Raw genomic sequence first — 114,656 nt, 5'->3', positions numbered from 1 at the left:
CTTTCCCGACAGGAGATCTGAACCATGTCCCATCCTTTCATTCCGGCCCGCCGGGGCGTGGCCTGATGGCCGGCCGCCTTCTGCTGCGTGGCATGCTGGCGGGCATTCTTGCCTCCTGCCTTGCCTTCCTTTTCGCCCGTGTGTTTGGTGAACCGCAGGTCAATCTGGCCATTGCCTTTGAATCCGCCCTGGATGCGGCGGCCGGCGAGGCGCCGGAGCCGGAACTGGTCAGCCGTGGGGTGCAGGCTTCCATCGGCATGCTGACCGCCGCCGCCATGTATGGCGCGGCCTATGGCGGGCTGTTCGCGCTTGTGTTCGCCGCCGCCTACGGGCGGCTGGGCCGGTTTTCGCCGCGCATGCTGGCCCTGCTGCTGGCGGGGGCGGGGTTCCTGGCCGTGGTACTGGTGCCTGACCTGAAATACCCGGCCAATCCGCCCGCCGTGGGCCAGCCCGAAACCATCGGCATGCGGACCGCCACCTATTTCGAGATGATCATCTTCTCGCTATGCGCGCTGACGCTGGCGGTACTGGCGGGCCGCAGAGGGGCGCGACACTGGGGCAACTGGGGGGGCGCACTGTGTGGCGCGGCCCTTTTTGTGGTGCTGGTGGCCGTATTGCAGGCGGTGCTGCCCGATTTCAATGAAGTGCCGGACAATTTCCCCGCCACCGTGCTGTGGCGCTTCCGCGAGGCGGCGCTGGGCATGCAGCTTGTGCTGTGGGGCAGCCTGGGGCTGCTGTTTGGCATCATGGCCGACCGGCTGCTGGCACGGTCGCCCGTGCGCTATGGCTGAGTAGCGGCCTTTGCCCCGGCATCCCGGCTGTCCGTGCCATCGGTTGCGGCGGCTGGTGGCGGGGCATCGTCGCGCATGACCCTGTCCCACACCGCGCGCAGGCGGGCATCCATGCCGTCATCCGGCGTGGGGTAGGGGTGGCTGGCCGCGAGATAGGCGGCCTGCTGGTCCCAGTGCAGGGCAGCGCGGGTCGCCTCGTCCAGCGGTGCGCGGGTGGAGGCGGGCATGCCCCAGTAGCATGAGGACGTGGCAAGCCGCGCCTGGGCTGCGGGGGTGCGCAGATACTGCGCGAACGCCACCGCCAGCGCCTTGCGCTGGGAAGCCGCGGCAATCGAGATACCATGCAGCCACCGCATCGCCCCCTGCCGGGGCACCGTAAAGGTCAGGTCCGGGTGCCGCGGGTCGGTCGGGCTGCTTCCGGCCTGTGCGGGGGTGCCGCCTTCGCCCACGCCCGCCGTGGTCCATGCGCCGCCACCCACCACGATATCCACCTGCCCATCGGCCAGTGCCTGCTGCACGGTGGCGATATCGCCCACGATCGGGGCGCTGGCGCGCAGGGTGGCAAGCTTTGCCTGCAGCGCGGGCAGGTCGGCTGTGTTCAGCCGCGCGGGGTCCAGTCCCAGCGCCAGGGCGATGTAGGACAGTACGGGCAGATAGCTGTCATAGATGGCAATGCGCCCGTGGTAGCGGGGCTGCCAGATGGCGTTGATGTCCTCCATGTCGGTGGCACTGACGCGCGCGCGATTGAAGGCCACGGCGTTGAAGCCGTATTTTTCCGGCACGGCATACAGCCGCCCGCCATATGAGCCGGTAGCCGGGTCGCCGATGGCGGGCGCCGTGCCGTTATCGGGAAAATCAGCCGGGTCCAGCGGCATGAGCAGCCCGGCTTCAGCCAGCTGCGGGGCTGCCGTCTCCTCCATGATCACCACATCCCAGTCCGCTGCCTGCGCCTGGCGCAGGATGGCGCGGGTGGCATCGGTGCTGTCGATGTCCTTGAAGTGCACGCGCACCCTGTTGGCCTGTTCAAAGGGGCCAAGCAGTTCCGGGTCTTCATGGTCGCACCAGGTCAGCACGTTCAGCACATCGTCCGCCGCCCGGGCGGCAGGAAGCGGGAGCATGGCCAGGACCATGAAGGCGGTAGTGGCGGCAAGCGCGCCACGACGGCTGCATGCGGACATGAAAAGGCAACTCCTGCAGGGATTTACCCTCCAGCATGGACGTGTCTGGATGCAAGGTCCAGTAAGGATGGGTGACGAAGGGTGTAAAAAACCATGGCCCCCGGGCCCCTGATCCGGCGCCCCTGATGCCCGTACCGGCCGTTACCGGGGCCGGGCCGGGGCGTTGCGCGCATGACACGCCAGCCTTCCGCCCCGGCTGCTCCATATTGTCGCACGCCATGATGAAGGGCTATGGATAGGCGCATGATCGCCGATTTCATCCGCCGTTTGACCCGGCGCCGTTCTCCACCGCCTGTCCAGTCCCGGTCTGCGTTGCGTGCCTCCCGGCAGGTGATTGCCCCCGAAGCCGGTTCGGAAGCGGCCCGTGCGGTTGCAACCGTCACGGTCGTGCCCTCGGGGCGGCTGCGCGCTTATGCCCGTACCGCGCGTGGGGTGGGCAGGCTTGCGGCCATTACCGTATGGGTGCCGCTTTCGGTCGGGTTCGAGGCCGTGCTGCTGCTGGTGCCCGGTACCGCCAAGATCCGGTGGACGCGCATGGTATGGGGCGGGCTGTGCCTGCTGCTGTCGCTGCGCATCCGCGTGGTGGGCCGCAGGGCGGGCGGCGTGGGCGGCCGCAAGGCGCGCCAGCGGGGCGAGCGGCCCGTCATCTACGTCTCCAACCATTCCACCTGGCTGGACGTGCCGGTGCTGGGTACGGTCCTGCCATCGAATTTCGTGGCCAAGGGCGATATCGAGGGCTGGCCCATCATGGGGCTGGTCTCGCGCATCGGGCGGACCATATTCGTCAGCCGCCAGCGCAGTACGACCGGGCGCGAACGCGACGAAATGCTGCACCGGCTGATGGTGGAGGGTGACAACCTGATCCTGTTCCCCGAAGGGACGTCATCGGACGGGTCCCGCGTACTGCCCTTCCTGTCGGCCTTTTTCGCCATTGCCAAGCCGCCCCGCCTGCCGCCGGGCAAGGCCCCGGCGGAGCCGGAAAGCGAAGCCGCCGCCATTGCCGCCCGCCCCGGCATGACGCCGCTGATCCAGCCCATATCGGTCGTGTACGACCAGTTGGAGGGCCTGCCGGTCAACCGGGCGCGCAGGCCGGTCTTTGCCTGGTACGGGGACATGGATCTGGGCCCGCATGTATGGCAGCTGCTCCGCTGGCGGTCGATGCGTGCCACGGTCCTGCTGCATCCCGCCCTTGATCCCGATGATTTCCCCAGCCGCAAGGCACTGGCGCAGGCCACCTGGCGGGCCGTGGCCGCGGGGGCGGCCGGACTGCGCCAGAACGAGCCCCAGCCCGAAAGCGAAACCGCCTATGCCTGCCGCCCGCTGGCCGGCATGCTGCCGCAGGATCTGGAACGGCGTGGCGACTGAGGGGTTTGTGTCAAGATTGAGGCATGTCATGTTCCCCCTGCCCGGTGCATACTATGCTTGGATGCAAACCCGCAGGTCCGTAATGCCTGTGGCCGGGCCAGGCCGGTTTTCAGGCCGCCATGGCGCCGGGACCATGCCTGGCAACGCCAGCAACAGTGATCTCACATGGTGCGGGCTGCCGTGCCGATGCTCTGGAGTCTACGGTGGATCAGCCGAAAATTAGTGCCGATGTCCTGCTTTCTGCCATGGAGCAGGCCATTGATCCCATGGTCGTGATTGATGAGCACAACAGGATTATCCTTTTCAATGCCGCCGCCGAGCGCATATGGGGCCTGCCGCGCGCGCAGGTTCTGGGCGAAAATGTAAGCTGCCTTGTGCCCGTGGCGGAACGTGCGCAGCATGACAGCTACATCGACCGCAACCGCGAGACCGGGATCGGCCGGATTGTCGGCACCTCGCGGGAGGTGGAGTTCAGGCGCGCCAATGGCGAATATGTGTGCGGGGAACTGTCCATCTCCCGCGTGCAGCTGGCTGATTCGCACAAGATCTACTACATCGCCGTGATGAAGGACGTGACGGAGCAGAGCCGTCAGCGCAAGATCCTGATCCTGCAGAACGACGTGCTCCAGGCGCTGGCATCCGACCTGACCATACAGGAAGTGGGCGACCTGCTGTGCCGCCGGGTGGATGGTTTCGTGCCCGGCGGGGTGGCGGCGGTCCTGCTGCTTGACCGTTCGCGGCGCAGGCTGTCCATCGCGGCATCACCCGGCATGCCCAACCGCTACCGCACGGCGCTGGACAGCATGGAACTCAGCGCCGAGCAGGTCGAGACACTGCGCACGGCACCCGACAGCAGCAACAAGGTGGTGTGGGATGGCTATTCCTCGCTGGCCCGTTCGCTGGGGCTGGAGCGGTGCTGTTCCTCGGCCATCATCTCGCGCACCGGTCAGGTCATGGGCATCTTCGCCCTCTACCTGCGGGGCGATGATACCGACCTGGCATGGCCGCAGCGCGTGGTTTCCACCTCCATGCCGTTCTGCGCGCTGGCGATCGAACAGAACGAGACACGGCAGCATATTGCCCAGCTTTCCAATTTCGACAGCCTGACCGGGCTGCTCAACCGCACCTCGCTGCATAATGTCATCGAGCGCCTGATCATGCGGGGCGGGGACAGCCAGTTTTCGCTGTTCATGGTTGATATCGACCGGTTCCGCGATATCAATGACGCGCTGGGCCATGTGAATGCCGACCGTTTCCTGATCGAGATCGGGCGCCGCATCCGTGGGCTGGTCAATGATGAATACATCGTCAGCCGTTCGGGCGGGGACGAGTTCATCATCATCGTGCCCGACTGCTCGCACGCCAGGGCCGAGCAGTTTGCCGAAAAGCTGATCAATGCCATCGCCAGGCCGCTGCAGGTGGGGGAGAACACCCTGACCATCTCGTGCTGTGTCGGCATCAGTACCTTCCCCGAAAACGGGCCGGACAGTGAATCCCTGCTCAGCCTGGCCGATGCCGCGGCCCGGCAGGCAAAGGGGGACGGGCGCGGTCTCTACCGCTTTGCGGGCCATGAGAAGAACCAGGTGGCGCAGGAACGGCTCATGCTGGGTTCGGCGCTGCGGGATTCGCTGTCGAAGGGCATGCTGAACCTGCACTACCAGCCGCAGGTGGAAACCATGACCGGCGGCCTGTATGGGGTGGAGGCCCTGTCCCGGTGGCACCATCCGACGTTGGGTAACATCTATCCCTCCCGCTTCATTGCGGTGGCGGAGGAAACCGGACAGATCGAGGCCATCGGCCGGTGGTCCCTGCAGGAAGCGTGCAGCCAGATGGTCAGGTGGGATCGTGATGGCGTGCATGTGCCGACCGTTGCGGTCAACCTGTCGGCCGTGCATTTCCGCAACCGCTCGCTGCCTGAATACATTGCCAACCTGCTTGGCCAGCACGGCCTGACGCCGGACCGGCTGACGGTGGAGATTACCGAAAGCGTGATGATGGACAGCAGCAGCGAGACCGAAGAGGTGCTGCACGCCATACGCAGGCTTGATGTGGGGCTGTCGATGGATGATTTCGGCACCGGCTATTCCAGCCTGTCACGCCTGACGCGCCTGCCGCTGACCGAAATCAAGATCGACCGCAGCTTCATCAATGATTTCGAGCACGATACCAATGCCCAGGCCGTGACCATGGCGGTGATCGGCATCGGTTCGCGGCTGGGCATGACGGTCGTGACCGAAGGGGTCGAGACCGAGCAGCAGTGGCGGCTGCTTGAGGAATTGCATTGTGACGTGATGCAGGGCTATCTGTTTGCTAGGCCGCTTCCCCCTGCCGAACTGGAAAAATGGTTCCGTGAGCGCCAGGCCCGCGGTTCCTTCGTCATTCCCTCGGCATGATGGGGGGAGGGATGTCATGGCCGGCAGGCGCAGGCATGCCGTGTGCGGCAGGCTGGCCGCCGGGGCGGTTTGACTTTATGAAATACCCTAGTTTGCTTTTTATTATTGTTTCCAGGCGGGAAAATGGCATTGCAACATGATGATCGGCTGCGGGCCCTGACGCATCAGGATGCGGATTTCTGGGCTGATCTGGTTGACAGTGTCCTGATCGTCGCGATTACCGACAGTGCAGGGGTCATCACATATGTCAATGACCGCTTCTGCGAGATCAGCCAGTACTCGCGTGAGGAACTGATCGGCTCCACGCACCGTATTGTCAATTCCGGCTATCATGACGCGGATTTCTTCCGGGACCTGTACCGCACCATCCAGTCGGGCCAGCTGTGGCAGGGCAATATCTGCAATCGGGCGAAGGATGGTTCGCTGTACTGGGTGGCCACCACCATCATTCCCAAGCTGGACCGCGCGGGCGTGATCCAGGGCTATGTCGCCAGCCGTTTCGAGATTACCGAACTCATGAACACCCGTGACCGGCTGTGCGAACTGGCGGAAACGGATACCCTGACCGGCCTGCTCAACCGTGGTGGCTTCAACACCGCGCTGGCCGATGAACTGGCGCGCTGCCGCGAGCCGGGCAGTACCGGCCAGCCCGCCCCCGCGCTGGCCATGTTCGACCTTGATGGCTTCAAGCAGATCAATGACGTGCACGGCCACCATGCGGGGGACATCGTGCTGCGCGCCATTGCCTCGCGCCTGATCGAACTGACCCATCCCGATGACCCGGTCAGCCGGCTGGGAGGCGATGAGTTTGCCGTCATCCTGCACCGCACGCTTGAGGATATCTCGCTGGAGCGGTACATGGACCGCCTTCAGGCCATTCTGGAACGGCCCATCGATATCGAGACGGTCACGGTCAGCGTGGCGGGCAGTATTGGCGCAGTCCTGCTGGATGGCACCGATACGATCGAGGATGTGCAGAAAAACGCCGACATGGCGATGTACGCCGCCAAGCGTGCCGGTGGCAAGCAGTCCCAGATGTTTACCCGCAAGCTGCGTGAACGCGCCCAGGCGCGTGTTTCCATCCTGAGCGAGGCACGATGCGGGGTGGAGCGCAACCAGTTCGAGGTCTATTACCAGCCCATCCTGAACTGCCATACGCTGAAGGTGGACCAGATCGAGGCGCTGCTGCGCTGGCAGCACCCCGAACGCGGGCTGCTGGCGGCGGAAGACTTTTCCGACGTGTTTACCGATGCGGGGCTGGCGCAGGCCATGGGGCCGCGCATGATCGAGGCGTTCCGCCATGACGTACACATGTGGAACAGCAACGGCCACCCGCAGCGCCAGCTTGCCATCAATCTGTCGCGCATGGACCTGATCCGCGATGACTACCAGCGCGAGCTGGAAGAATCACTCAGGCGGTTCAACATGCAGCCCGAGAACTTCGTGCTGGAAGTGACGGAAGCGATGCTGCATGGCCGCCGGGCCGACCAGGGCATCCGCAACCTGCGTGAACTGGCGCGCTCGGGCTTCCGCATAGCACTCGATAATTTTGGCAAGGGCATTACCGTGCTCAACCACCTGCGTGAACTGCCGTTCTCGCAGGTCAAGATCGACCAGAGCATGGTGGCCGGCATCGTGGGCAATCCCGATGCCTGCATGGTCCTGTCCAGCCTGATCGAGATGGGGCAGGGCTTCAGGATGGAGGTGACGGTTGAAGGGGTGGAAAACCGTGAGCAGTTCGATCTGGTCATGCAGATGAAGCCCGAGCGGATACAGGGTTTCTACATTTCATCCGCCCTGTCACCGCAGGATATACTGGTCATGCCGGAACATTTTGACAGGGAAGCCCGTTCGTGACCGATGCCTCCCGCATCATCCCCGCGCGTATCGGGGATGACCTGCCCCGGATTGATGTGATCGGTCTGGCCAACACGCGCCGCATCATGCATGCCGAGCGTCATAATGATGGCGGGCGTATGCCCATGTTCATCCCGACGGCCGCGTGGACGGCATTGCTGGAACGGCACTGCATGGGGGAAGCCACGGCCGCCCGGCCCCGGCTGGCCCCGTCGCGCGTCATGGAGGGGCTGGAGCGCGCCCTTGGCCGGATCATGACCCAGATTATCCGTCATGACGTGGAACATGACGAACCGCTCCATCCGGTTTATGGCGTGACATCCGACCTGTTTGACAGCCATGAGGCGCCGGTGGATATCCGCATGGTGGTGGACCGTACCACCGGCGTTGCCTGCATGCTGGCGGGGCCACCCGCGGATATCGCGGCCCTCGGGCTGGATGCCGCGGGGCAGGATAAAAAATAACAAAGGTCCCGGATGCCGCCTTTTTTCAAAAAGACGGCATTCTCCGATGCTTTTTGAAAAAAGCGTCACCAGAAACTTATTTATGATTTGCGGACTATACGGCGGGCAGACCTGCGTGCCGACGCGCGCATGACAGCCTGATCCGGTAACCGTTCATGTCTGTATCATCAGCCTTCCCACGCCACATGGGCCGTATCAGGAAAACCGGACGAACAGGATATCAAGGGAAATCATGGTGCTGCTGGACAGGATTGAACTGTCGACCTCTCCCTTACCAAGGGAGTGCTCTACCACTGAGCTACAGCAGCACTGTATGCGCGCTTCCTAACTTTTCCTGGCCCGGCTGACAACCCCCTTTTCTCATGTTTTGGAAAATTGGGATGTCAGGCCGGGGGTGGGGAAAGTCAGTCGTCGCGGTGGATGCGCTCCATGCGTTCGTGGCGTTCCTGCGCCTCGATCGACAGGGTGGCGATGGGGCGGGCTTCCAGCCGCTTCAGGCCGATCGGCTCGCCCGTTTCCTCGCAATAGCCATAGGTGCCCGCTTCGATACGCAGCAGCGCCTGGTTGATCTTGGAAATCAGCTTGCGTGCCCGGTCACGGGTGCGCAGTTCAAGCGCACGGTCGGTCTCGACACTGGCGCGGTCGGTAATATCCGCTTCGTGAATGCCACCTTCGGACAGGCTGGCAAGTGTTTCATCCGCTTCCTTAAGAAGATCCGCTCGCCATTTCAGCAGCTTGAGGCGGAAATATTCCACCTGCTGCGGATTCATGAATTCCTCATCATCCGAAGGGCGATAATCGGGGGGCAATGTAATCATGATGACTGGTCCCTGCGCCGTGGTTCCCCGTGGCGGGTAGGGTCCAGCCAGTGGGGAACGGGGCGGCTTATACTAGCATGGCGCACGCACGCCAAGCTTTTAACGCGGTTTTCAGGCAGGCTGATGCGCGGGGGTGGCAGTGGCAGCGGCCTGCGGCATCGTGGCGGGCGTGCCGGTTGCGGACCGGGACGTGGAGGCCGTGCCCCGTTTCGCGCGGGGAGGCGCTTCGGGATAGGTGGTCTCCCACCCGCCACCCAGCGCATTGTACAGCCGCACCAGATTGCCCGATATGGTGGCGGTGCTGGTGGTCAGGTCGGATTCAGCCCCCAGATACTGGCGCTGCGTGTCCAGCACGGTCAGATAGGTCACCATGCCGTTGCGGTACTGGTCCTGCGCCAGCTGGAGCGCATGGTGGCTGGCCTCCACGCGGCGGGCCAGTTCGTCATGGCGGCGCTGTTCATCGGTATAGGCGGTCAGGGCGTTATCCACGTCATGCCACGCGCCCAGCACGGTCTTCTGGTAATTGATGGCCGCTTCCTTCTGTGCGGCCTTGCGCAGTTCAAGCTGGCCACGCAGGCGCCCGCCCTGGAACAGCGGCAGCGTGATGGACGGGCCGACATTCCATGCCTTGGCATTCCAGAACCCGAGGTCGCGGAAGGAGAGGGATTCAAAGCCGAATCCCGCATTGATGGTCACGCGCGGGTAAAATTCGGCCACGGCCTCGCCCACCTGGGCAATGGCGGCGTGCAGGCTGGCTTCTGCACGGCGGATATCGGGGCGGCGGCGCGCCAGTTCGGAGGGCACGCCCACCGGCACGCGCGGTGGCACGGGCGGAATGGCCGCTGCCGTCAGCAGTTCATCGGACAGCGCGCGGGGCGGTTCACCCATCAGCAGGCTCAGCGCATTGACCTGCAGGACAAGCTGCTGCTCAAGCTGGGGGATCTGCGCCAGCGTGCTTTCATACTGGGCGCGGGCCTGTTCCACTTCCAGGTTGCTGGCCAGCCCCTTGGTGTAGCGCTGCTGGTTCAGGTCCAGCATGGATTTCGCTACGTCGCGGTTTTCCATGACAATGCGCAGCTGTTCCTGCGTGTTGCGCAGGTCCATGTAATCCCGCGCTACTTCCGACTGGCGGGAGATCAGCATGCCGCGCCGGGCTTCGTTCACGGCCTGGGTGTTGGCGGCGGCGGCTTCGTATTCACGGCGCACGCGACCCCACAGGTCCAGCTCCCATGTGGCATCCACGCTGTCGCGCCACTGGTTGAACAGGGGGATCTTGGCTTCCCCCGGTGTGGGCGCGAACTGGGAGAAGCCGGGGGTGTTGGCCAGCTGCGGGTCGCTTTCCACGTCGGTCACGATACGCTGCAGCATCTTGGTGCTGTACTGCTGGCGGGCATAGGAACCGCTGGCTGACAGGCCGGGATAGCGCTCGGCGCCGGCAATGCGCAGTTCCGCGCGGCTCTGGGCCATGCGGTAGGCATAGGCGCGCACATCCAGGTTATCGGTGGCCACGCGCTGTTCAAGTCTGGTCAGTTCGGCATCATGGAACAGGGTCCACCATGCGGTATCGGGGTCATCCTGTGTGGTCTGGCTTGCAACCTGCGCGGGGCTGTTCGTGCCATCGGGGGCGATACGGGCCGGGCCGCCGTACTGCTTGGGCGCCCACGGCGTGGGCTTGTGGAAATTCGGGCCAACCGCGCACCCGGCGGTCATGACCGACAACCCAACCACCGCCGTGCGCCATGAAATTCCCCTACCTGCCAACGCGGCCCCCTGTCGTGCCTGAAACGGTTAATATAAATCTGTATTCCAGTGCATGGTTTCGCTACCATGGCTGAAATGACCGATCAGTTCGGTCAGTCCCCTAGCCTATCGGCTTTCCGCACGGGGTCAATCGAAAGTACGCACCGATTACTGGGAGCAGGATGATTTCAATGGGTACCACGGCAGACCGGCCACGCCAGGCACAGGCGGAAGATTGCGTGCCTTCGGGGGCTTCCGCCGCCAAACGCGCGCAGATACTGGCTGGTGCCGCGCGGGTTTTTGCCGAACATGGGTACGAAGGGGCCAGCATGTCGGGCATTGCGCGCGATGCCGGGGTATCCAAGGGTACGCTGTACAATTATTTCGACAGCAAGGCCACGCTGTTCTCCGCCTTTGTGGAACAGTGCGCGTGCGAGAAGATGCCCCTTCTGTTCAGCCGGATAGACGAGGGGGCGAACCTTACGGAATCGCTCGACCATCTGGCGGTGGCCATGATCCGCCTGCTTACCTCGCCGCTGTCGCTCATGCTCAACCGCATCATCATCTCGGAGGCCGGCAATTTCCCCGCCCTGGCGGAGACCTTCTGGAAGCATGGCCCGCAGAAGGCCATCAACATCCTGTCCGCATGGCTCATGCAGCATAATGACGCGGGCGTGCTGAACATTCCCGACCCCGTTTTCGCGGCGGAGCAGTTCTACGCGCTGTGCCAGACGCGCATCGCGGCACGCGCGCGCATGCAGTTGCCGGTCAACACGGACGAGGCACATATCATCTTCATCGCCCGGTCCGCTGTCAGGACATTCCTGAACGCCTATATGCGCGAAGCCCCGCGCCTGCCGCCGCTTGTCATGGACACGGCGGCCGACTGAAAGGCCATTTTCAGAAGCCATCCGTGAAATGGCCTGAAAATAACAGGAAAGTGTTGGGGAAGCGTTTTTCAGGGAGTTTTGAAAAATGCCATATCCAGAATTTTTATTGTTACGTATTCGCAACCTGTTTTAGAACAGCATTTACATCCCGTCATTGGACGGGGCGAGCGTGTTGCCTGTCCGGTTCTGGTTATCCGCATCCTGCATGGTCATGCCGCCCGGTCATGTCCGGTTGCCATACGTAAAGACATTCCGGATTCCTGGTAGATGTGACCAGACTATGCCGGTCAGCCTTGGGGTGTGTTGCGTAAATGCAACATAACGCGAGGGCTGAGCGACAGGCTGCTTTTTTAGATTGTTATGTTATATTGTACCAAATAATGCTGCGCTTCCCGAAATCATTTTTCTGGATGTGAGCCCGCCCCGCCATGATGCGCCTATGGTTTTCCGCCCGTCCCCATTCACCGGCCATGCTTCTGGCCATGACCATTCTGACCCCCCTTGCCAGTGCGATGGGCCAGGAGCCGGTGCTGTCCGCCGCTGCCGCCAGCAGCACCGCCACGACGGGGGAAAAGGATGTAACCCGTCCGTCTTCCGCGCCCGAGACCATGACCGTCACCGCACGGCTTGACCGCGCGCGGATGCAGCTCCAGCCCTCCACGGGGGCCACGGTGCATGCCTTCAGCCGCAGGGCGCTGGAAACCATTCCGGGCGGTGACAACGCGGGACTGAACAGCGTGCTGCTGCAAGCCCCCGGTGTGGCACAGGACAGTTACGGCCAGATCCATGTGCGCGGTGACCATAACGAGGTGCAGTTCCGCCTGGATGGCGTGCAGCTGCCCGAAGGCATGAACGTGTTCGGTCAGACCCTCATGACCCGCTTTGCCGACAACCTGTCCCTTTCCACCGGCGCGCTGCCGGTGCAGTACGGCTTCCTGCAGGCGGCGGTGGTGGACATCACCACCAAGAACGGGACGACCAACAAGGGCGGCAACGTGTCGATCTATGGTGGCGCGCGCGACTACTTCTTTCCTTCCGCCCAGTATGGGGGGCAGTATGGAAAGTGGGATTACTTCTTTACCGCCGATTACGTGCATGACCGGGTAGGGATCGAGAATACGACCGCCTCCTTCAATGCGCCGCATGACCTGAGCAACCAGTACCACTTCCTGGGGCACCTGCGGTACACGGTGGATGAAAACACGCGGATCAGCCTGATTGCCGGGGTATCGAACGCCGAGTACCAGCTACCCAACAATGGCGGCCAGCCGCTGTTTGACCAGAACTACACCGCACTCCTGCCCAATGCGCCAGGCAGTGGCGACCTGAACGAGCACCAGAAGGAAATCACGGATTTCGCCATCCTGTCGCTCCAGAAGGAGATCGGTGCGTTCTCGCTCCAGACCTCGGTCTTCTCGCGCTACAGCAGCCTTGGCTACAGCCCTGATCCCAATCTGGGGGACCTGGCTTATATGGGCATAAGCCAGCATGCCGAACGGTCGGTCATGTCCACCGGCACGCAGAGCGACGTGACCTGGCGGGTGCGCCCCGACCATACCATCCGCTTCGGCTTCCAGGTCTTTGCCGAACGCAACATCACCAAGGCGGACGCCACGGTGTTCGATGCCAATGACCAGATGATCAACATCCATACGGGCAATGGCCGCACGGGCGATATCTATGGCCTGTATGTGCAGGATGAATGGCGGCCGCTGCGCAATGTCACGGTCAATTACGGCCTGCGCTTTGATGGCGTGGGTGAATACACCAACGAGCACCAGCTCAGCCCGCGCATCAATGTGGTATGGCGCGCATGGAAAGGCGGCGTGCTGCATGCGGGATATTCACGCTATTTCACGCCGCCGCCGTTCGAGGTGGTGGGGGGGACCGACCTGCAGCAGTTTGCCAATACGTCCGGTGCCGCGGCATCAAATGGCAGCAGTACGGTCAAGTCCGAGCGTGATCATTATTTCGATGCCGGGATCGAGCAGACCATCCTGCCCGGCTGGCGCGTGTCGTTCGATGCCTATTACAAGCTGGCGCATAACCTGATTGATGAAGGGCAGTTCGGGGCACCGATCATCCTGTCCGGCTTCAATTACCGGCGGGGACAGGTCAATGGCTACGAATTCTCGACCTCCTATGATCGCGGGCCGCTTTCGCTCTATGGCAATTTCGCGTGGTCGCGCGCCATCGGCAAGGACATTACAAGCGCGCAGTTCAATTTCGCCGCCGATGACCTGGCCTATATCAGCCAGCACTGGATCCATCTGGATCATGACCAGCGCTGGACCGCCTCGGCCGGGGGGGCCTACACATTCTTCCATCGCACCGGGCACCCGACGCGCCTTTCGGCCACCATGGTGTATGGCAGCGGGCTGCGGCAGGATTCGGATGTGCCCAATGGCGGGGTGATCCCGCAATACGCCACCTTCAACATGTCGGTCGTGCAGTCCTTTCGTGACCTGTTCCATTCCCGTTTCCTGCGGACCACGCAGTTGCGGCTGGATGTGACCAACCTGTTCGATCACCCCTACATGCTGCGCAGCGGCACGGGCATTGGCGTGGGCGCACCGCAATACGGGCTGCGCCGCACGATCCTGACCGGGATCTCGCAGTCTTTCTGACCGGCCGTGCAGGCCAGCAGGGCCGTTGCGGGTAAAGCATGGTCCAGAACGCTTCAGGGGATGCCGTCTTTTCCGGGAAGGCGGCATTCCTTTCCGCTTCCATGCCGGTTTGCATTGCCCTGACGGCAGGGTGGGGCAGGCTGTTTTCCCGGACCGGCAGCGTCATGCCAAGGGCGCCGGTATAAAAAAAGGGCGGCCCCCTGGGCCGCCCCTGGTCATGTCGCCCGTCAGGGCAGGGGGTCAGGAATTGATCCGTTCGCCATGCAGGCTCATGTCCAGACCTTCCATTTCCTCATCCCGGCTGACACGCAGCCCGATGGTCAGGTCAATGGCCTTGAGCAGGATGAAGCTGATCACCGCGCACCAGATGATGGTCACGCCCACGGATTCCGCCTGCGCCACCAACTGGTGGAAGGAGCCGACCACGCCCTCGGGGCTGGCATCGGTGGCGGAAAGCGGGCCATAGGCGAATACGCCGGTCAGCAGCGCGCCCACAATACCGCCAATGCCATGCACGCCAAAGGCATCAAGGCTGTCATCATAGCCCATCATGTGCTTGAGCCCCGTAGCCCCCCAGAAGCAGATCACACCGGCCAGCAGCCCGATCACCAGCGCGCCACCGGGCAGCACGAAGCCAGCCGCAGGCGTAATGGCCACCAGTCCCGCCACGGCACCGGAGATGATGCCCAGCACGGTCGGCTTGCCGGTCTTCATCCATTCGGCGCACATCCACGATACGCCAGCGGCGGCGGCGGCAATCTGGGTGGTGGCCATGGCCATGCCCGCACGGCCGTTCGCCCCCCCGGCCGAACCCGCGTTGAAGCCGAACCAGCCCACCCACAGCAGCGAGGCACCGATGACGGCATAGGTCAGGTTGTAGGGGGAGAGGTCTTCCTCCCCATATCCCTTGCGGCGGCCCAGCACCAGGGCGGCGACCAGACCGGCAATACCGGCATTGATATGCACGACCGTGCCACCGGCAAAGTCGATCGCGCCGATCTGGCCCGCAACCCAGCCACCCGGCCCCCACACCCAGTGGGCCACCGGCACATAGACCAGCAGGCCCCACAGGATGGTGAACACGCACATGGCGCTGAACTTCATGCGTTCGGCAAAGGCGCCGGTGATCAGGGCGGGCGTGATGATGGCGAACGTCATCTGGAACGTCATCCACACGCTTTCGGGAATGGTCATGGCGGTTGCGGCGTCAGTGCCCGCGGCCATGGTGAAGGGCACGTCGGCACCCTTGCTGATTCCCGCGCCCATGCCGTTGAGCATGACACGCGACAGGCCACCGATGAAGGAATTGCCCGATGTGAAGGTCAGGCTGTAGCCCAGCACCATCCACACAACCGTCATGATGCAGCATATGCTGAAGGACTGCATGAGCGTGGCCAGCACGTTCTTCTTGCGGACCATGCCGCCATAGAACAGGGCCAGGCCCGGAATGGTCATCAGCAGCACGAGTGCCGTGCTGACCAGCATCCATGCGGTATCGCCCGTGTCGATCGCGGGGGGGGCGGCATCAGCCGCCATGGCGGGCAGGCCGCGCAGGGACACGGCGGTTACGGCTGCGGCCAGCCCCGCATGGCGTCCGATCTTGCCAATCTTTGTGATCACAGCGCGTTTTCTCCGGTTTCCTGTGTCCTGATACGTATTGCCTGTTGCAGGTCCAGAACAAAAATCTTGCCATCTCCGATCTTGCCGGTGCACGCGGCGCTCTGGATCACCTCCACCACCTTGTCGCACTGGGTGGCGGGCACCGCGATCTCGAGCTTGATCTTGGGCAGGAACTGGATGTTGTATTCAGCGCCACGATAGATTTCGGTCTGGCCTTTCTGGCGGCCATATCCCTTCACTTCGGTGGCCGTCAGGGCATCCACCCCGATGGAGTGCAATCCCTCGCGCACCTCATCCAGCTTGAATGGCTTGATGATGGCAATGACAAATTTCATTTCGTTCCCTTCCTGCCCTGCCCCTGGAAATTCATTTAGCTGCCTCTGTTCCGTAAAGGCAACCATATCTGTAAACAATATGAACTGGCTACTGTCTTTACGCCGCAGTTTCATACCCCGGGGCAGGTGTGGCCATTGTGCATGCCCCGCCACCCGCTCCCGGAGCAGGGCATGACAGGGGGCAGGTGCGTTGTCGATATCATATCGTAATGAACAATGCAGCACTTCCCGTTCCGGTCTTTCGCATGCTGCCGGCCCCGCCGCCCGCATGGGCCGGGGGCGTGTGTCACCTGTCCGGTTCCGTGTCCATGCATCCCTGCAAAGTCGGCTTGCGCCCGATCCCCGATCCGGCCTACCTCATAACGTCATGTCCGCACCCGCTTCCTCCCCTTCCGCTTCCGTGTCCCATACGCCGTGGCCGGTCATGGCCGTCGCGGTCGTGGTGACGGGCATCCTGTCGGGACTGGGGGGAACGGTGCTGTCGCTGCTGCTGCACATGATCCAGCACCTGGCTTACGGCTACGGCCAGCCGGGCGGCCCGCATACGTTTGTGCAGGGGGTCAGTGCCGCCCCCGCGTGGCGGCGGATGGCCGCACTGTGCGCGGCGGGCGTGGTGGCGGGTGTGGGCTGGTGGGCGCTGGGGCGTTTCGGCAGGCCGCTGGTCAGCATTGGCGGGGCCGTGGGCAAAACGGAGCTGGGGCGGCCGATGCCGCCGCTCTCCACCCTTGTGCACCTGCTGCTGCAGATCGTGACCGTGGCCCTGGGTTCCCCGCTGGGGCGTGAGGTGGCGCCGCGTGAACTGGGTGCCGTGCTGGCCACCGGCACGGGCCGCATGCTGGGGCTGGTGGCGGCCGACCGGCGCATCATCATCGCGTGTGGGGCGGGGGCCGGGCTTGCGGCGGTGTACAATGTGCCGCTGGGTGGTGCGCTGTTCATACTGGAAGTGCTGCTGGGCACCATGGGCCAGCGCGCGGTGCTGTGCGCGATGGGGGCCTCGGCCATCGGGGCATGCGTGCCATGGGCGGTGCTGGGTAATGTGCACCAGTATGAAACCGGGGCCATGGCGGTGACCATGCCCGTGGTACTGTGGGCACTGTGCGCGGGGCCGGTTGTCGGCATTGCGGCGCATATGGCCAGGCGCGTGATGGCTGTCGTGCAGAACCGGGCGGCGACGGGGGTGTCGCGTATCGGCTGGTGTCTGGTGGTGTTTCCGCTGCTGGGGGTGGCGACCTGTTTCTATCCGCAGCTGCCGGGCAACGGGCGCGGGCCGATGCAGCTGGCACTGGCCGCCCAGATGGGGGTGCAGCTGGCCGCGGTGGTGCTGGTGCTCAAATTCGTGGCGATCATGGGGGCGGTGCGGGCCGGCGCGGCCGGTGGCCTGCTGACCCCCAGCCTGGCCATGGGGGCACTGCTTTCCACCGTGCTGGCGGGGGTGTGGAACCTGTTCCTGCCGCCGGTTGCCATGGGTACGGTGGCGCTGCTGGGGGGCATTGCCTTTCTGGGCACGTTCATGTCCATGCCGCTTACGGCCATTGCCCTTGGCATCGAATTCACGCAGCTGGGGCATGACATGTGGGTACCCGTCCTGCTGGCTTCGGCCAGTGCGCTGCTGGGCTTGCGGGTCTGCGCGCGTGTGGACGGCGCACCGGCCCCCACGCTGCGGCCTGCGGCACCGGGCAGCATGTCGGCACGCTCCTGACCCGGCGGGTGGACGGAAAAAGGCGGCACCGTTGCCGATGCCGCCTTATCCTGAGGACAGTCGCATATCTGCTATAACGAACCGTCAGCCCCCTTCATTCCATGCGGGCGTGTCCCGGCGCAATGGGCGCGTGCTCACGTTTGGATGACTTCACGCCATCGTGCCCCGATGGCCTATTTCTCGGCAAAGGGGTCGAAGTCGCCATCGTTTTCACGCACGCTCCACCAGCCCCTGTTCCACTGTTCATAGGCGGGCAGCGTTTCGTCGAACGGGTTTTCGATCAGTGGCTCGCCCTTGGTGGCGGCAGCCTTGCCCTGATCGAAGGCGCTGGTCGTGGTCTGGTCGGTCATGTGCGGTTCCTGTCCTGTCTGCCTGTGCTGGTGCAGGCTTACACCATGCGCCGCAGGCCCGCAGCCCCACCGGGGGGAAGGGGGTAATGCGCTGGACGCAGGTGTTCAGGCCGTGGTGCCATAGGTCATGCCGCGATCGCGCAGCCAGCGGCGGTAGGCGACCGACATGCGGTCCGCCATGGTCGGGATTTCGGCCCCGGCGGAAAGCGGCAGCCGTCGCGGGCGCTGGTTTTCCAGTATGATGCGATCCTGCAGGAAGATGGTCTGCTGGAACTCCACCAGGTCGGCCAGGGGGGATGCCTCGTCTATCAGGAACATCACCGGATGCGCCCGCGCGCATTCCTGCGTCATGGGCTGGACGAACAGGGCGATCACGTCAAAGCGTCCGGGCCGGGCGGGACAGGTCTTGTACAGAAGCGTCACAAACGGGCCTGCCACGCGGTACAGGTATTCGGTATCGATCCCGTCGGTGGCGGACAGGGCGGCCTGTGGCTGGTAGAAATGGCAGTCCGTGGCCCAGATCTCGTTGCCGCCTTCACGCAGTTCTATGGTGTAGCGGGCGACTTCCGTGTCCGGCTCGGCCCCCAGGATGTTGGTGTGCACGAAGGGGAAATGCGCCATGTCGAGAAAATTCTCGACGATACGCGGCGCGGAGGTGCGCACCGTGAACACCCCGCAATCCACCAGCCTGCGGTCCGGTTCCAGCGCTTCGTCAATGGCGGGAATATCACCCGCAGGGGTGCCGGGGCAGGTCCACAGGCAGCCATGGCGCGCCCGCACGGGCAGCAGGCGCTTTTGGGTTACGTCACAGGCGAATGGCCTGCCCTGCGCGTCATGGCCGAAGGTGATGGGCCGGTCCAGCAGCATGGTGTCGGTCGGCATGCTGCGCAGTTGCGAAAGGGGACTGATGACATGCCATTGGTCCATAACGGTTTCATCGGGGGGAGTGATCTGTGTCATTGCCCGGTTCCTGCCTGCGGTATGCCATGGCGCGTCATGGTATTGCGTGAAAGAATACGGGCCATTGTGCGCCACCCACGGGGCGGTATGCAATGATCCGGGCCGGATGAAGGGAAAAAGGCGCAACAGATGGAAAGATGGCATCCGGTCAGTGTCCTGTCCGACCTGCACCGTGGGGAGGTCGCGGGTGTGCGGATTGACGGGCACGAGGTCGTGCTGTGGCGTGAGGACACGGACAGCGCCACCCTGCATGCGTGGGAGGACCGCTGCCCCCATCGCGGCATGCGGCTGAGTTTTGGCTTCGTGCGCGAGGGCGCGCTGGGCTGCCTGTATCATGGCTGGCAGTTTGGCGGCACGGCGCGGTGCAGGCTGATCCCGGCCCACCCCAACGTGCGCGTGCCCGCCGCCATCCAGGTGCGTACCCATATGGTGCGTGAACATGCGGGCCTTGCCTGGGTTGGCATGGACGGTGCGGGGGCTTTTCCCGCCACCATGCCGGTACCATGGCCGGTGGTGCAGCCGGTGCGCAGCGTGCATGTGTCCGCCGGGGCCGGGCTGCTGCGCCATGCGCTGGGCATGCACGCGGATGTGGCCATGACATGGCGCGGCCCGGTCGGGCTTGCGGTGCATGCGCCGGTGGCGGGGCAGGCCATGCTGCATGTGGTGCGGGCGCGGGATGCGCAGGCCCCGTCCCCGCTGGTGCTGTCACGCTGGGCGGAGCGGCTGCGCGACGGGGTGGAAGGCGGGGGTGACACCACCCGGATCATGGGGGAACTGGCATGAGCGACGCACTGGTCCTGCATGACTGGACGCCGGATGTGCGCTGTTATGCCGTCCGCCTTGGCCTGTCGCTTATGGGGCTGCCCTTTGCCACGCGCGCGGTGGACATGGACCTGGCGCCCGGGCAGCGCCCCGCGGGGCTGGAATCCGGCCTCTGCCCGCCCGTGCTGCAGGCGGGCAGGACGCGGTTGTCGCGCCCGTGCACGATCCTGCTGTTTGCCGCCCGCCAGCCCGGCGTGGCCCCCACATGGCTTGACCCCGTGCAGGGATGGGCGGTCATGGACTGGCTGGATTTTGGTGCGACCGCGCTTGATACGCTGGCCACGCTGCGTACGGCCGCCTTTGGCACCACGCTGCCGGTCCTGCCCGGCACGGCCCCGCTTGAAGCCCTCCTGCGCCGGATGGAAGACCACATGGCCGCCCGCGCCCTGGCGGGGGAGGCATGGTTCGCAGCGCCCGCGCCCAGCATTGCCGATGTGGTGCTGTTCGTGGTGTTCGCGCTTTCGGCCGATCTGGGGGTGGAGCGTGACACCTGTCCCGCCCTGCGGCGCTGGGCGCGCGGGCTGCGGCGCCTGCCGGGTTTTGTCGTCATGCCCGGTGTGCCGGATTATGCCTGACGGCCGTGACACATACGCTTACATGTTTGGATACATGACCCTTCGCATGCGTTATGGGATAGGGAATCTGGACCGGGCGCAGGCCCGCCAGCCGCGTTTTGCATCTGTTAAGTATTATAGGGAAGAATAATAAACATGAACGTAAAGCTGTTTGCACCCCGCCGCGCGGCGGTGGCCCTGGCTGCCGTCGTGGCGGGAGGTGTTGCCGCACTGTCCGCGCCGTCCCGGCCCGCCCTGGCGCAGGCCCCGGTGATCGTGGGCAACCAGACGGCCACCGCCATTGTGGAAAGCGTGGACCACGACGCGGGCATGATCCTGCTGCGTGACAAGGCGGGCAATCTGGATACCGTGCGCGTCGATCCCGACCTGCGCGCCAAGCTGCCGGTCCTGCACCCCGGTGACAAGATTGGCCTGCGCATCGTCCGCACCATTGATGCCGCCATCGCGCCGCCGGGTTCCCCCCTGCCCGAATCGACCGAGAATGCCGCCGGCACCCGCACCGGCCCGCACCCGCATGGCATGATGGTTTCCTTCAAGCGTGAGCGTGTGAAGGTGACGGGCGTCGATACCACCCGCAACCAGGTGGTCTTTGTCGATCCCGATGACATCACCCGCGTCGTGCTGGTCCGCCAGAAGGCAATGCAGGAATTCCTCAAGACCCTCAAGCCGGGCGATGAGGTGGACACCACCGTGATGGATGCGGTGTCGTTCTCGGTACTCAGCCAGCTTCCGGCCTGACGGCGGCCAGCGGCGGCCGGTGGGCGGCGGGATAGTCCTCCGCCCATTGCAGCGGCCCGCGCTGGTCCAGGAAGCCGGGAATGTCGCGGATGATCCGCCCGGCCTGTTCCAGACAGGCCATGGCCTCGACCTGGGCCGGGGGGCGCTGCGTGATCGCATCGGGCGGGCACAGCATGCCGGCCGCGCGGATCAGGGCGGCTGCGGTCAGCAGCGGGTTGTGTGCCAGTTCGGCAAACGTGTCCAGCGCATCGTAAATGGCCGTGCGCTGGGCATTGTCTATATCCGGGCTGGTGGCGATGCTGCGGATGCGCTCGACCAGCCGCCCCAGTGACAGGGTGGCCAGCGCCGCATCGATATACTGGTGTATGACGGCAGGCCTGGCGAAGAAGGACAGCCGCATGGCCAGCCGGATCACCTTCTGTAGCTGCAGGTTCTCCCATACCAGCCATTCCGTGCCCTGCCTGCGGCCCGACAGCGCCAGCCTGCGCAGGCTGCGCGTGAGCGAGGTGACAAGCCGGGCCGCGTCCAGCCGGTGGTTGGGCGGCAGGATGACCCGGAACGACAGCACCAGCATGATGCAGCCCATAAGCAGTGCCATCCATCCGTTGAACAGGCCGATGTCATTATAATAATGGATCGGGTTGTTCACCTGCAGCATCACGGTGGCAAACACGCCGTAGCCAAACGCGCCAATGCCGAATTTGGGGTGGAACTGCAACCATACCCCCGGCAGCAGCATGATGCACAGCGACAGCCATAGCAGCGGATAGCCATCGATCTGCGGCAGCAGGTAGATATGGCACAGAAGCCCCGCCGGCACACCCAGCGCCGTGCCCGTGGCCATGAGCCCCGCCGCCCGTGAGGCGGAGGGCAGGGTGGACAGCAGGCTGGCCGCCGCCACCACGTACAGCATCATGGTCGGTCCCGCCGTCCAGTGCAGAACATACCAGATCAGGGCGGTCAGCAGGGTGATCGTGGCGCCGCGTGCGCCGTTGCGCAGGGCCGTGGGCCATTCCAGATAGGGTTGCAGCCGCAGCCTGCGCCCCGCGCTGCCGCGGCGTGACAGGTCAAGCAGCGCGGTTTCGATCTGGCCCACCAGGTCCTGTATGTCATCAAGGAACAGCAGCGACTGGGGGGAAATGCTCTGCCGCGCGCGGGCAATCATGGCGTCACGCGTCAGGCGGATGCGTGCGCAGCCTTCCGGCCAGGCGGATTCCAGCGTGCGGCCTTCGGTCAGGTCCATGAGGTGGCGCAGCATGGCCACGATCTCGCCATGCACCGCGCGGTCCTGCGCGGTGTCCGGCGCCGTGATGGTATGCGGGTGATAGGACGCCACGATGCCCGAAAGCCGCGCCAGCCCCGCGCGGATCTCGCGCTGGCGCACGCTTATGTCATAATTGTCGGTCGCGGCATATTCCACCGCATCCGACAGGCGGCCGATCCGCGCCAGCATGGCGGCACGGCTGTCATGGAAGTCGGACGGCAGGGCGCGGAACGTGGTGGCGGGTGGTCCCTCCGCGCCGGGGGCCGCGACATCCGCATACCCCTGGTGGAAGGCCAGGATATAGCTGACCGTGTCACGGAACAGGGCATGGATCTGGGTGAACAGCGTATCCGACCGGCGTGGGGAGGTCACCATGAAGACCGTGGCCGTGGTCACGATGCCCACCACCACGGCGGAAAGCCGTGACATGGCGCTGAGGAAGATGCCGTCCGGGTCCCCGAAGGCGGGGGCCGAGATGATGACGATGGTATACCCCGTCAGCACGGCGGCATAGGCACGGAACAGCCGCAGGAAGGTGGCAGCCATGCAGGCCAGCCCCACCACGAACGACAGCCCCATGAAATACAGCACCGGCGACTGTACGAACACCGCCATCAGCCCCACGCTGATGGCAGCACCGATAATGGTGCCGATTACACGCCACACGCTTTTGGAAACCAGTGCGCCCACGGTGGGGTTGGCCACGATCATGACCGTGGTGACCGAACTCATGGGGGACTGGAGCTGGAAGGCAAAGGCCAGGAACAGCGCAATGCCGACCGAAAGCAGCGCCCGCGCGCTGAAGGCCGCCGTGGTGCGCGTGGCGGCCCACTGGGTATCGCTGGCGAAACGGCGCATGAAGCTGGACAACATCTGGGTGCGGACTCCCGGCTGCGGCATGGGCGCTTCCTGATAACGCATGCCGCGCGAAGATAAAGGGGGCTGGGCCTGCAATGTATTGTATGACAATTAATGCCATGTCAATTATATTGGCGGGACAGGCATTGCCAGGCAGCGCGCGGCTGCCGGGCAGCCATCGCATAAAGGGGTCATGATCCGCCGCCCGCTCTCATGCTATCGGGCAGGGGCGGGTCCTGGCGCGGCCCGGTGGTACCAGCAGGGGATGAGCATGACCGGACGTTCACCATTGCCCGATATCAAGGGCGCGGGTTTCGAGGATATGAGGATGACCTTCCTCACCATGCGGCTGGCCAATACGTGGCGGCTCGTGCTGGACCGTGCCCTGCGGGCGGAGGGGATGAGCATGGCCATGATGCGTCCGCTCGCCTACCTGATGATGCTGCCCGACGGGATCAGCCAGCGCACCCTGGCCCAGTCCATGAATACCGACAGTTCGGCCCTGGTGCGCGTGCTGGACCTGCTGGAAGGCGAGGGACTGGTCGAGCGCCATCCCGACCATGATGACCGGCGTGCCAAGAACCTGGTCCTGACCGCGCGTGGCCGGCGCAAGTGCGAGACCTTTCACGCCACCTGCGCGGCCATAGAGGCCCGCGTGCTGCGCGGCCAGCCACCCGAGCATGTTCAGGCCATGATGCGGGTGCTGGCCGGGGTGCTGGGGCGGGCCGAAGCCGTGATGGAGGAAGGCGACGCAACGCCGTGTGCCGGGCAGGCGCTGTAAATGACCTGCATCAGTTCGTATCCTCCCGCACTGGTATAGGACGGGATCATGAAGAGGCCCGCGGGGCGGGCGTAACTGTGCATGATGTATTGTTCCGGCCCCGTGCCGGCCTGTGCGTCGGGCAGGGAGAAGCATGCGGTATGAAGTGGCGTGATGTGGCGGTCGGTGCCGGTGTGGCCGTGGTTGCGGTGGGGTGTGGCGCAGGGTGGTACGTGGTCCAGCACCACGACGAACTGCCGCCGGGGCTTGCGCGCGCCAACGGGCGGCTGGAACTGGCCCGCATTGATGTGGCGGTGAAGTATCCCGGCCGGATCACGGCACTGGAATTTCACGAAGGGGACGTGGTTGCCGCAGGCCAGGTCCTGGCGCGCGAGGATGATGCCAGCACGCAGGCCAGCCTGGACGCCGCCCGCGCCCAGCTTCTGGCGGCACAGGCCAATGTGGCCCGCGCGGGGGCGGAGCGGGATGCGCGGCAGGCAACGCTGCATCTGGCCCGGCTTGACCTTGAGCATGCCAGCACCATGTTCCGCCAGCATCTGGTATCGGATATGGAACTGTCCCAGCACCAGACCGGTCTGGACACCGCCACGGCGGGCGCTGAGGCGGCTGCGCGCGCGGTCGATGCGGCGGTTGCTGCCGAACAGGCGGCCCGCGCGCAGGTGGCCCAGGCCCGGTCCGCCGAGGATGACATGACCATCCGCGCCCCCGTCGCGGGCCGGATCGAATACCGGATCGTGGAACAGGGGGCCGTCCTGCCCGGCGGCGGGCGCGTCGCCTCGCTGCTGGACCCGACCGACATGTACCTGACCATCTTCTATCCCTCGCTGCAGGCAGGCCAGCTGCATGTGGGGGACCAGGCGCGCATCACGCTGGACGCGCTGCACCAGCAGGTGATTCCGGCCACGATTTCCTTCGTCTCGCCCGAGGCGCAGTTCACCCCCAAATATGTCGAGACCACGACCGAGCGTGACAAGCTGGTCTATCGCGTCAAGCTGCGCATCGATCCCGCCACCGCCCGGCGTTACGGCAGCGTGCTCAAGGCGGGCATGACGGGTGATGGCTACGTCCGCACCGATCCCGCCGCCCGCTGGCCCGCGGCGCTTGATGTGGCCGATGCCCCGCAATGACCGGGCAGGCGCCGCATAACGCCCGGTCGGCCCCGCCGCCGGGCATTGCCATTACGGGGGTCACGCACCGCTACGGCGCGGTCACGGCGCTGGATGACGTGACGCTGGACCTGCCGGCGGGAACCACCATCGGCCTTGTCGGGCCGGACGGGGTGGGTAAGTCCACCCTGCTGGGACTGATCGCGGGCGTGCGCAGGTTGCAGTCGGGCACGGTGCGGGTGCTGGGGGCGGATATGGGAGACCGCCACGCGCGTGAGGGGTTCCTGCCGCGCACCGCCTTCATGCCGCAGGGGCTGGGGCGCAATCTGTACCCCACCCTGTCGGTATGGGAAAACATCGACTTCTTTGCCCGCCTGTTCGGCATGGATGCCCGCGCGCGTGACGCCCGCATCCAGCGCCTGCTGGACGCCACGGGCCTTGCCCCCTTTCCCGACCGGGCGGCGGGCCACCTGTCTGGTGGCATGAAGCAGAAGGTCAGCCTGTGCTGCGCGCTGGTGCATGATCCGGACCTGCTGATCCTTGATGAACCGACAACCGGCGTTGACCCGCTGTCGCGCCAGCAGTTCTGGACGCTGGTGGACCAGCTGCGCGCCGAACGCCCGTCCATGACGGTCATCGTCTCGACCGCGTATATGGAGGAGGCGGAACGCTTTTCGTGGCTGGTGGCCATGGACAGCGGCCGGGTGCTGGTCAGTGACCGCACGCAGCATGTGCTTGAGCGCACGCATACGAAATCGCTGGAAGAGGCGTATATCGCGCTCCTGCCCGCAGGCCGGCGCCCGCAGGAGGGTGGCCTTGCCATCCCCCCCTATACCAACCCCGGCGGCCCGCCCGCGATCGAGGCACGGCACCTGACCCGCCGCTTCGGCAGCTTCACGGCGGTGAGTGATGTCAGCTTTACCATAAGCCGGGGCGAGATCTTCGGCTTCCTTGGCTCCAACGGCTGCGGCAAGTCCACCACCATGAAGATGCTGACCGGCCTGCTGGATGTGACCAGCGGCACGGCGGAACTGTTTGGCGAGCAGATCACGGCGGGCGACATGAAGACCCGCATGCGGATCGGGTACATGTCGCAGGCGTTCTCGCTGTACGAGGAACTGACCGTGCGGCAGAACCTCATGCTGCAGGCGCGGCTGTACCGCATTCCGGCTGCAAAAGCGGCACGGATGGTCGAGCAGTCGCTGGATTCGTTCGAACTGCGTGACTGCGCCGATGTCAGCCCCGTCGCCCTGCCGCTGGGCATACGCCAGCGCCTGCAACTGGCGGCGGCGTGCATCAATAACCCCGAGATCCTGATCCTTGATGAGCCGACATCGGGCGTGGACCCCGCCGCGCGGGATATGTTCTGGCGCCATCTCATCCGCCTGTCACGCGAAGGGCATGTGACGATTTTCGTCTCCACCCATTTCATGAACGAGGCCGCGCGGTGCGACCGGATCTCGCTCATGCATCGTGGGCATGTACTGGCCGTGGGCACGCCGGCCGAACTGGTGAAGAAGCGCGGCGCCCCCACGCTGGAGGCCGCCTTCATCGCCTACCTTCAGGATGCCGAGGCGGCAACGGATGCGCAGGCCCATCCCGCGCCACCGCATGCCCCCACGCGCTGGCACGCGCTGGCCACCCGGCTTGCCGCCCGTTTTGGCGGGGTGGGGGGCGGGTGGCTGCCGCGTGCCTGGGCCTTTGCCCGGCGCGAGGCGGTCGAACTGCTGCGCGACCGGCTGCGGCTGACCTTCGCGCTGGTCGGCCCGCTGATCCTGCTGGTTGTCGCGGCCTCCAGCATCTCGTTCGATGTGGAGGGCGTGGGCTTTACCGTGCTGGATCATGACCGCACCACGATCAGCCGCGACCTGATCGACGGTTTCCGGGGTTCGGCCTATTTCCATGAACTGGCCCCCGTGGCGGACGCGGATGCGCTGGACCGGGCCATCCGCAACGGCCATGCCCAGATGGCGCTGGATATTCCCGCAGGCTTCGCGCGCGACATGGAAGCCGGGCGCAGGCCGGAAATCGGGGTGATCATTGATGGCGCGGTCCCGTTCCTGGCGGCCAATGTGCGTGCCTACGCCACCGGGGTGCTGGCGGGCTATGCTACGACACTGGGCCGTGAACTGCCCCGGCAGGCGGCCCTGCCGATCACGGTGGAGCCGCGCTTTTCCTATAATCAGGAATTCCGCAGCATCTACGCCATGACGCCGGGCGTGATCATGCTGGCGCTGATCCTGATCCCCACCATGCTCACGGCACTGGGCGTGGTGCGGGAGAAGGAAGTGGGCTCCATCGTCAACCTTTATGCCTCGCCCGCCTCGGTCGGGCAGTACCTCATGGGCAAGCAGGCGCCTTACGTGGCGCTGGCGTCACTGAGCTATTTCATGCTGGTGCTTGTGGCGGTGGTGGTGCTGGGGGTGCCGCTCAAGGGGTCACTGCTGGCGCTGACAATCGGCGGTGTGCTGTTCGTGCTTTCGGCCACGGGGCTGGGCCTGCTGATCTCGACCTTTGTCAGTTCACAGGTGGCGGCCATCTTTGGCACGTCCATCCTGTGCCTGATCCCGGCGGTCAACTTTTCCGGCCTGCTCTATCCGGCCTCCACCCTTACGGGGGCCAGCCGCCTTGTGGGGCTGGGCTTTCCTGCGGCGTGGTACCAGCTGATCAGCCTGGGCTGCTTTACCAAGGGGCTGGGCACCGGCAGTTTCTGGTTGATGTACCTGATGCTGGGCCTGTTTGCCGCCAGCTACATGCTGGCGGCGCGCCTGCTGCTGAAAAAACAGGAAGCATGAGGCCATGATGCGCTGGCTGGTCAATGTCGGTCTGCTGTGTGGCAAGGAACTGCGCAGCCTGGTGCATGACCGTGTGCTGCTGGGGCTGATCGTGTTCGCCTTTACCGCGGGCGTGCTGCTGGTGGCCAACGGGGTGAAGGTGGAAGTCTCCAACGCCACCATCGCCTTTATCGACGAGGATCATTCCGCCCTGTCGCGCCGCATGCGCGATGCGGTCCTGCCACCCTATTTCAAGCCCGCCGTGCTGGTGGACCGGGCACAGGCCCTGCAGGGCATGGACCGGGGCGATTACATCTTCGTGGTCGACATCCCGCCCCGTTTCGAGGCGGATGTACTGGCCGGCCGCACGCCCGCCGTGCAGCTGCGCGTGGACGCCACCGCCATGACGCAGGCGGGGCTGGGCACCGAATACCTTAACGAGATCCTGCTGGCGGAAGTGGATGACATGCTGCATGCGCCTGCGGTGGTGGAGCAGATCCCCTTTCAGGCCGCCAGTCGCATCCGCTTCAATCCCAACAGTGAATCCAGCTGGTTCACCTCGGTCATGCAGATCGTGACCAACATCACCATCCTTTCCATCGTGCTGGTGGGGGCGGCGGTGATCCGTGAGCGTGAGCATGGCACGCTGGAACACCTGCTGGTCATGCCCGTCAGTGCCAGCGAGATCGCGGTGGCCAAGATTGTGACCAACGGGCTGGTCATATTCGTTGGCGCCATGCTGTCGCTGTGGCTGGTGGTGCATGTGTGGCTGGGCGTGCCACTGGCGGGGTCGGTCACGCTGTTTGGCGCGTGCGCGCTGCTGTACCTGTTCTCGGCCACGGCGCTGGGCATCATGCTGGCCACGGTTGCCCCCACCATGCCGCAGTTCGGGCTGCTGGTGGTGCCGGTCTATGCGGTGGCGTACCTGCTTTCGGGTGCCGCAACCCCGGTGGAGAGCATGCCACGTCTCATGCAGGTGGTGGTGCGCTTCCTGCCCACCACGCAGTTCGTCAACCTGTCACAGGCCATCCTGTACCGGGGGGCGGGACTGGGTGCGATCATGCTGCCGCTGCTGACCGTGACCGTGACGGGCATTGTATTTCTGGCATTCGCGCTCTCGCGCTTCAGGTCCATGTTGGCAAGGCAGGAATGATGAGGAACAGATTGACGCAGGTTGCCTGCATGGCCCGCCTCGGGGTGGCCGTGGGGCTGGTGGCGGGGTGCTCGCCCTTTCATACGCATGTGCCGCCATCACACGTAAAGGTGCCGGGGCGGTTCGTGCAGCAGCAGGCAGGGCCGGCCACGGCCGTGCCCGCGACCGACCTGACACGCTGGTGGGAAGCGTGGCATGACCCTGCGCTGACCCGCGCGGTGGATACGGCGCTTGCCGCCAGTCCCGACATCCGCATGGCGCGTGACCGGGTGCGTGAGGCGCGTGCGCTGCACGCGGTGGCAAAATCGGCGCTGTATCCCACCGTGGGTGCTACGGGCAACATGCTGGGTGGCGGCATGGACTGGCGCAATCCATACAGCCTGCCCGCCAATGATCCGGGTACGGACGGGCATCTGGCCGGTATTACCGCATCATGGGAGCCGGACCTGTTTGGCGGCCGCCATGCGGATGTAAAGGCGGCGAAGGCGGGTGTGAGGGCGGAGGAGGAATATTTCCACGGCGTGCAGATGGTCATCGCCGCCGATGCCGCCAGCAATTATCTGCAGGCCCAGGGACTGCAACGCCAGATTGCGCTGACCGATCGCTCAATTGCCCTGCTGGTGCAGTTGCGCGGCTATGGGCAGGCCCGTTTTACGTCCGGGCAGGCCACGGCGGCGGATGTGACGGAAATTGACCAGAAACTGTCTGACCTGCGGGCGCGCAGGCCCATGCAGGTGGCCGGGCTGGACCTTGTGCGCAGGCGGCTGGCCGTGCTGTCGGGGCAGGTGCCCGAAGGGCTGCCCGACCTGCCGCCACCGCCCGCCTATTACCTGCCCCCCGCCCCGGTGGGCCAGATGCCCGATACCGTGCTGGAACGCAGGCCGGACATCCGTGCCCGGCGCGACCAGGTGGATGCGGCGCTCAACCGGCTGAAAAGTGCCAAGACCGACCTGCTGCCGCGCTTCGGGCTGGAATTCTTTGGCGGTGACGGGCGGCTGCGCTTTGACGGGATTCCCGGCATGTCGGGCACTGGCGGGCTGATTGCACTGACCACCTACCTGCCCATTTTTACCGCCAACCGCGTACAGGCGCGTATCCATGCCGCCAGTGCGCGGCTGGATGCGGCGGTGGCGGGCTATGACCAGAGCCTGCTGCGCGCGCTGGCGGAAGTGGAGGACGGGTATGAAAACCGCCTGAGCCTGGACAGCCGCGATAAAGACCTGACCCGCGCGCAGGTGCAGGCGGAGCGGGTTGCGCGCGATATGGCCGGGCTGTATGCCGGTGGCCAGCGCACGCTGGGCGATGTGCTGCGGGCCCGCATGGCGGCACTGGATGCCCAGGGTAGCGTGCTGGCCAACCAGGATACCCGCACTACCGCCACCATACAGCTGGCCCGTGCGCTGGGCGGCGGGTGGGAGCTGGTGACACCGCTCTCGCGCTAAAGGGAAGGGAAAGCAGCGATGTCGGTCGGCATGGCCCTGTTACTGGCTGTCATGGCCATCTGTGTTGTTGTTTTCCTGATCGAGCGCATCAAGCTCAACCCGTTCCTGGCGCTGTTCATCGCCTCCATGCTGCTGGGTTTTGCCGCCGGCATGCCGGCCACGAAGGTCGTGGCCTCGTTTGAAGGCGGGGCGGGGCAGGTGCTGGGGCAGATCGCCTCCGTCATCGCGCTGGGTACCATGCTGGGCAAGATGCTGGAGGTTTCGGGCGGGGCGGACCGCATTGCCATGACCGTGGTCGCCCTGGCCGGGGCGAGGCGGCTGGACTGGGCCATGATGGTGATCGGGCTGCTGGTCGGGCTTTCGGTATTCTTTACCGTGGGCTTTGTCATTCTGGTGCCGCTGGCCTTTTCCATCGCAAAGCAGACCAGAATGCCGCTGCTGCATGTGGCGCTGCCGGTTACGGCCGCGCTGTCGGTGGTGCAGGGCTACATGCCGCCCCATCCCGGCACCATGTTCGCCCTTGCGGCCTATCATGCCGATATCGGCCGCCTGATCTGGCTTGGCGCGCTGGTCAGCGTGCCGGTGGCTATCATTTCCGGCCCGCTCTACACCCGTTTCATCGTGCCCCGCCTGCCAGCCGATGCCGGGGCGCAGGCGGCACGCCAGCATGTTACGGCCACGCCGCGCGGCAGTGGCGACCTGCCGGGGTTCGGCATTACGCTGTTTACCATCCTTGCCCCCATGGTACTGATGCTGGCGGGATCGGCCACGCGCTTCATGGGGCCGCAGGCGGCGGGGTGGGCGGTCGTGCTGCGCTTTGCGGGTGACCCGAATGTGGGGCTGGCGCTGGCGGCCCTGCTGTCATTCTGGACGCTGGGGCTGCGGCGCGGGCTGACGCGTGAACAGGTTCTTGGCTATTCCAGCCAGTGCCTTGGCCCGCTGGCGGGACTGCTGCTGATGATCGGGGCGGGGGGCGGCTTTGGCGCGGAACTGATGGATAGCGGCATTTCGGATGCGATCGCGCGCACGGCGGTGGACATGCATGTGCCGCTGCTCATCCTGGCATGGGGGCTGGCGGCGGGCATGCGCCTGGCGGTGGGATCGGCCACCGTGGCCATGAGTACCACGGCGGGGATTGTCGCCCCCATCATGGCGCACGCGCAGGGCGCCTCGCCCGAACTGCTGGTGCTGGCCACGGGGGCGGGGGCGGTCATGTTCGGCCCGATGAACGATTCCGGATTCTGGCAGGTGCGCGACGCGCTGGGGCTGAGTGTGGCGCAGACCCTGCGCACCTGGTCGGTCATCGAGACCCTGATCGGGGTGGCGGGGCTGGGGATGTGCCTTGTTCTGGGGTGGTGCGGGCTGTAGGGCCGGGAATACGCAGCCGCCTTCATGCCCGGTCAGGCCGGGCAGGCATACCCCACCCGTTACCCCACAGACATGCGGACCCACGATGCCGGACGGGCAGCATGAATGACAGAAAACGACGGGATGTCAGGAATATAGGGATGGTGCCGACACTCGGAATTGAACCGAGGGCCTACTGATTACGAATCAGTTGCTCTACCCCTGAGCTATGTCGGCAAACCTGTGGGGTCTGATAAACGAAGGGCTGGCATGATGCAATATCTCAAATGCGGCATTCCCCATTTTAATTTGGTCTATATGCTGGACCCCGTATGAGCATGTCATCTTCTTCCTCCCGGCTGCGCTGCGATGATGCGGGGCTGGGGCACGTCCCGCATGTGCGCATCATTGGCGGCCTGTCGGAATGCCCCGGCTGCGGGCTGTACCAGCGCGTGCCCGATCTGGCGGCGGGGGAGCAGGCCACATGCACCCGCTGCGGGCAGAAGCTGGCGCGCAGGCGGCGCACCGCACCGCTGGCAACGCCGCTGGCCTTCTGCATCAGTTCCGCCGCGTTCTATCTTGCCGCCCTTGCATCCTCGCTCATGACACTGGATGTCTATGGCAGGCAGCGCACGGTGGACCTTCTGACCGGGCCGATGGAACTCATGCATGAAGGGTGGGGGGAAGCGGGCATCCTGGTGGGGGCGGTTACGGTGCTGGCGCCTGCGGTCGCGATCGGGTTCATGTTCGTCATCCTGTACGCCGCTTCGTGCACGCGCCTGCCGGACTGGGCGCCGCGCGTGCTGGTCTGGTACGACAAGCTGCGGCCATGGTCGATGGTCGAGGTCTATATCCTTGGCATATTCGTGGCCTACACCAAGCTGACCGACATGGCGCATGTGGATGTGGGGCCGGCCGTGTACCTGATTGGCGCGCTGATGCTGACCATGGCGGCCACCGATTCGACACTGGATACCGAGATGATCTGGCGTCACCGCCGGATTGACAGGGTCACGCGCACTGAAAATGGCCAGACGGTGGCGGTGGACTATGCCCACGTTGACCAGACCGGCCTGCCACCGGTGGACCATCTGGTGGCCTGCACGTCCTGCGGGCTGGTGGGGGAACTGGCGCATCCGGTTTCCAGCCTGCACTGCGTGGGCATCTGCCCGCGCTGCGAGCACAAGGTGTGGCGCCGCCTGCCGCAGTCGCTTACGCGCACCACCGCCTTCCTGATTGCCGCCATCGTGTTCTACATTCCCGCCAACCTCTATCCGGTCATGACCTTCCTGCGTATGGGCGGGGGCGGGGGGCACACCATTATCGAAGGCGCGATCGAACTGTGGCAGGACGGCATGATCCCGCTCTCGCTGCTGGTGTTCTTTGCCTCGATTACCGTGCCCATGCTCAAGATTCTCAGCCTGGGCTGGATGATCAGCCAGACCTGGCGGGGCGCGCGTGGCCACCTGGTGGCGCGCACCCGTCTGTTCCGGCTGGTGGACATGGTGGGCCGGTGGTCGATGATCGATGTGTTCATGATCTCGATCCTGGTGGCGGTGGTGCGCTTCAACGCCATGGCCAGTGTCACCGCCAATGCGGGCATGGTGGCGTTTGCCGCCGTGGTGGTGCTGACCCTGCTGGCGGCATGGAGTTTTGACCCGCGCATCATGTGGGACGCGGCCGGCCGCAATGGCCCGGTAACCGATGGCCTGCCGCCCGCCGTGCTGCGTGCGCAGCATGATCGCGCGGCTGCGTCTTCCCCTTCTTCCCTACCCCCGGCTGGTGTCCTGCCAGCCCGCATGGAGCCAGATCAGGCGTGAATGACGATTTTCCATCCAATGACCCGCATGGTGTGGTGCCACAGGCCCGTGCGCGGAAATACCGTTTCTCGGTTGTCTGGCTTGTGCCGATCGTGGCCCTGCTGATTGCAGGCTACCTGGGCTGGAAAGGAATAACCGGGCGCGGGCCGCTGATCGTCATCACTTTCGATACCGCCGATGGCCTGACCAGTGGCCAGACCGAGGTCAAGAACAAGGCGGTCTCGCTCGGCACGGTCGATTCCATCCGGCTGAGCGATGATTTCCACCATGTGGAAGTGCGCGTGCGCATGACCTCGGCGGCCGGCCGCATGCTGACCGACCACGCCCGCTTCTGGGTCGTGCGTCCGCGCATCAATGGCGCCAGTGTTACGGGGCTGGAAACCGTCATGTCGGGGGCTTACATCGCCATGGATGCGGGCGAGCCCGGTGGCCGCTACACCACCCGTTTTACGGGGCTGGAAGCCCCGCCGGGCGTGCGTTCCGACCAGCCGGGGCATACCTATACGCTCATTACCCAGTCACTCGGTTCGCTGGGTCAGGGCGCGCCGATCTTCTTCCGTGACGTGGTGGTGGGTGAAGTGCTGGGCTACACCATGCCGCCCGAAGGGCGCGGGCCGATCAGGGTACAGATTTTCGTGCAGGCACCCTATGACCATTACCTGCGTACCAACACACGCTTCTGGAACGTATCGGGCGTGCAGGTGGGCCTTGGGCCGGGTGGGCTGAAGATCAAGCTGCAGTCGCTGCAGGCGCTGCTGTCCGGTGGGGTTGCGTTCGACCCGCCCGATGCCCGCAACGAGAAGAACACCCTGCCCGCCACGGCCGGTTCCGACACCACTTTCCAGCTTTACGACAGTGCGGAAGAAGCCAACAGCGCGGGCTACCGTGAGCGTATTCCGCTTGTCACCTACATCACCAGTTCCGTATCCGGCCTGACCAGGGGCGGCAGGCTGACCATGTTCGGCATCCAGGTGGGCATGATCGATGATGTCCGCCTGCAGGTGGACCCCGCTTCGGGCAGGGCACGGGTGCGTGTGGCGATGGAACTCCAGCCCGAGCGCGTGCTGGATAACCAGCAGGTCTCGCCCGCGGCCCTGGCCGAACTGCTGCGCACGCAGGTGGCGGACGGGCTGCGCGCTTCGGTGCAGAGCACCAGCATGCTGACTGGCGAATCCGAGATTGCGCTGACCTTTGTCAGGAACGCGAAGCCCGCGCAGGTCCAGATGGAAGGCGATGCCATGGTCCTGCCGGGCCAGGCGGGCGGCATGGCCGGGATCATGGATTCGCTATCGGTCGTAAGCGACAAGATTGCCGCGATGCCGCTGACCCAGATGGGCGAGAACCTGAACAGCCTGCTGGCCCATGCCGATGCACGCATCAACAGCCCCGATACCAAGCAGGCGCTGACCGCGCTGCGCAGTTCGTTGCAGAACCTGCAGGTCATATCGCATGATGCGCGTTCCGAAATGCCGCAGCTGCTCAGTGGCATGGACAAGACACTCAAGAGCGCCAATTCGGTGCTGTCCAGCTATGGCGGGGATACGGACTTCCAGCGCAACCTGCAGCAGATGATGCAGCAGCTGAATGACGCCGCGCGTTCGCTGCGCTTCCTGTCGGATTTCCTGACCCATCACCCCTCCGCACTGATTACGGGACGATAAGACATGCAACGCCCCTTCTGGCATTTCACTCCCCCCCGGCCGCCGCGCGTGGCAGCATGCGCCGTAGTAGCGGGGCTGCTGGCACTGGCAGGCTGCGGTTCATCCGACCCGACATTGTATTCACTGGCCCCCATAGCCGGCACGCAGCAGGTGGGGATGGGGGGGCAGGTGCCCGCCGTGATCGAGGTCCGCACCCCCGGTGTGCCGCCCTCGCTGGACCGGCAGAACATTGTCGGCACGCAGGATGACTACAGCCTGACCCCGCTGGCGGGGGCGGCATGGAGCGAGCCGCTGGCCCCCATGCTGGGCCATGTGCTGGCCACCGACCTGCAGCAGCGCCTGCCCGGCCATGGCGTGTTTGCCCAGAACGATGCGACTACCGTGCCGCCCCAGGGATTTGTGGAAGTGGAGATTACCCGCTTTGCCCGTGATGCCAGCGGCGTGGTGCATCTGGGTGGCAGCCTGTCGGTACACAGGGTGGGGGATGCCGAACATGCGCTGTCCGTGCCGCTTGCGCTCAGTGCCACCCCTACCGATAGCGGCACGCGCGCGATGGTGGCGGCCCTGAGCCAGTTGACGGGACAGGTGGCGGACATAGCGGCTGACCGGCTGCAGGCCTTGCCGCCTGCGCCTGCCCCAGCCCACCGGTAAAAAAGACCTGGAACCATAAAGAAGTTTTTGGTGAAGCTTTTTTCAAAAAGCTTGGAAGAACACCGCCTTTTTGACAAAAGGCGGCACCCAGAAACTTTTGTCATTGAATGATGGGGTGAACAGCCCGGCAATAAAAAAGGCGCCCGGAGGCGCCTTCTTTCAGGAACGGGGAAAGTTCAGACCTTCTCCACCTGATTGTATTCCAGGTCCACCGGGGTGGAGCGGCCGAAGATGGAAACGCTGACCTTCAGGCGGCCGCGTTCCTCGTCCACTTCCTCGATCGTGCCGTTGAACGAGGTGAAGGGGCCATCGGCCACGCGGATCTGCTCGCCAATCTCGAAGGTGACGGAGGGGCGCACGCGCTCCACGCCTTCCTGCGCCTGCTTCATGATCCGTTCGGCCTCGACCTTGGGAATGGGCGAGGGGCGGGTCTTGCTGCCCAGGAAGCCGGTGACCTTGGGCGTGTCCTTGACCAGGTGCCACGCCTCATCGGTCAGTTCCATGTTGACCAGCACGTAACCGGGGAAGAACTTGCGCTCGGAATTGACCTTCTGGCCACGGCGCATTTCGGTCACCTCTTCCGATGGAACAAGGATTTCACCGAAATGGTCGGCCAGACCCTTCTGGGCGGCCTGTTCCGTGATGTGCTGGGCTATCTTCTTTTCGAAGCCCGAATAGACGTGGATCACATACCACCGCTTGGCCATGGCTGAACTCAGCCTCCCAGTCCGAAGAGTTTCCGTACGGCAAGGCCGATCACCTCGTCGACGAGGAAAAAGAATACCGATGCAAGACCGGCCATGGCCAGGACCGCACCCGTTGTCATCAGGGTGGCGCGTCGCGTGGGCCAGGTGACTTTTCTGGCTTCGGCACGTACGTCTTCGACAAATTTCGCGGGACTGACCGACACGAAATACCCTTCCTGCAACGCCGCGGCGCACCAACCGGACTGCTCCAGCCAGTGCGGGGCCTTAGAACCGGTGCGGACCATTGTGGCCCGACCCATCGGGTGCCAGGCCGGAAGGGTAATGCCCGACCGGAGAATGGCAGGGGTGGAGGGTCTCGAACCCGCAACCTCCGGTTTTGGAGACCGGCGCTCTAGCCAATTGAGCTACACCCCTACAAAGCCGCCTGCGAAAGCCCGAAACATGTGACGTGGCGGAAAGCCGCGCCGTTTCGGGTCATCCATGCGAACCCGGCACAGGAAGCGGAAAAAAGTATGACTGGCGTCGAAAGTCAAGGGGGCAGGGCATAAAAATCAAAAGTTTTATCCCATTGCGGGCTGGCGCGGGTTTAGCACTTGCCACCGGCGGGGCGGAAAAGGTATAGGTCGGGCAACCTTATGGGCGGGCGTAGCATAGTGGTAATGCAGTAGCCTTCCAAGCTTCTGAGGAGGGTTCGATTCCCTTCGCCCGCTCCATACAGCCCCTTGAAACAGGTTTCCGTTCCGGTATCCATGACCGGAATTGCGGCAGGCTTCGGCCACTGGTCGTGCCGTACCGGCAGGGGTGATCCTTACATGGCAGCAAATTCTTCCACCACCATCCATCCGCGCGTCGTGCTGGGCACATGCTGCCTGAGCCTGCTGCTGGTCATGATGGATGTGACGGTGGTCAATGTCGTGCTTCCCTCCATCCATGCGCAGCTGCACGGCAGTTTCTCCACCCTGCAATGGGTGGTGGATGCCTATACCCTCATGGTGGCCAGCCTCATGCTGCTGGTCGGCTCTCTGGCGGACCGGTTCGGGCGGCGGCGGATGTTCCTGCTGGGTATCGGCCTGTTCTGTGGCGGGTCGGCCCTGTGCGGCCTTGCGCGCAGCGTGGAGATGCTGGTCCTGGCGCGCGCGGTGCAGGGTATCGGCGGCTCCATGCTCAACCCCGTGGCGCTGTCCATCCTGACCAATGTGTATGTGGAGCCGCGTGCCCGCGCGCAGGCCATTGGCATATGGGGGGCGACTTCGGGTGTGGCGCTGGCGCTGGGGCCGGTTGTGGGGGGCGTGCTGGTGCACTGGGTGGGCTGGCAGGCGGTATTCTGGGTCAATGTGCCCATCGGGCTGGTGGCCATCATGCTGACGCTGCGCTTCGTGCCTGAATCCCGTGGCGGGGCGGGGCGCGGGATCGACGCGCCGGGCCAGCTTCTGGCCATCGTGGCGTTGGCGATGGTGACGTCGGGCCTGATCGAGGCGCATAATTACGGCTGGGCCTCGCCCACCATTTCGGGCTTCCTGGGCTTCGGGCTGCTGTCCATCGTGGCCTTCGTGCTGGTTGAGCAGCGTGCGGCGGCCCCCCTGATCGACCTGCGGTTCTTCCGGGCCTGGCCCTTTTCGGGTGCCATCGTGATCGCGGTGCTGGCCTTTGCCATTTTCAGTGCCTTCCTGTTCCTCAATACGCTCTATCTTCAGGATGTGCGGGGCCTTCCCGCCCTGCAGGCGGGGCTGTGCACGCTGCCTTTCGCTTTTGGCAGCATGCTGTGCGCCCCGCTTTCGGGGCGGCTGACGGGGCGGTATGGCGCGCGGCTACCGCTTTTGCTTTCGGCCGCCGGATTCGTGGTGAGTGCCATCGTGCTGACCGGCCTGGATGTCACGACGCCGCTGGGGGCGCTGCTGGTTTCCTACGGGCTGTGCGGGTGCGGGTTTGGCATGTGCAACGCGCCCATTACCAATTCCGCCATTGCCGGCATGCCGCGCGCGCAGGCGGGTGTTGCGGCGGCCATTGCCTCGACCAGCAGGCAGGTGGGGGCGTTGCTGGGCATTGCACTGGGGGGCGCACTGAGCGCGGGCAGCACGGGCGGGGTGCGGTGGGCGGACTTTCCGCAGGCCACGCATGTGGTGTGGTGGTGCATGATTGGCGCCGCCCTGGGTATCGCGGCCCTGGGTGTGGTTTCAACCGGAATCCGGGCCCGCAAAACCGCGCAGGACGTGGCGGCCCTGCTGGATTCAAGGTGATGCGCGTCTGGTATGCGAAAACCGCATACCAGTTCCCGCCAAATCCGTCATCCCATGGCGTCGCGGCGCTACAAAATTGCCGCTTTGCTGTTTCCGAAACGGTACCGGACATGTATGATCCCGCCAACCTGTAACGGGGGCGTGCGCATGCACGGGAAAGCGGATGGCCCGGCGGCATCGGGATGGTGCCGGGGTGCCGTCAGGTCTGTTGCGTGTGCCTGCGCTGCGTGCTAGAGCCGCGCCAGCAGCGCACGGGAGCCTGAGGTTTCCGGGCAGGCGGCGTGTGTTTGAATCAAGATTCTGGATTGGAAAAGCGGACAGTGGATTCGGGTGGAACGACCTCAATACCGATCGCCTCCATTGCCAATGGCCTTCCCGGTCGTTATGCGACGGCGCTCTATGAGCTTGCGGCTGAACGCCAGCAGCTTGACCCAGTTCTGGATGAGGCTTCTCGCCTTGCCGCGATGATTGACGGCAGTGCCGATCTGCGCACCGTGCTGACGGACCGGACGCTTGACATCCGTGACAGCCGCCGTGGCGTTGCCGCGGTGCTGGTTGCCGAAGGGTTCAGCCCCCTTATGCGTGATTTTGTTGGCGTGGTGGCGGATAACCGCCGCCTTCCGCGCCTGCGTGAAATTCTTGCCGCGCTGGCGGCCATCGCTGCGGCGCGGCGGGGGGAAGTCGTGGCGGATGTCGTGTCCGCCCACCCCCTGACCGACCTGCAGCGTGTCCAGCTTCGCAGCCGCCTTACCGAGGCCGGCTATTCCAAAGTCAATATCCAGGAGCGTGTTGACGCGGCCCTGCTGGGCGGTCTGGTCGTGCGCATTGGCGCCCGTCTGTATGATGCCAGCCTCAGATCCCGCCTTACCCGCCTGCACCATGCCATGAAGGGAGCCGCGTGATGGAAATCCGCCCCTCCGAGATTTCGGATATCCTCAAGCAGCAGATCGCTACGTTCGACAAGGCGGCCGACGTTGCCGAGACAGGCACCATCCTGTCCGTTGGTGACGGTATCGCGCGTGTCTACGGCCTGCAGAACGTCGAAGCCGGTGAAATGCTGGACTTCCCCGCCAGTGGCCAGAAAGGCATGGCGCTGAACCTTGAGAATGACAACGTTGGCGTTGTCATTTTCGGCGATGATACCGCCATGCGCGAGGGCGACACCGTCGCCCGCACCGGCAAGGTGGTGGAAGTGCCCACCGGCAAGGCCCTGCTGGGCCGCGTGGTCGACGGTCTGGGCAACCCGATCGACGGCAAGGGCCCGCTGGTGGGTGAAGTCATCAGCAAGCGCGCGGAAATCAAGGCGCCCGGCATCATGCCGCGCCAGTCCGTGAGCGAGCCGATGCCGACCGGCATCAAGGCGATCGACGCGCTCGTGCCCATCGGGCGCGGCCAGCGTGAACTGATCATCGGTGACCGCCAGACCGGCAAGACCGCCATCCTGATCGACACCATCGTCAACCAGAAGAGCGTCAATGCCCTGGGTGATGAAAGCAAGTCGCTGTACTGCATCTATGTCGCGATCGGGCAGAAGCGCTCGACCGTGGCGCAGCTGGTGCGCACGCTGGAGGAAACCGGCGCGATGGAATATTCCATCGTCGTGGCGGCCACCGCGTCCGATCCGGCGCCGATGCAGTACCTGGCGCCGTATGCCGCCTGCTCCATGGGCGAATACTTCCGCGACAACGGCATGCATGCCCTGATCGTGTATGATGACCTGTCCAAGCAGGCCGTCGCCTACCGTCAGATGTCGCTGCTGCTGCGCCGCCCGCCGGGACGTGAGGCCTATCCGGGTGACGTGTTCTACCTGCATTCCCGTCTGCTGGAACGCGCCGCCAAGATGTCCGACAAGTTCGGCGCGGGTTCCCTGACCGCCCTGCCGGTGATCGAGACCCAGGCCGGTGACGTTTCCGCCTATATCCCGACCAACGTGATCTCCATCACCGATGGTCAGGTCTTCCTTGAAACCGACCTGTTCTACCGTGGCATCCGCCCCGCCGTGAACGTGGGTGGTTCCGTGTCCCGTGTGGGCTCGGCAGCCCAGATCAAGGCGATGAAGCAGGTTGCGGGCAAGATCAAGCTGGAACTGGCCCAGTATCGTGAAATGGCCGCGTTCTCGCAGTTCGCATCCGATCTGGACCCGGCGACCCAGAAGCAGCTGGCCCGTGGCGCACGTCTGGTCGAGCTGCTCAAGCAGCCCGAAACCTCGCCGCTTTCGGTCGAGGAACAGGTGGTGGTGCTGTTTGCCGGCACGCGTGGCTATATTGACGCCATTCCGGTGGACAAGGTCACGACCTATGAAAAGCGCCTGCTGGATGACGTGCGCACATCGGGCAAGGATATCCTGGAATCGATCCGCACGCAGCGTCAGCTGACCAAGGATATCGAAAGCCGCCTGAACGATTTCCTGACGACATTCGGCCGTCAGTTCGCCAACTGAGGAAGATCGGGCAACCATGGCTTCCCTGAAGGAACTGCGCGCACGGATCGGCAGCGTCAAATCGACGCGCAAGATCACCAGCGCGATGAAAATGGTCGCGGCGGCAAAGCTGCGTCGGGCGGAAGCCCGCGCGGCGGCGGCACGCCCATATGCCGACGCAATGCGCCGCATGCTGGCCGAAGTGGGTCGTAGCGTGGCGGGGCAGGGCGGGCAGCCCGCACTCCTGACCGGAACGGGTCAGGACAGGGTGCATCTGCTCATCCCCATGTCCAGCGACCGTGGTCTGGCCGGTGCATTCAACTCCAATATCAACCGTACGACCCGTAACCTGGTGCTCAAGCTCCAGGCCGAAGGCAAGACCGTCAAGATCCTGCCGGTCGGGCGCAAGACGTACGAATTCCTGTCGCGTGACTTTTCCGACCTGATCATCGACCACCGTCATCTGGCCGCAGGCAAGGAAATCCCCTTTTCCGCCGCGACGGAGTTGGGTGAGCAGATCACGGCCCTGCTGGAAAAGGGTGAATTCGACGTGTGCACGCTGGTCTACAACCGGTTCCGCAACGTCATGACCCAGACGCCCACCGAAATGCAGCTCGTGCCGCTGGCGCTGCCGGAAAACGACAACGCCGATGCGGGGGATGTCGCGGCTTACGAATTCGAGCCGGATGAGGGCACGCTCCTGACCAGCCTGCTGCCGCGTAACCTGCAGGTGCAGATCTATGCGACCATGCTGGAGACGGCGGCGGGCGAAAACGGCGCGCGGATGACGGCCATGGACAACGCGACCCGCAATGCCGGCAAGGCCATCGACGGGCTGACACTGAAGTACAACCGTACGCGTCAGACCAATATTACCAATGAACTGATCGAGATCATCTCGGGCGCCCAGGCTGTCTGAGGATCGATCTTCACGCTCACAGGAGCTGTCCCATGTCGGAAACCACAACTCAAGAGGCTCCTGTCTCCACGCAGGCGCAGAAAAGCAATGTCGTTGGTCGCGTGACGCAGGTCCGCGGCGCCGTTGTTGACGTGCAGTTCGAGGGTACGCTGCCGCATATCCTCGAAGCACTGCATGTCCAGCTCAACGGCCAGACCTTGGTGCTGGAAGTGGCGCAGGAAATCGGCGAACATGAAGTCCGCTGCATTGCCATGGATACCACCGATGGCCTGAGCCGTGGCGTGGAAGTGACCGCCACCGGCACCCAGATCACCGTGCCGGTTGGCCCGGGCACGCTGGGCCGTATCCTTAACGTCATCGGTGAGCCGATCGACGACCGTGGTCCGGTGCAGGCCGTTGGCCGTTCCTCCATCCACCGTGCCGCCCCGGCCTTTGACGAGCAGGCCGCCGCGACCGAAATCCTGCCCACGGGCATCAAGGTGGTCGATTTGCTCTGCCCGTACCTCAAGGGTGGCAAGGTCGGTCTGTTCGGTGGTGCCGGTGTGGGCAAGACCGTCATCATCCAGGAACTGATCAACAACATCGCCAAGGCGCATGGCGGCGTGTCGGTTTTCGCCGGTGTGGGTGAACGTACGCGTGAAGGTAACGACCTGTATTACGAAATGCAGGATGCGGGCGTTATCAAGATCAATGGGGAATCGACCGAAGGCTCCAAGGTGGCGCTGGTCTATGGCCAGATGAACGAGCCGCCGGGTGCGCGTGCCCGCGTTGCCCTGTCCGGTGTGACGGTTGCGGAATATTTCCGTGACGTTGAAGGACAGGATGTCCTGTTCTTCGTCGATAACATCTTCCGTTTCACGCAGGCTGGTGCCGAAGTGTCCGCCCTGCTGGGCCGTATTCCCTCCGCCGTGGGCTACCAGCCCACGCTGGCAACGGAAATGGGTGCCCTGCAGGAGCGCATCACCTCCACCAAGAAGGGTTCGATCACCTCGGTGCAGGCCGTTTACGTGCCGGCCGATGACCTGACCGACCCTGCGCCGGCTGCAACCTTCGCCCATCTTGACGCGACCACGGTGCTGAACCGTTCCATTGCGGAAATGGGCATCTACCCCGCCGTTGATCCGCTGGATTCCACGTCCCGCTCGCTGGACCCCAAGATCGTGGGTGACGAGCACTATCAGGTGGCGCGCGACGTGCAGCGCATCCTGCAGACCTACAAGTCCCTGCAGGACATCATTGCCATTCTGGGCATGGATGAACTGTCGGAAGATGACAAGCTGATCGTGGCGCGTGCGCGTCGCATCCAGCGCTTCCTGTCGCAGCCGTTCCATGTGGCCGAAGTGTTCACCGGCGCGCCGGGCAAGCTGGTCTCGCTGGAAGACACCGTGCGTTCGTTCAAGGCGATCGTCGCGGGTGAATATGACGACCTGCCCGAAGGCGCCTTCTACATGGTCGGTGCGATCGAGGAAGCGGTGGCCAAGGCCGAGAAAATGAAGGAATCGGCCTGAGTCCCGACCCACTGACGCAAGGAAGATAGACCATGTCCATTAAGGTCAAGATTGTCAGTCCGGAGAAGGTCATGTTCTCGCATGACGCCGATATGGTCGTCATGCCGGGTACGGAAGGCGATATCGCGGCCATGCCGGACCACGCGCCGCTCATGCTGACGCTGCGTGGTGGTGTGGTCGATGTTTATGAAGGGGCGGCGGTAACGAACCGCTTCTTCGTGGCGGGCGGGTTTGCCGACATGGCGCCCACCCACTGCACCATCCTTGCCGACCGGGCGCTGCGGGTCGAGGACCTGTCGGTTGACGATGCGGAAGCACGGCTGGAAGGTCTGGAAAAATCTTATGAGGCGGCGGACAAGATGAACGTGCCCGCGCTGGATATCCTCATGGGCAAGATCCAGTCTGCCCGTGCCGAGATTGAAGCCGCACAGTCTGCCGTGCCGATCTCGTCCATCTGAAGCCCTGTGCTTCATGCCTGCGAAGGCATGGGGTCACAGGTGGCCGATAAGCAAAAAGCGCCCTGTCCGGGGCGCTTTTTCTTTTTTGTCGGTCTTGAAATCATAAGGGCGTTCCTGGTGAGGCCCTTTCCAAGAAGCTTCAGGAAATGCCGCCTTTATTGAAAAAGGGCGGCACCCATAAAATTTTACCGTTTTTGATCAAACTCTCAGCCGCGCCCCCGATAGCCGGGCACGTCCTGCGATGGGATCCATACGCCATCGGGCGGGGTGCCGGTCTGCCAGAACACGTCGATCGGCATACCGCCACGGGGGTACCAATAGGCCCCTATCCGCAGCCAGACCGGCCTGAGCAGGTCAACCAGTGTCAGCGCGATCTGCATCGAGCATTTTTCGTGAAACGCGCCATGATTGCGGAAGCTGGTCAGGAACAGCTTCAGCGACTTGCTTTCCACGATCCATTCATCCGGAATGTAGTCAATCACGATATGCGCGAAATCCGGCTGGCCGGTAACCGGGCAGAGCGATGTGAATTCCGGCGCGGTAAAGCGGACGACATAGTGCCGTCCGCGCTCGGGGGCGGGCACGCGTTCCAGTTCAGCCTCTTCCGGGCTGGCGGGCTGGGCGGTGTTCTGGCCAAGCTGGGTCAGCAGCCGGCTGCCATCATCGGGGGGGGACGGGTTGTTCATGAAGCGATCCATCGGCACGGGAATAGGGATGCATGGCTCATGCAGGATGGACGGGGCTGGCGTCAACGGAAATACAGGGGGGCGGCATGCGGTTTTCCCAGCTTTCGCAACAGGGGGCAGGCATGATAACTGCACGATATGGCACGTGTATCCCGACCCGAATTTCCCGCCCCTGTGCTGGTGACCACCACAGCGGAGCTTGAGGCTGTAACCGCGCGACTGCGCCGTGAGCCGTTTGTCACGATCGATACCGAATTCGTGCGTGAACGTACGTACTGGCCCGAACTCTGTCTGGTGCAGCTGGCGGGGGAAAATGATGTGGTGGTGATCGACACGACCGCGCCCGGTATCGACCTGTCCTCCCTGGGGGGGCTGCTGGATGACGCGGGCGTGATCAAGGTTTTTCATGCCGCGCGGCAGGACCTGGAAATTTTCCTGCACCTGTTTGACCGCCTGCCCGCGGCCCTGTTCGATACCCAGGTCGCGGCCATGGTGGCGGGCTATGGTGATCAGGTCGGTTATGACAATCTGGTCTGGTCGCTGCTGGGCGTGCAGATTGACAAGTCGCACCGTTTTTCCGACTGGTCGGTGCGTCCGCTTTCCGCGGCCCAGATCGGGTATGCGGCGGCGGATGTCACGTATCTGCGCCAGGTCTATGGCCAGCTGCTGGCCCAGCTGGAGAAGGAAGGCCGGCTGGACTGGGTTGCGGCCGAGCTGGATGTGCTCAACAACCCCGCCACCTTCCGTCCCGATCCGCTGACATTGTGGGAAAAGATGCGCCCGCGCACCAGCAACCGCCGCATGCTGGGCGTGCTGCGCGCCATCGTGGCCTGGCGGGAAGGCGAGGCCCAGCGCATCAATGTGCCCCGCCAGCGCCTGCTCAAGGATGAGAGCCTGATGGAAATCGCGGCGACCATGCCCGCCTCCATCGAGGCACTGGCCCGTGTCCGTGGCGTCTCGCGCGGTTTTGCCGAGGGGCGCAGTGGTCAGTCCCTGCTGGAAACCGTGGCCCAGGCCCTGACCATACCCGACGCCGACCTGCCGCGCCTGCCCAAGGGGCGGGCCAAGGACGCGCAGCGTCCCTCGCCCGCGCTGGTTGCCCTGCTCAAGGTGCTGCTGGCCGCCTGCTGCGAGACACATCGCGTGGCGCCCAAACTGGTGGCCTCATCGGAAGATCTGGACCGTTTCGCGCTGGATGACGCGGCGGATATTCCCGCATTCCAGGGCTGGCGCAACGAAGTGTTCGGCAAGCTGGCGCGCGAACTCAAGGCCGGGCGGCTGGTCATGGGGGTCGAAGGGGGCAAGGTCAGGCTGATCCACGCGTGATCCCGCGCCATGCCGGTGCGTTTTACCGGGGTTGCAAACAGGTTATGCGCAGAACTGTCCACAAGATTCTGTACATTGGGAGTTGAGCCGGACAGGCGATGCGCCTAATTTCCCCCCATTCCGCGTAAGGAGTGCTGAACGATGGCGATGGAATGGACCGAGGAGACGATCGCGCGCCTGCGTGATCTGTGGCAGCAGGGTCTGTCGACTGCCGAGATCGGCCGCCAACTGTCTGTTACCAAGAACGCGGTCGTGGGCAAGGCGCATCGCCTTGGCCTCAAGCCGCGTCCGTCGCCCATCCGCCGGGCGGCGCGGACCGTAACGCCAGCCCCCGGGGCCGAAGCCGCCGTGACGGCGCCCCCCGTCCAGCCCGCCCCGCCAAAGGCGGACGTGGCGCCTGCCCCGGCGGTTGCCCCGCCGCAGCCCGAACCGGCAGCACCCGTTGCCACAGCGGAGGCCCCCCGGCCCGATGTGACGGCAACTGAGCCGCCCGTGGCCGCCGCACGGCAGGAAGAAACACCCCCCGAACCGCGCGCCCCCCGTCCTTCGGCCCGTGCCACGCGGGCCGCCGCCGCCGCCCTGCGCCCGGTCAGCGAGCCGCGCCGCCGCAGCAGCCAGTCCTGCTGCTGGCCGCTGGGTGATCCCGGTACGCCGGGCTTCCACTTCTGTGGGGCGACCCCGCTGCCGGGCAAGCCGTATTGTGCCGAACATGCCCAGCTTGCCTATGTCAAACTGCGCGACCGGCGCGATAACGTGGCCTGACCCGCCGCCGCGCGTAACAGGCCATTGTCATTAAAAAACGCCAGGGCCTTGCGGCCACTGGCGTTTTTTTTCATCCGCCCGGCAGGCCGGGCGGACCGGATGTTCAGCCGGCGGCCGGACGGGGGGCGGCGGGCTGTGCCGCTGCGGGGGCGGCAGGCGCGGGGGCCGCAGGGGCCGCCGGGGTGGTGATCATTTCCAGCTGGCCGGTGACCTGGCCGCCATCTTCCACCTTCAGGCGACGGCACTTGGCCTTGCCCAGCAGGCGCCCGGTGGAGCGGATGGTCAGGCTGCCGCGCACCGTCAGCGTGCCATCGATGGTGCCGGCCAGTTCCGCGTCCTCAACCTCGACTTCGCCCTTGAACACGCCGCCCTGCGCGATCTGCAGTTCGGATGCGTTGATCAGCGAGGATTCAACCGTTCCTTCCACCACCAGGCGCTCGGCATCCTGAATGGTGCCCTGCACGCTGATGCCCCGGCCCACAACCAGTGTGCGGCGGTCATTTTCTTTCTTGGCCGCTGCTGCCGGGGCGGCGGGCGCGCCGGGGCGCGGGGCACCACCCGGAACGGGGGAAGGCGTGGGCGGGAAAGGGGGACGGGCCATGGATGCGTTTTCCTTGCTGGCAGGAATGGGGGAGGGGGAGGCGCCACCGGCGGCAGCCGGACGGCCCGGCTGCTGCGCGGGAGGCGGAGTGGGAGCAGGTGGCTGGGTTGCTGCTGGCTTGCGTCGTTTAAACAATATTACCCCGCTTGGTTATGCTGCATCGGAACACAGAATGCCCCGGACTGGAAGATACGCTTTCGGGCTGGTTGCAGGCCGCAGCCCCCTTCCATCGGTTATACTTGCCCCGATCCGGCGGACAAGGGCGTTGAGGGGAACGGCGGTGCATAAAAATATCATGCGTTGCGCCGCGTACCGGCCAATGATAGCGATGCGGCGCATCATGTAGGAACAAATGGGTTATTTCATGGCGTCCGGGCGCCATCCCTGCGTGAAAGATTGGGCAAGGAGCCAGGATATGGAAAATTCGGGGCAGACAGCGGAATGCCGTTTTGACCTGCTGGGCATGGGCAATGCGATTGTTGATGTCCTTGCGCCGGTGGCGGCCGGCTTCCCGCAGGATAATGGCATGGTGCCAGGCAGCATGACACTGATTGATGCCGCGCGTGCCCAGGCGCTGTATCACCAGGTGACGCGGGAAAAGGAAATGGGCGGGGGTTCGGCCGCCAATACCTGTGTCGTGGCATCCAACATGGGCGCGCGGGTGGCCTATCTGGGCAAGGTGGCCGATGACGCGCCGGGCCGTGCCTTTGCCGCCGACATGCAGGCGGCGGGCGTGTATTTTCCCTCCTCCCCGCTGCAGGGGGATGCCAGTGAACACAGCCCCACCGCGCGCTGCATCATTCTGGTAACCCCCGACGGGCAGCGTACCATGAACACCTATCTGGGGGCCTGCGTCACCTTCAGCCCGGCCGACGTGCTGGCTGATGTCGTGCGCGCGTCCAAGGTGCTGTACATGGAAGGCTACCTGTTCGACCCGCCGGAAGCGCAGGAAGCCTTCCGCACCGCCGCACGCATCGCGCATGAGGGGGGACGCAAGGTCGCCCTTTCCCTGTCCGACCGGTTCTGCGTGGACCGTCACCGCAAGGCGTTCCATGACCTTGTGCGCGGGCATGTCGATATCCTGTTCGCCAACGAGGACGAGATCTGCGCGCTGTACGAGACCGATGATTTCGAGGAAGCGGCCCGCCGCGTCTCTACCGAGACACATTTCGCCGTCCTGACCCGGTCCGAACGGGGCAGCGTGATCATACAGGACAGCAGGCGCATCGTGATCGACAGCGTGCGCACCCAGGTGGTGGATACCACCGGGGCGGGGGATGCCTATGCGGCCGGTTTCCTGGCGGGGTGGACATCGGACCGCACGCTGGCCGAATGCGGGCGGCTGGGCAGTGTTGCCGCATCGGAAGTGATTTCGCATTACGGCGCGCGCCCGCTCATGAACATGCGCCAGGACATGGATTTCTGATCCCGCGCGCATCCATCGTGCGGGTGTGACGGGCGTGCATGCGAAGTTTCGCGTGCAATCCCGGCCTTTCCCCGTTATCTACGCACCCAGCAGCCACCCATTCCGCCGCTGCACGCACGGGTATCGCCCGTAATGTGCCGCTGCGCCCCTTATGGCATCCGCCAAGGAAAGTCAGGTCAAGAGCAGTTATGGATATCCGCAATATCGCCATTATCGCACACGTCGATCATGGCAAGACCACATTGGTCGACCAGCTTCTCAAACAGTCCGGTTCCTTCCGTGACAACCAGCACGTTGCCGAACGCGCCATGGACAGCAATGACCTGGAGCGCGAGCGTGGCATCACCATCCTTGCCAAGTGTACGTCGGTTGTGTGGAAGGATACCCGCATCAACATCATCGACACCCCGGGCCATGCCGATTTCGGTGGTGAGGTCGAGCGTATCCTGAGCATGGTCGATGGCGCGGTTGTGCTGGTCGATTCCGCCGAAGGCGCCCTGCCGCAGACCAAGTTCGTGGTGGGCAAGGCGCTGGCGCGCGGCCTGAAGCCGATCGTGGTCGTGAACAAGATCGACCGTGGCGATGCCCGCCCCGATGAGGTGCATAACGAGATCTTCGACCTGTTCGCGGCCCTTGGCGCGAATGACGAGCAGCTTGACTTCCCGATGCTGTACGCCTCGGGTCGCCAGGGCTGGGCGGACCTGGAGATTGACGGGCCGCGCAAGGACCTCTCCCCGCTGTTCGACCTGATCCTGCGCCATGTGCCGCCGCCGAAGGTCAACAAGGACGCGCCGTTCGCGATGGTCGCCACCATCTTGGAGAACGACAACTTCCTTGGCCGCGTGCTGACCGGGCGCGTTGAGCAGGGCACGGCGAAAATGAACATGCCGGTGCATGTGCTGCGCCCCGATGGCTCGGTTGTGGAAACCGGGCGCCTGACCAAGCTGCTGTCCTTCCGTGGGCTGGACCGCGTGCCGGTCGAGGAAGTCGAGGCCGGTGACATCGTGGCCGTGGCCGGTCTGTCGGAAGCGACGATCCCCGAGACGATCGCAGCCCTTGAAGTCAGGGAACCGCTGCCCTCCACCCCGGTTGACCCGCCGACGCTGTCCATGACCTTCCGCCTCAATGACGGTCCGCTGGGTGGCCGTGAGGGCAAGAAGGTCACCTCGCGCCAGATCCGTGACCGTCTGTTCAAGGAAACCGAAGGCAACATCGCCATCCGCGTGTCCGAAAGCCCCGAGAGCGAGGCGTTCGAGGTGGCGGGCCGTGGTGAACTCCAGCTTGGCGTGCTGATCGAGCAGATGCGCCGCGAAGGCTTCGAACTGACCATCGGCCGCCCGCGCGTGCTGTTCCGCACGAATGAGGAAACCGGCGAGCGCGAGGAGCCGTTCGAGGAAGTCCTGATTGACGTGGACGAGCCGTATTCGGGCGTCGTGGTTGAAAAGATGGCGCTGCGCAAGGGCATCATGCAGGACATGCAGCCTTCGGGTGGCGGCAAGGTACGCCTGACGTTCCAGATCCCCTCACGCGGGCTGATCGGCTATCATGGTGAATTCCTGACCGATACGCGTGGCTCGGGCATCATGAACCGCCTGTTCTCGGGCTACCAGCCCTATGTCGGTCCGATCGCGGGGCGTCGCAATGGCTCGCTGATCTCGTCCGAAGATGGCGCGACCACGCAGTATTCGCTGTTCTCGCTGCAGGACCGTGGCACGCTGTTCGTCGATGCGGGCGAGAAGGTTTACGTGGGCATGATCATTGGCGAGCATTCGCGTGAGAATGATCTGGAAGTAAACCCGATCCGTGAAAAGAAGCTGACCAACATCCGTGCCGCCGGCAAGGACGAGGCCCTGCTGCTGATCCCGCCGCGCAAGATGAACCTGGAACAGGCCATCGCCTATATCGAGGATGATGAACTGGTTGAGGTCACGCCCTCTGCCGTGCGCATCCGCAAGCGCTACCTTGACCCGCACGAGCGCAAGAAGCGCGAACGTTCGGGCACGGTTGACTGATTCCCTGCCCTGAGGGAGGGGCTGCAATCTTTAGTAATGTTTCAGTTCTTGAGATTGTGGTCCCCTTGCGGCAAGTAGATGATGCTTTCCATAAATTTAGAAATTTTAATTCGAGACGACCCTCCTGCGGCATGTTACAGCATGGGGGTCGGTTCGGGTCTGGCGATTCGCCCCCTGATAGACATATTGGGATGAGAAGTCCCGGTCTGTGGAGTATTTTTATATGATCGTTTCCCCCCGTCGTTTTCTCGCAGCCATGTCCGCTGTTGCCGTCATGGGCGTTGCCGCCCCCGTCATGGCGCAGACGGCTGAACCCACCACCCCGGCCGTTTCCGCTCCGGAACATGCGCCTGACGCCGCTGCCGGCGCCGATGCCGCCGAAGCCGGTGCGAAGAAGCACCACAGCGGCAGCCACCACCACGGTGGCCGTCATCACGGTGCGAAGAAGGACGCCGCAACGACTGAAGCGCCTGCCGCTCCGGCCGCGCAGTAATCATTGCCGTGTCGTGACCGGCCCCCTGTGGGGGCCGGTTATGGCCGCCAGTAAAAAAGCCCGGTTCGTGCCGGGCTTTTTTATTATGGGCCGCCCCCTTCGGGGGCTGGGGCGTCAGCGCCCGGCATAGCGGTCCAGTGACAGGTCCAGGCAGGGAATTTCGGTGCGCCTGTTGCTTATCCGGTCCGCCAGGACGCGGCCTGACCCGCAGGCCATGGTCCAGCCCAGCGTGCCATGCCCGGTATTGAGCCACAGGTTGGAAAACCGCCCCGTCGGCCCGATGACCGGCGTGCCGTCGGGCGTGCTCGGGCGCAGCCCGGTCCAGTACGCGGCCTGAGACAGGTCGCCGCTGCCGCCAAACAGTTCGGAAAATGACATTTCCAGCAGTTCCCGCCGGTCGCGGCTCAGGCGCAGGTTGTAGCCGGTCAGTTCCGCCGTGCCGCCAATGCGGATACGATCCCCCAGCCGGGTGACGGACACCTTGTATGTCGCGTCATTGACGGTGGAAAGCGGGGCACACGCGGCATCGGTGACCGGCAGCGTCAGGGAATAGCCCTTGGTGGGATAGACCGGCAGCGCAAGCCCCAGCGGCCGCAGCAGCAGCGGCGAATAGCTGCCCATGGACACGACATAGGCATCGGCCGTCAGCCGCCCCCGCGATGTGCGCACACCCAGGATTTCGGTGGCGGCGGCATCAAGGGCTTCGACTGCTGTCTCGTAATGGAAGGTGACGCCCAGTTCCTCTTCCGCCTTCTGGGCCAGGCGCTGGGTGAACATGTGACAGTCCCCCGACTCGTCACCGGGCAGGCGCAGGCCGCCGCTGAACAGATGCCGCTTTGCCGCAAGGCCGGGTTCGTGCCGGGCAATGTCATTGCGGTCCAGCAGTTCATGGGCAATGCCTGCCTGATCCAGCAGCGCCATGTCACGGCTGGCGGCATCAAGCTGCGCCTGCGTGCGGAACAGCTGGATCAGGCCGCGCTGTTCATCATCATAGGTGATGCCCGTCTCCCGGCGCAGCGTATCAAGGCAGTCGCGGCTGTACTGCGCGATGCGCAGCATGCGGGACTTGTTGATCCCGTAATCATGCGCGTTGCAGTTGGCCAGCAGCTGCCCGATCCAGCGCAGCATGGCGAAGTCGAGGCGCGGGCGGATGGTGATGGGCGCGTGGCGGCCGGTCATCCACCGCAGCACCTTGAACGGCAGCGCGGGCTCGGCCCATGGCGCGGAAAACCCCGGCGAGATCTGGCCCGCATTGGCAAAGGACGTTTCAAACGCCGCGGCGGGCTGGCGGTCCACGACCGTGACCTCGTGGCCTTCCTTTGCCAGGTACCATGCGGCGGTCACCCCCACCACGCCCGCGCCCAGAACGATAACCTTCACAGTTTCATCCTTACTTCCGTCATCAACACTCCGGGGGATGCGCCATGTGGCCGCAATGGTCAACCACCCGTGTTATGACAGAAGCGGGGCCGGTCCTCAGGCGCCGGGCATGCCCTTGCTGGTTGAATATTCAAAATGCAGCGCGGTATCGGGGTGCACGATGGGGTGGATGGCGTGCGCGGCCATCGCCCCCTCGGTAAAGCCCTGCAGGATCAGCTTGAGCTTGCCTGGATAGGCCGCGACATCACCCACGGCGAAGATGCCGGGCAGGCTGCTTTCGCAGCTTGAGGGCGTGACGGGAATGGTGCCGCGCACCGTGTCCAGCCCCCATTGCGCGATGGGGCCAAGATCGGTCGCCAGCCCGAAAAAGGGCAGCAGGTGGTCACAGGCGACATGGCGCACCGTGCCATCCAGTGTAGCCAGATCCACGCCGGCAAGCTGCCCGTCCGTACCCTGCAGCCCATGCAGCTGGTAGCCGATGATCTTCTCGATCTCGCCCGCCGCCACGGCCTCGTCAAGCTGGCGCAGGCTTTCGGGGGCGGCGCGGAAGCGGTCGCGCCGGTGCACCAGCCTGACGCTGCGTGCGACCGTACGCAGGGACAGCGCCCAGTCCACCGCCGAGTCGCCGCCACCGGCGATCAGCACGTCACGATCCGCGAAGTCGGCGCGGCGGCGGACGAAATACTGCACGCCCCCGCTGCGCTCGAACGCTTCCAGCCCCTCCAGCGGGGGGCGGTTGGGGCCGAATGCGCCCGCGCCCGCCGCGATGATGACCGCATGTGCGTGGATGATGTCCCCCGCGCTGGTGCCCAGGCGGAAATGGCCGCGCGTGCCCTCCAGCGTCTGCACCCGGCGGCCCAGCAGGCGGGGCACGTCAAAGGGGGCGATCTGGCGGTCGAGTGCGTCGATCAGGGCGCCGCCTTCAATGGCGGGGTGGGCGGGAATGTCATAGATCGGCTTTTCGGGGTACAGCGCCGTGCACTGGCCGCCAATGGCATCGAGTGCGTCGATCAGGACGCAGCGCAGCTTGAGCATGCCGCATTCAAACGCGGCAAACAGCCCGGCGGGGCCTGCGCCGATAATGGCAACGTCCACGCTGTGGGTGGGGGAAAGGGTGGTCATGTCCGGCTCTGTCATCCTGCGATCCATCGGGTCAAAGGCACCTGTCAGCTGCGGTTTTGCGTTTTTGCCGCCAATGGCGCAACCCCCGGCGCATCCTTCGGCATGTCCTGCCGCATGCCCCCTTGTGCGGGGCTGTGGGGCAGGGGCACAATCAGCCCATGCAAGACAGTTCCCCAACGGCCGGTGGCGGCAGGACCATACGGGACATTCCCCTGCCCGATACACAGGCGACCCAGGCGCTGGGCCACGCGCTTGCCCCCCTGCTGCGCGCGGGGGATGCCGTACTGCTGGAAGGCGACCTTGGCGCGGGCAAGACCACCCTAGCGCGTGCCCTGCTGCGTGCGCTGTGCGGCAGTCCGGACATGGAAGTGCCAAGCCCGTCCTATACACTGGTGCAGGTCTATGACGCGCCGCTGGCCGCGGTCGCGCATTTCGACCTGTGGCGGCTTGACGGGCCGGATGCCCTGCATGAACTGGGCTGGGATGATGCGTGCGAGGGCATTGTCCTGGTGGAATGGCCAGACCGCCTTGGCACGCTTGCCCCCCCGGATGCGTTGCATGTCCGCCTGCTGCATACGGCGGATGGCGGGCGGGTGGCCCGGCTGGAGGGCTGGGGCGCGCGGCTGGCGCAGGCAGGTGATATGGGGATGGGAGAACGGTCATGAGCGTGGACATGCCGCGTGTTGCCATGGTTTTCGCGGCGGGGCTGGGGCGGCGCATGCGGCCACTGAGCGAACGGATGCCCAAGCCGTTGCTGGAGGTGGCGGGGCAGCCGATCCTGGATCATGTGCTGGACCGGCTGGAGGCGGCGGGCGTGCCCGAAGTGGTGGTCAACGCCCACTGGCAGCCCGGGGCCATTCACGCAGCCCTCGCCACGCGCGCTGCGGCCGGGCGCGGGCCACATACCACCGAACAGGTTGAGGACAGCCTGCTGGAAACGGGGGGCAGTGCCGCCGCCGCCCTGCGGGCGGGAAGGCTGGGGTCGGGGCCGTTCTTCCTGCTCAATGGCGATGGCATGTGGCTCAACGGTCCGGTAGCGGCCCTGCGGCGGCTGGCGGCCGCCTTTGATCCCGCCCGCATGGACGCCATGCTGCTGCTGGGCGCCATGACCCGGGCCGTGGGGGAAGTGGGGCGTGGGGACTTTGCCATTGACGCGCATGGCAGGCCGCGCCGCCCGCGCGCGGGGGAGGTCACGCCCTATGTCTTTACCGGGGTGCAGATCGTCTCGCCTGCCCTGTTCGATGGCGCGCCGCAGGGCGCGTTCAGCATGAACCTGCTGTGGGACCGGGCCATGGCGGCGGGCCGGCTGGGGGTGATCGTGCATGATTCGCTGTGGTTCCACCTGTCGCGCCCGGCCGACATCACGGCCGCCGAGCAGGTGCTGCATTCCGCCCTCAACCCGGACCGGGACAATGATATATGACTGAAAGCCGGGGGGCACCCTGCCTGCGTGGCCGCGTTGCCGTCGTGCCGCCGCATGTACCCTTTGTGGACCAGATTGCCGCGCGCTGGCTGGATCAGGCGGGGCATGACCCGCGGGAATGTGGCACCGGCCTGATCCTGCTGCCCAGCCGCCGCGCCGCCCGCGCCCTGACCGAGGCGTTCATGCGCCAGGTCGATGGCCGCCCGCTGCTGCTGCCCCGTATCGCCCCCATTGCCGCGCTGGATGAGGCATCGCTTGCGCTGTCAGGCCAGAACGCGCTTGACCTGCCGCCCGCGGTGGACCCGGTGCGGCGGCTGGCAACGCTGAGCCTGCTGGTCATGCAGGCGGGAAAGGCGTTTGGCGATGTGCAGGGCGTGGACCAGGCCTGGCCGCTGGCGCGCGCGCTGGCGGACCTGATGGATGAGGCGGAATGGGCGGAATGTGACCTGCGCACGCGCCTGCCGCATGCGGCGGAAGGGGATTTTGCCCAGCACTGGCACCAGACACTGCGCTTCCTGTCCATCGTGACCAGCGTGTGGCCCGCATGGCTGGCAGAACAGGGGGTGATGAACCCTGTGGCCCGGCAGACCGCCCTGCTGCACGCACAGGCCGCGCGCTGGGAACGCGAGCCGCCCGCGCCCGGTACCCCCATATGGGCCGTAGGCTTTGCCGATGCCGTGCCTTCGACCATCGCCATGCTGCGCGCCGTGCTGTCCGTGCCCGACGGGCTGCTGGTGCTGCCCGGTGTGGACACGACATGCGCGCAGGCGGTGTGGGAACACCTGCCTCCTGACCATCCCCAGGCCGGTACGGCCCGCATGCTGGCCGAACTGGGGATTGCGCGTGATGGCATGGAACAGTGGGACAGCCTGCCACCGGGCAGTACCGCCACCAGCCCGGCCGCGCGGGCGGGGCTGCTGGCGCGCGCGCTGCTGCCTGCCCATGCGCTGGAACAGTGGCGCGCGCCCGATGCGCCGGTGGCGGCCGATGGCCTGTCGGTGCTGCGCAGCGCCGACCAGCAGGAGGAAGCCGCCGCCATCGCCATGGTCCTGCGTCAGGTGCTGGAGCAGCCCGGCAGGCGCGCGGCCCTCGTCACGCCCGACCGGGCGCTGGCCGGGCGGGTGGCGACGGAACTGGTGCGCTGGGGCGTCATTGCCGATGACAGCGCGGGGGAAAGCCTGCTCACCATACCGCAGACCGCGTTCCTGCGCCTGATCGTGCAGGCGGTGGATGGCGGGCTTTCGCCCGTGGCGCTGCTTTCCGTCATCAAGCACCCGCTGGCGGCGTGTGGTCTTTCACCGGGCAACTGCCGCGCCAGCGCCCGCCAGCTTGAACGGCTGGTCCTGCGCGGCCCGGCCCCACCCCCCGGTATTGCGGGGCTGCGGCGCGCGCTGGCGCGGGCGGCGGATGATCCCCATGGCGCGCTGGCCGATGCCCCCGACGCACCGGAGGAAATCAACGCCTTCCTGAACCGGCTGGAAGCGGCCTTCGGCCCGCTGCTGGCCCTGCCGGTCAGCACGCCGGTGCCGGTTCCCACCCTGCTGGCCGCCCTGATCGAGGTTGCGCAGGACCTGGCCACGACCGGCAGCGCCGATGGCGCCGAACGCCTGTGGGCAGGCGAGGAAGGCAACGCGCTGGGCCAGCACATGAGCGCGATGCTGGCCTGGTGCGATGTGCTGCCCGATGCCCGTCTGGGCACGCTGGACGGGCTGCTGGCGTCCTCGCTCGCGGGTATGACCGTGCAGGGGCGGCGCGCCGTGCGCGGGCGGGCGGGGGCGGTGCACCCGCGTGTGTTCATATGGGGCCTGCTGGAAGCACGGCTGCAGACGGCGGATACCATCGTGCTGGGGGGACTGGTGGAAACCGTGTGGCCACCCGCCACCGATCCGGGCCCATGGATGAGCCGCCCCATGCGCACCCGTGTGGGCCTGCCCGCGCCGGAATGGGTGATCGGTCAGGCCGCGCATGATTTCGTCTCCTGCGCCTGCGCCGCCCCACGGGTCGTGCTGTCGGTAGCCGGCCGGCGGCAGGGCGCGCCCACGGTGCCCGCGCGCTGGCTGGTGCGGCTGGATGCCTATCTGGCGGGGCATGGCCACGGCCTGCCCGCGCACCCCGCCCTGCGCTGGCTGGAGGGGCTGGACCGGCCCGCGGGCGTGCCCATGCCGGTTGCCCCCCCGCGGCCGCGCCCGGCGGTGGGCCTGCGCCCGCGCAGCCTGTCGGTGACCGAGATCGAGACATGGATGCGCGACCCCTATGCCATCTATGCCCGCCGCATACTGAAGCTGAACCGGCTGGCGGATCTGGAGGAACTGGCCGATGCCGCCGATTACGGCCAGATCGTGCATGCGGCCCTGGACAGGTGGTTCCGCGCCCATCCCGCCGACTGGCCGGCCGATGGCGCGGTACGGATGCAGGCTGTCTTTGCCGATGTACTGCGTGAGGCGGGCCTGCGCCCCGCGCTGGCGGCGTGGTGGGCGCCCCGGCTGGAGCGTATTGCCACATGGTGCGCCCGGACCGAACAGGCCCGCCGCGCCACCGGCGCCCCCTGCACGGTGCTGACGGAGCAGGGTGGGACCATGCGGCTGGACGACCTGCCCGGTGGCGCGTTCACCCTGCGCGGGCGGGCCGACCGGATCGACCTGCACGGGGATGGCGCGCTGAGCCTGTTCGATTACAAGACCGGCACCCTGCCCGCCCGGCGCAGCGTGATCGAGGGCTGGCAGTCCCAGCTGGTGCTGGAGGCGGCGATGATCGAGAGCGGTGGCTTCCCGCCCCCCGTGGCGGGCAGGGTAGCGGAACTGGTGTACTGGCGGCTGACCGGTGGCCATGTTCCGGCACAGGTGCTGGATGTCGCGCGCGGCACGGAACTGAGTGACCTGATCGCGCACTGCCGGCAGGGGCTGCATGATCTGGTCGCGGCCTATGACAGCCCGGAACAGCCCTATCTGTCCCATCCCTGGCCCGGTGAGGAACCGCGTTTCGCCGATTATGCCCATCTGGCCCGGGTGGCGGAATGGAGTGCCGCGCGTGAGGAGACGGCAGGATGAACCGCCCCGTCACGAAGGGGGAAGGCAGGGCGGACGCCATCGGCCTTGCCAATCGCAGCCAGGCGCAGGCGTCGGACCCGCAGGCGTCGGTTTTTGTCTCGGCCTCGGCGGGCAGTGGCAAGACCAAGCTTCTGGTCGACCGGCTGCTGCGCCTCATGCTGCCGCGCGACGTGCCGGACCGGGACGGGGTGATGACCCGCGTGCCCGGCAGCGACCCCGCGCGCATCCTGTGCCTGACCTTTACCAAGGCGGCGGCGGCGGAAATGTCGATCCGCCTGCAGAACCGGCTGGGCCAGTGGGTCATGCTGCCCGATGCGGATCTGGACCGGGAGCTTGCGCGCCTGTCCGTACCCACCGGGGTGGAGACCCGCCGCGTGGCGCGTGAACTGTTTGCCCGCGTGCTGGACCTGCCCGGCGGCATGCGCATCGGTACCATCCATGCCTTCTGTCAGTCGCTGCTGCGGCGTTTCCCCATCGAGGCCGCGATCAGCCCGCATTTCACCCTGATCGAGGAAACCGATGCCCGTCTGGCCCAGCGCGCGGCGGTGGAGGATGTGGTGGGGCAGGGTGGCCCGGCCGTGTCCACGCTGGCGGCCCAGATCGGGGTGGGGGAGTTCACCACCCTGATCGGCCGCCTGCAGGCCCAGTCGCGCCGCATCCTGCCCGTGGCGCGGCGCTGGCAGGCCGATCCCGCCACGGTGGAAGCGGCACTCATGCACCTGCTGGGCATCAGTGGCCGCAGCGCGGAGGATGTGCTGTGCAGGGCCTGCGCCACGATTCCCGATGAGGACGCCCTGCGGGACGGCCTGCGGTTCGTGGCGCGGAACGGTTCCCCCACGGTGCGGGCACTGGCCGAAACCATGCTGGCATGGCTGGGGCAGGATACGGCAGCCCGTGCGGCAGACTGGCCCACATGGCGTGGCAGCCTGCTGACGCAGAAGGGTGAGCCCCGCCAGCGGGGTGGCCTGAACATCAAGCTGGCAGCCGAGTGTTCTGGCCTTGTTGGCCAGCTTGGGGCGGAAGCCGCGCGGGTGATCGGCATCGACCGGCAGTTGCGTGCCATCACGGTGTTCGAACTGACCTGCGCCCTGCTGTCCGTGGCCCAGCCGGTGCTGGAACGCTATGCCACGCGCAAGAGCGCGCAGGGCATGGTCGATTATGACGACCTGATCGACCGCACGCTCCAGCTTCTTGATGATCCGGGTGCGGCATGGGTGCTGTACAAGCTTGATGGCGGCATTGACCACCTGCTGCTGGACGAGGTGCAGGATACCTCGCCCGACCAGTGGGCCATTGCCGGTGGCCTGACCGCCGAATTCTTCGCGGGCGAAGGCACGCATGATGATGAAGGCTGCCCGCGCACCATCTTCGCGGTGGGGGATTACAAGCAGTCGATCTATTCCTTCCAGGGGGCCGATCCGGAGGCTTTCCGCGCCTGGCGGCAGCGCTTCCGCAGGCGCGCGGGGGCCGCGCAGGCGCTGTGGCGTGAACCGGCGCTGACCGTTTCCTTCCGTTCCACAGCACCCGTGCTGAAGCTGGTGGACAGCGTATTCGCCAATCCCGCCGCCGCCCGTGGCGTGGTGGAGCCGGAAGGCGGAATTCCCGCCCATGTCACTGCCCGGCCGGGGCAGGGCGGACGTGTGGAGATATGGCCCCCCGTGCCGGTGGAAGCCAGCGGGATGGATGTCAGCCCATGGATGGCGCCGCGCCATAATGCGGGCCAGTCCACCGCCCAGCAGCGTCTGGCCGACACGCTGGCGGGCTGGATCGCGGCACAGCTGCGCAAGGCCCCCGCACCGGGGGAGGCGGCACTTGCGCCCGGTGACGTGCTGATCCTTGTCCCCCGCCGGTCCGCCTTTGCCCGCGCGCTGATCCGCGCGCTGAAAACCCACGACGTGCCGGTGGCCACCCTGGTGCGCACCGTGCTGACCGACCAGCTTGCGGTGCGTGACCTCATGGCGCTGTGCGCGGCCCTGCTGCTGCCGCAGGATGACCTGACGCTGGCCTGTGTCCTGACATCCCCCATTGGCGGCCTGGATGACGATTCGCTCATGCCGCTCGCCACCGGGCGCAATGGCCAGCCACTGTGGGCGGTGCTGCGCGCGCGGCATGCCGAACGGCCTGACTGGGCTGCCGCGTGGCATATCCTCAATACCCTGTTCCGGCAGGTGGACTACGCCACCCCCTACCAGCTGCTGGCCGAAGCGCTTGGCCCGCTGGGGGGGCGTGCGCGCCTGCTGGCACGCCTGGGGCCGGAGGCGGTGGAACCGGTTGACGAACTGCTCTCCGCCGCCCTGCGCTTTGAGGAAGCGCATGCCATTTCCCTGCAGGGGTTCCTGCACTGGCTCAACGCATCGGATGAGACCGTGCGCCACGAGCCTGATGCCTCCGCCAACATGGTGCGTGTCATGACCGCGCATGGGGCCAAGGGGTTGCAGGCGCGGCTTGTCATCCTGCCCGACACCATTGCCACCCCGCGTTCCGACACCAATATCCTGTGGGCAGCCGACGACGTGACGGGTCTGGACATACCGGTCTGGGTACCCCGGCGCGAACTGGCCACGGATGTGACGGCGGGCCTGCAGGAACAGATCCGCCTGAATGCGGCGGAGGAATATAACCGCCTGCTCTATGTCGCCCTGACCCGGGCCAGCGACCGGCTGGTGATATGCGGATGGGAACCCGGAAGGGGCGTACCCGATGGCTGCTGGTACGACCTGTGCCGGCAGGGTTTCGAGAGTGCGGGGGCAACCGCGCAGCCCTTTGATCTGGGCTGGGAGGGGGAAACCCTGGTTCTGGAGGAAGCGCGCGTGTCTTCCCTCCCCGCTGCCCCATCCCCCTGTGCCGACCATGCGCCTGACAGGCCTGTCCCCTTGCCGGACTGGATGGGTCATGCCCCGCTCTGGCGGCCTGTCATGCCGGTTGCGGAAGGCCCGCTGGCCCGCCCGCTGGCCCCCAGTCGGCCCGATGACGTGGCCCTTGGCCCGCAGCCCGCCGTGCGCTCGCCGCTTGCAGCCGCCAGCACCGTACGCGCCCGGGCGGACAGGGAGGCCAGTCGTGCGCGCGCGTTGCAGCGTGGGCAGCTGGTCCATGCCCTGCTGCAGTACCTGCCCGACTGTCCCGTATCCCGGCGGGCGGAACTGGCCGATGCGTGGCTGGCCCGCCCGGCGGCAGGACTTGCGCCCGCGCAGCGGGGTGAACTGGTGGCGCAGGTGCTGGCGGTGATGGACCAGCCGGCGCTTGCCGCCCTGTTTGCCCCCGGCAGCCGCGCGGAGCAGCCGCTTGCGGGTGTTGTCGGCCAGCAGGTGATTGTGGGGCAGGTGGACCGCATGGCGGTGGATGCCGGTACGGTTACCGTGTGTGATTTCAAGACGAACCGCCACCCCCCCCAAAGCATTGACAGGACGCCGGTGCTGTACCTGCGGCAGATGGCGGCCTACCGGGCGCTGCTGCGCGGGGTCTATCCGGGCAGGCAGGTCGTGTGCGCGCTGGTCTGGACGGAGGGCGTGCGGGTTGACATCCTGCCCGCTACGCTGCTGGACAGGTATGCACCCGACATGAAGGATGCCATGCAGGCTTGACCCCACGCCCCGGCATGGCCATGTCAGCACGACACGGGCGGTCACCCCACCGCCAGAGAGGAGTTTTCAAGTGATGAGCGAAAATACGATTGCTGTCAGCGATGACCAGTTCAAGTCCCTGGTGCTGGACTCCAAGGAGCCGGTACTGGTTGATTTCTGGGCGGAATGGTGCGGCCCGTGCAAGATGATCGCCCCGGCGCTGGATGAAATTGGCGCGGAGTTCAAGGGCAGGATGACCGTGGCCAAGGTCAATATTGACGATAACCTGCGCGCCCCTAACGAATACGCCGTGCAGAGCATTCCCACGCTGATCCTCTTCCGCGATGGCAAGCCGGTGGCCAAGCAGTCGGGTGCCGTGCCCAAGAGCCAGCTCAAGGCATGGGTTCAGGCCAACCTGGGCTGATAAGTTACGGCGCGGTGGTGGCCCGTCAGCGCGCGCGGGCCACATCCGTCCATGTTGTGGGGGTCGCCCCCGCATGGGCAAGCCCCGAACGGAAACCGGGGGCGCATAGCGTGCGCAGCTCGGCTTCGTGCTCGTATGTGGGCATGAGCCGCTGCAGGAGTTTGTTCTTGGCCGTGGCCGGGTGGAAGTAGATTTCCGACAGGCCATCGGGCAGGTGGGCAGCCAGTGCGGAGACGCGCTCGGTCGTCATATGCCCGCTCCATGCCAGCCCGAAGCACCAGTCATTGGTGACAAGCCCCGCCTTGTGCGCCTGGTGGCGCAGCAGGCCGGTCCAGCGCCGCAGCGCGGCATCACCCAGCGTATCGGCATAGGTGCCCGCCGCATAGAGCGGCTGGGGCGGTTCCAGCGGCACACGGATCGCGCGCAGGCCGTGGCGCAGCCCGCTTTCAATCATGTACCGTCCCACGGTGGGGTGCAGGTGCATGTGCTTGTGCGCGTTGGCATGGTCCAGTGCCAGCCCGGTTGCGGTGAAGGCCCGGAACTGGGCCTCGATTTCGGCGGCCAGTTCCCGGCGCACGGCGGGGCGGAAGAAATACTCCACGCCCAGCTTCAGCTGGTCGGAGGGGAACTGCCCGTCCTGTGGCACCAGAAGCGGGATATCGGCTGGCGGCAGGGTGGCCGGCCCTTCGATCGCAACCAGATGCAGCCCCACCCGCAGGTCCGGCAGTTTTTTTGCCCGGCGCACGGCATCGGTGGCGGCGGGGCCAGATACCATCAGGCTCGCGGTTGACAGCAATCCGTCCCGATGCGCGATCTCGATCGCCTCGTTCACTTCTTCGGACAGGCCGAAATCATCGGCGGATATGATGACACGCTTCATGATAGAAAACCGGGTGGCATGAAAAAAGAAATGCCGGAACCCGAAGGTCCCGGCATGGGGCAATCGCAGGCAGCCTGATCAGGCGGCGCGACGTTCGCGCAGGAACTGGAAGAATTCCACCCCTTCGCGCAGGCGGCGCTTCATCATCTGCGGGCTGCGGACCATCTCGTTCAGGATCGAGGCGATCTTGGGCGCGCGGAAGTAGAACTTCCGGTAGAACTCTTCCACGCTCTGGAAGATTTCGGTGTGCGACAGATGCGGGTAGTGCAGGGGCGCAATCTGCACGCCGTTATCATCGATCAGTTCGGCGTTCTTCTCATCCAGCCAGCCATTCTCGGTCGCCTGCTTGTGCAGGAACGTGCCAGGATAGGGTGCCGCCAGCGAGACCTGCAGGGTGTGCGGGTTGATCTCGGTGGCGAAGCGGATGGTTTCCTGGATGGTTTCCTTCGTCTCGCCCGGCAGGCCGAGGATGAAGGTGCCGTGGATCTTGATGCCCAGCTCGTGGCAGTTCTTGGTGAACTCGCGCGCCGTCTCGACACGCATGCCCTTCTTGATGTTGTGCAGGATCTGCTGGTTGCCGCTCTCGTAGCCCACCAGCAGCAGGCGCAGGCCGTTGGCCTTGAGCACTTCCAGCGTCTTGCGCGGCACATTGGCCTTGGCGTTGCACGACCACGTCACACCCAGCTTGCCCAGTTCCTTGGCAATCGCTTCGGCACGCGGCAGGTCATCGGTGAAGGTGTCGTCGTCGAAGAAGAATTCCTTCACCTGCGGGAAATACTGCTTCGCCAGACGGATCTCGGCCGCCACATGCTCGGGGCTGCGGGTGCGGTAGTGGTGGCCACCCACCGTCTGCGGCCACAGGCAGAAGGTGCAGCGCGACTTGCAGCCACGGCCGGTATAGATCGAGATGTAGGGGTGCATCAGGTAACCGATGAAGTAATCCTCGATCTTCAGGTCACGCTTGTACACCTCGGTCACGAACGGCAGGCTGTCCATGTCCTCGATCATGGCGCGGTCGCGGTTATGGACGATCTTGCCGTCCCCGTCGCGCCAGGAGATGCCATCGACATCCTTCCAGTCACGGCCTTCGGCCATTTCCTTGATGGTGAAGTCGAACTCGTTGCGCGCCACGAAGTCCACCGGCGGGGCGTTGAGCAGGCTTTCCTCGGGCTGGACGGCAACCTTGGCGCCCACCATGCCGATCTTGACCTTGGGATTGGCGTCCTTGATCATCTGCGCCACCCGCACGTCCGAGGCGAAGGACGGGGTGGAGGTATGCATGATGACGAGGTCGCGGTTGCGCACGTCTTCCAGGATCGGTTCCATGCCCATGCGCGCGGGCGGCGCATCAATCAGGCGGCTGCCTTCCACCATGGCGGCGGGCTGCGCCAGCCATGTGGGGTACCAGAACGACTTGATTTCCCGCTTGGCCTGATAGCGGGAGCCGGCCCCACCGTCGAATCCGTCAAACGAAGGCGGCTGGAGAAACAGGGTTTTCATCATGCTACGCATATCCTCGGGTTCTGGCGGGGAAACGGGGTTCCCTTATACCCGTTCTTATTGACTACAGGGTTGGTTTTTCAAAGCAGGCCCAGCCTGCCCATGGGGGGTCAGTCACGGGGTGATGCCGGCTGTGAGCGCGATGTCATGACCGAATGGGGCGTGACATGCATTGTCTGTCCGCGCCAGGCAACCCGGGTGCCGGTTACGCTGCCCACCATGATCGCGGCCGATATCCAGTCGCGCAGTGGCAGCAGCAGCAGCGGCAGCAGGCTGCGTTGCGCCAGCGTCCGGTCCAGTATGAAGGAGCATACGCCCCGCCATGCCCATGTCCCGGCAAAGAAGAACCACGTCCACGCGGCATGCGGGGCCAGGAGCACCGCGACACTGGCCCAGAACAGTGGCAGCTGGATGGCGGAGGCGGCATAGCCCGCCGGTTCCAGCGTCTTGACCGTCCGGCCCCAGCGCAGTTCATGCGCCAGCACCTCGCGCATCGAGGTTTCACCCACCGTGGTCCATGTCATGCACGCGGCAATGGCAATGTCCTTGCCACGCTCGCGCACATAGCGACCCAGCATCGCATCATCGGCAACATGGGGCACCAGGGCTTCCAGTCCGCCTATCGCCTCAAGCATGGAGCGGCGCAGCGCCATGGTCGCCCCCAGGCAGTCCTGCCGCCCCAGATAGCGCGACAGCATGACACCGGGCAGGAAGTTGTGGTTGATCTGGCATGCCGCCAGCAGGCGCGGCACCGTGGGGGAAGCGGGCAGCCCCGCATAGAGCGTGGTGACCAGCCCCACATCGGCGGGGACCAGCGCGCCCACCACATGGCGCAGGTAGTCGGGCGCCACATGGATGTCCGAATCGGAGATGACCAGCACATCATGCTTCACGCTGCGCATGATGTTGATCAGGTTGCCGATCTTGCGGTTGACCCCGTGAAAGGTGGAGTCGACCACCAGTTCCATGTCCACCGCCGGATGCCGCTCCATCAGGCGGCGCACGATGGGAATGGCCGCATCATCTTCCGACTGGACGCCAAAGACGATCTGCATCTGGGGATAGTCCTGCGTGCAGAAGCTTTCGAGCGCCTCTTCCAGCAGGGGTTCATCCCCATGCAGCGGCTTGAGCACGGACACGGGTGGCATGGGCACCTGCCGGTCCACCCGCTTTTCCTGCCAGCGGAAACGCGAGACCAGAACGGTGCCAAGCGCTGCCTGCATGCACCCGGCGGCCGCAACGGTCGCGGCCAGTCCGGCGGGTGAAACAAGAGCGTTGAAAACAGACATTATCTTTCCGGCAAGGTCCCGCGTATGGAGCGAATCAGAAAAAGGCGTAAGGGAGGGGTGCGATCACTCTTCCGAGAACGTCTTGATTTTTTTCTGTAGCAGATTTGTCAGTTTTTGCACATTGCCGCCAGACAGGGCCGAACTGAAATCGGCCCGCTGGGCCGCGACCTGGCTGATATGGGCATTGAGCAGCACATCCACGATCTGCCAGCCCCGGGCGCCCGAACGCATCACGTAATTGATTTCGGTGCCATTGGCGTCATCGGACGAGCCGATGCGTGTTACAACAATACGGTCATTGCCAACGGGGGATGCGGTCACGGCGGGATCGATGGTGAAGCGCGCGTCACTGCCCGGCTTGAAGCTGGAAACATAGCGGGCGATCGTGAACTGGCGGAATGTGGCCAGCAGGGCCTGCTTCTGGTCATCGGGCAGGGTCGCGTAACGCGGGCCGACGGAGGAGGCGAGCACGGCTTCCATGTCATAGGCATGGTCGATGGCCGGGGCCAGGATCTGCGAACGCTGCTCGAACGAGCCGGCACCCTTGGCCTGGATGCGGTCAAGCGCTGCATAAAGCGCCTTGATCGGTTCCTGCACCTGCGCATCGGATGCGCTGGCGGCATGGGCTGCATGGATGGAGAAGACGGCAGGGACGACCGGTGCCGCCATCAGGCTGGCGCACAGCACCAGCGACGTGGTTTTCAGGACATGTTTCATAATGTTCATGATTTCGGTCCGTTTGCTGTCTTTAGCAAGGGCTGCGTCATGCTGATTCCGACACCCAGCGCCTCAAGGGCGGTATTGGTAATGGCCGCCGCATCCAGCCCTGCCTCGATATACTGGGCATCCTGGGTGTTATGATCGATGAAGCGGTCGGGCAGGGTCATGGGGCGGAAGCGCACGCGGTCGAGCAGTCCGGTCCTGGCCAGATGGGTCATGACAAAGCTTGCGAACCCGCCGACCGAGCCTTCCTCGATGGTGATCAGCACCGCATGGTTGCGTGCCAGCTGCTCGACCAGCGCGGTGTCGATCGGCTTGGCGAAGCGGGCATCGGCCACGGTGGGGGACAGGCCGTGGGCGGCCAGCATGTCGGCGGCCTTCAGCGCGTGTTCCAGCCTTGGCCCGAGCGAGAGGATGGCAATGCCGCCCTGTTCCGGCCCGGACTGGCGCGCCATCTCGCGCACGATTCGCCCGCGCCCGATTTCCAGCACCTCGCCCGCCGCCGGAAGCGCCAGCCCCAGCCCCGCGCCACGCGGGTAGCGCAGGCCGATCGGGCCTTCGTCAAACGCGATGGCGGTGGCTGTCATGTGCATCAGTTCCACCTCGGTGCTGGGCGCCATCAGCGTGATGCCCGGCAGGCAGCCCAGGTAGGCGATGTCGAACGACCCGGCATGCGTCGCGCCATCGGCGCCCACCAGCCCCGCGCGGTCGATGGCGAAGCGCACCGGCAGCTTCTGCAGCACCACGTCATGCATCACCTGGTCATAGGCGCGCTGCAGGAAGGAGGAATAGATGGCGCAGAACGGGCGCAGCCCCTCGGTCGCCATGCCGGCGGCAAAGGTCACGGCATGCTGTTCGGCAATGCCTACGTCAAAGAAGCGGTCGGGATAGGCCTTGGCAAACTTGTCCAGCCCGGTGCCCGACGGCATGGCGGCGGTAATCGTGACGATCTTGTCATCCGTCGCGGCCTGGCGCACCAGTTCCTTCGCAAAGACCGAGGTGTAGCTGGGCGGGCCGGACGGGCCTTTCTTCTGCTCACCGGTCACGACATTGAACTTGGAAACGGCGTGATACTTGTCCCCCGCCGATTCGGCAGGCTTGTAGCCGTGGCCCTTCTCGGTAATCACGTGCAGCAGCACGGGGCCGACATCCTCGGCATCGCGCAGGTTGCGCAGGATGTGGACCAGCTGGTTCATGTCGTGGCCATCCACGGGGCCGACATAATAGAAGCCCAGTTCCTCGAACAGCGTGCCGCCGGTCATGATGCCGCGCGCGTATTCATCCGCCTTCTTGGCCGTGCGCTCCAGCCGGCCGGGCAGGCGCTTGGCCATCTTGGCGGCGAGTTCACGCAACGACAGGAACTTGCGCGAGGACATCAGCCGCGAGAGATAGCTCGACATCGCGCCCACCGGGGGAGCGATCGACATCTCGTTATCGTTGAGCACCACGATCAGGCGTTCCGCACCCGGCCCGCAATGGGAGGCATTGTTCATCGCCTCATACGCCATGCCGGCCGAGATCGAGCCATCGCCGATCACGGCAATCACGTTGCGCTCGCGGTAGGAGGGGTCTTCCTCCGCGCGCAGGTGATGGGCCACGGCCATGCCAAGGCCCGCCGAGATGGAGGTGGAGGAATGCGCCGCCCCAAACGGGTCGTATTCGCTCTCGCTGCGCCGGGTGAAGCCCGACAGCCCGCCCGGCTGGCGCAGGGTGCGGATGCGCTCGCGCCGCCCGGTCAGGATCTTGTGCGGGTAGGCCTGGTGGCCCACATCCCAGATCACGCGGTCATCGGGGGTGTCGAACACGGCATGCAGCGCCACGGTCAGTTCCACCACGCCCAGCGAGGCCCCGAGATGGCCGCCGGTGGTGGAGACGGCATCAATCGTCTCGGAGCGCAGTTCATCCGCCAGCTGCCTGAGCTGCTCCACCGAAAGGTTGCGCAGGTCATGGGGGGCCCGCACACGGTCAAGCTGCGGGTAGCGACCAAGGGTGGGAATCGCGGGTCTGGTCTGGTCCATGATGTTCGCGTCCATTTTCTGCGCAGGCCCTTGCCCCGCCTGCGGGGAGGAACCGGCCCGGGTTTCGGTTTGGCCGGTCGGCCCCGGGATCGGGACCGGATGCCAGGCTGCTCCGGCGGTGATGAATGGCGGCTCATGGCACGAAAACCATGGCGACCGTAGCGTAATCGCGATGTGTTACTCCGGTTAAGCGTGTAAATACAGTCTCTAATTCCCTGACTGTTGTTAATCGGCCACACCGAAGCCAATAGCAATTGAATACAGGATGGTTTCTGTCCTATACCCTCCCGAAAGGCTTCATGTGTCGTACAAGTCCGCAACCTCGGCATGCTCTATGTGCACGGCTGGGCGATGTTGGGCTTGTTTTCTTGTAGGTGGATGTGACCATAGTCCAGCCTACCAGACTTGAAATATGAGACCGGCGGTTGGGCCGGTGCAGGAGCAGAGGTTTCATGGCCGTTCCTATTATGCAGGCAGTCCGCGTTGGCGCCTATGTTGTCAAGCAGCATGTCACGCGGCGCAAACGTTATCCGCTCGTGCTGATGCTCGAGCCGTTGTTCCGCTGTAACCTGGCCTGCGCCGGGTGCGGCAAGATCGACTATCCTGCGCAGATCCTCAATCAGCGCATGACCGTGCAGGAATGCCTTGATGCGGATACCGAGGCCGGCGCGCCCGTGATTGCCGTGGCGGGCGGCGAGCCGCTCCTGCATAAGGAAATGCCGGAAATCGTCCGCGGGCTGATCGGTCGCAAGAAATACGTCTACCTGTGCACGAACGCCCTTCTTCTGGAAAAGAAGATGGACGATTACGAACCGAACCCGTTCTTCTCGTGGGATGTGCATCTTGATGGCGATCCGGCCATGCATGACGCATCGGTCTGCCAGGACGGCGTGTACGAACGTGCCGTCGCCGCGATCAAGAAGGCAAAGGCGCGCGGGTTCCGCGTATCGATCAACTGCACCCTGTTCGACGGGGCCGACCCCAAGCGCGTCGCCGCCTTCTTTGACGAAGTGATGGCCATGGGCGTCGATGGCATCATGACCGCGCCGGGCTATGCCTACGAGCGCGCGCCGGATCAGGAACACTTCCTGAACCGCCAGAAGACGAAGCAGCTGTTCCGTGACATCTTCCGTCTGGGCAAGGGCAAGAAGTGGCGCTTTACGCAGTCGCCGCTGTTCCTGAACTTCCTGGCGGGCAATGAACAGTACCACTGCACCCCGTGGGGCAAGCCGCTGCGCAACGTGTTTGGCTGGCAGCGCCCGTGCTACCTGCTGGGTGAAGGCTATGCCAAGAGCTTTGAGGAGCTCATGAACGACACCGACTGGGCGGCTTACGGCACCGGCAACTATGAAAAATGCGCCGACTGCATGGTCCATTCGGGTTACGAGTCCACGGCGGTGATGGATGCGGTCCGCCGCCCCTGGCACATTGCCAAGGTGGCGCTGTTCGGGCCGGAGACGGAAAAGCCGATGGCCCCGGAAATCTCGCTGGCGCACCAGCGCCCGGCCGAATACGTGTTCACCCAGCATGTGGATGCGAAGATGGCGGAACTGGCGGCCCGCAAGAAGCCTGCGGCCCCCCCGCGCGTGAACCGGGTTTCGGCGCCGGCGGAAACGGCCGACGCTGCCGACTGAGCCTGCGTTCAGGCCATCTGCATATCATGACGACTGGAAAGGCGGGGCATTTGTCCCGCCTTTTCTGTTATGGCCCCCCATGCGGGGCCTGTGCCCGCGCGGGCAATTATGTTGTAGGATGGCGGGATCATGGTTGTCTCACTGATTGTCATATTGTGCCTGGTCCTGCTCAACGGACTGTTTGCCATGGGCGAACTGGCGCTGATTTCCGCCCGGCGGGCACGGCTTGCCATTCTGGCCCGCAACGGCACCAAGGGGGCTGACCGCGCGCTGAGGCTTGCGGCCGACCCGCAGAGTTTCCTGCCCACCGTCCAGATCGGCATGACCCTTGTCTCGATTCTGGAAGGCACGTTTGGCGGCAACAGCATCGAGGCCGGGGTCAGTCACTGGCTGTCCCATGTACCGGCCCTGCGTTCCATTGCCGATGAACTGGCCATGTTCCTTGTGGTCAGCGCCATAACCGCCGTCATGCTGGTGCTGGGGGAACTGGTGCCCAAGCAGATTGCCCTGCAGCAGCCCGAACTGATCGCGGCGCGCCTGTCGCTGCTGCTGGAATGGATGGCGTGGGTCACCCGCCCGGTGGTGTGGCTGCTGGGCCGCTCATCCGAACTGGTGCTGCGGCTTGTGGGGATTGGCGGCTCGATTCGTCAGTCGGTCTCGGTAGAGGAACTGCGCGCCTATATTGCCGAAGGCGCGCAGGCGGGCGTGCTGGAGCAGGAGGAGCGCGACATGATCGAGCGTCTGCTGCGGCTGGCCGAACGCCCGGTACGCGCCATCATGACACCGCGCAACGAACTGTGCTGGGTCGAACGCCATGTCCCGCGTGCGCAACTGCTGCAGGTCCTGCGTTCGACCACCTATTCGCGTATCGTGGTGTGTGAGGGGGGGGTGGATAATCCCGTTGGCATCATCCTGGCCAAGGACATGCTGGACCGCTTCCTGGATGGCAAGAGTCCCTCGGTCGAGATCGGGCTGCGTCATCCCATCTCGGTGCCCGATACGCTGTCCGCCTTCGACATGCTTGAGCGCATGCGGGCCTCGCCGCTGGGGCTGGCGCTGGTGCTGGATGAATACGGGTCGTTCGAGGGGATCGTGACCTCATCCGACCTGTTTGGCGCCATCGTGGGCGAACAGCATGAGCCGGGCAGCACGCCGCCCCAGCGGCTGGGGCACGACAACGTGCTGGTACTGGATGGCGCCATGCCCGCCGATGAGGTCAAGGACCGGCTCGGCCTGTCGGACCTGCCGGCGGAAGGCAGCTATCATACGCTGGCGGGACTGATACTGGCCCTGCTGCGCCGCGTGCCGGCCAGGGGGGACAAGGTTGTGTTCTCCGGCTGGCTGTTCGAAGTGCTGGAAATGGAAGGCCGCCGGGTCGTGCGCGTGCAGGCCAGCCGTCAGCTCCTGGCTGAAAACTGAAAACCAACTTAAATAACGCATTGATAAAAAAGAAAAGTGTTTGGTGAAGCTTTTTCAAAAAGCTTCAGGAAATGCTGCTTTTTTGGAAAAAGATAGCACCCACAAACTTTTTCCCATGCTGTGCGGGCTGTCCCAAAAAAAGGGGCGCATCCCGGCAAGGATGCGCCCCTTTTTCGTAGGTATCCGGTGCCATGGCCCGGTCAGTGGAGAGTGTGGCCCCCATGCCCCGCCATGGCCACCTCGGCCCCGAAGCCGGGCCATTCATTGCGGGCCAGTGTCTCAAGCGAGGGGGCGGCAACGCCCAGCCGGTCGGCATAGATCCACAGATAGGTAAAGGCCCGGCGCACGTAGTCCCGCGTTTCGGCATTGGGCAGGCTTTCTATGTACAGCAGGGGGTCTTCATCTTCCGCCATGGTGGCGCTGCGGCGCGAGATGGCCGAAGGCCCGGCATTGTAGCTGGCCAGCATGCGGATCATGTCACCACCGGGCGGCACATGCGCGCCATCGGCCTGCGTGGAAAGCTGGGCCAGATACAGCACGTAGCGCTGCCCGATATCCAGATTGGTGGCCGGGTCATGCAGCGCAACCGGGCGGCGGGTGAAGTGTTCCTTGTCATGGATGACAAAGTCCGCCGTGACCGGCATTACCTGCATCAGGCCATGTGCGCCGGAGCCGGACACGGCATTGCTGTCGAAATTGGATTCCAGCCGGGTCAGGGCATAGACCAGTGCCGGGTCCATGCGGAAGCCATGCTCGGGCTGCAGCGGCGGCAGCGGGAAGCGGGCGGTGTGGGTATTGTGCTCGCTCTCGTTGGTGTCGATCAGCATGAGCATCTGGGCGGACAGCGCCTTCATGCCCATGGCATCCGCCACCATCTGGGTAGAGTGGCACAGTGCCGCGTCATTCTGGATGTCGGGCCACATGCGGCGCAGTGCGGCTTCCGCCCGGTCGCGCTCGCCTACCTGCAGCAGGGCGAAGGCACGCCGGCCGACAGGGGTGGCCGCCACGGCCTCAATGTCGATTTCACCCAGGACCGGGCTGCCGGCATGGATGTCCTGCCGTTCCGTGGCAAGCGTTACATCACGGCTCGCGGCAATGGTGTCGGGCGTATGGCCAGCCCTGCCGCCGGGCGTGCGCCGCAGGCCAAGGATCTGTGAGGCCAGCTGGCCATAGAAGGTGTGGGGTGCCGCCGCCGCCCGGTGCAGCCATGGCTGGTAGGCCGCCACATCGCCCATGGCCTGATGGGCGCGGGCGGCCCAGTAGGCGGCGCCCGCGCGGATGCTTCCCGGTGTCAGGCTGGCGCGGGAGGCGGCTTCGAACAGCGGTTCGGCTATGTCGGGACGGGCCTGCCGCCACGCGGCCAGTCCCGCCACGTAACCGGCAAGGCCCAGCCGCTGGCCGGATTTTTCAAATGCTTCGCGCGCCATGGACAGGGCCAGCCGGTTTTCGCCGCTGCTGAACATGCTCATGGCTATTTCGGCCTGCAGGTGGGCGGCATACAGGTCATTCATGCCCGGTGTCATGGCAATCAGGCGCAGGGCGCTGCGTGCCCCCTTCACCCCCTGTGCCGCGCGCTCGCGCACGGTGTGGTCAAGCAGGCTGTTGCGGGTAAAGACGCGCAGGGAGGGATCATCCTCCTCCGGCAGGCGGATATGCTGGGGCGGGTGTGCGCTGTCCAGCGCGTTGTTGGTGGGGGCCGGCGGCAGTGGCCCCCCCCTGTTGGGCATGGCGGACAGCAGCGCATAGATGGCCGGTGAATCCGCCAGTCCCGAAAAGGTACGCAGCCACAGCCGCAGCTGTCCCGCGCTGGGATGGTAGGCGGGGTTGAGGTAACGCGCGGCCAGGATGTCACCCAGCAGGGTATCGTCATGGATGGCGGCCGTCTCGCGGATGGCATCATCGAAGCGGCCATCGGCCTGCAGGCGGAACACCCGGCGGATATGGCTGACATCTTCCGGTGAGAGCGGCCGGGGCAGCCCGGCGTTACCGTGCGCGGGCAGGCGTGGAAGGGCGAGTGCCGTTTCCTCGTTATGGTCACCGGCGGGGGTTGGATCCTGATCCATCCTGCCGGCTTCCACTGTTTGGGCACGCAGCGGCGCGAACGCGGCTCCTGCCAGAAAAGCGGCGCCAGCCAGAAAGGCCGTCACCGCGTGATGGGGGGTATTGATTGTCCCTCGCATGGCGAAGCGGATTTAATCCCTGCGCAGACAGAAAGCAATAGCTAATGCGGATCGCGCAGGTAAATAAGTTTTCAGAACAGATACTGCAACTATTATGTACAGCTATGAAACGCCTGCCGGAACTGGAACGAATATCATCCTTTGCGCATGCTAATAGCCGGGAATGATTATGTTAATACCCTTTATGATTTTGCAGCCATGTTCCCAAGTGTTTCACGTATTGACAGCATGTCCCGCCATGTGTCGCGGCGCGCGGTTGCGCTGGCGCGCAACTGCTGGGGGTGACGCATGGCCAGCACCGGCACGCTGGGCGCGCTGGCCGTGGGGGGCAGGCCGTGTGCGGGCAGGGTCAGGCTGCGCCACCGGCCCCGCATGCGGGCCGCGGTAGCCCCCCCTTCCAGCAGGAGGGAGACCGGCAGGTTGCCCATCACGATGACATGCGCCGGACGGGCAAGGATGATGGCGCGCTGGATGAAGGGCAGGCAGATCCGGGTTTCGGCCTCGTAGGGGGGGCGCCCGCCGGGCGGGCGCCAGGGAATGACGGGCGCCCGCAGCAGGCTGTCCCACGCAATGCCGATACTGGCGAACATGGCCCCGACCAGTGCCCCGCTTTCCCCCGCGAAGGGGTGGCCACTGCGGTCCTCATCGGCATCGGGGGCTTCGCCTATCAGCATGAGCGGCGCGCCCTGCGGCCCTTCCACGCCAACGCTGTGGGTTGCCGTCTCCCGCAGCGGGCAGGCGCTGAAATCACGCATGGCCGCATGCAGTTCCGCCAGCGTGCCCGCGGCCTGCGCCGCCGCCTGGGCCGCGGCCACGGCCTGTTCCACCACCGGGGCGGCCGGACGTGGCGTGGCGGGACGCGCGGGGGGGGGCGCAGGGGGCGGGGGGTGGTTATTTCTGTGTCCATTCCCCCTGTCTGACTGTATGGGGGGGGACTGTGGCACGGGCGCGCGGTTGTGTATCGTGGCTGCCTGCGCCATCCAGTCATGTGGGTGGCTGTCCAGTGCCTCATCGGCACCCCATTCCACATACAGGCGCAACAGGGACAGGGAATCAGTCATCGGATGGATATACCCCGCACCGGCACAGGCAATGCAGGCGTGCGCCGTCCCGCCTTCATGCGCAGGGTTTGGCAGCGGACGCCGCACGCGGTAGATTCTGGCGTCATGCTCTTACCTCGTCTGTCACGCATGGTCGTGGCCTCCCTTGTTGTACCGCTCCTGGCCGGGATTCCCAACCGGGAAATGCGGGCGGCCACGCCCGATGACGCCATCGTCCATGCCGGGCAGCAGGATCTGGCCACCAACCTGCTGGTGGGCACCGTTGCCGCCAGCGAGGGGGATAACGCCGAAGCCGCGCGGGCGTTTGCCGCCGCCGCCCGCCTTGCACCGACGTTCCGCCTGTTCGGGGAACGGGCCTTCTTCTACAGCATCATGGCGGGCAGCCCCGAAGCGGCGGCGCTGGCCAGTGTCCAGCCCGGCGGGGTCATGCCCGACCTGGTCATGGGCAATGCCGCGGCACTGGCGGGCCGGTGGGACAGCGCGCTGGCCAATTACCAGAACGCGCCCGACGACCCGATCATGACCCTGGTGCGCCCGCTGCTGCGCGGCTGGGCGCTGCAGGGGGCGGGGCGGACGGATGAAGCGCTGGCCGCCCTGGAGCCGGTGCGTACGGATCGTACGCTGGGGGGGTACTACACCGTGCATGCCGCCCTGATTGCCCGGATGGGGGGCCAGCAGATGAAGGCGGATACGCTTTTCCGCCAGTCCATCGGCATGTCGGGGGGGGACCTGTTTACCGCGCTGGTGCTGGCGCACTGGCTTGTGGCGCAGGGGCATGAAGCGGATGCGCAGGCGCTGGTCAACCAGCGTATTGCCGCCATGCCGGTGCTGGAAGCGGCGCGTCCCGGCATCATGGCCATGATCAGGCGCCCGATCGTGACCCATGCGGCACAGGGGCTGGCGCAGGCCTATGGTCTGGTAGCCCTGCTGATTGACCAGCAGCTTTACGCCCATGATGGCGCGGATGATGACCGCCAGCCCGACATGGCGGCTGAAATCGGCACCCTGCGCGGTACCGAGCAGATGATGCTGCGCATGGCGCTGATGCTGGACCCGGCGGATTCGGAGGCGCGTCTCCTGCTGTCTTCCACGCTGCATAACCGCAAGCAGGACCGTCAGGCGCGTGCGGCGCTGGACGGCGCCCCGGCGGATGATCCGTTCCTGCCCGTCTACCGTACCGAACAGGCGGATCTGGATCTGGTGATGGGCCACAAGGAACAGGCGGCGCAGGAACTGCGCGACCTGCTGCATGACGCGCCCGCCGACCGGATGCTGTGGAGCAGCCTGGGTGATGCCCTGCTGGACCAGCAGAAATGGCCCGAGGCGCTGGATGCCTACCGGCACGCCACCGCCCTGACCCCGCATCGGCTGGAAGGTGACGACTGGCGGCTGCTGTTCGGGCAGGCCATCGCACAGGAGCGCCAGAACCACTGGCCGCAGGCGCGTGCCCTGATCCAGCAGGCGCTCCAGCTTGCCCCCAACGAGGCGGACCTGCTGAACTATCTTGGCTATTCCATGGTCGAGCATGGCGAGAATCCGGCCATGGCCGAAAACTACCTGCGCCGCGCGCTGGCGCTGGCCCCGTCCGATAACCAGATCCGCGACAGTGTGGGCTGGGTGCTCATGCGCCTGGGCCATGTGGCCGAAGGGCTGCCGTTGCTGGAACAGGCGGCCGAGCAGATGCCACAGGACCCGGCCATCAATTACCATCTTGGCGTTGCGTACTGGATGGCGGGCCGCCGGCTGGAGGCGGTGAATGAATGGCAGAACGCCATCCAGTTCCAGCCCGACCCCATGGACCGCCGCAAGATCATGGCGGCCCTGGCCTATGCCAGGGCATGGAAGGCCGGCCCGGCGGCTCCCGGCGTGGCGCTTCCGTCCGATCTCAGGCCGGTCATGGCCACTTCTTCCCATTCACAGTCAAACGGAACCCATCGCTGATGTCACCCCTGCACGAACTGGCCCATGCAAAGATCAACCTGTACCTGCATGTCACGGGCCGGCGGCCGGCGGATGGCTATCACCTGCTGGACAGTCTTGCCGTTTTCGCGGGAGCCGCGGACAGGCTGGAACTGACGGCGGGAAGCGGGCGGGGCGGCCGTGTGACGCTGGACATCAGGGGCCGGTTTGCCGCCGGGCTGGGGGGGGATGACCGTGCCGACAACCTGATCGTACGCGCGGGGGCCGTGCTGCGTGAACTGGTGGGGGCGGACGCCGCGCGCCACCTGCCCGATGTGGCGGTCGTGCTGCACAAGGAGCTGCCCGTGGCCTCGGGCATCGGGGGGGGCTCGGCCGATGCCGCCGCCGCCCTGCGGCTGCTGCTCAGGGTATGGAAGCTGGACGTGCCACGGGCGGCCCTTATGGCGCTGGCCACGCGGCTGGGCGCGGATGTGCCGGTCTGCCTGGACCAGCGTGCCGCCCGGATGGAAGGAATCGGGGAGGAACTGACCCCCGCACCCATCCTGCCACCGTGTGGCATGATGCTGGTCAATTGCGGGGAGAGTGTCTCCACCCCGCAGGTCTTCAGGACACGCGCGCCGGTCTTTACGCCGCGCGCGGTCCTGCCGCCGCAATGGCATGCGCTGGCGGACATGGTGCGTGACCTGTCGGCCCAGACCAACGACCTGCAGGACGCGGCCTGCGCCCTGTGCCCCGAAATCACTACCGTGCTGTCGGCCCTGCGTGCCGCGCCCGGCTGCCGCCTTGCACGGATGAGCGGGTCGGGTGCCACCTGCTTTGCCCTGTTTGACAGCCCGGCGGCGGCACGGGCGGCGCAGGATGCGGTCCAGCGTGCGGGATGGTGGGTCTGGGCGGGGGATCTGTGCCGCAATGGTGGCAACCCGGCCGTTGGCGCGGATTCGATACCGGCCTGACAAAGTGGCGTATCCAGGCCCGTCGGGCATGGCGCGCCATATTGCGGCCACATCGGTATCGGTTATCGGCACCCGGTGGCGGTACGGACCGCTGGCGCGGGCGCATCGCCGCCGGGCTGCCGTCGGCCCCCTGCCCATGGGCGGGGGGGGGATGCGCTCAGGCTACGTGTGCGATGCCTGTTTCCACCGTTCCGGCGGGCGCCATCCAGCGCCGCATCGTATAGGTGCAGTCAATGCGCAGCATCACATCCGTGGCGCATTCCGCCCACAGGCTGGGGGACAGCGTCAGGGTGCCCCGTGTCCAGCGCCAGTGCACGCCGTCATCCGCTTCCTCGGAATGGAAGCCGGGGGCAAGCGCGGCGTGATCAAGGTCAATCCGTGTTTCAGCATGCAGGCCGTCATGGACATACAGGCCGCTGACCGAAAGGCCCAGCGTGCGGTGATCATGACAGTCCGACCCGTTGGCGGGGACGAAGGTCTCTGAAACCAGGCAGGCGCTGCGCGCCGTGGCGGGAAAGCGGAACTGCACGCCACCCTCCACACGGGTGGCATCGATCCGCCGGCCGTCAACCACCAGATGCGGGTCCATGTCGTGCTCCGCCCATTTCCAGCCCATGGCCTGCGCCCGCGCGGTCAGGCGGCTGCGGATGGCGTCAATGACCGGGCCACCGTCAATGAAGGGGCGGGCATAGTCCGCAAGCGTTGCGGGCGTGCGTTCGGGGTCAACCCGCCCGAAGCCGATGGCAAAGGCGGCGCGATTGCCGACATCCATATAGCTTTCGCTGGGCAGGCCATTGGAAATCAGCAGGTCATGACTGTCCAGTTCGATATGGCGGTAACTGACCCTGTCGCACGGTACCTGTGTAATGGTTGTGCCATTGACCAGCTGGAAAGCGGGTACCAGCACTTCATCCATGACCGTGACGGCAATGCCATGACCGGGCGAGACCAGCAGGTCGCGTTCGGGCCGGCCGGGCGCGAAGGCGTGGGCCGCGATGCGCACGGGCCAGCTTTCATGGGTGCCGCTGGCGCGCGCGGCACAGTGGAGCAGGCTCTGCCCAACCCAGCGGACAGGCCGGACGGCGCCCGATGCGGTCACAACCCTGTCGCCCGCCATCAGCGTTTCCACCGGAACGTCACCTGCGGGTGTACGGATGAGGGTCCCGTCCACAAAGCAGGCGGTGGTGCCCCCGACAAAATTGCCCTGTGTTCCGTTCGCGCCCAGCGTTACGCTGTTATAGGAACCATCGGCATTGGGGGTAAGGGGTGTTGCGGACAGCAGGTAGCATGCGCCGGTTGAGCCGTCTGACAGCCACATGGCATCGGTGTTGGAAAAGCCGATCTGCTGGTAGATGCCCATATCGGTCATGGTACCGTTGATATCGGCAGTGACCTGCAGGCCGCCCTGGTTGTCAACGCTCTGGAAGGTATAGCTGCTGGGTGTTGGTCCTGTGCTGGTACTGGTGCCCTGTGAATCAGGTGTTACTGAAATGGTATTGTGATCTATTCCCTGTTCCGTGCTGGCAGAAACAAAATGGTTGCTTCCAGATACCGTATAGTTATTCAGGGTTGAATAGCTTGTCTCTATCTTGTTACCAGAAGAATCGCCGATGCTTGCATAGTCAGTCATTTATCCTGCCTTTAAATTGCAATTTATATCAAAACATTTCGATCGGTAACATATGTAACAATTCATCGCAATGCTGCTCGCAAAATGCGGGCATGCATTCTCCAGCGGCATGATCGATGCTGTTTTTTGGGGAAAAGTACCGGCCATAATCCGGTGGCCGGTTCCGGCCGCCGCGCCGATACTGTGTCGGCGGGCTGTCTTCCGCCCCCTGAAGCCGGGGGGCGGGATGCTGCCTGCTGGCAGGTAAAATGTCAGCTTATATAAGGGAAATCAGGAGACCGGGACCGGACGGGCGCGCGCCGCCCCATGACGGGGCGGGCCATGATGTGGGCAACCGGCAGGGCCGGTCCGGGCCTGTCGCCGCGGGGTTATCCCCGCCTGCGGCGCAGCGCCAGCAGGAGCACGCCCACGAACCCCATCAGCGTGGCAAGCTGGGCATGGCGTGTGGTCAGCAGCAGCGGCATGGCCTTGCGTGTGACCATGTCAAAGCGGCCGTGGGCGGCATAGGCACCGGGTACGGTTTCGTACAGGTCATCGGGTTCATTCCCCTCAACCGGCGTCTTTTCCATCTGCCGTGCATAGCCCCTGCCCGCCAGCCAGCTATCCGACAGGCCGGGCAGGAAGGTGGCCAGCATCCAGTTGCGTACGCCAGACAGGCCAACCCAGATGTCACCCTGCTGGCTGAAGGCGGCGCGGCAGATGGCTTCGGCCGCGATTTCAGGCTCGTAGACCGGCCCCGTCGGTTTCAGGCGCTTGCCGGTATGGTTGCGCGTCCATGAAAAGCGGGGGGTGTTGATGGCGGGCAGGTGCACCAGCGCGATATGGATCCGGTCGCCATCATGCAGGATTTCGGGGCGGATGCTTTCGGAAAAGGCCCGGACTGCCGCGCGGGCGCCATTTTCCACCGCCTGCAGTGGCGGCGGCCGCAGGCTGGCCAGCCGGTCCAGGTTGACAATCGTGCCATGGCCACGCCGGCGCATGCGGGTCAGGGCGGCCCGCGTGCCGTTGACCGTGCCAAGATAGGTGACATCCGTGGCGCGGCGGATCTCATCGGCTTCCAATGCTGCGACCTGTCCGGTCACGCTTGCCCCGGCACAGTTGACCCATAGCGTGATGGGGCCGAGTTTTTCCTCGATGTCCTCCGCCGCCTGGTCCATGGCGGCGGCGTCGGCCACGTCCACGCACACGATATGGGTGCGTACATTCAGCTCGCGCAGTTCCGCCGCCGCATCCCCCAGCCGGTCACGGTTGCGGCCGACAAGGGCGACATCGCACCCGGCGCGGGCAAGTGTGCGTGCGGTGGCGCGGCCGATCCCCGCGCCCGCTCCGGTAATGACGGCAACCTGCTGCGGCATGAACTGTGCTCTCCCACCCATTGGCATCCCGGCCCTGCCGGGCCATGGGGCGCGCGCAGGACAAACTTACGACAGGACCCGTCATATCACGCCCGGTCCCGCCCGAATACTGCCGCATGCCCCGCCTCCGGGCGCGGGAACCCTGTCAGATGTATCTGAGCGCCACGATCCCGACAATGATGGCCACGGCCACCATGCCCGCCACCAGGGGCAGCCTGCGTTCGATAAAGGCCTGGATTGGCGCGCCGAAGCGGCGCAGCAGCGCGGCCAGCAGGAAGAACCGCGCCCCGCGCGTAATGGCGCAGGCCATAAGGAACGGCACCAGCGGCAGATGCGCGGCCCCGCTGGCGATGGTGACGAATTTGAACGGGATGGGGGTCAGCCCCTTGATTAGGATGATCCAGATGCCCCATTCGCGAAAGCGGTCCTGCAATGTCAGCAATGTATGTTCGGCATGATAGAACCGCACTATGGGCATGGCGGCATATTCCAGCAGGAATGCGCCGATGCACCACCCCAGAACCGCCCCGCACACGCTGGCCAGTGTGCAGATGGCGGCAAGGCGGAACGCGCGCGCCCTGCATGTCAGCACCATGGGCACCAGCATGATGTCGGGCGGCAGGGGGAAGACGCTGGCTTCCGCAAAGGCGATGACCGCCAGCCAGATGACGGCATGCGGGCTGGCGGCCAGGCCAATGATGCGGGCGTACAGGCGATCAAGCATTATCGGGCAATGCCACTGTCACCTGCTGGCGGCAAGCGCTTATTGCGCGCCTGTTACCCGTGGCTCGCACAGCACGGGAAAGCTGACCGAGCGCGCGATGCAGCTGCGCATGGCCGCATCCTGATGCAGGTCGATCACCTGCTGGATGTCGTGCGCGGTGGAAAGGGCGGCGTGGGGCCGCAGGATGACCTGGGTGAAGGAGAAGGAACCATCCTCGAATTCCTCCAGAAGGGCCTCCGCATGGTCGGCATAGGAAAGGATGCCGATTCCCATCGCCGTGCACAGATGGATGAACCAGAGTTGATGGTCGGCGCACAGCGCGCCAAGCAGCAGTTTTTCGGGATTCCATTTCTGTGCGTCCCCGCGGAAGGCTGGCGCCGCCGAGCCGTCGATGACCGGCCTGCCGGGGCAGTGCAGTTCGTAGCTGCGTTGGGGGGCCTGCCGGGAAGCCCCGTCGTTGCCGCCGTTTCCGGTCCATAGAAGCGAGACCTGATAGCGGTGTGTTCTGTCCGGCATTGAGCGCTATATCCTGAATTGTCCGTACTGGAATCGGACCTTAGCAGACAAGTGTGACAGTCACACGTAGTCCATGCGTATGGCGGTTGCCTAGCCGGATATCGCCACCCAGTCCCCATATGATGTTGCGCGAGATCGACAGTCCCAGCCCCGTGCCCCCCGTTTCGCGGTTGCGGCTCTGTTCGGCGCGGACAAACGGGTCGAACATGCGCTCCAGGTCCTCGGTCGGCAGGCCGGGGCCTTCATCCTCGATCAGGATGGTGACCCTGTATTCATCCGCGTCATCGCCCGCGCCACGATGGGGGGGGAGCAGGATGATCCTGGCCCCCCCGGCATATTTGACCGCATTGCTCACCAGATTGCCCAATGCGCGCTTCAGCGCCACCGGCCGGGCGCGCACCAGCACGTCAGGCATTTCGGACGAGAACGTGACCTTGCCTTCCAGCGCGGGGCAGGTCTCGGTGGTTTCATCGGCAATGGTCTGCAGCAGGGCGGTCAGGTTGACCTGGCCCATCGGTTCACGCTGGGAGGCATCGCGGCCAAAGGCCAGTGTGGCCGCCACCATGGCCTCCAGTTCATCCAGGTCGCTGAGCATCCTGGCCCGCATCTCGTCATCCTCGACGAATTCCGCCCGCAGCTTCAGCCGCGTGATGGGCGTGCGCAGGTCATGGCCGATCGCGGTGAGCATGAGCGTGCGATCGGTCAGGTAGCGGCGGATGCGGTGCGCCATGGTGTTGAAGGCATGGGCGGCGCGGGCGACTTCACGCGGCCCGTCTTCGGGCATGGGCGGCGCGTTGACGTTGCGGCCCAGTTCCTCGGCGGCGGCGGCAAGGGTGCTGACGGGGGCGATCAGCCGGCGCACGCCCCACAGGATCAGGACCCCGCCCGCGCATGTCATGATCAGGAAGGCTATGGGAAAGGTGGGGGAACGGAACAGGCTGGGCCGGGGCAGGATGTAATGGATCGTGACCCAGCGCCGTTCATCGGGCAGCAGGAAGGCGACCGTGCGGTGCCGCCCCGTACCGGGTGAGACCATGACCTGCTCGGGCCGCAGCGACTGGGGCAGTGGCCCCATGCCGCCATCGCCCTCGCCGGGGCCGTCCGGTCCACCGGGCCTGCCCCCCCAGCGGAAGCCCCTGGGGCCGGGGCCGCCCTCTTCGCCAAAGTGGTGTCCCTCGGGGCCGAATCCGCCGCCCATGCCCCCGTTCGGGCGGCCATTCCAGTCATCGGGGCCGTGCATGTGGGGCTGGGGATGGGGGGCAAGCGCCAGGCCATTGACCATGTCGGGTTCGGGGCCGGGGGTCAGGGTAATGCTGACCCCTTCGGGCAGATGCAGTGCCGCCAGTTCGCGTGCCCGGTCCTCGGGCGCGGTTTCAACAATGGCGCGGTAATAGGTGAAAACCTTGCTGCGGGCCTGTTCATGGATCATGCGCTGGTCAAAGTCGAAGCGGTCCATGGCATGGATGGTCAGCCCGACCACCTGTATCACGCCCAGCCCCCCCATGAGCAGCAGCGTGGTACGCGCCGCCAGGGACTGGGGCAGCAGGCGCCGCATCAGGCGCTGCCACCAGCCCGGTGGGGCCTCGGCTGCCTGCGGGGCGGGCGTGAACAGGAAGGAGGGCCGGGATTCGGAGGGCATGGTGCGCTCAGAGACGCTCGACTTCCGCCGCCAGTACATAGCCACCGCCACGTACGGTCTTGATCAGCTGGGCATTGCGCCCGTTATCTTCCAGCTTGCGGCGCAGGCGGCTTATCGCCACGTCGATCGCACGGTCGAAGGGGCCGGCCTGCCGTCCGCGCAGCAGGTCGAACAGCATGTCGCGCGTCATCACGCGGTTCGCACGTTCCAGAAGGGCCAGCAGCAGGTCGTATTCGCCGCCGGTCAGCGGGACCTCGACCCCGTCGGGGTTGAGCAGCCGCCGCCGCCCGGTATCGAGCATCCACCCCGCGAAGCGCAGCGTATGCAGCACCGGCACGCTGCGCGGGTCGGGCGTGTCGCTGGCCCGGCGCAGCACGGCGCGGATGCGCGCCAGAAGTTCACGCGGGTTGAAGGGTTTGGGCACGTAATCATCCGCCCCCAGCTCCAGGCCGATGATCCGGTCCGTGTCATCGCCCATCGCGGTCAGCATCACGATGGGTACGTTGGCCTGCGTGCGCAGCCAGCGCGAGATGTCCAGCCCGCTCTCGCCGGGCAGCATGAGGTCAAGGATGACCAGCTGGTAATGCCCTTCCGACCAGCGGCGGCGGGCTTCGTGTCCGTCACGCGCCGTGGTGACCCGCAATTCGTTGCGTTCCAGGAACCGTGCCAGCAGGTCACGGATCTCACGGTCATCATCAATGATCAGGATATGCGGCAGTGGGTTCATTCCACCACTCTACACCACTGCACGGCGTGAAACAGCAGGTGTTTCACTCCGTTGCAATCCGGTCGCATCCGGCGTGTGGCGTCAGGCCAGCCAGCGGGGAACCGGCAGGTTCCGTTCCCGCAGGAAGGCGGGGTTGAACAGCTTGGACTGATAGCGCGCCCCGCCATCGCACAGGATGGTGACAATGCGGTGCCCCGGCCCCATGGCGCGGGCAACCCGGATGGCGGCGGCAATGTTGATGCCCGCCGACCCGCCAACGGACAGCCCTTCGTCAATCAGCAGGCTGTAGATCTGCTCCAGCGCCTCCGCATCGGGGATGCGCACGGCATCATCGAAATGCAGCCCCTCCAGATTGCCGGTCACGCGGGACTGTCCGATGCCTTCGGTGATGGAGGACCCGCTGACCGACAGGTCGCCCGACTTGACCCAGCCATACAGGCCCGACCCTTCCGGATCGGCCAGCACGATGCGCGGGCGGGCGACACCGGCCCCGCAGGCTGCATCCTCCAGCCCCAGTGTCACGCCCGCCAGCGTCCCGCCCGTGCCGCATGAACAGGTGAAGGCATCGATTTTCCCGCCCGTCTGTTCCCAGATTTCGGGGGCGGTGGTGTGGCGGTGGCCTTCGCGGTTGGCGGTGTTGTCGAACTGGTTGGCCCATACGCCGCCCGTCTCTTCCGCCAGACGGCGCGAGACATGCACGTAGTTGCCCGGATCACGGAAGGGCTTTGCCGGCACCAGGCGCAGGTCCGCGCCGATCATGCGCAGGAAGTCGATCTTCTCCTGGCTCTGGGTCTCGGGCATGACGATGATGGAGCGGTAGCCGCGTGCATTGGCCACCAGTGTCAGGCCGATTCCGGTATTGCCCGCCGTGCCTTCCACGATCGTGCCGCCGGGCCTGAGCGTGCCCCGCCGCTCGGCGTCGTCGATGATGGCAAGCGCCGCGCGGTCCTTGACCGAGCCGCCGGGGTTCATGAATTCCGCCTTGCCGTAGATATCGCATCCCGTTGCTTCCGATGCCCGTCGCAGGCGGATCAGGGGCGTATGGCCGATCGCGGCCGGCATGTCCGGTGAGAGGGAGGAGGCGGGATTTGCACTTTCGGCCATAAGGCAGCACCTTCGCTGGTCTGGATCAGAAGTAGGCGGCATGGGGCCATGCCGGGTGTGTTGCATTCCCTACTATCAGGAATGCGCATTGCTTGGCATATCCCTAAACCGGTTTTCCCGATGAAAGGAACCAGTGATGATTGACGATATTTCGCCCACCGCCACATGGGAGGCCGTCAGCAGCCGCCCCAATGCCTGGCTGGTTGATGTGCGTACCCCCATGGAATGGGAACATATCGGCGTGCCCGACCTGTCGGGTGCGGGCAGGGCGCTGGTGCTGGACAGCTGGCAGCTGCCGCCGGCGGGCCAGGTCAACCCCGATTTCGTGAAGACGCTGGAGCAGGCGGGCATTGGCAAGACGGATGAGGTCTATTTCATCTGCCGCTCCGGCGCGCGCAGCATGGCCGCGGCACACGCGGCCTATGACGCGGGCTATCACAACGTCTTCAATGTGGCTGACGGGTTTGAAGGCCCGCCGGATGCCGCCGGTGGCCGGGGCAGGCTGGCGGGCTGGCAGGCATCCGGGCTGCCCTGCACGCGCGGCTGACGCCAGCGTGTGGGAATGCCCCGCGGGCGGCTAGCGGTCCGTCTGCGGTTCACTGTCCGCATCGTAGCGCACCTGGAGCACCGCGCACCACGGATAGCGGGAATCCAGGCTGTTGCCCCTGCGGTCGGACAGGCGCCCGTCCAGCCCCACCGGCACATGGGTCAGGGCCACCGCGTCATCTATGTTGCCGCCGATGATGCTGATTTCGTGGCCGAAAGGCGCATCATCATGCGGGCCGGCCACCACGAAGCCGCAATGGGCGGGAAAGCCCTGCGCCGTTGGCAGGTCACGGAAGCGCACGGCCTTGCTGGCCCCGCGCCCCACGCAGATCAGGTCACCCAGCTTTGGCGCGTACCGGGCGGGATTGCGTGCCTTTACCCCCTTTTCCTGCCCGCTTGCCGCGGCATTGATATAGGTGGCGTGGTTGGGGGAATAGGCAAAGCGGTCATTCGCCCCGGCCACCCGCATGACATAGGAAATGAACGCCGCCGACCACGCATAGCGGCCATCATGGACAAAATCGGTTATGTGGCCATCCGCGTCATGCTTGCCGTCCCACGAGGACTCGCTCTCCTGCGGGTCCTGACCGATCCACCAGTATTCCCCCACGCGCTGCCACAGGCCGGGTGTGCGCTCGGGCTTGGTTACGGGGGTGGTGGGCTCAAGGCGCAGTTCAGGGTCGTCATCATTGACCGGCTGGCCGAACAGCCGCCATTCGCGCAGCGCTATGGCCACGACATCCTGCCGGGTAAAGGGTTCGTAATTACGGGTGGCGAAATCCGGCACATGGGTGTTGACTGCCAGCGGCCCCGCCCCCGTGGCGTACTGCGCCACCGGGGTGGTGGCGCGGGATGCATGGTTGTCCGGCCCGTGGGCACAGGCGGCAAGGCAGGCCAGGGGAACGAGAAGGGCTATCTTGCGCAAAATCGGCACTCCATTGCAGGCGGCGTGTTCCCTCCATACGGCGCGTACCGGCCGTAAGGAAGGGGGCGGCGCCCGGTTCGGGCAGAAAAAACGCAACGCCTGCACGGGGTTTGTGTTGGAGGGCGGGGGTTGAGCCGCATGCAGGCCAGCAGCCAGGCCAGCGCGGGTGGTCATGCGCGCGGGGCGTGGCAGCATGTCCCCCGGCGTGGCCCGCACCATGCCCGCGTACCGGTTACGAAATTAAGGGGAGAAGTCATGACACAGCCATCCGTTACGGAAACCACCACCATCCGTGGCCTCCGGCATCCCGTCTCGCGTATCGCCCTTGGCACATGGGCCATTGGCGGGTGGATGTGGGGCGGGCCGGATGACCGGCAGGCCGTTGCCACCATTCATGAAGCGCTGGATCTTGGCATCACGCTGATCGATACGGCGCCCGTGTACGGTTTTGGCCATTCGGAGGAAATCGTGGGCCAGGCCGTGGCCGGCCGGCGCGACAGGGTGGCGATTGCCACCAAGGTCGGGCTGGACTGGAATGCGGACCACAAGCCTTTCCGCAATACGTCTGCGGCACGCATCCGCCGGGAAATCGAGGATTCACTGCGCCGCCTGCGCACCGATTACATCGACCTGTATCAGGTGCACTGGCCCGATTCCGCCATCCCGATGGAGGAAACCGCCCGCACGCTGGAAGACCTGGTGCGTGAGGGCAAGGTGCTGGCGCTGGGGGTAAGCAACTTCACCATCGCGCAGATGGAGGCGTTCCGGGAATTCGCCCCCCTGTCCACCGTGCAGCCGCCCTACAACCTGTTCGAACGCGCGATGGAGCACGACATCCTGCCCTATGCCCGCCAGCACGACCTGGCCATCCTGGCCTACGGGCCGCTGTGCCGGGGGCTGCTGTCGGGCAAGATGACGGCGGAGACGAAATTCGGCCCCGATGACCTGCGCAGCGCCGACCCCAAATTCCAGCCGCCCCGCTTTGCGCATTACCTGCAGGCGGTGCGGGAACTGCAGGACTTCGCGCGCGAACGGCATGGCAAGTCGCTGCTGGCGCTGGCGATTCGCTGGGTGCTGGACCAGGGGCCGACCATTGCCCTGTGGGGCGCGCGCCGCCCGGACCAGATCGCGGCGGTGGCGGATGCCACCGGCTGGCAGCTCAGTGCGGAAGACCGGCGTGAGATCGATGCCATCCTGACCCGCTGCATCCCTGACCCCGTCGGGCCGGAATTCATGGCGCCACCGGGCCACTGAACGCATGGGCCGGAAAGGAACCGGCGCGGACGGTAAAAAACTTCGGGATGCCGCCTTTTTGCAAAAAAGGTGGTGTTCCCCCGGTTCCTTGTGGGCGGACCGGCGCATGGGCGGTTTTCGCGGCAGGGGGCTACTGGTTCAGGCTGCCGCCCACAGTGCTGCTGTAACGGGTCTGCCAGGCACCCAGTTCCACCATGCACTGGCTGAAGAACTGCACATGGCTGCCCCCGGCCGAGATCTGCGCGCTGCCCCCGTTGGCGCTGGTGATCGCGCCCATGGCGCCTTTTGTCTCGCATTTCTGCTCGGCTGCCACGTAGCGGGGGTCGTGTTCGTCCATCGTGGCCTCGTAATTGCGGACATGCCCGTAGGGTGAATTGGCATGAGGGCGGTGCTCGGGCACATTGAAATGGTGGGAGCGGGCCTGGGCGCCGGTGGCCGCGAGCATGGCCAGACCCAGCCCGGCCAGCAGGGTGCGGATGGGGGGCATGGGAATCCTCCTTCATGGTGCCCGGATACATGTGGCCCATGTTGGGGCCACCGCCCCTTTGTGTCAGCCTGTTACAGCTTCAGCCATGCATTCGGCGCGGGACTGGGTGGCGGGGCCGGGCGCGGGCTGTGGCGGACTGTCGGGACGGGGCAGGGCGCGCGCCTCGATCTGGAGTTCCTGCTCGATGAAGTCCAGTTCCTGGTTGATGGTCCATTCGGTCTCGTCATTGATGTGCTTCTGGACCACCCGCATGTGCAGCCGTTCGCGCATATGGCGGATGATACGGAAGCGCAGCGCCAGTTCCGTGCGTTTTTCGCGTATGGCGGCGGCGCGGATGCTGGCTTCCGCCGCGCGGGAATTGTCCAGCCTGTGCACCGTGTCCTGGTATTCGTGCAGCAGGCGGGCAACGGCTTCCTGCTTCAGGTCCAGCGTTTCCTCATTGCCGGGCCGGGCCTCCATTTCCTGATGCGCCAGGGCCGCCTGTTCGGCATGCAGCGCCTCTATGGCGGTCTGCGCCAGTTCGATGCGCATCATGTCCAGTTCATGCAGGGAGGGATCGTCCTCGCCCGTGCTCATGCCGTGCAGCAGGGGCGGAATGGCAAGGCTTGCCAGCAGCAGCGAGCTTATGATCACCCCCGTCGCCAGCGTGACCAGCAGGTCGCGCCCCGGAAACCCCGGCCCCGCCAGTGTCGCCACCGGCAGCGAGAGCACGGCCGCCAGCGTAATCGCCCCGCGCGTGCCCGCCACCGTCATGAGCAGGATGGTGCGCACGGAAGGGATGACCGTCTTGCGGTGGCGGAAACGGGCGAACAGCCGCCGGGCGGAAATCGAGACCCAGATCCACACGAAGCGGATCAGGCTCATCATGAACTGGATGCCCAGAATTGCCAGGATCAGGAACCATGGCGAAATCCCGCCCGCCCGTGCGATCGCCGCCCCCCCGCTGACCAGCTGCGGCAATTGCAGCCCCAGTAGCAGGAAGATCACGGCATTGAAGGTGAAGTTCACCATGTCCCACACGGTGGTGGCCTTGAGGCGGGTTTCGGTGCGGGCCTCGTGCATCACCCCGGTGAACTTCACGGTCATGCCGCCCGCCACGGCGGCCAGGATGCCCGAGCACTCCACCGCGTCCGCGATCAGGTAGATGCCGAAGGGCAGCATCATGGCCAGGATGATCTGGGTGGGCGGGTCGTCATAGCCGCGCGTCAGCAGCACATGCTCCGCCCGGCATGCCGCCCACGCGCAGAGGATGCCGATCACGATGCCGCCCGCCGACATGAAGATGAAGCTGCCCAGCGCCTGCTGGAACGAGAACAGCCCCGTCATGGCCGCCGCTACCGCGAATTTGAAGCACACCAGCCCCGATGCGTCGTTCAGCAGCGCTTCGCCATGCAGGATGTGCACCACGCGCGCGGGGGCCCGCCCGCCCTCGATCATGCTGCCGACCGAGACCGCATCGGTGGGCGACATGACGGCGGCCAGCGCGAAGGCCGCGGGCAGCATGATGGGCGGGATCAGCCAGTGGATGAAATACCCGCATGCCAGCGTGGTAAAGACCACCAGCCCCAGCGCCATCATGATGATGACGTTGCGCAGTTCGCCAAACTCGCGCATCGGCATGCGGTAGGCATCGGCATAGAGCAGTGGCGGGATGAACAGCAGCAGGAACATGTCGGGGTCAAAGCCGATATCCAGCCCCGCCAGGGCCGCGATCGCCCCCACGCCGATCTGGATCAGCGGCAGCGGCACGGGAATGCGCCCAATGCGGGAGATCAGGCTGCTGATTCCCGTTACGGTCAGTAATGCAAGGGTGATGAAAACGGCATGCATCAGGAATGTGTCTTTTTGTATTTCTATTGATTTGGGGGAATACTTCATTTTCCAATCAAATAAAAATACAAAAAATGTTATTCCGAAGTCTCCGTTTTGTTATTTCCACCTGCCTGCCATGCGTGGGCTGAAGATTTCAGGCCCCTTCATTGACCCTGCCCTTCCCACTTCCCATTATTGAGGAAAGAGTGGCCACCGGGCCGTATTCATGGTGTTAAGGGCAGGGCGGGCATGGCAAGAGCGGGCCGGCCATTCCTGACGGAGGAACGATTTTCAAGTGAGCAAGGATCCATACGAAGTACTCGGCCTGAAGCGCACGGCCAGTCAGGATGAGATACGCAAGGCCTACCGCAAGCTGGCCAAGAAGTACCATCCCGACCTCAACCCGGGTGACAAGGTGGCGGAGGAGAATTTCAAGGCCGTGGGTGCCGCCAACGCCCTGCTGTCCGACGAGGCGCAGCGCGCCCGCTATGACCGGGGCGAGATCGACGCCAGCGGGCAGGAAAAGGGGTTCTATGGCGGCGGGCACGGTTACCGTGACCATGCCGAGGGGCCGCAGGGTTTCAATTACGGTGGCGGCCAGTTTTCGGAAGATGACCTGGGCGACATCTTCGGCACCATGTTCGGTCAGGGCGGCGGCGGCGCGGGTTTTGGCGGTGGCTTCCGCCGCCGGCCGCAGGGGCCGCAGAAGGGGGCCGACCGGCAGTACGCGCTGACCGTGAGCTTCCTTGAATCCGTCAATGGGGGCACCTCGCGCATCACGCTGCCCGGCGGCGCGCAGCTGGATGTAAAGATTCCGCCGGGTATCGAGAACGATCAGGTCATGCGCCTGCGTGGCAAGGGTGATCCCGGCCATCAGGGCGGCCCGGCGGGTGACGCGCTGATCACCATTACCGTGGCGCCGGACGAGACCTATACCCGCGAGGGCAATGACATCCGCATGTCGCTGCCGGTGGACCTGAAGACGGCGGTGCTGGGTGGCAGCATAACCATTCCCACGCCGGCCGGCTCGGTCAAGATGAATGTCCCGCCCCATTCCGACAGTGGCAGCGTGCTGCGCCTGCGCGGGCGCGGGGTCAAGGCCCATGGCAAGCATGAGGCGGGCAACCTGTATGTCAGGCTGGTGGTGACCATTGGCACCGTGGACCCGGCGCTTGAGGCCTTCCTGAAGGACTGGACCCCGGGCGCCACCACGGAGCAGGGGGGGAAGAAGGCATGATCACGCTCGAGACCCTGTGCATCCGCATCGGCAACGTGCCGGTGGAGGACGTGCAGGGCTGGATCGACAGTGAATGGCTTCGGCCCGAGGGCACGCGCGGACACTACCTGTTCCGCGAGATTGACGAGGCGCGGGCCCGGCTGATCCGTGAACTGCGCGAGGACATGGGCGTCAATGACGAAGGGATGCCCGTTGTCCTCTCGCTGCTGGACCAGCTTTACGCCGCCCGCCGCCAGATGCGCCGCCTGCGGGAGGCGATCAGCGTGCCGCGTGAGAACGAACTGCGCAGCCGGGTGCGCGCCCTGCTGGCCAGCATGCACGACTGAGCCGCCCGACGGGAAGGGGCATGGCGCGCATGACCGTACCATGCCCTTCATGCCGGCTGGCCGGCGCGTCGTGCGTGTTCAGTCCGCGCGGCTGAGGGGCAGGTCCAGCTTCTGGCCCGGCTTCTCGCCCTGCATCTGCAGGTCGGCGGCGTTGGGGGAAGTCAGGCGGAAGACGGTGCGCGGGCTGTCATTGACCGAGCGCAGCGATGTCCCGTCCTGTACCTTCAGTTCGATGGTCCGCCCGGTCAGGCCGGTGATCTTGCCCAGTGAATCCGGCAGCTGCAGGTAAAGCCGGGCTGCGGGGCCAAGGGCCTTGTTGGCGGTAATGGTGACGGGCTTCAGGCCAAGCGCCGTCCATGCGCCGGTATAGGCGCCGGGGCCGTAGGGTGGCTTCGGGTCGCTTTCGGCACGGGCGGCGCTGCTGCCCGCGACAAGCCCGCCCAGGCTGATGGCGGCAAGCGCCATGTGGAATGGTTTCATATCCGGTCATCCTGAATTGTCGTGTGGTGGGCACAATGGCAGTCCCGTGCGCCCGAGGGCAAGCACCAGCCCTGCACGCCTGTCCTGATGGGGGTTGATTCCATATATTTTCAATATGGAAATACGCCTTAATATATATTGGACGTACGGACACCGCTGCCGCACCATCGGCCTGCAATCACAAATAAGCGGGTGAGACGGTGCGGCCAAGGCCATCGCCACCCGATGCAGGAGACTGAGGTCGTGAAGCTGAAATGCTACTCGGTAGGGGATGTCGACACCCGGTCCAGCGCTGCGGATTCGACTGGCGTGCGCCCACGCATGAACCGCCTGTACCAGACATCCACCATGGCCGCGTTGCTGGACGCGGTCTATGATGGCGAGACCACGCTTGATGAACTGCTGATGCACGGCAATTTCGGACTGGGTACGTTCAACGGCCTGGATGGCGAGATGATCGTCAATGACAGCGTGATCCACCAGTTCCGTGCCGACGGGCAGGCGGGCCGCGTGCCGGGCGATCTCAGGACCCCGTTCGCCTGCGTCACCTTCTTCAACCCGGAGAAGGAATACATGATCGACACCGCGCAGGACAAGGAAGGCTTCGAGGCGATTGTCGACCGTCTGGTCAACAATCCCAACCTGTTCGCCGCCGTGCGGTTTACCGGCATGTTCGAACGGGTCGAGACGCGTACCGTGTTCTGCCAGTGCAAGCCCTACCCCCCCATGCTGGAAGTGGTGGCCCGTCAGCCCACCATGCAGCTTGGCGCCGCCACCGGCACCATGCTGGGCTTCCGTACGCCGGGCTACATGCAGGGCGTGAACGTGGCGGGCTACCACCTGCACTTCCTGACCGAGGACGGGCGCCGTGGCGGCCATGTGACTGATTATGGCGTGCTGCGTGGCAGGCTGGAGGTCGGCGTGATCTCGGATGTGGAAATCCAGCTTCCGCGTACCGAGCAGTTCGCGCGTGCCAACCTGTCCCCCGAAAACATTCATGAGGCCATTCGCGTGGCCGAGGGCGGCTGAGGGTCTTCCCTTCCCGCCTGACCAACCGCCCGCCCGGCCACCGGCTGCGGCGCCAACCGTTCAGGACACCTGAAACATGACTGACAAGACCAAATCCGCCGCGCCGGAGTGCGGGGCGGACATGATCGTCCGCAACCTGGTGGCACACGGCACCACCCATGTGTTCGGTATTCCGGGCGCCAAGGTGGACCGCCTGTTCGACGCCCTGGTGGACAGCCCGATCGAGACGGTGGTGACCCGTCACGAGCAGAATGCCGCCTTCATTGCCGGTGGCATCGGCCGCCTGACCGGCAAGGCGGGTGTTGCCATTGCAACCTCCGGCCCCGGTGCGTCGAATTTCGTGACCGGGCTTGCCACCGCCAATTCCGAAGGGGACCCGGTGCTGGCCATTGGTGGCGCGGTCAAGCTGGCCGACCGGCTGAAGCTGACCCACCAGAGCATGGACACGGTTGCCCTGTTCCAGCCGATCACCAAATACAGCGCGGAAATCACGTCCCCCGCCGCCGTATCCGAAGCGATTGCCAACGCCCTGCGCTTTGCCGAAAGCGGCCGCCCCGGTGCCGCCTTTGTCAGCACGCCCATGGATATCCTGTCCATGCCGGCGGAAGGCAAGGTGCTGGCGGGCCGCGCCCAGCCCGGACCGGGTGCCGCCCCGGCCGAGGCCGTGACCGAGGCGCTGGGCCTGATCCGCAAGGCGCAGCGCCCCGTCATCCTGCTGGGGCTGCTGGCCAGCCGCCCCGAAGTGTCGGACGCGGTGCGCGCGCTGGTGGCCACGACCGGCGTGCCGGTCATCGGCACCTACCAGGCGGCGGGCGCGGTCTCGCAGGAACTGTCCGACCGCTTTGGCGGCCGTGTGGGCCTGTTCCGCAACCAGCCGGGCGACCAGCTGCTGCATGAGGCGGATCTGGTGATCTCGATCGGCTACAACCCCATCGAATATGATCCGTGGCTGTGGAACGTCGATAACGGCCGCAAGATCGTGCATGTCGATGTGGTGCCCGCCGAACTGGACACGCATTACGACCCGGCGGTGGAACTGATTGGCGATATCGCGGCATCCGTCCGCGCGCTTGCGGCCCAGGCCGGCAAGCTGCCGCGTGCCCCGCAGCTTGAGGAAATCCTGAGCCAGTACCACGCCACCCGCCTGTCCGCGCTGTCGGGCGCGCGCAGCACGTCCAACACGGCGGTGCACCCGCTGCAGATCGTGCGCGAGCTGGAGCAGTTCGTCACTCCCGATGTCACGATGTGCCTGGACATGGGCACCTTCCACATCTGGCTGGCGCGTTACCTGCTGTCCTTCCGCGCGCGCCAGATGCTGATCAGCAACGGCCAGCAGACCATGGGCGTCGGCCTGCCGTGGGGCATTGCCGCAAGCCTGGTCAACCCGGCGCAGAAGGTCATCTCCATTTCCGGTGACGGCGGCTTCATGATGTCGTGCATGGAACTGGAAACGGCGGTGCGGCTGAAATGCAACCTCATCCACATGGTCTGGGTCGATCAGGCCTACAACATGGTCGAGATGCAGGAGAAGAAGAAATACGGCCGTGGTTCGGGTGTGGATTTCGGGCCGATCGACTTCGCCATGTTCGCCCGTTCCTGCGGTGCGCATGGCATTGCCGTCCATTCCGCCGACGGCGTGGCGGGCGCGCTGCGTGAAGCCATGGAGGTCGAGGGCCCGGTCGTGATCTCGGTGCCGGTCGACTATTCCCAGAATCACCTGCTCATGAAGCCGCTGGCCAGCCTTGGCGAGACCTCGGCGGCGGCGTAAACCAGCCCTGGCGTGATGAAAACGGCCCGCCATGCCCTGACCGGCTGGTGGGCCGTTCCGTTTGGACATGTGACATCGGCATTTTATGCGCACGTCGTCCGATGCGAAACATGCCAGATTACAACAGACCATTTCGGAAATAGGGCCATCTGGATGGTCGGGTTGTCCGTGAATGGAACCGATAAACAACAGAATGCTGAAAGCGGCACAGGACATGTCATCTACTGCGGGCGCACAACTGGTTACGGAACTCCGGCACATCGTGGGCAACCACCATGTGCTGACCGAGGACGGGGCGACCCTGCCCTATCGCCGTGGCTTCCGTTTTGGTGAGGGGCGTGCGCTGGCGGTGGTCATGCCCGGCTCGCTGGTGGAACAGTGGCGCGTACTGCAGGCCTGCGTGAAGGCGGGCGTGATCGTGATCATGCAGGCGGCCAATACCGGGCTGACCGGCGGTTCCACGCCTGATGGCGATACGTATGACCGCGATATCGTGATCGTGCACAGCATGCGCATGCGCACGATCCACCTGATCGGTGGCGGCAGGCAGGTTGTCTGCCTGCCCGGTGCGACCCTGGACCAGCTGGAGGGCATGCTGGCCCCCATCGGGCGGGAACCGCATTCGGTTATCGGCTCCTCATGCATCGGGGCGTCGGTGTTTGGCGGGGTCAGCAACAATTCGGGCGGCGCGCTGGTGCGCCGTGGTCCGGCCTATACCGACATGGCGCTGTTCGCACAGGTTTCGGACAGGGGCGAACTGCAACTGGTCAACCATCTGGGCATCGAGCTCGGTTCCGATCCCGAGGCGATCCTCACGCAGGTGGAAGCCGGCAACTTCCCTGACGCCAGCATCAACTGGAATGCCGGTCGCGGGCATGATGATGATTATGCCACCCATGTGCGCGACGTGAATGCCGATACCCCGGCCCGCTACAATGCCGACCTGCGTCGCCTGCACGAAGGGGCGGGCTGCGCGGGCAAGCTCGGGCTGTTCGCGGTCCGCCTGGATACGTTCGAGGCGGAAAAGAACCCCGTCGTCTTCTATATCGGCACCAACAAGACCGATGTGCTGGAAGATGTGCGCCGCCATATCCTGTCATCCTTCAAGGAACTGCCGATCGCGGGTGAATACCTGCACCGTGATGCGTTCAACATCGCGGAGAAATACGGCAAGGACACGTTCGTCATCATCCGCATGATCGGCACCCGGCGCCTGCCCGCCCTGTTCGCCATGAAGAATGCGTTCGACCGGCTGGCGGACAGGATCGGCTTCCTGCCCAGGCATTTCAGTGACCGGTTCATGCAGTTCATGAGCCATTTCTTCCCCAGGCACCTGCCCGCACGCATGCGCGATTATCGTGACCGTTTCGAGCACCATCTCATGCTCAAGGTCAGCGCGTCGGGTGCACAGGAAGCGCGTGAGTTCCTGAAAAGCCACTTCGCGACGCATGAGGGGGATTTCTTCGAATGCACCCCCGATGAGGGATCAAAGGCCTTCCTGCACCGCTTTGCCGCCGCTGGCGCCGCCGTGCGCTACCGTAACGTGCACACCGACACGACCGAGAACATCGTGGCGCTGGACGTGGCCCTGCGCCGTAACGACCAGGACTGGTTCGAGGTGCTGCCGAAGGACATCGAGGACGAGATCATCGTCAAGCTGTATTACGGCCATTTCCTGTGCCATGTGATGCATCAGGATTATGTGGTCCGCAAAGGCTATGACTGCATGGCGCTGGAACACCGCATGCTGCCGGGGCTGGACAAACGTGGCGCGCGTTACCCGGCGGAGCATAATTTCGGTCATCTCTATGCCGCACCCGATGACGTGCTGGCCCATTACCGCCAGCTTGATCCGTGCAACTGTTTCAATCCGGGCATTGGGCAGGCCACCAAGCGCCGGAACTGGATTGCCGAAAGTGTAGGCTGACGCTGCCGGGTTTACCGGCAGGCCTCCTGTCCTTTCGGCATGACGGCCCGGATACGGGCCGTCCATGTGGTCCCCCCATGGGGGGAGGGCGCGCGGGCGCCACCACACAAGGGAAGGAAAGTCGAAATAATGACGTATACTGTTGGCCATTATCTTGGTGAACGCCTGGCACAGATCGGGCTGAAGGATCATTTCGCGGTCGCGGGCGATTACAACCTTGTCCTGCTGGACCAGCTTCTGGAAATCGAGGGCCTGCGGCAGGTCTACTGCTGCAACGAACTCAACTGCGGCTTCAGCGCCGAAGGCTATGCGCGCGCCAATGGGGCGGGTGCCGCCGTGGTGACGTTCAGCGTCGGCGCGCTGTCCGCGCTCAATGCCATTGGCGGTGCCTATGCGGAAAACCTGCCGGTCATCCTGATCTCGGGCGCGCCCAATTCCAACGACCACGGCAGCGGGCATATCCTGCACCACACCATCGGCACGCCGGATTACGGCTACCAGCTTGAAATTGCAAAACGCCTGACCTGTGCGGCGGTGTCCATCACGTCGGCAGACGACGCGCCGGTGCTGATCGACCACGCCATCCGTACGGCATTGCGGGAAAAGAAGCCCGCCTATATCGAGATTGCCTGCAATGTTTCCGCCCAGCCCTGCCCGCGTCCCGGCCCGGTTGGCGCGATCCTGGCCGATGCGCCGTCCGATGCCCAGACGCTGAAGCTGGCGGTGGACGAACTGGCCAGCTTCATTGGCGCGCGCAAGAAGCCGATGCTACTGCTGGGCAGCCGCCTGCGTGCCGCAGGGTGTGAGGACGCCGCCATCCGCCTGGCGGACGCGCTGGGCTGCGCCGTGGCCACCATGGCAGCGGCCAAGAGCTTCTTCCCCGAGGACCACCCGGCCTATATCGGCACCTACTGGGGCGATGTCAGCAGCCCCAAGGCGCAGCAGATATTCGACTGGTCGGACGGTGTGCTGTGCCTGACCCCGGTCTTCAATGATTATTCCACCGTTGGCTGGACCGCATGGCCCAAGGGGGACAACGTGGCCCTGCTGGACGGGCGGCATATTGCAGCCGGTGGCAAGGCTTTTGATGGCATCCATCTGCGCGACGTGATTGATGCGCTGATCGAACGGGTGAAGGGCCAGCCCAGAAAGGATGCGACGCTGGTCGAGTACCGCCGCATCAGCGCGCCGCACGCGCCCGCAGCCGTAGCCAGCCCGGATGCGCCACTGGTGCGGGCCGAGATGGCACGCCAGATCCAGAACCTGCTGACATCGAACACCACGGTCCTGGCCGAGACGGGGGATTCCTGGTTCAACGTCATGCAGATGAAGCTGCCACGGGGTGCCCGCGTGGAGCTGGAAATGCAGTGGGGCCATATCGGCTGGTCCGTACCCGCCACCTTTGGCTACGCCGTGGCCGAGCCGGAGCGCCGGATCGTGACCATGGTGGGCGACGGTTCGTTCCAGCTGACGGCGCAGGAAGTGGCCCAGATGGTGCGGCTCAAGCTGCCGGTGATCATCTTCCTGATCAACAACCGTGGCTACACCATTGAAGTGCAGATTCATGACGGGCCGTACAATAACGTCAAGAACTGGGATTATGCGGGGCTGATGAGCGTGTTCAACGCGGAAGACGGCCACGGCAAGGGGTTCCGGGCCACCACGGGCGCCGAAATGGAAAAGGCCATTGCCGCAGCCGTGGCGAATCGGGAAGGGCCGACCCTGATCGAATGCGTGATTGACCGTGATGACTGCACCAGCGACCTGATCTCGTGGGGGCGGCGCGTGGCAACGGCCAATGCCCGGCCGCCTGCCGCGCGCTAAGAGGCTGTTTGATAAATAATGAAAGTTTTCGGACGCCGCCTTTTTTGAAAAAGGCGGCATTCTCCGAAGCTTTTTGAAGAAAGCTTCACCAGAGGCTTTTTTATGAACAGTCCCTGAGACAGGGAATGCGGGGGTGCCGTCGGGCACCCCCGTGCTGTATGGAGCACGGAGTCAGGAAAAGGATGCGAACATGACCGACATGACCGGCCCGCGCGTGGGCTGTGGTGCCGCCATCATCGACCGTGAGGGACGGATCCTGCTGCTGCGCCGCCTGCGGGCACCCGAAGCGGGCTGCTGGGGACTGCCCGGCGGCAAGGTTGAGCCGTACGAGACAACGGCCCATGCGACGGAGCGCGAAATTCAAGAAGAGCTTGGCATCACCATACAGGCGCATGACCTGCTGTGTCTGGTGGAGCAGATGGACGCGATAGGCGGGCATCACTGGATTGCCCCGGTCTACCTGGTCACATCATGGCAGGGCGAGCCGACCCTGATGGAGCCGGAAAAGCATGAAGGCCCGCGATGGTATGCCTTTGATGAACTGCCCGACCAGTTGACAGTCCCGACCCGGCAGGCAATCGCGGCGCTACAGGTGCGTCAGACCGGAAAAGCAGCGGAATAATGTCAAAGTTTGATTTTTGTCGTGGCCGGTCCGGCCGGTTCCGGGCCAGATAGGCAGGTCAGGACGGCTCGGTCGGGGTGCTGAGGGTGCGGGCATAATCACGCAGCGCCCGGCGATGACGGGAATAGATCATCCGCGTGGTCTGGGACCGGGTCGGAATGTCGTCAGTCACCAGTGGCAGGCCAGCAGCCACAGCGGGTGACGTGGCGGGGCTGGCAATCGTCTCAACTGCAGGGGTCATTGCTGTTTTTCCGTTATGTGCCAAGGACAGGGTTCGCTCCGGTGACTCGGGTTGTTAACCGAACGACACATTACCTAAACTTCATACATGTCAGCATTGAGGCATAAAAGCCATAGCCTGTCCGTAAAACCGATTCTAATTATCACATTTAATTTACCTCATTAAACCGGATCCCTTCCGTGCCGTTACGCGCAAAAACTTTCCAAAAAGTAACCTGCGCGCATCAGGGCGGTGGAAAAATTAAAAAATTATCTAATGGACCGCGCCGCAAAGAGTGTGCGGGACGCGGTTTTTTATGAAAAAGGACTGCCCTGAAGGGGTTTATCACTTTCTGGCAACAGGTTGTCTGCGGATGGGGGCCATACGCCCGCAACCGCTTCGTTCCGAATCGAAGCGGGCTGCCGGTCAGCCTACGTCGCGCAGCAGTTGCCCCCTGTCCCATGCGCGGCATAAGTCCAGCGTGCGTGCCAGCCAGTCCGGTCCCAGGCTGCTGACCTGGCGTGTATGCCGGTGGGTACCGGTCCATGCCAGAAGCTGGATGCGACGCTGGATGACAAGGGCAGGCAGGATGTTCAGCTCCGCGGCGCTGACCTGCGCGCAGGTGGCGTAGCCCGCCAGCCAGTGGTCAACCCAGCGCGGCACCTGCGGATGCTCTTCATGAAAGCTCAGCGCCGCCGCCAGATCCTGCATGAACCAGCTCAGCCCGCAGTCGTCAAAATCGATCAGGCGGGTATGCGACCCGCTGACCAGCAGGTTGGCCAGCCGCAAATCGGCATGGATCAGCCCGAAGCGGTGCGGCGGCGTACCATAGGCCGCCAGTTCAGCATCAATGCGCTCCAGACAGTGCGTGATCAGGTCGCACGCGGCCGCGTTGACGCCGGGGGCGGCCTGCCACTGGCCCCATAAGGCACGGGGGCCGGTCATGGTGGCGGGTATCCATGCCTTGCGGGTAAAGCCCGCGGGGCGGACCCATGTCCGGCTCTGCGCGTGCAGGCGGGCTGTAATATGCCCCAGCCGGTTGAAGGCGACCGGGTCAATATCGGTTGTGGGTTCGGTGCCCTCCATCCATGCAAACAGCACGGCATGGCGGGGCTGGCCATCGGGGCCGGGCAGGGTGCGGATGCATGCGCCATCAAGGCCCGCCACCGGATGCGGCACTTCCAGCCCGGTTGCACGTAGTGCATCCAGCCATGCCAGTTCGCTGCTGATTTCAGCCCTGTCATGATATCCCGGCCGGTGCAGGCGCAGTGCATGGCGCGCACCATCCGGGGTATCGATACGGAAAATCACGTTTTCGGAAATTGAAAGCAGATGGCACCGCGCATCATGCAGCGGGTAGGCGGCCAGTGCCTGGCGGGCCAGATGGTGCAGGGAAGCGTGATCGGTCATGATCCGCCTCCCATATCGTGGAAGCCCGCCCGGATGAAGGGTGGATTACAGGATGCAGTTGAACTGCAGGCCCATGACCGCCGCATCATGGTAGGTGGTGGTGCCGCCGGGGCGGTTGATGTACTGGAAGTCCGGCTGGAAGCTCATGCCGCGTGCGGTATGGATGTTGTAGAACACTTCGTACACGTTCTCATGCGTCTGGATGCCCCACACCTTGCCCCACTGGTTGTTCAGGAAGGGGGTCCCGGCCAGTACCGAGGATTCCTGCTGCAGGATGGAAGCACGGCTCATTTCATAATAATGGAACATGGCACCCACAGTATCCAGCGGGCGGCCCCATTTCGCACCGGTCTCCACAATGCCGGCCCAGGTATGGTCCTTCATGGCCGAGACCTTGCCCGACGTATACATGTAGCCCGCCAGCAGGATCAGCCCGTTGGTCGGTCCCGCGCCATTGCGCATGATCATCTGGTCGGCCTGGAACCAGGCGGTGCTGACGCCGGACTGCTTGCGGAAGGGCTGGCCCGTCAGTACGGCGGAGTTGCCGTTGATGTCCGAATACAGGTCATTGTACTGGGAATTGTCGTAGCCGTAACCCGCCTTGTAATGACCGGCCAGATGGTTGCGGCCGAATTCGGGCAGCCAGCCGATTTCCACCGGGGTGGAGAACTTGCCAAGGCCGCTCTGTGCCCATGACCAGCCGGAAATGCCGCCGTTATAGGAATGGGGCGATACGGCAAACATGCTGGCCATGATGTAGGTATCGACCGTGGGCATGACGCGCATCACCACGCCCAGGTTGCCCGAAGGCCAGTCACGCCCGCCCGGCACGTATTTCCCCGGTGCGGGGTTGCCGCAGATCGACACGTTCATGAAGTCACAGAACAGGGGGGAGGCGGCAAAGAAGCTGCCCACCGGAATCCACCCGGCACTGATGTCCAGCCGGTTATGGAACAGGGACTGCTCGGCATACATGTACACCAGATGCGCGACCACGTTACCACGGGCACCGTAGATCTGCTGCACGCCGGCAAGGGAATCGTGGATGTAATCCGTGCTGGCGTTCCGGCCATGACCGTTCACGATCATGGTATGGGTCCAGAAGTTCTTGGGAGCGCCCGCCAGCTTGTGCCAGTCGATGTCGATTTCCACGCCAACCTGACCCGCATCGGTCACGCCCTGCTTGGCACCACCGCGAAAATTGCCTGCCAGTTCTTCATGCACGTCGGCTTCGATATGCACGCCGTGTTTGAGCAGGAAAGGCTGCAGCCCGGCCCAGTCACCAAAAAAATGCTGGTTGCCGTAGGGTGCGCTGAAAAACGAACCGGGATCATTCACGCTGACATTACGGCGTGAATTGACATTCAGGCTGGGCTGCGCGCCGACAACCCCCTGTCCTTCGCCGGGAATGGCCTGGGCCGATGCGCTTTCGCACAGAGCGAAAAGTGCAAGAAAAAACAGGGGGAGCGATACAAAAAGGCGGGGGAATGGTCTGGTCATTCGCGTATCGATAGCATATTTCATGTTGATTATAAACCTTGGACGGAAATTTATATAAAAACTAATGTTTTGTAAAATAATGGTAAAGAGGTTTTTTTTGTTATATCAATAGATTTATGTAGAGTGCTACTATTCCTTGGCATAATTTTTTGTGCAATGCACAAATACATCAGAATTTCGTGTTTGTTCTCCTGTATTACTCATTCCGCGGGCATGCGCCACACCATGCCGCACCGGCCCGAAGGCAACCGTTGACGCCACGGCGCGGGAATGGTGAACATGGCCTCATGTCACGCCTTGATATGAAAAAGCCCTTCCTGCCCGTGCGCATTGCCGTGCTCACGGTGTCCGACACCCGCACGCCGGAAACGGACAGGTCCGGTGATATACTGGCCGCGCGCATAACGGCGGCAGGTCACATCGTGGCCGCCCGCGCCATCGTGCCCGATGACGTGCCGCGCCTTGTCGCCACCCTGTCGGGCTGGATTGCGGATAGCCAGGTGGATGTGGTCATTTCCACCGGTGGCACCGGGGTGACGGGACGGGACATCACGCCGGAAGCGTTCGGACAGGTGATCGAGAAGCGGATCGAGGGTTTTGGCGAACTGTTCCGCATGCTGTCGTACCAGAAGATCGGTACCTCCACCATCCAGTCCCGTGCCCTGGCGGGGGTGGCGGACGGGACCTACCTTTTTGCCCTGCCCGGCTCGACCGGCGCGGTGAAGGACGGGTGGGATGATATTCTGGTCTGGCAGCTCGACAGCCGCCATGTGCCCTGCAACTTTGTCGAACTCATGCCCCGCCTGCGCGAGCACCTTCCCCCCGCCGCACATGACTGACCAATAACGGTAAGGATATGGACAGATGAGCGCACCCCGGCTTCTGCTGCTGGCAGGCGATTATGTGGAAGATTACGAGATTATGGTGCCGTACCAGGCCCTGACCATGCTGGGCTACCGGGTGGACACGGTCTGCCCCGGCCGCGGAAAGGGCGAGCATGTCCTGACCGCCATCCATGATTTTGAGGGGGCGCAGACCTATAGCGAGAAACCGGGCCACCGTTTTGTGCTCAACGCGGATTTTGACACCATCAATTACGCCGATTACGCGGGCCTGATCCTGCCCGGTGGCCGGGCACCGGAATATCTGCGGCTTGATCCGCGCGTGATTGAACTGGTCCGCGCCTTTGCCCACCGCCCGCTGGCCGCGATCTGCCATGCCGGGCAGTTGCTGGCCGCCGCCCGCGTCATTGAAGGGCGCCGGGTTTCGGCCTATCCCGCCTGTCGTCCGGATGTGGAACTGGCCGGGGGCGTCTATGCGGATATCGCACTTGATGCGGCTGTGACCGATGGCACGCTGGTCACCGCGCCCGCATGGCCCGCGCACCCGGCATGGCTGGCGCAGTTCATTGCCGTGCTGGGGGCCAGGATCGCGCTGTAGAAAGTCATTTCAAAACAACTGGCCTGATAAAGGAGATAAAAGTCTCTGGGTGCAGCCTTTTTTAAAAGGCTGCATTTTTAAAGCTTTTTGCAAAAATCTTTACCAGGAACCTGCTGCTGGCTGCCTGACGTCCGCTGGCCTGCCGCGTTCAGAGTCCGGTGCTGTTCATGGCCGGGCGGTTCAGGATTGACAGGAATTCCCGCCGCGTGTCGGAATTGGTGCGGAACGTGCCCAGCATGCGGCTGGTCACCATGGACACACCGGGGCGGTGCACGCCGCGCGTGGTCATGCACTGGTGGGCGGCCTCGATCACCACGCCTACGCCATAGGGTTGCAGTTCTTCATTGATGGTATTGGCAATCTGTGCCGTCAGTCGTTCCTGGATCTGGAAACGACGCGCATAGGCGTCCACCACGCGGGCCAGCTTGGAAATGCCCACAACCCGCCTGCGCGGCAGGTAGGCCACATGCGCCACGCCAATGATGGGCACCATGTGGTGTTCGCAGTGGCTTTCCAGGCGGATGTCGCGCAGCAGGACCATCTCGTCATAATCCGCCACTTCCGAGAAGGTACGGCGCAGCATCTCGGCCGGGTCTTCCGCATAGCCGCAGAAGAATTCGTCATAAGACTTGACCACGCGCGCGGGCGTATCAAGCAGGCCTTCCCGGCCGGGGTCTTCGCCAGCCCAGCGCAGCAGGGTCCGCACGGCGTCTTCGGCTTCCGCGCGGGTGGGGCGGGTATCAATGGGGGTCATGCTGTAGGTTCTTGTTGCAGGGGCCTGTCCGGTCGGGACAGGCCGCAGGAAGGAATCCGGGCCGGAACTAGTGCAGGATGGCCGGATGGTGCGGGCTGTCCAGACTGAAGACGGGGATGTCGACATCAAAATGCTGGCGGCTGGCCGGGCGGATCATGTGGTACATGCCGCCCATGAAGCCGGTCGGTGTTTCCAGTGCGGCACCTGACATGTATTCAAAACTGCCGCTGGCGTCGATCAGTGGCTGTTCGCCTACCACGCCATCCCCATCCACGCGGTCGATCCGGCCCTGCCCGTCCACGATGCGCCAGCTGCGGCGCAGGAGCTGGATCTGTTCGCTGCCGTGGTTCTCGATCCGGACGCGGTAGGCCCACACATAGCGGTGCTCATCGGGCTCGGACTGGTCATCCAGCCAGAAGGTCTGGACAACCACACGGACATCGTCCGTCACGGCCTCGAAACAGGGGACGTTATCCATCGCCTCGCCCGGCGGGGAGTCCGTCCCTTCCCCGGTGGGGGGAGGGAAAGGCCTGTTCTTGCTCATGGCAGGCGGTGCTCCTGTATTGGCCGGTTGGCCAGCGCCGCAAGGCCGCGCCGGAGGTCATCGATCAGGTCATCGGCATCTTCCAGCCCGACCGAGAAACGGATCGCCCCGTCATTGATGCCAAGCCGCGCCCGGTCTTCGGGTGTGAGCTTCATGTGGGTGGTGGTGGCCGGATGCGTGACAAGGGAGCGCGCATCGCCAAGGTTGTTGGAAATCGAGATCAGCCGCAATGCGTTCATGAAGGCGAAGGCCCCCGCCTTGCCGCCCTCGACTTCAAAGGCAACCAGCGTGGAACCGGCCGACATCTGCTTTTTCGCTATCTCGTATTGCGGGTGGTCCTTGCGCCCCGGATAGAACACACGTTTGATGCCCGGTGCGTCGGCCAGGAAGTCCGCCACCTTCGCTGCGTTCTGCGTCATGGCGTTGACGCGCAGGGCCAGTGTTTCAAGGCTTTTCAGCATGACCCAGGCATTGAAGGGCGAGATGGAATTGCCGGTATTGCGGGCAAAGGGGCGCAGGACCTCGTCAATCCACCTGGCCGTACCCAGCACGGCGCCACCCAGCACGCGGCCCTGGCCATCAATATGCTTGGTGCAGGAATAGACCACCACATCCGCGCCCAGTTCCAGCGGCTTCTGGTACAGCGGCGTTGCAAAGACATTGTCCACCACCACGGTCGCACCCGCCTTGTGGGCCAGGTCGCAGATCATGCGGATGTCGAGTACATCCAGCATCGGGTTGGACGGGCTTTCCAGCAGGACGGCGCGCGTGGGCCTGTCCAGCGCTTCCTGCCATGCCGCCATGTCGCCCCCATCGACGAAGACTGTCTCCACCCCATAGCGCGGCAGCAGTTCGGCCACGATCCAGTGGCATGAGCCGAACAGCGCGCGCGAAGCCACGACCCGGTCTCCCGCGCGCACCTGCGCCAGCAGCGCGCAGGAGACCGCGCCCATGCCGGTAGAGGTCAGGACACAGGATTCCGCCCCTTCCACATCACACAGGCGGCGTTCCAGGTTCGATACGGTGGGGTTGCCGAAACGGCTGTACTGGTAGTGCGACACATCGCCGGTAAAGGTGCCTTCCGCCTGCTCTGCGCTGTCGTACACAAAGCCGGAGGTCAGGAACATCGCCTCGCTGGTTTCGCCATACGGCGTGCGCTCAAGTCCCGCATTGATCAGGCGCGTGGCGGGGCGGAAGGATTTGGGATCAGGCTGGTCAGTCATGGCTGGTGGTCATTCCTGTGTACAGGGTGGACGGGACAAGGCAGGCGGTGGCCAGCGGCCGGTTCATGCCCGGCAGTCCGGTCCGCCCGGGGCGGTTCATGACCGTGGAAACCAGATGCCCGCGCCCTGACAGAGCGGTAGCGGTATCGGGCCTCTTTAGCGCGTATGTTTTACCTCGCCGCAAGCCGGCCATATCAAATCACGAGGGTCGGAAGGCGGATGCCCCCGGACATGCATGCTTATTGCGGATCAGGGCGGGGTGCGTCAACTGCCGCCCTGCTGGCGGGGGTAATTGCATAAGCCGCGCTTGTGCAGTATAGAGGGCGGGCATGCGGGTGTAGTTCAATGGTAGAACGGCAGCTTCCCAAGCTGCATACGAGGGTTCGATTCCCTTCACCCGCTCCACAGCATGTTCCATGGAAATCCACCGAGTTCCACAAGCGCTTGGAATCGTGGAAAAATTCCCCGGTCGAGTTCCACTGAATTCCATGGAAATCCACCCGCAGCCACTCGTTTTTAGTCCATTTTTTAGTCCATCTTTGCGGGTGTGCGCGAATCCGGTTTCTGCCGGGTGTGGACGGCGAAGGTGACCGACGATCGCTCCTGATGTCCCTCAGGAGTTCCTCATGTCTCTTACCGACGTCGTCGTCCGCCAGGCCAGGGCCACGGGCAAGGACTACACGCTGGGCGATCAGGACGGTCTGTCCCTCTGTGTCACGGCCAGAGGCGGCAAGTCGTGGCACTTTCGCTACAGCTGGCTTGGGCGCCAGAAGCGTATGTCGCTCGGCAGCTACCCGGAGGTCAGCCTGCGGGAGGCCCGCACTTTGCGAGATCAGGCTCGGGCGCTTGTCGCGCAGGGAGCCAATCCCCAGGTAGAGCGCGACCAGCGGCGTTCCGCAGCCCGGCAGGCGGCCGAGCATAACTTCGAAGTGGTCTTCACCCAGTGGCATGCCCATCGCGCCCTGTCTCTGCGCCATGGTCGCCAGACCGCGTTGTCCCAGGTGGAGCGCATCTTCGCCAAGGACGTGCTGCCGGTTCTCGGTACCTTATCGATCTACGACATCCGGCGTCATCACCTGCTGGACGTGCTCGATCGGGTGGAGAAGCGCGGCGCGCTCAGCATGGCGAAGAAGATTCGGTGCTGGCTCAACCAGATGTTCCGCTACGCGCTGGTGAAGGTCCCTGGGCTGGAACAGAATCCCGCCTCGGATCTCGACGTGGTGGCGCGTCCGCTGCCGCCGGTGCGCAACAATCCGTTCCTGCGTCTGGATGATATGCCCGCATTTCTGAAGCGGTTGCGTCGCTATCGTGGCCGTCTTCAGACGCAGCTCGGCATCCGTCTGCTGCTCCTGACCGGTGTGCGCACCGGCGAGTTGCGCGCGGCCACCCCCGACCAATTCCATCTCGACGAGGGGCTGTGGGTGATCCCGGCCGAGTCGGTGAAGCAGCTGCAACTCACGCTGCGCAAGCAGCGCAAGAGGCCGCAAGATATCCCACCCTATATCGTTCCATTGTCAGCCCATGCGATCGAGATCGTGCGTTTCCTTCTGGCGCAAATGGCCCCCGCGCAGCGCTATCTCTTTCACCACGACTCGAACCTGCGGAAGCGGATCAGCGAGAACACTCTCAACGCCGCGCTCAAGCGGATGGGGTACGCGGACCAGCTGACGGGTCACGGTATCCGAAGCACACTCTCCACGGCGCTCAATGAGATCGGCTACCCGATGAACTGGATCGACGGCCAATTGTCGCACGCCGATCCTCACCGTGTCAGCGCGACCTACAACCACGCGCTTTATGTGGAGCCCCGTCGGCGCATGATGCAGGACTGGGCCGATCGTTTGGACCTGCTGGAACAAGATCAGGTGATGGCCGCCAGTACCCCGCTGGCCGTTCGGATCGAGGAGGGAGCGGCAGGCGGAGAAAAACCATCGCCGTCACGTCCCCTCCCACCGTCGCCGCAATTGCGGCTTGTCGCGGAGGTGGCCGGCGAACCGATGCCCACAGTCCCGGTGCATCGCCTGTCGGCTGTCCGCCGACCGGCTCAGGAAGAGAACCCGGCGCTCTCGCAGCTTCAGCGTGACCAGATGCTGCTCATGGACACGCTGGAGGCACCGCACAATCTCCCGGTGGCCGAATTCGCCAAGCTCGCCGGGAAGTCTCGCCGTTGGATCAGCTACGAGGTCCAGGCGGGGAACCTGTTGGCGATTGCCGTGGGCAACCGGGGGCAGCGTGTGCCCGACTGGCACCTTGATCCGGTCAAGCATCGGATGATCCAGGCGGTGCTCAAGCAGGCGTGGGACGCCGATCCTCCAGATCGGCGAGAGGAAATCTCATATGATCGGTTCCCAGCAGACCGGTCTGTTCCCAAATCACATTCCCGTCGCGAATGATGTTGGCAGTTATCTCTCTGGACGCCGGCAGGGGATGTACGAGCAATTCGCGCGCAATCGGGGTCGAATACAGTTTCGATAACGCAGACAGGCTCGGTTTTTCATGCCGAAGAGTCGCATCGGAGGCATCGTTTGCAAGACTATAACCGATGTACCTGGGGCGTCCCGCGCGATCAACAAGATAGACCGCGACATGCTCACCCTCGATGGTCATCCCGGATCCATAATAGGGGCGCACGAGCGTTGTCGTTGCTGAACTCAGACTCGCCCCATGTCCTTTATAATACCAGTCTGGAGCGTCGCGCTCAGGTGCCAATACGCCATTGATGTAGTTAAACGTATAACCGAATGAGCAGACAAAGGCAGAACAATGGGCCGTAGGAAGCAGGGGTGGAATGTCCGACCCCGCGCGATCAAGGTTCATACCCGCAGTTCCAAAGGTGGCTATTCGTTCCGCGAGTTGCTCAGCAATATCGCCTCCCTCACCAATCGAATTGATGACGAATTCATACATACTATGTTCTGTGCATAACAAAGTACGCGTCGCTTCGTGCGGGTTCGAGCGGATTCGAATTGATGTCGCCCCGTCTGTTGAGGCTTCTGATAATCTGATCATCACGCACCTCCATTCATGGAGATTGGACTTACACTAGCTTGGCTCGAGAGGCTTACGGACGAGAACGAAATCTTGCGATCCTATTCGCCCGGTCTTGCTGATTTCATGAGTGCCCGTGAGCAAATCTGCGCTGACAAGAACTGCACCCCCGGGTCTCACGACGCGAAGAAGTTCGTCCACCGATGGAGCGTGATGTGGATCGGTGGATGGATCGACGATGACCAGGTGGTAACCGACCGCACGTCGATAGTGGAAGTTTCCTCCGGTCGGAAAAGGGAGTGATGAGAGATCCGGTTGCGACCGCAAGCGGATGTTTGTCATACGCTTGTCAACAGCGTATTGTAAAAACGGAGCCCACAAGGTCCTCGATTCACTTACGACATCAATCGTCTGATCTTTGAATACATCAAAATAGGAACTATGGCTGGCGTTGATCACCAGGATATTGCTACGCCGGGCGTACTCCCCAGCGAGTGCCGTTATTCCAGCGGCGAGGTCCTTGCGCTCGAGTCCATCGCGCGTCACGGCGTAGGCCGCACGCCAGTTCGCGTCGATTTCATCCCATGCTTCTATTTGAAGCAGCGTTTCAATCGAGGGATTAAATTCCTCCATGAAATGGGCCTTGAAAGGCTGGTACTGAAGTATGCGACCACGATCTCCGGCTATACTATAATCACCGATCCACGTATTGGTGAACGCCCGGGTCGCAACAATCGAACAACGGCCTATGTAGTCGCAATTCCAGCCAACCATCGCGTCCCGACCTACCCATGCGAATTCAGCCAATGTGATTGGCGGCAATGTGGACATTGCGACCGTGCGGGCACCTACAGAGGGTCTTCCATAGGCATCGTGATCCTGGCGCAATAACAGGCTTCCCGGCGAGAGCCAGGCACCGTCTCCGATCACCACGTCGGCTCCGGCGTTCACACCTGCTCCCTTGCCAAATCGGACATATTTGCCGATTTGTATTTTTGGTAATTCTTCAGGCGCATAATCGAGCTGATGGTCAGCGTGAGGATGGCTAAAGTAGGCACCATTCTCGAAATGGGTGGGGCAAATCAAATGGCGTCCGCGGCCTTCCGTGACTTCCAGAGGATCTCCAGATGTGTCGATCTGGAAGTGTTCCGGAGGCAGGTTAAGACCCGCGGCCAGATTCTTTAACTCGTCATGAAATGTTCTTCCGAATAGAATCTCGTCACGCGGCGTCTGGATGTCTCGTGATTTCGAGCGGAGTCTTGCAAGAGTGCGCGCGTAGCGCGCGATCGGTGAATTCTCACCCAGCGGCGTTTGCAGGATGGCCGCGTCTATCGAAAGAGGTGTCACCGAAGTCGCGGCTGCGGTATGGTCCGTCCACATGACATCACCTCGTGTTTCCGTTTCTTTCTGGACGATACGCGGACACACGTATATAGGGGAAGCGAGTAATTCCGATACCCTCATCGGATATGTCGATGGGACCAATCTTGAGGCGTAGATATGCTTCTGATGCGACCAATAGGGCGATAGTTCTTTCATTGCCGGGACAAATTTGAAAGGCTGCCGATGGAAAATGCGCTTCCGCTGGAAAGCGACCGCTTCCCGAGCTTTCAGGAACTCTTCTATTTATGCACGCTTCAACGATGTGGCAGCATTGCTGCGGCGGCGCGGGCGCTCGGGGTGGACCACGCCACGGTGAGCAGACGGGTTGCGCATCTTGAGAAAATAATGGGCATGACTCTCATTCTGCGTTCTGGCAGGAGTTGTCATCTTACGCAGCATGGAATTGAAATCGCTCGACTGTCAGAGACTATGCGCACCGTGAGTGACGCGGTGCAGCGCTATATAGAGGCTAATGCTGACGATAAGGCTGCCGTCGTCAAAGTAGATTCTTTACCTCTTCTTGCTACTCACGTCATTGCACCAAGTTTGAACACACTGTGTATGGAGCGCCCCGATCTTCAGGTCGCACTCAGCGGCAGCAGTCATATCGTCTCTGTCGAGAGAGGAGAGGCCGACATCGTTATCGGTCTTGTTAGACCGACCGCGGGAAGCGTCGTTGTTTCACGTCTTTCCCAGATTGCGTATGCTATATATGGTTCGCCAGCATACCTGCGACGATCATGCGAAAAATGGGATTTCGTGACCTTTCACGAAAGGTTCGCTCATATACCGCAACAGGCGTGGATCGATGGTGTCCGCGGAAAACGGCGGGTAGCGTTCGCATCGGATGATATCGCCTCGCAGATGGCGGCGGCCGAGAACGGGCTGGGTGTCGCGGTGTTACCTCGCCTTGTCGGTGATAGAAATGAAAATCTGCAGAGACGCGATGGAGTGGGGCCGCCGCTCAATCGCGACCTTTGGCTCTCCATTCATAGCCAGCGCAAAGACGTGCCCTCGGTTCGCACGGTTATAGATCATGTAAAGACCGTGTTTCGGAAAGGCACGCATCGCACGGAGACCGGTAAACTATCCTTCGGGCGTGAGGGAGTGGGGAGGTCCCTCGATTTGTAGGGTCTCAGCGACTGCCGGACGGCTTTTAACACGCTCGAAGAACGCGGTGAGAGAAGGCCAATGACTAATGTCCAAAGCAAGACGTCCGGCCCAGGTCAGCATGACAAAAAAATATGCGTCGGGTGCCGAGAAATGATCGCCGAGAAGAAATGGCTGGGTTTCAAGGTGACGCGCGACGTACGAGAGCCGCGGCGTGACCAGCTCACGGGTAAACGCTTGTCCATCGCGTGTCTTTGCGAGAAAATTTGCGGCGACGCCACCGTGACGCTCGCGTGTAATGAAATTTTTGTGAATCTCCATTCCGATAAAGTTCAGCCATTCCAGGGCCCGATATCTGTCGAGCTCGTGGTTCGCCGGGAGCAGGTGCTTCGACGGCGCATGGTCGGAAATATATTGTAGTATAATGTTGCCTTCGGTCAGAACGTCTCCCGACGGCAACATCAGTGCCGGAACGTAGAGTTTTGGATTTATTTGGTCGTAATGGCCACCTGACCAAAGCTTGGCAATCAAATCAACACGTTCCAATGTGAACGGAATCTCCGCTTCTCGCAGAAGAATATGGGCTGCCAGCGAACTTGCGCCTGGAGCAAAAAAGAGCTTCAGAGACATGCACCTATTCCTTCATGAAGTTTCCATTCAAAATATCAGCCGCGGCGGGCGAAAAGAACACGCACTGGCGCACGCTCAGCGTGCAGACGTACAGGACGTCTTCCGACTTCGGTCGTATGATCTCGCCAGCGATAACTTGGAAGCACGTCGAGCGGGGCGGCAAAATCTGTGGTCGGCGACAGAGGAGAGCTTGGCGCTTACAGTTTTTTAGCGCAGCCTGACCGGCACACAGAACGGGGAAGAGAATTCATGTTCGTCGTCAGCCTAAGCTATCGGACGTCCATCGGTGAGGTCGAGGCGCACATCAGCCCGCATCGGGACTTCTTGGACCGCTACTATGCCGCGGGAATTTTTTTGGCATCAGGCGGAAAAACTCCTCGCACAGGCGGCGTGATCCTCGCCAATGGGAAGGTTTCACGCGAAGAATTGGATACAATCTTGGCAGAGGACCCTTTCCACATTCATGGCATTGCAGAGTACGAGGTGATTGAGTTTAAGCCTACAAAGTACGCCCCGGAACTGGCCGACTTTCTTTGAGCCGTCAGTATTCGCCGATTCTCATGTGGACCTCTCTGTTCTTCGAGCATTGGTGAGGATGTGGACACTGGATGCTGCGGAATGTCGTGATACGCTGACGTGGAGGATTGGCTCATCGCGGTAGCATCAGCATGTTTGGCATAGGTATGAAACCAGGCAGTTGGGTTACCCTGGTCATCCAGCCAAGAAGGGCCGGGAAGGCAGTGACATCGATACCCCCTTCGTGAGCCACGGACAGATAGGGAAAGATCGCGCAGTCGGCGATCGTTGGATGTCCGAGCGCCAGCCATTCATGGGCATCCAGGTGCTTGTTGAGGATCGGCAGCACTTTCTCGCTCCAGCGTAGTGCGGTCGGCAGGTCGAGATCGACACCGAACTTCTTGATAAGGCGTGCCGCATTGGGTCCGTTGCGGATTTCCGATGCTGCGACCGACAGCCACGCCACAATCTCTGCCTGCGCTGCGTGATTATCGGGCCACCACCTCCGGTCTGGCAGCCCGCCGGCCATATAAACGAGAATTGCCTGTGAATCCCGGATCACGGAATCGCCATCGATCAGGACGGGGACTTCCTGAAAGGGGTTGAGACCAGTAAAGACTGCGGAGTGATGTTCCTGTTTCATTAGATCGACGGGTCGGAGGTCTAACGGGATCCCGGCGAGCGCGGCGAATAGGCGCGCTTTGTAACAATTGCCGGATACGTCGAGATCATAAAGTTTCATGTCGCGCGTCCCTCCTGTCTGATTCGCGCTGCGAGGTACTCCTCTCCTTTATAAAAGCAGACCGATCGGTCCTTTCGGAAGGCTGAGATGAAGGCATCCTA

Annotated in this window: 97 protein-coding genes, 5 tRNA genes and 1 riboswitch (1 of these 103 only partly in view); of the genes, 57 read left to right on the top strand and 45 right to left on the bottom strand. The window is 64.4% G+C overall.

The window, feature by feature from the left end; genetic code table 11:
• Nucleotides 1-65 precede the first annotated feature (65 nt).
• Nucleotides 66-791 carry a CbtA family protein gene (locus GWK63_RS13335; RefSeq protein ID WP_034929541.1) on the top strand — a complete coding sequence of 242 codons (726 nt, stop codon included), beginning with the start codon at nt 66-68 and terminating at the stop codon, nt 789-791.
• Here GWK63_RS13335 and GWK63_RS13330 read toward each other — a convergent pair.
• Nucleotides 782-1,969 carry an extracellular solute-binding protein gene (locus GWK63_RS13330; protein ID WP_112210112.1) on the bottom strand — a complete coding sequence of 396 codons (1,188 nt, stop codon included), beginning with the start codon at nt 1,967-1,969 and terminating at the stop codon, nt 782-784. The two genes, GWK63_RS13335 and GWK63_RS13330, sit on opposite strands and share 10 nt — an antisense overlap.
• Nucleotides 1,970-2,212: 243 nt before the next feature.
• On the opposite strand from GWK63_RS13330, the gene GWK63_RS13325 reads away from it, so the two are divergent.
• From GWK63_RS13325 to GWK63_RS13310, 4 genes are all read left to right on the top strand, one after another.
• Nucleotides 2,213-3,334, top strand: coding sequence for a lysophospholipid acyltransferase family protein (locus GWK63_RS13325; RefSeq protein WP_099963165.1), 1,122 nt, complete (start codon nt 2,213-2,215; stop codon nt 3,332-3,334).
• A 155-nt stretch (nt 3,335-3,489) separates the two neighbouring features.
• Nucleotides 3,490-5,727, top strand: a complete 2,238-nt coding sequence (locus tag GWK63_RS13320; protein WP_007397613.1) for an EAL domain-containing protein — start codon at nt 3,490-3,492, stop codon at nt 5,725-5,727.
• A 123-nt stretch (nt 5,728-5,850) separates the two neighbouring features.
• The gene (locus GWK63_RS13315) at nt 5,851-7,584 is read left to right on the top strand and encodes a putative bifunctional diguanylate cyclase/phosphodiesterase (protein WP_034929546.1); all 1,734 of its coding nucleotides are present in this window, start codon (nt 5,851-5,853) and stop codon (nt 7,582-7,584) included.
• Nucleotides 7,581-8,048, top strand: coding sequence for a hypothetical protein (locus GWK63_RS13310; protein WP_007397616.1), 468 nt, complete (start codon nt 7,581-7,583; stop codon nt 8,046-8,048). The genes GWK63_RS13315 and GWK63_RS13310 overlap by 4 nt, the downstream gene beginning before the upstream one ends.
• 233 nt (nt 8,049-8,281) lie before the next feature.
• Here GWK63_RS13310 and GWK63_RS13305 read toward each other — a convergent pair.
• The 3 genes from GWK63_RS13305 to GWK63_RS13295 all read right to left on the bottom strand — a co-directional run bounded on the left by GWK63_RS13305 (nt 8,282) and on the right by GWK63_RS13295 (nt 10,576).
• Nucleotides 8,282-8,356 (bottom strand) — tRNA-Thr (locus GWK63_RS13305).
• Nucleotides 8,357-8,452: 96 nt separating this feature from the next.
• Nucleotides 8,453-8,866, bottom strand: coding sequence for an RNA polymerase-binding protein DksA (gene dksA / locus GWK63_RS13300; RefSeq protein ID WP_010508899.1), 414 nt, complete (start codon nt 8,864-8,866; stop codon nt 8,453-8,455).
• 111 nt (nt 8,867-8,977) lie between these two features.
• Nucleotides 8,978-10,576, bottom strand: a complete 1,599-nt coding sequence (locus tag GWK63_RS13295) for an efflux transporter outer membrane subunit (protein ID WP_083824401.1) — start codon at nt 10,574-10,576, stop codon at nt 8,978-8,980.
• 221 nt (nt 10,577-10,797) lie between these two features.
• On the opposite strand from GWK63_RS13295, the gene GWK63_RS13290 reads away from it, so the two are divergent.
• Nucleotides 10,798-11,496 carry a TetR/AcrR family transcriptional regulator gene (locus GWK63_RS13290; RefSeq protein ID WP_007397619.1) on the top strand — a complete coding sequence of 233 codons (699 nt, stop codon included), beginning with the start codon at nt 10,798-10,800 and terminating at the stop codon, nt 11,494-11,496.
• Between the two features lie 482 nt (nt 11,497-11,978).
• On the top strand, nt 11,979-14,123 hold the full coding sequence (locus GWK63_RS13285; RefSeq protein WP_007397622.1) for a TonB-dependent receptor: 2,145 nt from the start codon (nt 11,979-11,981) through the stop codon (nt 14,121-14,123).
• A gap of 240 nt (nt 14,124-14,363) precedes the next feature.
• On the opposite strand, the gene GWK63_RS13280 is transcribed toward GWK63_RS13285, so the two are convergent.
• Nucleotides 14,364-15,743 carry an ammonium transporter gene (locus tag GWK63_RS13280; protein WP_007397623.1) on the bottom strand — a complete coding sequence of 460 codons (1,380 nt, stop codon included), beginning with the start codon at nt 15,741-15,743 and terminating at the stop codon, nt 14,364-14,366.
• Entirely contained in the window at nt 15,740-16,078 is a 339-nt protein-coding gene (locus tag GWK63_RS13275) for a P-II family nitrogen regulator (protein ID WP_034929552.1), read from the bottom strand. The genes GWK63_RS13280 and GWK63_RS13275 overlap by 4 nt, the downstream gene beginning before the upstream one ends.
• A 367-nt stretch (nt 16,079-16,445) precedes the next feature.
• Between GWK63_RS13275 and GWK63_RS13270 the strand changes: the two genes are divergently transcribed.
• Entirely contained in the window at nt 16,446-17,777 is a 1,332-nt protein-coding gene (locus tag GWK63_RS13270) for a chloride channel protein (RefSeq protein ID WP_007397625.1), read from the top strand.
• A gap of 173 nt (nt 17,778-17,950) precedes the next feature.
• On the opposite strand, the gene GWK63_RS13265 is transcribed toward GWK63_RS13270, so the two are convergent.
• Together GWK63_RS13265 and GWK63_RS13260 are read right to left on the bottom strand one after the other, a co-directional pair.
• The gene (locus GWK63_RS13265; protein ID WP_007397626.1) at nt 17,951-18,127 is read right to left on the bottom strand and encodes a hypothetical protein; all 177 of its coding nucleotides are present in this window, start codon (nt 18,125-18,127) and stop codon (nt 17,951-17,953) included.
• A gap of 105 nt (nt 18,128-18,232) precedes the next feature.
• Nucleotides 18,233-19,087, bottom strand: coding sequence for a vanillate O-demethylase oxygenase (locus GWK63_RS13260; RefSeq protein ID WP_034929556.1), 855 nt, complete (start codon nt 19,085-19,087; stop codon nt 18,233-18,235).
• 129 nt (nt 19,088-19,216) lie between these two features.
• Between GWK63_RS13260 and GWK63_RS13255 the strand changes: the two genes are divergently transcribed.
• The 3 genes from GWK63_RS13255 (at nt 19,217) to GWK63_RS13245 (ending at nt 21,222) form a co-directional block, all read left to right on the top strand.
• Complete coding sequence (locus GWK63_RS13255; RefSeq protein WP_007397628.1) at nt 19,217-19,870, top strand: Rieske 2Fe-2S domain-containing protein; 654 nt, start codon at nt 19,217-19,219, stop codon at nt 19,868-19,870.
• Complete coding sequence (locus GWK63_RS13250) at nt 19,867-20,484, top strand: glutathione S-transferase family protein (RefSeq protein ID WP_007397629.1); 618 nt, start codon at nt 19,867-19,869, stop codon at nt 20,482-20,484. The genes GWK63_RS13255 and GWK63_RS13250 overlap by 4 nt, the downstream gene beginning before the upstream one ends.
• 135 nt (nt 20,485-20,619) lie before the next feature.
• A complete protein-coding gene (locus tag GWK63_RS13245) occupies nt 20,620-21,222 on the top strand; it encodes a preprotein translocase subunit YajC (protein WP_039998639.1) in 603 nt (200 codons plus the stop codon).
• On the opposite strand, the gene GWK63_RS13240 is transcribed toward GWK63_RS13245, so the two are convergent.
• Nucleotides 21,203-23,407, bottom strand: coding sequence for an FUSC family protein (locus GWK63_RS13240; protein WP_039998640.1), 2,205 nt, complete (start codon nt 23,405-23,407; stop codon nt 21,203-21,205). The genes GWK63_RS13245 and GWK63_RS13240 overlap by 20 nt on opposite strands.
• Before the next feature lie 208 nt (nt 23,408-23,615).
• Here GWK63_RS13240 and GWK63_RS13235 point away from each other — a divergent pair, with 208 nt between their 5' ends.
• The 6 genes from GWK63_RS13235 to GWK63_RS13210 all read left to right on the top strand — a co-directional run bounded on the left by GWK63_RS13235 (nt 23,616) and on the right by GWK63_RS13210 (nt 31,968).
• Complete coding sequence (locus GWK63_RS13235) at nt 23,616-24,125, top strand: MarR family winged helix-turn-helix transcriptional regulator (RefSeq protein WP_223846544.1); 510 nt, start codon at nt 23,616-23,618, stop codon at nt 24,123-24,125.
• 140 nt (nt 24,126-24,265) lie between these two features.
• A complete protein-coding gene (locus tag GWK63_RS13230) occupies nt 24,266-25,252 on the top strand; it encodes an HlyD family secretion protein (RefSeq protein WP_007397634.1) in 987 nt (328 codons plus the stop codon).
• On the top strand, nt 25,249-28,026 hold the full coding sequence (rbbA, locus tag GWK63_RS13225; RefSeq protein WP_099963166.1) for a ribosome-associated ATPase/putative transporter RbbA: 2,778 nt from the start codon (nt 25,249-25,251) through the stop codon (nt 28,024-28,026). The genes GWK63_RS13230 and rbbA overlap by 4 nt, the downstream gene beginning before the upstream one ends.
• Nucleotides 28,027-28,030: 4 nt before the next feature.
• Nucleotides 28,031-29,158, top strand: a complete 1,128-nt coding sequence (locus GWK63_RS13220; protein WP_007397637.1) for an ABC transporter permease — start codon at nt 28,031-28,033, stop codon at nt 29,156-29,158.
• The gene (locus GWK63_RS13215) at nt 29,158-30,600 is read left to right on the top strand and encodes a TolC family protein (protein ID WP_039998641.1); all 1,443 of its coding nucleotides are present in this window, start codon (nt 29,158-29,160) and stop codon (nt 30,598-30,600) included. The genes GWK63_RS13220 and GWK63_RS13215 overlap by 1 nt, the downstream gene beginning before the upstream one ends.
• An 18-nt stretch (nt 30,601-30,618) precedes the next feature.
• The gene (locus GWK63_RS13210) at nt 30,619-31,968 is read left to right on the top strand and encodes a GntT/GntP/DsdX family permease (RefSeq protein WP_007397639.1); all 1,350 of its coding nucleotides are present in this window, start codon (nt 30,619-30,621) and stop codon (nt 31,966-31,968) included.
• Between the two features lie 141 nt (nt 31,969-32,109).
• Here the strand turns inward: GWK63_RS13210 and GWK63_RS13205 are convergent.
• Nucleotides 32,110-32,184, bottom strand: a tRNA-Thr gene (locus tag GWK63_RS13205).
• A 95-nt stretch (nt 32,185-32,279) separates the two neighbouring features.
• Here GWK63_RS13205 and GWK63_RS13200 point away from each other — a divergent pair.
• The 3 genes from GWK63_RS13200 to GWK63_RS13190 are packed head-to-tail and all read left to right on the top strand — an operon-like array spanning nt 32,280 to nt 36,079.
• Nucleotides 32,280-33,767 (top strand): paraquat-inducible protein A, encoded by a 1,488-nt coding sequence (locus tag GWK63_RS13200; RefSeq protein WP_007397640.1) that lies wholly within the window; start codon nt 32,280-32,282, stop codon nt 33,765-33,767.
• Nucleotides 33,764-35,428 carry a PqiB family protein gene (locus tag GWK63_RS13195; protein WP_007397641.1) on the top strand — a complete coding sequence of 555 codons (1,665 nt, stop codon included), beginning with the start codon at nt 33,764-33,766 and terminating at the stop codon, nt 35,426-35,428. Before GWK63_RS13200 ends, GWK63_RS13195 begins: the two co-directional genes overlap by 4 nt.
• A 3-nt stretch (nt 35,429-35,431) precedes the next feature.
• A complete protein-coding gene (locus GWK63_RS13190; RefSeq protein ID WP_039998642.1) occupies nt 35,432-36,079 on the top strand; it encodes a PqiC family protein in 648 nt (215 codons plus the stop codon).
• A gap of 176 nt (nt 36,080-36,255) precedes the next feature.
• Here the strand turns inward: GWK63_RS13190 and nusG are convergent, their stop codons facing one another.
• From nusG to GWK63_RS13175, 3 genes are all read right to left on the bottom strand, one after another.
• The gene (nusG, locus tag GWK63_RS13185) at nt 36,256-36,786 is read right to left on the bottom strand and encodes a transcription termination/antitermination protein NusG (protein ID WP_007397643.1); all 531 of its coding nucleotides are present in this window, start codon (nt 36,784-36,786) and stop codon (nt 36,256-36,258) included.
• 8 nt (nt 36,787-36,794) lie between these two features.
• Entirely contained in the window at nt 36,795-36,989 is a 195-nt protein-coding gene (gene secE, locus GWK63_RS13180) for a preprotein translocase subunit SecE (protein WP_007397644.1), read from the bottom strand.
• Nucleotides 36,990-37,123: 134 nt separating this feature from the next.
• A tRNA-Trp gene (locus GWK63_RS13175) sits at nt 37,124-37,200 on the bottom strand.
• A 225-nt stretch (nt 37,201-37,425) separates the two neighbouring features.
• Here GWK63_RS13175 and GWK63_RS13170 point away from each other — a divergent pair.
• From GWK63_RS13170 to atpC, 7 genes are all read left to right on the top strand, one after another.
• Nucleotides 37,426-37,499, top strand: a tRNA-Gly gene (locus GWK63_RS13170).
• Nucleotides 37,500-37,598: 99 nt separating this feature from the next.
• Nucleotides 37,599-39,023, top strand: coding sequence for an MFS transporter (locus GWK63_RS13165; protein WP_007397645.1), 1,425 nt, complete (start codon nt 37,599-37,601; stop codon nt 39,021-39,023).
• A 305-nt stretch (nt 39,024-39,328) separates the two neighbouring features.
• A complete protein-coding gene (locus GWK63_RS13160; RefSeq protein ID WP_039998643.1) occupies nt 39,329-39,925 on the top strand; it encodes a F0F1 ATP synthase subunit delta in 597 nt (198 codons plus the stop codon).
• Complete coding sequence (gene atpA / locus GWK63_RS13155) at nt 39,925-41,463, top strand: F0F1 ATP synthase subunit alpha (RefSeq protein ID WP_166498157.1); 1,539 nt, start codon at nt 39,925-39,927, stop codon at nt 41,461-41,463. The genes GWK63_RS13160 and atpA overlap by 1 nt, the downstream gene beginning before the upstream one ends.
• Nucleotides 41,464-41,479: 16 nt before the next feature.
• Nucleotides 41,480-42,361, top strand: coding sequence for a F0F1 ATP synthase subunit gamma (locus GWK63_RS13150; RefSeq protein ID WP_007397649.1), 882 nt, complete (start codon nt 41,480-41,482; stop codon nt 42,359-42,361).
• Nucleotides 42,362-42,393: 32 nt separating this feature from the next.
• Nucleotides 42,394-43,869, top strand: a complete 1,476-nt coding sequence (atpD, locus tag GWK63_RS13145; RefSeq protein ID WP_039998644.1) for a F0F1 ATP synthase subunit beta — start codon at nt 42,394-42,396, stop codon at nt 43,867-43,869.
• Between the two features lie 32 nt (nt 43,870-43,901).
• Nucleotides 43,902-44,327 (top strand): ATP synthase F1 subunit epsilon, encoded by a 426-nt coding sequence (gene atpC / locus GWK63_RS13140; protein ID WP_007397651.1) that lies wholly within the window; start codon nt 43,902-43,904, stop codon nt 44,325-44,327.
• Between the two features lie 206 nt (nt 44,328-44,533).
• On the opposite strand, the gene queF is transcribed toward atpC, so the two are convergent.
• The gene (queF, locus tag GWK63_RS13135) at nt 44,534-45,013 is read right to left on the bottom strand and encodes a preQ(1) synthase (protein ID WP_039998655.1); all 480 of its coding nucleotides are present in this window, start codon (nt 45,011-45,013) and stop codon (nt 44,534-44,536) included.
• 138 nt (nt 45,014-45,151) lie between these two features.
• On the opposite strand from queF, the gene rnd reads away from it, so the two are divergent.
• Complete coding sequence (rnd, locus tag GWK63_RS13130; protein WP_007397655.1) at nt 45,152-46,339, top strand: ribonuclease D; 1,188 nt, start codon at nt 45,152-45,154, stop codon at nt 46,337-46,339.
• 147 nt (nt 46,340-46,486) lie between these two features.
• On the top strand, nt 46,487-47,101 hold the full coding sequence (locus tag GWK63_RS13125; protein ID WP_396415492.1) for a GcrA family cell cycle regulator: 615 nt from the start codon (nt 46,487-46,489) through the stop codon (nt 47,099-47,101).
• Between the two features lie 103 nt (nt 47,102-47,204).
• Here GWK63_RS13125 and GWK63_RS13120 read toward each other — a convergent pair whose 3' ends face one another.
• Nucleotides 47,205-47,702: a bactofilin family protein gene (locus GWK63_RS13120; RefSeq protein WP_007397656.1), complete on the bottom strand. Its 498-nt coding sequence runs from the start codon at nt 47,700-47,702 to the stop codon at nt 47,205-47,207.
• A gap of 415 nt (nt 47,703-48,117) precedes the next feature.
• Between GWK63_RS13120 and GWK63_RS13115 the strand changes: the two genes are divergently transcribed.
• The 3 genes from GWK63_RS13115 to GWK63_RS13105 all read left to right on the top strand — a co-directional run bounded on the left by GWK63_RS13115 (nt 48,118) and on the right by GWK63_RS13105 (nt 51,633).
• Nucleotides 48,118-49,128 (top strand): adenosine kinase, encoded by a 1,011-nt coding sequence (locus tag GWK63_RS13115; protein WP_034929645.1) that lies wholly within the window; start codon nt 48,118-48,120, stop codon nt 49,126-49,128.
• Nucleotides 49,129-49,316: 188 nt separating this feature from the next.
• The gene (gene typA / locus GWK63_RS13110) at nt 49,317-51,140 is read left to right on the top strand and encodes a translational GTPase TypA (protein ID WP_007397659.1); all 1,824 of its coding nucleotides are present in this window, start codon (nt 49,317-49,319) and stop codon (nt 51,138-51,140) included.
• Nucleotides 51,141-51,363: 223 nt separating this feature from the next.
• Nucleotides 51,364-51,633 (top strand): hypothetical protein, encoded by a 270-nt coding sequence (locus GWK63_RS13105; protein WP_034929648.1) that lies wholly within the window; start codon nt 51,364-51,366, stop codon nt 51,631-51,633.
• A gap of 114 nt (nt 51,634-51,747) precedes the next feature.
• Here GWK63_RS13105 and GWK63_RS13100 read toward each other — a convergent pair whose 3' ends face one another.
• Nucleotides 51,748-53,013 carry a D-amino acid dehydrogenase gene (locus GWK63_RS13100; protein WP_039998691.1) on the bottom strand — a complete coding sequence of 422 codons (1,266 nt, stop codon included), beginning with the start codon at nt 53,011-53,013 and terminating at the stop codon, nt 51,748-51,750.
• Between the two features lie 96 nt (nt 53,014-53,109).
• Complete coding sequence (locus tag GWK63_RS13095; RefSeq protein WP_039998657.1) at nt 53,110-54,135, bottom strand: NAD(P)/FAD-dependent oxidoreductase; 1,026 nt, start codon at nt 54,133-54,135, stop codon at nt 53,110-53,112.
• A 158-nt stretch (nt 54,136-54,293) separates the two neighbouring features.
• Between GWK63_RS13095 and tsaE the strand changes: the two genes are divergently transcribed.
• The 5 genes from tsaE (at nt 54,294) to trxA (ending at nt 62,589) form a co-directional block, all read left to right on the top strand.
• Nucleotides 54,294-54,800: a tRNA (adenosine(37)-N6)-threonylcarbamoyltransferase complex ATPase subunit type 1 TsaE gene (tsaE, locus tag GWK63_RS13090; RefSeq protein WP_007397665.1), complete on the top strand. Its 507-nt coding sequence runs from the start codon at nt 54,294-54,296 to the stop codon at nt 54,798-54,800.
• Nucleotides 54,797-55,558, top strand: a complete 762-nt coding sequence (locus tag GWK63_RS13085; protein WP_039998658.1) for a nucleotidyltransferase family protein — start codon at nt 54,797-54,799, stop codon at nt 55,556-55,558. The genes tsaE and GWK63_RS13085 overlap by 4 nt, the downstream gene beginning before the upstream one ends.
• Nucleotides 55,555-58,605 (top strand): double-strand break repair protein AddB, encoded by a 3,051-nt coding sequence (addB, locus tag GWK63_RS13080; RefSeq protein ID WP_007397667.1) that lies wholly within the window; start codon nt 55,555-55,557, stop codon nt 58,603-58,605. The genes GWK63_RS13085 and addB overlap by 4 nt, the downstream gene beginning before the upstream one ends.
• Nucleotides 58,602-62,186, top strand: coding sequence for a double-strand break repair helicase AddA (gene addA, locus GWK63_RS13075; protein ID WP_007397668.1), 3,585 nt, complete (start codon nt 58,602-58,604; stop codon nt 62,184-62,186). The genes addB and addA overlap by 4 nt, the downstream gene beginning before the upstream one ends.
• A gap of 73 nt (nt 62,187-62,259) precedes the next feature.
• The gene (trxA, locus tag GWK63_RS13070; RefSeq protein WP_034929608.1) at nt 62,260-62,589 is read left to right on the top strand and encodes a thioredoxin; all 330 of its coding nucleotides are present in this window, start codon (nt 62,260-62,262) and stop codon (nt 62,587-62,589) included.
• Between the two features lie 25 nt (nt 62,590-62,614).
• Here trxA and hpnK read toward each other — a convergent pair whose 3' ends face one another.
• From hpnK to dxs, 5 genes are all read right to left on the bottom strand, one after another.
• The gene (hpnK, locus tag GWK63_RS13065) at nt 62,615-63,469 is read right to left on the bottom strand and encodes a hopanoid biosynthesis-associated protein HpnK (RefSeq protein WP_034929657.1); all 855 of its coding nucleotides are present in this window, start codon (nt 63,467-63,469) and stop codon (nt 62,615-62,617) included.
• 78 nt (nt 63,470-63,547) lie between these two features.
• A complete protein-coding gene (hpnJ, locus tag GWK63_RS13060; protein ID WP_007397671.1) occupies nt 63,548-64,972 on the bottom strand; it encodes a hopanoid biosynthesis associated radical SAM protein HpnJ in 1,425 nt (474 codons plus the stop codon).
• A 107-nt stretch (nt 64,973-65,079) separates the two neighbouring features.
• Nucleotides 65,080-66,258: a bacteriohopanetetrol glucosamine biosynthesis glycosyltransferase HpnI gene (gene hpnI / locus GWK63_RS13055; RefSeq protein WP_007397672.1), complete on the bottom strand. Its 1,179-nt coding sequence runs from the start codon at nt 66,256-66,258 to the stop codon at nt 65,080-65,082.
• A 63-nt stretch (nt 66,259-66,321) separates the two neighbouring features.
• Complete coding sequence (locus tag GWK63_RS13050) at nt 66,322-66,984, bottom strand: ABC transporter substrate-binding protein (RefSeq protein WP_039998659.1); 663 nt, start codon at nt 66,982-66,984, stop codon at nt 66,322-66,324.
• A complete protein-coding gene (gene dxs, locus GWK63_RS13045) occupies nt 66,981-69,011 on the bottom strand; it encodes a 1-deoxy-D-xylulose-5-phosphate synthase (RefSeq protein WP_050800598.1) in 2,031 nt (676 codons plus the stop codon). Before dxs ends, GWK63_RS13050 begins: the two co-directional genes overlap by 4 nt.
• Before the next feature lie 437 nt (nt 69,012-69,448).
• On the opposite strand from dxs, the gene hpnH reads away from it, so the two are divergent.
• Together hpnH and GWK63_RS13035 are read left to right on the top strand one after the other, a co-directional pair.
• On the top strand, nt 69,449-70,630 hold the full coding sequence (gene hpnH, locus GWK63_RS13040; RefSeq protein ID WP_034933662.1) for an adenosyl-hopene transferase HpnH: 1,182 nt from the start codon (nt 69,449-69,451) through the stop codon (nt 70,628-70,630).
• Between the two features lie 129 nt (nt 70,631-70,759).
• Entirely contained in the window at nt 70,760-72,049 is a 1,290-nt protein-coding gene (locus tag GWK63_RS13035; protein WP_034933660.1) for a hemolysin family protein, read from the top strand.
• 200 nt (nt 72,050-72,249) lie between these two features.
• Here GWK63_RS13035 and GWK63_RS13030 read toward each other — a convergent pair whose 3' ends face one another.
• Both GWK63_RS13030 and GWK63_RS13025 read right to left on the bottom strand, forming a co-directional pair.
• The gene (locus GWK63_RS13030) at nt 72,250-74,229 is read right to left on the bottom strand and encodes a transglycosylase SLT domain-containing protein (RefSeq protein ID WP_034933657.1); all 1,980 of its coding nucleotides are present in this window, start codon (nt 74,227-74,229) and stop codon (nt 72,250-72,252) included.
• A 182-nt stretch (nt 74,230-74,411) separates the two neighbouring features.
• Complete coding sequence (locus GWK63_RS13025; protein ID WP_223846541.1) at nt 74,412-75,290, bottom strand: uracil-DNA glycosylase; 879 nt, start codon at nt 75,288-75,290, stop codon at nt 74,412-74,414.
• 129 nt (nt 75,291-75,419) lie between these two features.
• On the opposite strand from GWK63_RS13025, the gene GWK63_RS13020 reads away from it, so the two are divergent.
• Together GWK63_RS13020 and GWK63_RS13015 are read left to right on the top strand one after the other, a co-directional pair.
• The gene (locus GWK63_RS13020; RefSeq protein WP_034933652.1) at nt 75,420-77,231 is read left to right on the top strand and encodes a tetratricopeptide repeat protein; all 1,812 of its coding nucleotides are present in this window, start codon (nt 75,420-75,422) and stop codon (nt 77,229-77,231) included.
• A complete protein-coding gene (locus GWK63_RS13015) occupies nt 77,231-78,163 on the top strand; it encodes a 4-(cytidine 5'-diphospho)-2-C-methyl-D-erythritol kinase (protein ID WP_034933649.1) in 933 nt (310 codons plus the stop codon). The genes GWK63_RS13020 and GWK63_RS13015 overlap by 1 nt, the downstream gene beginning before the upstream one ends.
• Before the next feature lie 157 nt (nt 78,164-78,320).
• Here the strand turns inward: GWK63_RS13015 and GWK63_RS13010 are convergent, their stop codons facing one another.
• The 7 genes from GWK63_RS13010 to GWK63_RS12980 all read right to left on the bottom strand — a co-directional run bounded on the left by GWK63_RS13010 (nt 78,321) and on the right by GWK63_RS12980 (nt 85,858).
• Nucleotides 78,321-79,793 (bottom strand): Hint domain-containing protein, encoded by a 1,473-nt coding sequence (locus GWK63_RS13010; RefSeq protein ID WP_051672184.1) that lies wholly within the window; start codon nt 79,791-79,793, stop codon nt 78,321-78,323.
• A 368-nt stretch (nt 79,794-80,161) separates the two neighbouring features.
• Entirely contained in the window at nt 80,162-81,148 is a 987-nt protein-coding gene (locus GWK63_RS13005) for an SDR family oxidoreductase (protein ID WP_034933646.1), read from the bottom strand.
• 145 nt (nt 81,149-81,293) lie between these two features.
• The gene (locus tag GWK63_RS13000) at nt 81,294-81,872 is read right to left on the bottom strand and encodes a YqaA family protein (RefSeq protein WP_007397687.1); all 579 of its coding nucleotides are present in this window, start codon (nt 81,870-81,872) and stop codon (nt 81,294-81,296) included.
• Nucleotides 81,873-81,911: 39 nt separating this feature from the next.
• Entirely contained in the window at nt 81,912-82,388 is a 477-nt protein-coding gene (locus tag GWK63_RS12995) for an OsmC family protein (RefSeq protein WP_039998660.1), read from the bottom strand.
• Between the two features lie 40 nt (nt 82,389-82,428).
• Entirely contained in the window at nt 82,429-84,027 is a 1,599-nt protein-coding gene (locus GWK63_RS12990) for an ATP-binding protein (protein WP_007397690.1), read from the bottom strand.
• Between the two features lie 7 nt (nt 84,028-84,034).
• Nucleotides 84,035-84,754 carry a response regulator gene (locus GWK63_RS12985; RefSeq protein WP_007397691.1) on the bottom strand — a complete coding sequence of 240 codons (720 nt, stop codon included), beginning with the start codon at nt 84,752-84,754 and terminating at the stop codon, nt 84,035-84,037.
• 81 nt (nt 84,755-84,835) lie between these two features.
• Nucleotides 84,836-85,858: a cysteine synthase A gene (locus GWK63_RS12980; protein ID WP_007397692.1), complete on the bottom strand. Its 1,023-nt coding sequence runs from the start codon at nt 85,856-85,858 to the stop codon at nt 84,836-84,838.
• 136 nt (nt 85,859-85,994) lie between these two features.
• On the opposite strand from GWK63_RS12980, the gene GWK63_RS12975 reads away from it, so the two are divergent.
• Nucleotides 85,995-86,405, top strand: a complete 411-nt coding sequence (locus GWK63_RS12975; protein ID WP_034933630.1) for a rhodanese-like domain-containing protein — start codon at nt 85,995-85,997, stop codon at nt 86,403-86,405.
• A 30-nt stretch (nt 86,406-86,435) separates the two neighbouring features.
• Here GWK63_RS12975 and GWK63_RS12970 read toward each other — a convergent pair whose 3' ends face one another.
• Entirely contained in the window at nt 86,436-87,329 is an 894-nt protein-coding gene (locus tag GWK63_RS12970; RefSeq protein WP_007397694.1) for a DUF2272 domain-containing protein, read from the bottom strand.
• Between the two features lie 255 nt (nt 87,330-87,584).
• Here GWK63_RS12970 and GWK63_RS12965 point away from each other — a divergent pair, with 255 nt between their 5' ends.
• Nucleotides 87,585-88,583 (top strand): aldo/keto reductase, encoded by a 999-nt coding sequence (locus GWK63_RS12965; RefSeq protein WP_007397695.1) that lies wholly within the window; start codon nt 87,585-87,587, stop codon nt 88,581-88,583.
• A gap of 130 nt (nt 88,584-88,713) precedes the next feature.
• Here GWK63_RS12965 and GWK63_RS12960 read toward each other — a convergent pair whose 3' ends face one another.
• Together GWK63_RS12960 and GWK63_RS12955 are read right to left on the bottom strand one after the other, a co-directional pair.
• Nucleotides 88,714-89,070, bottom strand: a complete 357-nt coding sequence (locus GWK63_RS12960; protein ID WP_007397696.1) for a hypothetical protein — start codon at nt 89,068-89,070, stop codon at nt 88,714-88,716.
• 63 nt (nt 89,071-89,133) lie between these two features.
• The gene (locus GWK63_RS12955) at nt 89,134-90,900 is read right to left on the bottom strand and encodes a Na+/H+ antiporter (protein WP_034933626.1); all 1,767 of its coding nucleotides are present in this window, start codon (nt 90,898-90,900) and stop codon (nt 89,134-89,136) included.
• A 277-nt stretch (nt 90,901-91,177) separates the two neighbouring features.
• On the opposite strand from GWK63_RS12955, the gene GWK63_RS12950 reads away from it, so the two are divergent.
• Nucleotides 91,178-92,119 carry a DnaJ C-terminal domain-containing protein gene (locus GWK63_RS12950; RefSeq protein WP_007397699.1) on the top strand — a complete coding sequence of 314 codons (942 nt, stop codon included), beginning with the start codon at nt 91,178-91,180 and terminating at the stop codon, nt 92,117-92,119.
• Entirely contained in the window at nt 92,116-92,445 is a 330-nt protein-coding gene (locus GWK63_RS12945) for a chaperone modulator CbpM (protein WP_007397700.1), read from the top strand. The genes GWK63_RS12950 and GWK63_RS12945 overlap by 4 nt, the downstream gene beginning before the upstream one ends.
• A gap of 78 nt (nt 92,446-92,523) precedes the next feature.
• Here GWK63_RS12945 and GWK63_RS12940 read toward each other — a convergent pair whose 3' ends face one another.
• A complete protein-coding gene (locus GWK63_RS12940) occupies nt 92,524-92,925 on the bottom strand; it encodes a hypothetical protein (RefSeq protein WP_007397701.1) in 402 nt (133 codons plus the stop codon).
• Nucleotides 92,926-93,150: 225 nt separating this feature from the next.
• Here GWK63_RS12940 and budA point away from each other — a divergent pair, with 225 nt between their 5' ends.
• The 5 genes from budA to GWK63_RS12915 all read left to right on the top strand — a co-directional run bounded on the left by budA (nt 93,151) and on the right by GWK63_RS12915 (nt 100,095).
• Nucleotides 93,151-93,954, top strand: coding sequence for an acetolactate decarboxylase (budA, locus tag GWK63_RS12935; RefSeq protein ID WP_007397703.1), 804 nt, complete (start codon nt 93,151-93,153; stop codon nt 93,952-93,954).
• Between the two features lie 76 nt (nt 93,955-94,030).
• Nucleotides 94,031-95,722, top strand: a complete 1,692-nt coding sequence (gene alsS, locus GWK63_RS12930) for an acetolactate synthase AlsS (protein WP_007397704.1) — start codon at nt 94,031-94,033, stop codon at nt 95,720-95,722.
• A 193-nt stretch (nt 95,723-95,915) separates the two neighbouring features.
• Nucleotides 95,916-97,649 (top strand): D-lactate dehydrogenase, encoded by a 1,734-nt coding sequence (gene dld / locus GWK63_RS12925; RefSeq protein WP_039998661.1) that lies wholly within the window; start codon nt 95,916-95,918, stop codon nt 97,647-97,649.
• Between the two features lie 129 nt (nt 97,650-97,778).
• Nucleotides 97,779-99,473, top strand: coding sequence for an alpha-keto acid decarboxylase family protein (locus tag GWK63_RS12920; RefSeq protein WP_007397706.1), 1,695 nt, complete (start codon nt 97,779-97,781; stop codon nt 99,471-99,473).
• 190 nt (nt 99,474-99,663) lie between these two features.
• Nucleotides 99,664-100,095, top strand: coding sequence for an NUDIX domain-containing protein (locus tag GWK63_RS12915; protein ID WP_039998662.1), 432 nt, complete (start codon nt 99,664-99,666; stop codon nt 100,093-100,095).
• 58 nt (nt 100,096-100,153) lie between these two features.
• Here the strand turns inward: GWK63_RS12915 and GWK63_RS12910 are convergent, their stop codons facing one another.
• From GWK63_RS12910 to GWK63_RS12900, 3 genes are all read right to left on the bottom strand, one after another.
• The gene (locus tag GWK63_RS12910; protein ID WP_034933611.1) at nt 100,154-100,336 is read right to left on the bottom strand and encodes a hypothetical protein; all 183 of its coding nucleotides are present in this window, start codon (nt 100,334-100,336) and stop codon (nt 100,154-100,156) included.
• 405 nt (nt 100,337-100,741) lie between these two features.
• Nucleotides 100,742-101,725, bottom strand: coding sequence for a phosphotransferase enzyme family protein (locus tag GWK63_RS12905; protein WP_007397709.1), 984 nt, complete (start codon nt 101,723-101,725; stop codon nt 100,742-100,744).
• 45 nt (nt 101,726-101,770) lie between these two features.
• Nucleotides 101,771-103,249: a carbohydrate porin gene (locus tag GWK63_RS12900; RefSeq protein ID WP_007397710.1), complete on the bottom strand. Its 1,479-nt coding sequence runs from the start codon at nt 103,247-103,249 to the stop codon at nt 101,771-101,773.
• A gap of 263 nt (nt 103,250-103,512) precedes the next feature.
• Between GWK63_RS12900 and moaB the strand changes: the two genes are divergently transcribed.
• Both moaB and GWK63_RS12890 read left to right on the top strand, forming a co-directional pair.
• On the top strand, nt 103,513-104,064 hold the full coding sequence (gene moaB, locus GWK63_RS12895) for a molybdenum cofactor biosynthesis protein B (RefSeq protein ID WP_007397712.1): 552 nt from the start codon (nt 103,513-103,515) through the stop codon (nt 104,062-104,064).
• 25 nt (nt 104,065-104,089) lie between these two features.
• Nucleotides 104,090-104,665, top strand: coding sequence for a DJ-1/PfpI family protein (locus tag GWK63_RS12890; protein ID WP_007397713.1), 576 nt, complete (start codon nt 104,090-104,092; stop codon nt 104,663-104,665).
• A gap of 148 nt (nt 104,666-104,813) precedes the next feature.
• On the opposite strand, the gene folE is transcribed toward GWK63_RS12890, so the two are convergent.
• From folE to metZ, 3 genes are all read right to left on the bottom strand, one after another.
• Complete coding sequence (gene folE, locus GWK63_RS12885; RefSeq protein ID WP_007397714.1) at nt 104,814-105,419, bottom strand: GTP cyclohydrolase I FolE; 606 nt, start codon at nt 105,417-105,419, stop codon at nt 104,814-104,816.
• Between the two features lie 67 nt (nt 105,420-105,486).
• Nucleotides 105,487-105,897, bottom strand: a complete 411-nt coding sequence (apaG, locus tag GWK63_RS12880; RefSeq protein WP_007397715.1) for a Co2+/Mg2+ efflux protein ApaG — start codon at nt 105,895-105,897, stop codon at nt 105,487-105,489.
• Nucleotides 105,898-105,959: 62 nt separating this feature from the next.
• Complete coding sequence (metZ, locus tag GWK63_RS12875) at nt 105,960-107,186, bottom strand: O-succinylhomoserine sulfhydrylase (RefSeq protein WP_007397716.1); 1,227 nt, start codon at nt 107,184-107,186, stop codon at nt 105,960-105,962.
• A 135-nt stretch (nt 107,187-107,321) separates the two neighbouring features.
• Nucleotides 107,322-107,402: riboswitch (SAM riboswitch) on the bottom strand.
• Between the two features lie 115 nt (nt 107,403-107,517).
• Between metZ and GWK63_RS12870 the strand changes: the two genes are divergently transcribed.
• Nucleotides 107,518-107,591: transfer RNA gene (locus GWK63_RS12870), tRNA-Gly, on the top strand.
• 221 nt (nt 107,592-107,812) lie between these two features.
• Complete coding sequence (locus tag GWK63_RS12865; protein WP_166498156.1) at nt 107,813-109,579, top strand: tyrosine-type recombinase/integrase; 1,767 nt, start codon at nt 107,813-107,815, stop codon at nt 109,577-109,579.
• Here GWK63_RS12865 and GWK63_RS12860 read toward each other — a convergent pair.
• Together GWK63_RS12860 and GWK63_RS12855 are read right to left on the bottom strand one after the other, a co-directional pair.
• On the bottom strand, nt 109,473-110,093 hold the full coding sequence (locus tag GWK63_RS12860) for a hypothetical protein (RefSeq protein ID WP_166498155.1): 621 nt from the start codon (nt 110,091-110,093) through the stop codon (nt 109,473-109,475). The two genes, GWK63_RS12865 and GWK63_RS12860, sit on opposite strands and share 107 nt — an antisense overlap.
• A gap of 135 nt (nt 110,094-110,228) precedes the next feature.
• Entirely contained in the window at nt 110,229-111,554 is a 1,326-nt protein-coding gene (locus GWK63_RS12855; protein WP_166498154.1) for an acyltransferase, read from the bottom strand.
• A gap of 186 nt (nt 111,555-111,740) precedes the next feature.
• Between GWK63_RS12855 and GWK63_RS12850 the strand changes: the two genes are divergently transcribed.
• Nucleotides 111,741-112,688: a LysR family transcriptional regulator gene (locus GWK63_RS12850; protein ID WP_166498153.1), complete on the top strand. Its 948-nt coding sequence runs from the start codon at nt 111,741-111,743 to the stop codon at nt 112,686-112,688.
• Here GWK63_RS12850 and GWK63_RS12845 read toward each other — a convergent pair.
• Complete coding sequence (locus GWK63_RS12845) at nt 112,644-113,297, bottom strand: glutathione binding-like protein (RefSeq protein ID WP_166498152.1); 654 nt, start codon at nt 113,295-113,297, stop codon at nt 112,644-112,646. The genes GWK63_RS12850 and GWK63_RS12845 overlap by 45 nt on opposite strands.
• 249 nt (nt 113,298-113,546) lie before the next feature.
• Between GWK63_RS12845 and GWK63_RS12840 the strand changes: the two genes are divergently transcribed.
• Nucleotides 113,547-113,834, top strand: a complete 288-nt coding sequence (locus GWK63_RS12840) for a YciI family protein (RefSeq protein WP_166498151.1) — start codon at nt 113,547-113,549, stop codon at nt 113,832-113,834.
• Between the two features lie 112 nt (nt 113,835-113,946).
• On the opposite strand, the gene GWK63_RS12835 is transcribed toward GWK63_RS12840, so the two are convergent.
• A complete protein-coding gene (locus GWK63_RS12835) occupies nt 113,947-114,555 on the bottom strand; it encodes a glutathione S-transferase family protein (protein WP_166498150.1) in 609 nt (202 codons plus the stop codon).
• Between the two features lie 87 nt (nt 114,556-114,642).
• Here GWK63_RS12835 and GWK63_RS12830 point away from each other — a divergent pair, with 87 nt between their 5' ends.
• Nucleotides 114,643-114,656: the 5' portion of a TetR/AcrR family transcriptional regulator gene (locus GWK63_RS12830; RefSeq protein WP_166498149.1), read on the top strand. The gene runs 532 nt beyond the window's last position; the window shows 14 of its 546 coding nt (coding positions 1-14); it begins with the start codon at nt 114,643-114,645; its stop codon lies beyond the right edge, outside the window.

This window comes from Komagataeibacter rhaeticus (genome assembly GCF_011611525.1).
GTDB lineage: Bacteria > Pseudomonadota > Alphaproteobacteria > Acetobacterales > Acetobacteraceae > Komagataeibacter > Komagataeibacter rhaeticus.
This window is presented reverse-complemented; position numbering and strand designations above follow the sequence as displayed.

What these genes read in the sequence shown, in the direction of transcription:
- GWK63_RS12890 (WP_007397713.1), top strand. Translation starts at nt 104,090, where the DNA reads ATGAGCGCACCCCGGCTTCTGCTGCTGGCAGGCGATTATGTGGAAGAT.
- budA (WP_007397703.1), top strand. Translation starts at nt 93,151, where the DNA reads ATGCAGGAGACTGAGGTCGTGAAGCTGAAATGCTACTCGGTAGGGGAT.
- GWK63_RS12965 (WP_007397695.1), top strand. Translation starts at nt 87,585, where the DNA reads ATGACACAGCCATCCGTTACGGAAACCACCACCATCCGTGGCCTCCGG.
- GWK63_RS12840 (WP_166498151.1), top strand. Translation starts at nt 113,547, where the DNA reads ATGTTCGTCGTCAGCCTAAGCTATCGGACGTCCATCGGTGAGGTCGAG.
- rnd (WP_007397655.1), top strand. Translation starts at nt 45,152, where the DNA reads ATGGCACGTGTATCCCGACCCGAATTTCCCGCCCCTGTGCTGGTGACC.
- GWK63_RS13030 (WP_034933657.1), bottom strand. Translation starts at nt 74,229, where the DNA reads ATGCGAGGGACAATCAATACCCCCCATCACGCGGTGACGGCCTTTCTG.
- dld (WP_039998661.1), top strand. Translation starts at nt 95,916, where the DNA reads ATGCTGAAAGCGGCACAGGACATGTCATCTACTGCGGGCGCACAACTG.
- GWK63_RS13220 (WP_007397637.1), top strand. Translation starts at nt 28,031, where the DNA reads ATGATGCGCTGGCTGGTCAATGTCGGTCTGCTGTGTGGCAAGGAACTG.
- GWK63_RS13245 (WP_039998639.1), top strand. Translation starts at nt 20,620, where the DNA reads ATGAACGTAAAGCTGTTTGCACCCCGCCGCGCGGCGGTGGCCCTGGCT.
- GWK63_RS13230 (WP_007397634.1), top strand. Translation starts at nt 24,266, where the DNA reads ATGAAGTGGCGTGATGTGGCGGTCGGTGCCGGTGTGGCCGTGGTTGCG.
- rbbA (WP_099963166.1), top strand. Translation starts at nt 25,249, where the DNA reads ATGACCGGGCAGGCGCCGCATAACGCCCGGTCGGCCCCGCCGCCGGGC.
- GWK63_RS12905 (WP_007397709.1), bottom strand. Translation starts at nt 101,725, where the DNA reads ATGACCGATCACGCTTCCCTGCACCATCTGGCCCGCCAGGCACTGGCC.
- atpD (WP_039998644.1), top strand. Translation starts at nt 42,394, where the DNA reads ATGTCGGAAACCACAACTCAAGAGGCTCCTGTCTCCACGCAGGCGCAG.
- GWK63_RS12845 (WP_166498152.1), bottom strand. Translation starts at nt 113,297, where the DNA reads ATGTCTCTGAAGCTCTTTTTTGCTCCAGGCGCAAGTTCGCTGGCAGCC.
- dxs (WP_050800598.1), bottom strand. Translation starts at nt 69,011, where the DNA reads ATGGACGCGAACATCATGGACCAGACCAGACCCGCGATTCCCACCCTT.
- GWK63_RS12945 (WP_007397700.1), top strand. Translation starts at nt 92,116, where the DNA reads ATGATCACGCTCGAGACCCTGTGCATCCGCATCGGCAACGTGCCGGTG.
- dksA (WP_010508899.1), bottom strand. Translation starts at nt 8,866, where the DNA reads ATGATTACATTGCCCCCCGATTATCGCCCTTCGGATGATGAGGAATTC.
- GWK63_RS13210 (WP_007397639.1), top strand. Translation starts at nt 30,619, where the DNA reads ATGTCGGTCGGCATGGCCCTGTTACTGGCTGTCATGGCCATCTGTGTT.
- GWK63_RS13335 (WP_034929541.1), top strand. Translation starts at nt 66, where the DNA reads ATGGCCGGCCGCCTTCTGCTGCGTGGCATGCTGGCGGGCATTCTTGCC.
- GWK63_RS13010 (WP_051672184.1), bottom strand. Translation starts at nt 79,793, where the DNA reads ATGACTGACTATGCAAGCATCGGCGATTCTTCTGGTAACAAGATAGAG.
- addB (WP_007397667.1), top strand. Translation starts at nt 55,555, where the DNA reads ATGACTGAAAGCCGGGGGGCACCCTGCCTGCGTGGCCGCGTTGCCGTC.
- apaG (WP_007397715.1), bottom strand. Translation starts at nt 105,897, where the DNA reads ATGGATAACGTCCCCTGTTTCGAGGCCGTGACGGACGATGTCCGTGTG.
- typA (WP_007397659.1), top strand. Translation starts at nt 49,317, where the DNA reads ATGGATATCCGCAATATCGCCATTATCGCACACGTCGATCATGGCAAG.
- addA (WP_007397668.1), top strand. Translation starts at nt 58,602, where the DNA reads ATGAACCGCCCCGTCACGAAGGGGGAAGGCAGGGCGGACGCCATCGGC.
- GWK63_RS13120 (WP_007397656.1), bottom strand. Translation starts at nt 47,702, where the DNA reads ATGGCCCGTCCCCCTTTCCCGCCCACGCCTTCCCCCGTTCCGGGTGGT.
- GWK63_RS13315 (WP_034929546.1), top strand. Translation starts at nt 5,851, where the DNA reads ATGGCATTGCAACATGATGATCGGCTGCGGGCCCTGACGCATCAGGAT.
- atpC (WP_007397651.1), top strand. Translation starts at nt 43,902, where the DNA reads ATGTCCATTAAGGTCAAGATTGTCAGTCCGGAGAAGGTCATGTTCTCG.
- GWK63_RS13275 (WP_034929552.1), bottom strand. Translation starts at nt 16,078, where the DNA reads ATGAAATTTGTCATTGCCATCATCAAGCCATTCAAGCTGGATGAGGTG.
- GWK63_RS12835 (WP_166498150.1), bottom strand. Translation starts at nt 114,555, where the DNA reads ATGAAACTTTATGATCTCGACGTATCCGGCAATTGTTACAAAGCGCGC.
- GWK63_RS12855 (WP_166498154.1), bottom strand. Translation starts at nt 111,554, where the DNA reads ATGTGGACGGACCATACCGCAGCCGCGACTTCGGTGACACCTCTTTCG.
- GWK63_RS13290 (WP_007397619.1), top strand. Translation starts at nt 10,798, where the DNA reads ATGGGTACCACGGCAGACCGGCCACGCCAGGCACAGGCGGAAGATTGC.
- GWK63_RS13095 (WP_039998657.1), bottom strand. Translation starts at nt 54,135, where the DNA reads ATGACCACCCTTTCCCCCACCCACAGCGTGGACGTTGCCATTATCGGC.
- GWK63_RS12975 (WP_034933630.1), top strand. Translation starts at nt 85,995, where the DNA reads ATGATTGACGATATTTCGCCCACCGCCACATGGGAGGCCGTCAGCAGC.
- GWK63_RS13200 (WP_007397640.1), top strand. Translation starts at nt 32,280, where the DNA reads ATGAGCATGTCATCTTCTTCCTCCCGGCTGCGCTGCGATGATGCGGGG.
- GWK63_RS12850 (WP_166498153.1), top strand. Translation starts at nt 111,741, where the DNA reads ATGGAAAATGCGCTTCCGCTGGAAAGCGACCGCTTCCCGAGCTTTCAG.
- GWK63_RS12980 (WP_007397692.1), bottom strand. Translation starts at nt 85,858, where the DNA reads ATGGCCGAAAGTGCAAATCCCGCCTCCTCCCTCTCACCGGACATGCCG.
- GWK63_RS12995 (WP_039998660.1), bottom strand. Translation starts at nt 82,388, where the DNA reads ATGCCGGACAGAACACACCGCTATCAGGTCTCGCTTCTATGGACCGGA.
- GWK63_RS13330 (WP_112210112.1), bottom strand. Translation starts at nt 1,969, where the DNA reads ATGTCCGCATGCAGCCGTCGTGGCGCGCTTGCCGCCACTACCGCCTTC.
- GWK63_RS13260 (WP_034929556.1), bottom strand. Translation starts at nt 19,087, where the DNA reads ATGACACAGATCACTCCCCCCGATGAAACCGTTATGGACCAATGGCAT.
- GWK63_RS13295 (WP_083824401.1), bottom strand. Translation starts at nt 10,576, where the DNA reads ATGACCGCCGGGTGCGCGGTTGGCCCGAATTTCCACAAGCCCACGCCG.
- tsaE (WP_007397665.1), top strand. Translation starts at nt 54,294, where the DNA reads ATGCAAGACAGTTCCCCAACGGCCGGTGGCGGCAGGACCATACGGGAC.
- GWK63_RS13270 (WP_007397625.1), top strand. Translation starts at nt 16,446, where the DNA reads ATGTCCGCACCCGCTTCCTCCCCTTCCGCTTCCGTGTCCCATACGCCG.
- GWK63_RS13105 (WP_034929648.1), top strand. Translation starts at nt 51,364, where the DNA reads ATGATCGTTTCCCCCCGTCGTTTTCTCGCAGCCATGTCCGCTGTTGCC.
- GWK63_RS13000 (WP_007397687.1), bottom strand. Translation starts at nt 81,872, where the DNA reads ATGCTTGATCGCCTGTACGCCCGCATCATTGGCCTGGCCGCCAGCCCG.
- GWK63_RS12960 (WP_007397696.1), bottom strand. Translation starts at nt 89,070, where the DNA reads ATGCCCCCCATCCGCACCCTGCTGGCCGGGCTGGGTCTGGCCATGCTC.
- GWK63_RS13235 (WP_223846544.1), top strand. Translation starts at nt 23,616, where the DNA reads ATGACCGGACGTTCACCATTGCCCGATATCAAGGGCGCGGGTTTCGAG.
- GWK63_RS13015 (WP_034933649.1), top strand. Translation starts at nt 77,231, where the DNA reads ATGTCACCCCTGCACGAACTGGCCCATGCAAAGATCAACCTGTACCTG.
- alsS (WP_007397704.1), top strand. Translation starts at nt 94,031, where the DNA reads ATGACTGACAAGACCAAATCCGCCGCGCCGGAGTGCGGGGCGGACATG.
- GWK63_RS12915 (WP_039998662.1), top strand. Translation starts at nt 99,664, where the DNA reads ATGACCGACATGACCGGCCCGCGCGTGGGCTGTGGTGCCGCCATCATC.
- folE (WP_007397714.1), bottom strand. Translation starts at nt 105,419, where the DNA reads ATGACCCCCATTGATACCCGCCCCACCCGCGCGGAAGCCGAAGACGCC.
- GWK63_RS13085 (WP_039998658.1), top strand. Translation starts at nt 54,797, where the DNA reads ATGAGCGTGGACATGCCGCGTGTTGCCATGGTTTTCGCGGCGGGGCTG.
- hpnH (WP_034933662.1), top strand. Translation starts at nt 69,449, where the DNA reads ATGGCCGTTCCTATTATGCAGGCAGTCCGCGTTGGCGCCTATGTTGTC.
- GWK63_RS13125 (WP_396415492.1), top strand. Translation starts at nt 46,487, where the DNA reads ATGGAATGGACCGAGGAGACGATCGCGCGCCTGCGTGATCTGTGGCAG.
- GWK63_RS13325 (WP_099963165.1), top strand. Translation starts at nt 2,213, where the DNA reads ATGATCGCCGATTTCATCCGCCGTTTGACCCGGCGCCGTTCTCCACCG.
- GWK63_RS13265 (WP_007397626.1), bottom strand. Translation starts at nt 18,127, where the DNA reads ATGACCGACCAGACCACGACCAGCGCCTTCGATCAGGGCAAGGCTGCC.
- GWK63_RS13005 (WP_034933646.1), bottom strand. Translation starts at nt 81,148, where the DNA reads ATGCCGCAGCAGGTTGCCGTCATTACCGGAGCGGGCGCGGGGATCGGC.
- GWK63_RS12910 (WP_034933611.1), bottom strand. Translation starts at nt 100,336, where the DNA reads ATGACCCCTGCAGTTGAGACGATTGCCAGCCCCGCCACGTCACCCGCT.
- hpnJ (WP_007397671.1), bottom strand. Translation starts at nt 64,972, where the DNA reads ATGATGAAAACCCTGTTTCTCCAGCCGCCTTCGTTTGACGGATTCGAC.
- trxA (WP_034929608.1), top strand. Translation starts at nt 62,260, where the DNA reads ATGAGCGAAAATACGATTGCTGTCAGCGATGACCAGTTCAAGTCCCTG.
- GWK63_RS13115 (WP_034929645.1), top strand. Translation starts at nt 48,118, where the DNA reads ATGGAAAATTCGGGGCAGACAGCGGAATGCCGTTTTGACCTGCTGGGC.
- GWK63_RS13025 (WP_223846541.1), bottom strand. Translation starts at nt 75,290, where the DNA reads ATGACTGATTCCCTGTCCCTGTTGCGCCTGTATGTGGAATGGGGTGCC.
- GWK63_RS12940 (WP_007397701.1), bottom strand. Translation starts at nt 92,925, where the DNA reads ATGAAACCATTCCACATGGCGCTTGCCGCCATCAGCCTGGGCGGGCTT.
- GWK63_RS12900 (WP_007397710.1), bottom strand. Translation starts at nt 103,249, where the DNA reads ATGAAATATGCTATCGATACGCGAATGACCAGACCATTCCCCCGCCTT.
- hpnK (WP_034929657.1), bottom strand. Translation starts at nt 63,469, where the DNA reads ATGAAGCGTGTCATCATATCCGCCGATGATTTCGGCCTGTCCGAAGAA.
- GWK63_RS13190 (WP_039998642.1), top strand. Translation starts at nt 35,432, where the DNA reads ATGCAACGCCCCTTCTGGCATTTCACTCCCCCCCGGCCGCCGCGCGTG.
- GWK63_RS13250 (WP_007397629.1), top strand. Translation starts at nt 19,867, where the DNA reads ATGAGCGACGCACTGGTCCTGCATGACTGGACGCCGGATGTGCGCTGT.
- GWK63_RS12985 (WP_007397691.1), bottom strand. Translation starts at nt 84,754, where the DNA reads ATGAACCCACTGCCGCATATCCTGATCATTGATGATGACCGTGAGATC.
- GWK63_RS12860 (WP_166498155.1), bottom strand. Translation starts at nt 110,093, where the DNA reads ATGTATGAATTCGTCATCAATTCGATTGGTGAGGGAGGCGATATTGCT.
- GWK63_RS12955 (WP_034933626.1), bottom strand. Translation starts at nt 90,900, where the DNA reads ATGCATGCCGTTTTCATCACCCTTGCATTACTGACCGTAACGGGAATC.
- nusG (WP_007397643.1), bottom strand. Translation starts at nt 36,786, where the DNA reads ATGGCCAAGCGGTGGTATGTGATCCACGTCTATTCGGGCTTCGAAAAG.
- GWK63_RS12920 (WP_007397706.1), top strand. Translation starts at nt 97,779, where the DNA reads ATGACGTATACTGTTGGCCATTATCTTGGTGAACGCCTGGCACAGATC.
- GWK63_RS12865 (WP_166498156.1), top strand. Translation starts at nt 107,813, where the DNA reads ATGTCTCTTACCGACGTCGTCGTCCGCCAGGCCAGGGCCACGGGCAAG.
- GWK63_RS12990 (WP_007397690.1), bottom strand. Translation starts at nt 84,027, where the DNA reads ATGCCCTCCGAATCCCGGCCCTCCTTCCTGTTCACGCCCGCCCCGCAG.
- metZ (WP_007397716.1), bottom strand. Translation starts at nt 107,186, where the DNA reads ATGACTGACCAGCCTGATCCCAAATCCTTCCGCCCCGCCACGCGCCTG.
- GWK63_RS13165 (WP_007397645.1), top strand. Translation starts at nt 37,599, where the DNA reads ATGGCAGCAAATTCTTCCACCACCATCCATCCGCGCGTCGTGCTGGGC.
- atpA (WP_166498157.1), top strand. Translation starts at nt 39,925, where the DNA reads ATGGAAATCCGCCCCTCCGAGATTTCGGATATCCTCAAGCAGCAGATC.
- GWK63_RS13255 (WP_007397628.1), top strand. Translation starts at nt 19,217, where the DNA reads ATGGAAAGATGGCATCCGGTCAGTGTCCTGTCCGACCTGCACCGTGGG.
- GWK63_RS13150 (WP_007397649.1), top strand. Translation starts at nt 41,480, where the DNA reads ATGGCTTCCCTGAAGGAACTGCGCGCACGGATCGGCAGCGTCAAATCG.
- hpnI (WP_007397672.1), bottom strand. Translation starts at nt 66,258, where the DNA reads ATGTCTGTTTTCAACGCTCTTGTTTCACCCGCCGGACTGGCCGCGACC.
- queF (WP_039998655.1), bottom strand. Translation starts at nt 45,013, where the DNA reads ATGAACAACCCGTCCCCCCCCGATGATGGCAGCCGGCTGCTGACCCAG.
- moaB (WP_007397712.1), top strand. Translation starts at nt 103,513, where the DNA reads ATGTCACGCCTTGATATGAAAAAGCCCTTCCTGCCCGTGCGCATTGCC.
- GWK63_RS13035 (WP_034933660.1), top strand. Translation starts at nt 70,760, where the DNA reads ATGGTTGTCTCACTGATTGTCATATTGTGCCTGGTCCTGCTCAACGGA.
- GWK63_RS13050 (WP_039998659.1), bottom strand. Translation starts at nt 66,984, where the DNA reads ATGAACATTATGAAACATGTCCTGAAAACCACGTCGCTGGTGCTGTGC.
- GWK63_RS13285 (WP_007397622.1), top strand. Translation starts at nt 11,979, where the DNA reads ATGACCATTCTGACCCCCCTTGCCAGTGCGATGGGCCAGGAGCCGGTG.
- GWK63_RS13240 (WP_039998640.1), bottom strand. Translation starts at nt 23,407, where the DNA reads ATGCGTTATCAGGAAGCGCCCATGCCGCAGCCGGGAGTCCGCACCCAG.
- GWK63_RS13020 (WP_034933652.1), top strand. Translation starts at nt 75,420, where the DNA reads ATGGTCGTGGCCTCCCTTGTTGTACCGCTCCTGGCCGGGATTCCCAAC.
- GWK63_RS13215 (WP_039998641.1), top strand. Translation starts at nt 29,158, where the DNA reads ATGAGGAACAGATTGACGCAGGTTGCCTGCATGGCCCGCCTCGGGGTG.